Origin of the sequence: Agromyces sp. SYSU T00194 (assembly GCF_040496035.1) — a bacterium.
GTDB classification, from domain to species: domain Bacteria; phylum Actinomycetota; class Actinomycetes; order Actinomycetales; family Microbacteriaceae; genus Agromyces; species Agromyces chitinivorans.
Genome location: NZ_JBEPJZ010000002.1, coordinates 1 through 114144 on the forward strand (window position 1 = coordinate 1; position 114144 = coordinate 114144).

General features: G+C 71.7%; 110 protein-coding genes, 1 tRNA gene and 1 rRNA gene (1 of these 112 only partly in view). 84 read left to right on the forward strand and 28 right to left on the reverse strand.

The window, feature by feature from the left end; translation table 11 throughout:
* The first annotated feature begins 63 nt into the window (after window positions 1-63).
* The 22 genes from rrf to ABZK10_RS12855 all read left to right on the forward strand — a co-directional run bounded on the left by rrf (window position 64) and on the right by ABZK10_RS12855 (window position 21099).
* Window positions 64-180 (forward strand): 5S ribosomal RNA (rrf, locus tag ABZK10_RS12750).
* Window positions 181-1018: 838 nt separating this feature from the next.
* Entirely contained in the window at window positions 1019-1864 is an 846-nt protein-coding gene (locus ABZK10_RS12755; protein ID WP_353809673.1) for a tetratricopeptide repeat protein, read from the forward strand.
* Window positions 1836-2858 (forward strand): HAD-IIA family hydrolase, encoded by a 1023-nt coding sequence (locus tag ABZK10_RS12760; RefSeq protein WP_353809674.1) that lies wholly within the window; start codon window positions 1836-1838, stop codon window positions 2856-2858. Before ABZK10_RS12755 ends, ABZK10_RS12760 begins: the two co-directional genes overlap by 29 nt.
* Window positions 2859-2897: 39 nt before the next feature.
* Window positions 2898-3092 (forward strand): hypothetical protein, encoded by a 195-nt coding sequence (locus tag ABZK10_RS12765; protein WP_353809675.1) that lies wholly within the window; start codon window positions 2898-2900, stop codon window positions 3090-3092.
* Window positions 3089-3904, forward strand: a complete 816-nt coding sequence (locus ABZK10_RS12770) for a TlyA family RNA methyltransferase (RefSeq protein WP_353810538.1) — start codon at window positions 3089-3091, stop codon at window positions 3902-3904. The genes ABZK10_RS12765 and ABZK10_RS12770 overlap by 4 nt, the downstream gene beginning before the upstream one ends.
* On the forward strand, window positions 3859-4818 hold the full coding sequence (locus tag ABZK10_RS12775; protein ID WP_436408532.1) for an NAD kinase: 960 nt from the start codon (window positions 3859-3861) through the stop codon (window positions 4816-4818). Before ABZK10_RS12770 ends, ABZK10_RS12775 begins: the two co-directional genes overlap by 46 nt.
* Window positions 4811-6529 (forward strand): DNA repair protein RecN, encoded by a 1719-nt coding sequence (recN, locus tag ABZK10_RS12780; protein ID WP_353809677.1) that lies wholly within the window; start codon window positions 4811-4813, stop codon window positions 6527-6529. Before ABZK10_RS12775 ends, recN begins: the two co-directional genes overlap by 8 nt.
* The gene (gene pyrG / locus ABZK10_RS12785; protein ID WP_353809678.1) at window positions 6516-8204 is read left to right on the forward strand and encodes a CTP synthase; all 1689 of its coding nucleotides are present in this window, start codon (window positions 6516-6518) and stop codon (window positions 8202-8204) included. Before recN ends, pyrG begins: the two co-directional genes overlap by 14 nt.
* Window positions 8197-8868 carry an NUDIX domain-containing protein gene (locus ABZK10_RS12790; RefSeq protein ID WP_353809679.1) on the forward strand — a complete coding sequence of 224 codons (672 nt, stop codon included), beginning with the start codon at window positions 8197-8199 and terminating at the stop codon, window positions 8866-8868. Before pyrG ends, ABZK10_RS12790 begins: the two co-directional genes overlap by 8 nt.
* The gene (xerD, locus tag ABZK10_RS12795) at window positions 8865-9767 is read left to right on the forward strand and encodes a site-specific tyrosine recombinase XerD (protein WP_353810539.1); all 903 of its coding nucleotides are present in this window, start codon (window positions 8865-8867) and stop codon (window positions 9765-9767) included. The genes ABZK10_RS12790 and xerD overlap by 4 nt, the downstream gene beginning before the upstream one ends.
* Before the next feature lie 7 nt (window positions 9768-9774).
* Window positions 9775-10479, forward strand: a complete 705-nt coding sequence (locus tag ABZK10_RS12800) for a hypothetical protein (protein ID WP_353809680.1) — start codon at window positions 9775-9777, stop codon at window positions 10477-10479.
* Between the two features lie 89 nt (window positions 10480-10568).
* Window positions 10569-11462: a ParA family protein gene (locus tag ABZK10_RS12805; RefSeq protein WP_353810540.1), complete on the forward strand. Its 894-nt coding sequence runs from the start codon at window positions 10569-10571 to the stop codon at window positions 11460-11462.
* A complete protein-coding gene (locus tag ABZK10_RS12810; protein ID WP_436408533.1) occupies window positions 11446-12291 on the forward strand; it encodes a segregation and condensation protein A in 846 nt (281 codons plus the stop codon). The genes ABZK10_RS12805 and ABZK10_RS12810 overlap by 17 nt, the downstream gene beginning before the upstream one ends.
* Window positions 12281-13030, forward strand: a complete 750-nt coding sequence (gene scpB, locus ABZK10_RS12815; protein ID WP_353809681.1) for an SMC-Scp complex subunit ScpB — start codon at window positions 12281-12283, stop codon at window positions 13028-13030. The genes ABZK10_RS12810 and scpB overlap by 11 nt, the downstream gene beginning before the upstream one ends.
* Complete coding sequence (locus ABZK10_RS12820) at window positions 13014-13799, forward strand: pseudouridine synthase (RefSeq protein ID WP_353809682.1); 786 nt, start codon at window positions 13014-13016, stop codon at window positions 13797-13799. Before scpB ends, ABZK10_RS12820 begins: the two co-directional genes overlap by 17 nt.
* Before the next feature lie 14 nt (window positions 13800-13813).
* Window positions 13814-14896: a prephenate dehydrogenase gene (locus ABZK10_RS12825; RefSeq protein WP_353809683.1), complete on the forward strand. Its 1083-nt coding sequence runs from the start codon at window positions 13814-13816 to the stop codon at window positions 14894-14896.
* Complete coding sequence (cmk, locus tag ABZK10_RS12830; protein WP_353809685.1) at window positions 14893-15642, forward strand: (d)CMP kinase; 750 nt, start codon at window positions 14893-14895, stop codon at window positions 15640-15642. Before ABZK10_RS12825 ends, cmk begins: the two co-directional genes overlap by 4 nt.
* The gene (gene der / locus ABZK10_RS12835) at window positions 15639-17150 is read left to right on the forward strand and encodes a ribosome biogenesis GTPase Der (protein ID WP_353809686.1); all 1512 of its coding nucleotides are present in this window, start codon (window positions 15639-15641) and stop codon (window positions 17148-17150) included. The genes cmk and der overlap by 4 nt, the downstream gene beginning before the upstream one ends.
* A gap of 74 nt (window positions 17151-17224) precedes the next feature.
* Window positions 17225-18100, forward strand: a complete 876-nt coding sequence (locus tag ABZK10_RS12840) for a CHAD domain-containing protein (RefSeq protein WP_353809687.1) — start codon at window positions 17225-17227, stop codon at window positions 18098-18100.
* Window positions 18101-18242: 142 nt separating this feature from the next.
* Entirely contained in the window at window positions 18243-18857 is a 615-nt protein-coding gene (locus ABZK10_RS12845; protein WP_353809688.1) for a TetR/AcrR family transcriptional regulator, read from the forward strand.
* Window positions 18854-20962, forward strand: coding sequence for an alpha/beta hydrolase (locus ABZK10_RS12850; protein ID WP_353809689.1), 2109 nt, complete (start codon window positions 18854-18856; stop codon window positions 20960-20962). Before ABZK10_RS12845 ends, ABZK10_RS12850 begins: the two co-directional genes overlap by 4 nt.
* 63 nt (window positions 20963-21025) lie before the next feature.
* Window positions 21026-21099, forward strand: a tRNA-Pro gene (locus ABZK10_RS12855).
* 74 nt (window positions 21100-21173) lie between these two features.
* Here the strand turns inward: ABZK10_RS12855 and ABZK10_RS12860 are convergent.
* The gene (locus ABZK10_RS12860) at window positions 21174-21851 is read right to left on the reverse strand and encodes a hypothetical protein (protein WP_353809690.1); all 678 of its coding nucleotides are present in this window, start codon (window positions 21849-21851) and stop codon (window positions 21174-21176) included.
* 144 nt (window positions 21852-21995) lie between these two features.
* Between ABZK10_RS12860 and ABZK10_RS12865 the strand changes: the two genes are divergently transcribed.
* The 3 genes from ABZK10_RS12865 (at window position 21996) to ABZK10_RS12875 (ending at window position 23895) form a co-directional block, all read left to right on the forward strand.
* The gene (locus ABZK10_RS12865) at window positions 21996-22244 is read left to right on the forward strand and encodes a DUF1272 domain-containing protein (RefSeq protein WP_353809691.1); all 249 of its coding nucleotides are present in this window, start codon (window positions 21996-21998) and stop codon (window positions 22242-22244) included.
* A 301-nt stretch (window positions 22245-22545) separates the two neighbouring features.
* Window positions 22546-23103: a hypothetical protein gene (locus ABZK10_RS12870; protein ID WP_353809692.1), complete on the forward strand. Its 558-nt coding sequence runs from the start codon at window positions 22546-22548 to the stop codon at window positions 23101-23103.
* Window positions 23104-23238: 135 nt separating this feature from the next.
* Window positions 23239-23895, forward strand: coding sequence for a response regulator (locus ABZK10_RS12875; RefSeq protein WP_353809693.1), 657 nt, complete (start codon window positions 23239-23241; stop codon window positions 23893-23895).
* Window positions 23896-23910: 15 nt separating this feature from the next.
* Here ABZK10_RS12875 and ABZK10_RS12880 read toward each other — a convergent pair whose 3' ends face one another.
* Complete coding sequence (locus tag ABZK10_RS12880; protein ID WP_353809695.1) at window positions 23911-24255, reverse strand: response regulator; 345 nt, start codon at window positions 24253-24255, stop codon at window positions 23911-23913.
* 97 nt (window positions 24256-24352) lie between these two features.
* On the opposite strand from ABZK10_RS12880, the gene ABZK10_RS12885 reads away from it, so the two are divergent.
* Both ABZK10_RS12885 and ABZK10_RS12890 read left to right on the forward strand, forming a co-directional pair.
* Complete coding sequence (locus ABZK10_RS12885) at window positions 24353-26212, forward strand: sensor histidine kinase (RefSeq protein ID WP_353809697.1); 1860 nt, start codon at window positions 24353-24355, stop codon at window positions 26210-26212.
* A gap of 119 nt (window positions 26213-26331) precedes the next feature.
* Complete coding sequence (locus ABZK10_RS12890; protein WP_353809698.1) at window positions 26332-27156, forward strand: alpha/beta fold hydrolase; 825 nt, start codon at window positions 26332-26334, stop codon at window positions 27154-27156.
* Window positions 27157-27294: 138 nt separating this feature from the next.
* Here ABZK10_RS12890 and ABZK10_RS12895 read toward each other — a convergent pair whose 3' ends face one another.
* Complete coding sequence (locus ABZK10_RS12895) at window positions 27295-27765, reverse strand: TlpA family protein disulfide reductase (RefSeq protein ID WP_353809699.1); 471 nt, start codon at window positions 27763-27765, stop codon at window positions 27295-27297.
* Window positions 27766-27844: 79 nt separating this feature from the next.
* Between ABZK10_RS12895 and ABZK10_RS12900 the strand changes: the two genes are divergently transcribed.
* The 13 genes from ABZK10_RS12900 to ABZK10_RS12960 all read left to right on the forward strand — a co-directional run bounded on the left by ABZK10_RS12900 (window position 27845) and on the right by ABZK10_RS12960 (window position 47048).
* Complete coding sequence (locus ABZK10_RS12900; RefSeq protein WP_353809700.1) at window positions 27845-28303, forward strand: MarR family winged helix-turn-helix transcriptional regulator; 459 nt, start codon at window positions 27845-27847, stop codon at window positions 28301-28303.
* A gap of 175 nt (window positions 28304-28478) precedes the next feature.
* On the forward strand, window positions 28479-28727 hold the full coding sequence (locus tag ABZK10_RS12905) for a DUF1272 domain-containing protein (RefSeq protein ID WP_353809701.1): 249 nt from the start codon (window positions 28479-28481) through the stop codon (window positions 28725-28727).
* 34 nt (window positions 28728-28761) lie between these two features.
* Entirely contained in the window at window positions 28762-29271 is a 510-nt protein-coding gene (locus ABZK10_RS12910; protein ID WP_353809702.1) for a GNAT family N-acetyltransferase, read from the forward strand.
* Between the two features lie 134 nt (window positions 29272-29405).
* Window positions 29406-31640: an FAD-dependent oxidoreductase gene (locus tag ABZK10_RS12915; protein WP_353809703.1), complete on the forward strand. Its 2235-nt coding sequence runs from the start codon at window positions 29406-29408 to the stop codon at window positions 31638-31640.
* A gap of 80 nt (window positions 31641-31720) precedes the next feature.
* A complete protein-coding gene (locus tag ABZK10_RS12920; RefSeq protein WP_353809704.1) occupies window positions 31721-36310 on the forward strand; it encodes a right-handed parallel beta-helix repeat-containing protein in 4590 nt (1529 codons plus the stop codon).
* 35 nt (window positions 36311-36345) lie between these two features.
* On the forward strand, window positions 36346-37563 hold the full coding sequence (locus ABZK10_RS12925; protein ID WP_353809705.1) for a Gfo/Idh/MocA family protein: 1218 nt from the start codon (window positions 36346-36348) through the stop codon (window positions 37561-37563).
* Between the two features lie 46 nt (window positions 37564-37609).
* Window positions 37610-38611: a carbohydrate ABC transporter permease gene (locus tag ABZK10_RS12930; protein WP_353809706.1), complete on the forward strand. Its 1002-nt coding sequence runs from the start codon at window positions 37610-37612 to the stop codon at window positions 38609-38611.
* Window positions 38608-39510, forward strand: a complete 903-nt coding sequence (locus tag ABZK10_RS12935) for a carbohydrate ABC transporter permease (protein WP_353809707.1) — start codon at window positions 38608-38610, stop codon at window positions 39508-39510. Before ABZK10_RS12930 ends, ABZK10_RS12935 begins: the two co-directional genes overlap by 4 nt.
* On the forward strand, window positions 39510-40871 hold the full coding sequence (locus ABZK10_RS12940; protein WP_353809708.1) for a sulfatase family protein: 1362 nt from the start codon (window positions 39510-39512) through the stop codon (window positions 40869-40871). Before ABZK10_RS12935 ends, ABZK10_RS12940 begins: the two co-directional genes overlap by 1 nt.
* A complete protein-coding gene (locus ABZK10_RS12945) occupies window positions 40864-42498 on the forward strand; it encodes an FAD-dependent oxidoreductase (RefSeq protein ID WP_353809709.1) in 1635 nt (544 codons plus the stop codon). Before ABZK10_RS12940 ends, ABZK10_RS12945 begins: the two co-directional genes overlap by 8 nt.
* Window positions 42498-44453: a DUF8034 domain-containing protein gene (locus tag ABZK10_RS12950; RefSeq protein ID WP_353809710.1), complete on the forward strand. Its 1956-nt coding sequence runs from the start codon at window positions 42498-42500 to the stop codon at window positions 44451-44453. The genes ABZK10_RS12945 and ABZK10_RS12950 overlap by 1 nt, the downstream gene beginning before the upstream one ends.
* 5 nt (window positions 44454-44458) lie before the next feature.
* Window positions 44459-45475, forward strand: a complete 1017-nt coding sequence (locus tag ABZK10_RS12955) for an aldo/keto reductase (RefSeq protein WP_353809711.1) — start codon at window positions 44459-44461, stop codon at window positions 45473-45475.
* Between the two features lie 91 nt (window positions 45476-45566).
* On the forward strand, window positions 45567-47048 hold the full coding sequence (locus ABZK10_RS12960) for an ABC transporter substrate-binding protein (protein WP_353809712.1): 1482 nt from the start codon (window positions 45567-45569) through the stop codon (window positions 47046-47048).
* Between the two features lie 70 nt (window positions 47049-47118).
* On the opposite strand, the gene ABZK10_RS12965 is transcribed toward ABZK10_RS12960, so the two are convergent.
* Complete coding sequence (locus ABZK10_RS12965; protein WP_353809713.1) at window positions 47119-47970, reverse strand: amidohydrolase family protein; 852 nt, start codon at window positions 47968-47970, stop codon at window positions 47119-47121.
* A gap of 129 nt (window positions 47971-48099) precedes the next feature.
* Here ABZK10_RS12965 and ABZK10_RS12970 point away from each other — a divergent pair, with 129 nt between their 5' ends.
* On the forward strand, window positions 48100-48801 hold the full coding sequence (locus ABZK10_RS12970; RefSeq protein WP_353809714.1) for a FadR/GntR family transcriptional regulator: 702 nt from the start codon (window positions 48100-48102) through the stop codon (window positions 48799-48801).
* A 35-nt stretch (window positions 48802-48836) separates the two neighbouring features.
* On the opposite strand, the gene ABZK10_RS12975 is transcribed toward ABZK10_RS12970, so the two are convergent.
* The gene (locus ABZK10_RS12975) at window positions 48837-50336 is read right to left on the reverse strand and encodes a sulfatase-like hydrolase/transferase (RefSeq protein WP_353809715.1); all 1500 of its coding nucleotides are present in this window, start codon (window positions 50334-50336) and stop codon (window positions 48837-48839) included.
* 184 nt (window positions 50337-50520) lie between these two features.
* The gene (locus ABZK10_RS12980) at window positions 50521-51849 is read right to left on the reverse strand and encodes a flavin monoamine oxidase family protein (RefSeq protein ID WP_353809716.1); all 1329 of its coding nucleotides are present in this window, start codon (window positions 51847-51849) and stop codon (window positions 50521-50523) included.
* A gap of 77 nt (window positions 51850-51926) precedes the next feature.
* On the opposite strand from ABZK10_RS12980, the gene ABZK10_RS12985 reads away from it, so the two are divergent.
* Both ABZK10_RS12985 and ABZK10_RS12990 read left to right on the forward strand, forming a co-directional pair.
* Window positions 51927-53120, forward strand: coding sequence for a Fic family protein (locus ABZK10_RS12985; protein WP_353809717.1), 1194 nt, complete (start codon window positions 51927-51929; stop codon window positions 53118-53120).
* Between the two features lie 291 nt (window positions 53121-53411).
* The gene (locus ABZK10_RS12990) at window positions 53412-53915 is read left to right on the forward strand and encodes a cupin domain-containing protein (protein WP_353809718.1); all 504 of its coding nucleotides are present in this window, start codon (window positions 53412-53414) and stop codon (window positions 53913-53915) included.
* Window positions 53916-53962: 47 nt separating this feature from the next.
* Here ABZK10_RS12990 and ABZK10_RS12995 read toward each other — a convergent pair whose 3' ends face one another.
* Genes ABZK10_RS12995 through ABZK10_RS13005 form a run of 3 tightly spaced genes read right to left on the reverse strand, consistent with a single transcriptional unit; the run spans window position 53963 to window position 56239 of the window.
* Window positions 53963-55423, reverse strand: a complete 1461-nt coding sequence (locus ABZK10_RS12995; protein ID WP_353809719.1) for an APC family permease — start codon at window positions 55421-55423, stop codon at window positions 53963-53965.
* A gap of 56 nt (window positions 55424-55479) precedes the next feature.
* A complete protein-coding gene (locus tag ABZK10_RS13000) occupies window positions 55480-55878 on the reverse strand; it encodes a type II toxin-antitoxin system VapC family toxin (RefSeq protein ID WP_353809720.1) in 399 nt (132 codons plus the stop codon).
* Between the two features lie 34 nt (window positions 55879-55912).
* Window positions 55913-56239 carry a hypothetical protein gene (locus ABZK10_RS13005; protein WP_353809721.1) on the reverse strand — a complete coding sequence of 109 codons (327 nt, stop codon included), beginning with the start codon at window positions 56237-56239 and terminating at the stop codon, window positions 55913-55915.
* 82 nt (window positions 56240-56321) lie between these two features.
* On the opposite strand from ABZK10_RS13005, the gene trxA reads away from it, so the two are divergent.
* Entirely contained in the window at window positions 56322-56759 is a 438-nt protein-coding gene (gene trxA / locus ABZK10_RS13010; RefSeq protein WP_353809722.1) for a thioredoxin, read from the forward strand.
* A 51-nt stretch (window positions 56760-56810) separates the two neighbouring features.
* On the forward strand, window positions 56811-57089 hold the full coding sequence (locus ABZK10_RS13015; RefSeq protein WP_353809723.1) for a DUF2277 domain-containing protein: 279 nt from the start codon (window positions 56811-56813) through the stop codon (window positions 57087-57089).
* A gap of 63 nt (window positions 57090-57152) precedes the next feature.
* Here ABZK10_RS13015 and ABZK10_RS13020 read toward each other — a convergent pair whose 3' ends face one another.
* Complete coding sequence (locus ABZK10_RS13020; RefSeq protein ID WP_353809724.1) at window positions 57153-58205, reverse strand: ATP-dependent DNA ligase; 1053 nt, start codon at window positions 58203-58205, stop codon at window positions 57153-57155.
* A gap of 236 nt (window positions 58206-58441) precedes the next feature.
* On the opposite strand from ABZK10_RS13020, the gene ABZK10_RS13025 reads away from it, so the two are divergent.
* Both ABZK10_RS13025 and ABZK10_RS13030 read left to right on the forward strand, forming a co-directional pair.
* Window positions 58442-59371 carry an aggregation-promoting factor C-terminal-like domain-containing protein gene (locus ABZK10_RS13025; protein WP_353809725.1) on the forward strand — a complete coding sequence of 310 codons (930 nt, stop codon included), beginning with the start codon at window positions 58442-58444 and terminating at the stop codon, window positions 59369-59371.
* A gap of 72 nt (window positions 59372-59443) precedes the next feature.
* Window positions 59444-59950, forward strand: a complete 507-nt coding sequence (locus tag ABZK10_RS13030; RefSeq protein WP_353809726.1) for a nitroreductase family deazaflavin-dependent oxidoreductase — start codon at window positions 59444-59446, stop codon at window positions 59948-59950.
* A gap of 21 nt (window positions 59951-59971) precedes the next feature.
* Here ABZK10_RS13030 and ABZK10_RS13035 read toward each other — a convergent pair whose 3' ends face one another.
* Complete coding sequence (locus ABZK10_RS13035; RefSeq protein ID WP_353809727.1) at window positions 59972-61501, reverse strand: DUF2142 domain-containing protein; 1530 nt, start codon at window positions 61499-61501, stop codon at window positions 59972-59974.
* 120 nt (window positions 61502-61621) lie between these two features.
* On the opposite strand from ABZK10_RS13035, the gene ABZK10_RS13040 reads away from it, so the two are divergent.
* Window positions 61622-62335, forward strand: coding sequence for an SOS response-associated peptidase (locus ABZK10_RS13040; RefSeq protein ID WP_353809728.1), 714 nt, complete (start codon window positions 61622-61624; stop codon window positions 62333-62335).
* An 18-nt stretch (window positions 62336-62353) separates the two neighbouring features.
* Here the strand turns inward: ABZK10_RS13040 and ABZK10_RS13045 are convergent, their stop codons facing one another.
* On the reverse strand, window positions 62354-63034 hold the full coding sequence (locus ABZK10_RS13045; RefSeq protein WP_353810542.1) for an endonuclease/exonuclease/phosphatase family protein: 681 nt from the start codon (window positions 63032-63034) through the stop codon (window positions 62354-62356).
* A 115-nt stretch (window positions 63035-63149) separates the two neighbouring features.
* On the opposite strand from ABZK10_RS13045, the gene ligD reads away from it, so the two are divergent.
* Both ligD and ABZK10_RS13055 read left to right on the forward strand, forming a co-directional pair.
* Window positions 63150-64172 (forward strand): non-homologous end-joining DNA ligase, encoded by a 1023-nt coding sequence (ligD, locus tag ABZK10_RS13050; protein WP_353809729.1) that lies wholly within the window; start codon window positions 63150-63152, stop codon window positions 64170-64172.
* 115 nt (window positions 64173-64287) lie between these two features.
* Window positions 64288-65103, forward strand: coding sequence for an aggregation-promoting factor C-terminal-like domain-containing protein (locus ABZK10_RS13055; RefSeq protein WP_353809731.1), 816 nt, complete (start codon window positions 64288-64290; stop codon window positions 65101-65103).
* A 13-nt stretch (window positions 65104-65116) separates the two neighbouring features.
* Here ABZK10_RS13055 and ABZK10_RS13060 read toward each other — a convergent pair whose 3' ends face one another.
* Window positions 65117-65803, reverse strand: a complete 687-nt coding sequence (locus ABZK10_RS13060) for an NAD(P)H-hydrate epimerase (protein WP_353809732.1) — start codon at window positions 65801-65803, stop codon at window positions 65117-65119.
* A gap of 85 nt (window positions 65804-65888) precedes the next feature.
* Here ABZK10_RS13060 and ABZK10_RS13065 point away from each other — a divergent pair, with 85 nt between their 5' ends.
* Window positions 65889-66992 (forward strand): zinc-binding metallopeptidase family protein, encoded by a 1104-nt coding sequence (locus ABZK10_RS13065; RefSeq protein ID WP_353809733.1) that lies wholly within the window; start codon window positions 65889-65891, stop codon window positions 66990-66992.
* On the opposite strand, the gene ABZK10_RS13070 is transcribed toward ABZK10_RS13065, so the two are convergent.
* Genes ABZK10_RS13070 through idi form a run of 10 tightly spaced genes read right to left on the reverse strand, consistent with a single transcriptional unit; the run spans window position 66969 to window position 74308 of the window.
* Window positions 66969-67262 (reverse strand): GNAT family N-acetyltransferase, encoded by a 294-nt coding sequence (locus ABZK10_RS13070; RefSeq protein ID WP_353809734.1) that lies wholly within the window; start codon window positions 67260-67262, stop codon window positions 66969-66971. The two genes, ABZK10_RS13065 and ABZK10_RS13070, sit on opposite strands and share 24 nt — an antisense overlap.
* A gap of 38 nt (window positions 67263-67300) precedes the next feature.
* Window positions 67301-68299 carry an SDR family oxidoreductase gene (locus ABZK10_RS13075; RefSeq protein ID WP_353809736.1) on the reverse strand — a complete coding sequence of 333 codons (999 nt, stop codon included), beginning with the start codon at window positions 68297-68299 and terminating at the stop codon, window positions 67301-67303.
* A 52-nt stretch (window positions 68300-68351) separates the two neighbouring features.
* The gene (locus tag ABZK10_RS13080) at window positions 68352-68723 is read right to left on the reverse strand and encodes an RNA-binding S4 domain-containing protein (protein ID WP_353809737.1); all 372 of its coding nucleotides are present in this window, start codon (window positions 68721-68723) and stop codon (window positions 68352-68354) included.
* A 9-nt stretch (window positions 68724-68732) separates the two neighbouring features.
* The gene (locus tag ABZK10_RS13085; protein ID WP_353809738.1) at window positions 68733-69626 is read right to left on the reverse strand and encodes a prenyltransferase; all 894 of its coding nucleotides are present in this window, start codon (window positions 69624-69626) and stop codon (window positions 68733-68735) included.
* On the reverse strand, window positions 69623-69952 hold the full coding sequence (locus tag ABZK10_RS13090) for a lycopene cyclase domain-containing protein (protein ID WP_353809739.1): 330 nt from the start codon (window positions 69950-69952) through the stop codon (window positions 69623-69625). The genes ABZK10_RS13085 and ABZK10_RS13090 overlap by 4 nt, the downstream gene beginning before the upstream one ends.
* Window positions 69949-70278 carry a lycopene cyclase domain-containing protein gene (locus ABZK10_RS13095; RefSeq protein ID WP_353809740.1) on the reverse strand — a complete coding sequence of 110 codons (330 nt, stop codon included), beginning with the start codon at window positions 70276-70278 and terminating at the stop codon, window positions 69949-69951. Before ABZK10_RS13095 ends, ABZK10_RS13090 begins: the two co-directional genes overlap by 4 nt.
* Complete coding sequence (gene crtI / locus ABZK10_RS13100) at window positions 70275-71843, reverse strand: phytoene desaturase family protein (protein WP_353809741.1); 1569 nt, start codon at window positions 71841-71843, stop codon at window positions 70275-70277. Before crtI ends, ABZK10_RS13095 begins: the two co-directional genes overlap by 4 nt.
* Complete coding sequence (locus ABZK10_RS13105; RefSeq protein ID WP_353809742.1) at window positions 71840-72730, reverse strand: phytoene/squalene synthase family protein; 891 nt, start codon at window positions 72728-72730, stop codon at window positions 71840-71842. The genes crtI and ABZK10_RS13105 overlap by 4 nt, the downstream gene beginning before the upstream one ends.
* Window positions 72727-73776, reverse strand: coding sequence for a polyprenyl synthetase family protein (locus tag ABZK10_RS13110; RefSeq protein ID WP_353809743.1), 1050 nt, complete (start codon window positions 73774-73776; stop codon window positions 72727-72729). The genes ABZK10_RS13105 and ABZK10_RS13110 overlap by 4 nt, the downstream gene beginning before the upstream one ends.
* The gene (gene idi / locus ABZK10_RS13115; RefSeq protein WP_353809744.1) at window positions 73769-74308 is read right to left on the reverse strand and encodes an isopentenyl-diphosphate Delta-isomerase; all 540 of its coding nucleotides are present in this window, start codon (window positions 74306-74308) and stop codon (window positions 73769-73771) included. The genes ABZK10_RS13110 and idi overlap by 8 nt, the downstream gene beginning before the upstream one ends.
* 66 nt (window positions 74309-74374) lie before the next feature.
* On the opposite strand from idi, the gene ABZK10_RS13120 reads away from it, so the two are divergent.
* From ABZK10_RS13120 to ABZK10_RS13145, 6 genes are all read left to right on the forward strand, one after another.
* Window positions 74375-74926: a MarR family winged helix-turn-helix transcriptional regulator gene (locus ABZK10_RS13120; RefSeq protein WP_353809745.1), complete on the forward strand. Its 552-nt coding sequence runs from the start codon at window positions 74375-74377 to the stop codon at window positions 74924-74926.
* A gap of 18 nt (window positions 74927-74944) precedes the next feature.
* Complete coding sequence (locus ABZK10_RS13125) at window positions 74945-75409, forward strand: NUDIX domain-containing protein (RefSeq protein ID WP_353809746.1); 465 nt, start codon at window positions 74945-74947, stop codon at window positions 75407-75409.
* A gap of 60 nt (window positions 75410-75469) precedes the next feature.
* On the forward strand, window positions 75470-76096 hold the full coding sequence (locus ABZK10_RS13130; protein ID WP_353809747.1) for a CDP-alcohol phosphatidyltransferase family protein: 627 nt from the start codon (window positions 75470-75472) through the stop codon (window positions 76094-76096).
* 17 nt (window positions 76097-76113) lie between these two features.
* Window positions 76114-76596: an FHA domain-containing protein gene (locus tag ABZK10_RS13135; protein ID WP_353810543.1), complete on the forward strand. Its 483-nt coding sequence runs from the start codon at window positions 76114-76116 to the stop codon at window positions 76594-76596.
* The gene (gene ftsR, locus ABZK10_RS13140; protein WP_353809748.1) at window positions 76596-77288 is read left to right on the forward strand and encodes a transcriptional regulator FtsR; all 693 of its coding nucleotides are present in this window, start codon (window positions 76596-76598) and stop codon (window positions 77286-77288) included. Before ABZK10_RS13135 ends, ftsR begins: the two co-directional genes overlap by 1 nt.
* A gap of 113 nt (window positions 77289-77401) precedes the next feature.
* Complete coding sequence (locus ABZK10_RS13145; RefSeq protein ID WP_353809749.1) at window positions 77402-77956, forward strand: MerR family transcriptional regulator; 555 nt, start codon at window positions 77402-77404, stop codon at window positions 77954-77956.
* Window positions 77957-78044: 88 nt separating this feature from the next.
* Here ABZK10_RS13145 and ABZK10_RS13150 read toward each other — a convergent pair whose 3' ends face one another.
* Complete coding sequence (locus ABZK10_RS13150; protein WP_353809750.1) at window positions 78045-78857, reverse strand: ParA family protein; 813 nt, start codon at window positions 78855-78857, stop codon at window positions 78045-78047.
* Window positions 78858-78933: 76 nt separating this feature from the next.
* Between ABZK10_RS13150 and ABZK10_RS13155 the strand changes: the two genes are divergently transcribed.
* The 3 genes from ABZK10_RS13155 to def are packed head-to-tail and all read left to right on the forward strand — an operon-like array spanning window position 78934 to window position 84230.
* Entirely contained in the window at window positions 78934-82338 is a 3405-nt protein-coding gene (locus ABZK10_RS13155; protein WP_353809751.1) for a pyruvate carboxylase, read from the forward strand.
* 36 nt (window positions 82339-82374) lie between these two features.
* Window positions 82375-83733: a MinD/ParA family ATP-binding protein gene (locus ABZK10_RS13160; protein WP_353809752.1), complete on the forward strand. Its 1359-nt coding sequence runs from the start codon at window positions 82375-82377 to the stop codon at window positions 83731-83733.
* Between the two features lie 5 nt (window positions 83734-83738).
* Complete coding sequence (def, locus tag ABZK10_RS13165) at window positions 83739-84230, forward strand: peptide deformylase (protein WP_353809753.1); 492 nt, start codon at window positions 83739-83741, stop codon at window positions 84228-84230.
* 78 nt (window positions 84231-84308) lie between these two features.
* On the opposite strand, the gene ABZK10_RS13170 is transcribed toward def, so the two are convergent.
* The gene (locus ABZK10_RS13170; protein WP_353809754.1) at window positions 84309-86144 is read right to left on the reverse strand and encodes an AMP-dependent synthetase/ligase; all 1836 of its coding nucleotides are present in this window, start codon (window positions 86142-86144) and stop codon (window positions 84309-84311) included.
* 147 nt (window positions 86145-86291) lie between these two features.
* On the opposite strand from ABZK10_RS13170, the gene ABZK10_RS13175 reads away from it, so the two are divergent.
* The 3 genes from ABZK10_RS13175 (at window position 86292) to ABZK10_RS13185 (ending at window position 89422) form a co-directional block, all read left to right on the forward strand.
* Window positions 86292-87242, forward strand: a complete 951-nt coding sequence (locus ABZK10_RS13175) for an ROK family glucokinase (RefSeq protein WP_353809755.1) — start codon at window positions 86292-86294, stop codon at window positions 87240-87242.
* Between the two features lie 37 nt (window positions 87243-87279).
* Window positions 87280-87969 carry a lysophospholipid acyltransferase family protein gene (locus ABZK10_RS13180; RefSeq protein WP_353809756.1) on the forward strand — a complete coding sequence of 230 codons (690 nt, stop codon included), beginning with the start codon at window positions 87280-87282 and terminating at the stop codon, window positions 87967-87969.
* A gap of 85 nt (window positions 87970-88054) precedes the next feature.
* Window positions 88055-89422 carry a class II 3-deoxy-7-phosphoheptulonate synthase gene (locus ABZK10_RS13185; RefSeq protein WP_353809757.1) on the forward strand — a complete coding sequence of 456 codons (1368 nt, stop codon included), beginning with the start codon at window positions 88055-88057 and terminating at the stop codon, window positions 89420-89422.
* Window positions 89423-89489: 67 nt separating this feature from the next.
* Here the strand turns inward: ABZK10_RS13185 and pknB are convergent, their stop codons facing one another.
* Both pknB and ABZK10_RS13195 read right to left on the reverse strand, forming a co-directional pair.
* A complete protein-coding gene (pknB, locus tag ABZK10_RS13190) occupies window positions 89490-91397 on the reverse strand; it encodes a Stk1 family PASTA domain-containing Ser/Thr kinase (RefSeq protein WP_353810544.1) in 1908 nt (635 codons plus the stop codon).
* A gap of 91 nt (window positions 91398-91488) precedes the next feature.
* Window positions 91489-92739, reverse strand: a complete 1251-nt coding sequence (locus ABZK10_RS13195) for a LysM peptidoglycan-binding domain-containing protein (protein WP_353809758.1) — start codon at window positions 92737-92739, stop codon at window positions 91489-91491.
* 128 nt (window positions 92740-92867) lie between these two features.
* On the opposite strand from ABZK10_RS13195, the gene ABZK10_RS13200 reads away from it, so the two are divergent.
* Window positions 92868-93212 (forward strand): Rv2175c family DNA-binding protein, encoded by a 345-nt coding sequence (locus ABZK10_RS13200; protein ID WP_353809759.1) that lies wholly within the window; start codon window positions 92868-92870, stop codon window positions 93210-93212.
* Window positions 93213-93219: 7 nt separating this feature from the next.
* On the opposite strand, the gene ABZK10_RS13205 is transcribed toward ABZK10_RS13200, so the two are convergent.
* A complete protein-coding gene (locus tag ABZK10_RS13205; RefSeq protein WP_436408534.1) occupies window positions 93220-94344 on the reverse strand; it encodes a polyprenyl synthetase family protein in 1125 nt (374 codons plus the stop codon).
* 75 nt (window positions 94345-94419) lie between these two features.
* Between ABZK10_RS13205 and ABZK10_RS13210 the strand changes: the two genes are divergently transcribed.
* The 20 genes from ABZK10_RS13210 to dnaE form a co-directional block, all read left to right on the forward strand.
* Complete coding sequence (locus ABZK10_RS13210; RefSeq protein WP_353809761.1) at window positions 94420-94803, forward strand: SCO2097 family morphological protein; 384 nt, start codon at window positions 94420-94422, stop codon at window positions 94801-94803.
* A gap of 289 nt (window positions 94804-95092) precedes the next feature.
* The gene (mraZ, locus tag ABZK10_RS13215; protein ID WP_353809762.1) at window positions 95093-95524 is read left to right on the forward strand and encodes a division/cell wall cluster transcriptional repressor MraZ; all 432 of its coding nucleotides are present in this window, start codon (window positions 95093-95095) and stop codon (window positions 95522-95524) included.
* 62 nt (window positions 95525-95586) lie between these two features.
* Entirely contained in the window at window positions 95587-96579 is a 993-nt protein-coding gene (rsmH, locus tag ABZK10_RS13220) for a 16S rRNA (cytosine(1402)-N(4))-methyltransferase RsmH (protein ID WP_436408535.1), read from the forward strand.
* Complete coding sequence (gene ftsL / locus ABZK10_RS13225) at window positions 96576-97196, forward strand: cell division protein FtsL (RefSeq protein WP_353809764.1); 621 nt, start codon at window positions 96576-96578, stop codon at window positions 97194-97196. Before rsmH ends, ftsL begins: the two co-directional genes overlap by 4 nt.
* A gap of 29 nt (window positions 97197-97225) precedes the next feature.
* Entirely contained in the window at window positions 97226-99001 is a 1776-nt protein-coding gene (locus ABZK10_RS13230; RefSeq protein WP_353809765.1) for a peptidoglycan D,D-transpeptidase FtsI family protein, read from the forward strand.
* Between the two features lie 12 nt (window positions 99002-99013).
* Window positions 99014-100417 carry a UDP-N-acetylmuramoyl-tripeptide--D-alanyl-D-alanine ligase gene (locus ABZK10_RS13235; protein ID WP_353809766.1) on the forward strand — a complete coding sequence of 468 codons (1404 nt, stop codon included), beginning with the start codon at window positions 99014-99016 and terminating at the stop codon, window positions 100415-100417.
* Window positions 100414-101508: a phospho-N-acetylmuramoyl-pentapeptide-transferase gene (mraY, locus tag ABZK10_RS13240; protein ID WP_353809767.1), complete on the forward strand. Its 1095-nt coding sequence runs from the start codon at window positions 100414-100416 to the stop codon at window positions 101506-101508. Before ABZK10_RS13235 ends, mraY begins: the two co-directional genes overlap by 4 nt.
* Window positions 101493-103037 (forward strand): UDP-N-acetylmuramoyl-L-alanine--D-glutamate ligase, encoded by a 1545-nt coding sequence (murD, locus tag ABZK10_RS13245; protein ID WP_353809768.1) that lies wholly within the window; start codon window positions 101493-101495, stop codon window positions 103035-103037. The genes mraY and murD overlap by 16 nt, the downstream gene beginning before the upstream one ends.
* A complete protein-coding gene (gene ftsW, locus ABZK10_RS13250; RefSeq protein ID WP_353809769.1) occupies window positions 102997-104223 on the forward strand; it encodes a putative lipid II flippase FtsW in 1227 nt (408 codons plus the stop codon). Before murD ends, ftsW begins: the two co-directional genes overlap by 41 nt.
* Complete coding sequence (locus ABZK10_RS13255) at window positions 104220-105320, forward strand: UDP-N-acetylglucosamine--N-acetylmuramyl-(pentapeptide) pyrophosphoryl-undecaprenol N-acetylglucosamine transferase (protein ID WP_353809770.1); 1101 nt, start codon at window positions 104220-104222, stop codon at window positions 105318-105320. The genes ftsW and ABZK10_RS13255 overlap by 4 nt, the downstream gene beginning before the upstream one ends.
* An 84-nt stretch (window positions 105321-105404) precedes the next feature.
* Window positions 105405-106775, forward strand: coding sequence for a UDP-N-acetylmuramate--L-alanine ligase (gene murC, locus ABZK10_RS13260; RefSeq protein WP_353810545.1), 1371 nt, complete (start codon window positions 105405-105407; stop codon window positions 106773-106775).
* A 229-nt stretch (window positions 106776-107004) separates the two neighbouring features.
* Window positions 107005-107931: a cell division protein FtsQ/DivIB gene (locus tag ABZK10_RS13265; RefSeq protein ID WP_353809771.1), complete on the forward strand. Its 927-nt coding sequence runs from the start codon at window positions 107005-107007 to the stop codon at window positions 107929-107931.
* A gap of 143 nt (window positions 107932-108074) precedes the next feature.
* The gene (gene ftsZ, locus ABZK10_RS13270; protein ID WP_353809772.1) at window positions 108075-109250 is read left to right on the forward strand and encodes a cell division protein FtsZ; all 1176 of its coding nucleotides are present in this window, start codon (window positions 108075-108077) and stop codon (window positions 109248-109250) included.
* A gap of 19 nt (window positions 109251-109269) precedes the next feature.
* Window positions 109270-109968: a YggS family pyridoxal phosphate-dependent enzyme gene (locus tag ABZK10_RS13275; RefSeq protein WP_353809773.1), complete on the forward strand. Its 699-nt coding sequence runs from the start codon at window positions 109270-109272 to the stop codon at window positions 109966-109968.
* A gap of 15 nt (window positions 109969-109983) precedes the next feature.
* Window positions 109984-110463 (forward strand): cell division protein SepF, encoded by a 480-nt coding sequence (locus ABZK10_RS13280; protein ID WP_353809774.1) that lies wholly within the window; start codon window positions 109984-109986, stop codon window positions 110461-110463.
* A gap of 6 nt (window positions 110464-110469) precedes the next feature.
* On the forward strand, window positions 110470-110775 hold the full coding sequence (locus ABZK10_RS13285) for a YggT family protein (RefSeq protein ID WP_353809775.1): 306 nt from the start codon (window positions 110470-110472) through the stop codon (window positions 110773-110775).
* A 116-nt stretch (window positions 110776-110891) separates the two neighbouring features.
* Entirely contained in the window at window positions 110892-111578 is a 687-nt protein-coding gene (locus ABZK10_RS13290) for a DivIVA domain-containing protein (protein ID WP_353809776.1), read from the forward strand.
* Between the two features lie 34 nt (window positions 111579-111612).
* Entirely contained in the window at window positions 111613-112146 is a 534-nt protein-coding gene (gene lspA / locus ABZK10_RS13295; protein WP_353809777.1) for a signal peptidase II, read from the forward strand.
* A gap of 1 nt (window position 112147) precedes the next feature.
* Window positions 112148-113068, forward strand: a complete 921-nt coding sequence (locus ABZK10_RS13300) for an RluA family pseudouridine synthase (RefSeq protein ID WP_353809778.1) — start codon at window positions 112148-112150, stop codon at window positions 113066-113068.
* Between the two features lie 90 nt (window positions 113069-113158).
* On the forward strand, window positions 113159-114144 hold the beginning of the coding sequence (gene dnaE, locus ABZK10_RS13305; protein ID WP_436408542.1) for a DNA polymerase III subunit alpha. It continues 2482 nt past the right edge of the window; the window shows 986 of its 3468 coding nt (coding positions 1-986); its start codon is at window positions 113159-113161; the stop codon falls past the right edge of the window.

A 114144-nucleotide genomic window follows, 5' to 3' on the forward strand; every position in this document is an offset into this window, starting at 1 on the left:
GGGGTTGTGATCCCGGGGTGGGACCCGAGACCACACACCCCCAGGTGCGGGTGTGGCAAGAGTTTCGGCGGCCATAGCGCGAGGGAAACGCCCGGTCCCATTCCGAACCCGGAAGCTAAGACTCGCAGCGCCGATGGTACTGCAGGGGCCACCCTGTGGGAGAGTAGGACACCGCCGGACATTCATTCCGAGATGGCCACCCGATGACGGGTGGCCATCTCGCAGTTAAGCACCAGTTTCGCGGCACCGCCCGCAGTACGGTGGATCACGACACAACAGCACAGACGACAGGAACATCGTGGACGACGAGCGCAAGGATCGTCCGGAGCAGGCTCCGGACCGGGCAGGCGCGTCCCGGGGCGACGGCCGACGCGGTCCGTCTCGCGGCGACGCCCGCGGTGGCGACCGGAAGCCGGGCCGCACGGGTGATCGCCCGGCGAAGGCGGGGTCGTCGCGCGACCACGGTGGCACGTCGTCGGGTGGCAGGTCGGCGCGCGCGCAGTCGCGCGATGGCGGCTCCTCGCCGCGCCGCGACGGTGATCGTCCGCGCCAGGATCGCGCGCGCGACGGCGAGCGGCGGTCGTACTCGGGTCGCCCCGAGCGTTCCGGTCGCCCCGACGGCGCGGGTCGTTCCGATCGCGGCGGTCGCCCGCAGCGGGCCGGCGGCGCGGATCGCCCAGGTCGTTCGGATCGTGCGGGACGCCCCGATCGCGCTGGCGGGGCGGGACGCCCGGATCGTGCCGATCGTCCGGATCGTGCGGGGCGCCCGGATCGTGCGGGGCGCCCGGATCGTGCGGGGCGCCCGGATCGTGCGGGACGCCCGGATCGTTCCGGCGGCGCCGGTCGCCCGGATCGCGCCGGTCGCCCGGATCGTGACTGGCGCGGTGACCGCTCCGACCGCTCCGACCGCAGCGGCGGTCCCCGTGGCGGTCGTCAGGGCCAGGGCCGCGTCGCGGGCCGAGGACCACGACCGCAGGGCGGCCCGCGCGACGACCGCGAGTCGAAGCCGCGTCGGTACGTGCCCGAGGTGGACCCGTCGATCGACGCCCGTGACCTCGACCGCGCCGCACGCGCCGAGCTCAAGACGCTGAGCAAGGACAACGCCGAGCAGGTCGCCCGCCACCTCGTCGCGGCCTCGCGACTCCTCGAGGACGACCCGGCGCGCGCGCACGAGCACGCGCTCGAGGCAGCGCATCGTGCGGGACGCGTCGCCGTCGTGCGCGAGACCCTCGCCATCACCGCCTACGAGACCGGTGACTTCGCGCTCGCGCTGCGCGAGCTGCGCACCTACCGACGCATCTCGGGCCGCGACGACCAACTGCCGCTCATGGTCGACAGCGAGCGCGGCGTGGGCCGGCCCGAGAAGGCACTGGAGCTCGGCCGCTCCGTCGACCGCGAGTCGCTCGAGACGCCCGTGCGCGTGGCACTCGCGATCGCCATGTCGGGCGCGCGGCTCGACCTCGGACAGGTCGAGGACGCCCTGTCGGAGCTCGAGATCCCGCAGCTCGACCCCGACCGCGCGTTCAGCTGGAGCCCCGCGCTCTTCGACGCGTACGCGGAGGTGCTCGAGGAGCTCGGGCGCACCGAGGTCGCAGCCGAGTGGCGTGCGCGCTCGGCGCGAGCGGTCGCCGCGCTCGATGCGGCGACCGCCGACGTCGAGACCGTGACCGTCTTCGAGGTCGAGTCCGACGAGGAGACGGAGGAGGCGCCCGAGGCGGTGGTGGACGCCGGGACCGATGGCGCCGCGGCCGACGAGGACGCGGCCGACGGTCGCGTCGCGGACGACGCCGAACCCGAGGCATCCGCCGTCGACCAGGAGACCGTCGGAAGCGATGATGAGCCTGCTGCGCCGCGCGAGGACTGATTCGGCGACGCCCCTCGACGGGGCCGATGCGGTGCTGGCCGACCTCGACGGGGTCGTCTACGCGGGCCCGTCGGCGCTGCCGCACGCGGTCGAGAGCCTCAACGCCGTCGCTGCGACCATGCCGGTCGGCTACATCACGAACAACGCCTCCCGCAGCGACGCGACCGTGGCCGCGCACCTCGGCGACCTCGGGCTCCGGGTCGCGCCCGAGCACGTCGTCACGTCCCCGCAGGCCGCGATGCGCCTGCTTCGCGCGGCCGTCGACCCCGGTGCGACCGTGCTCGTCGTGGGCGGCGAGGGCATCATCGTCGAGCTGGAGCGCGCGGGCTACGTGCCCACGCGATCCGCGGAGGACGCACCGGCCGCGGTCGTGCAGGGCTTCGCCCCCGACGTCGGCTGGACCCAGCTCGCCGAGGCGAGCTTCGCCATCAACGACGCCGCCGATCGCGGCGGCATCCCGTGGATCGCCACGAACACCGACTGGACGATCCCCGTCGCGCGCGGCATCGCCCCGGGCAACGGCACCCTCGTCTCCGCGGTGCACACGGCCGTCGGCATCCTGCCGCAGGTCGCCGGCAAGCCGGAGACCCCGATCTTCACGGAGGCCACCGAGCGGTTCGGCGTCGCGTCGCCCCTCATGATCGGCGACCGGCTCGACACCGACATCCTCGGCGCACGTCGGGCCGGCATCCGCTCCGCGCTCGTGCTCACCGGCATCGACCGGGCGAAGCAGGTGCTCGCGGCGAAGCCCGAGATGCGTCCCGACTTCGTGCTCGCCGACCTGCGCGGGCTGCACGAGCCGTACCCCGAGACCCGCACCCGTCGCGACGGAGGCGTCTCGGTCGGCGACGCCGTGGTGCGCATCGACGGCCGTCAGGTGACGGTCGTGCGCGACGGCGACCCGCTCGACCTGCTGCGCGCCGCAGCCGCGGCGATCTGGGGGAGCGCGACGCCCATCCACGGACTGGAGGTGCCGGAGCGTCTCTACGCGTGACCCGGCTCCGCCGTCGTGCGGAGGCGATAGCGTGGAGGGGTGAGTGACGCACCCGCGGACGACGCGACCCCGGCGGACGTGAGCCCCGAGGCATCCGCCGCCCCCGACGGCCTCGCCGAACGCCTGGCGGGCATCGACGAGCTGCCGCTCGAGGAGCGCGCCGCCGCCTTCGAACAGCTGCACCGCGAGTTGCGCGCCCAGCTCGAGGGCGCCGACCCGGAGGCGGCCGACTGAGCTCCGACGACGGCAGACTCGACGCGACCCTCGCCGCCCGCGGGCTCGCGCGGTCGCGCACGCACGCCGCCCAGCTGATCGCCGACGGTGACGTGCGGGTCGACGGCCGGGTGGTGCGCAAGGCCTCCACCCGGGTCGGCCCGGGCGCGGACCTCGTGGTGGAGGCATCCGACCACTACGTGAGCCGGGCGGCATGGAAGCTCGTGACCGCGCTCGACGCGTTCGGCGTCGATCCGGCCGGTCGCACGGTGCTCGACGCCGGGGCCTCGACGGGCGGGTTCAGCCAGGTGCTGCTCGAGCGCGGCGCGCGCACCGTCATCGCGGTCGACGTCGGCCACGACCAGCTCTCGCCGAGCCTGCACGGCACGCCGGGGCTGGTGGCGGTCGAGGGATGCAACGTGCGCGACCTCACGCCCGAGGTGCTCGCCGACGTGTCGGGCGTCGACGACCGACCGACGCTCGTCACCGCGGATCTCTCGTTCATCTCGCTCACGACCGTGCTGCCCGCGCTGCGCGCGACCGCGGCGGACGACGCCGACTTCGTGCTGCTCGTGAAGCCGCAGTTCGAGGTGGGGCGCGGCGGCGTGCGCGCGGGCGTCGTCCGCGACGACGCGCTGCGCGCGGAGGCCGTGATGGGCGTGCTGCGGTTCGCGGCCGGCATCGGGCTCGGCACGGCGGGCGTCGTGTCCTCCCCAGTGCAGGGCACCCACGGCAACATCGAGGTGCTCGCGTGGTTGCGCGCCGAGGGCGGGAGCGATCCGTCAGAATGGAGTGGACTGGTGACGGCGGAGACGAAGGGCGGTCGGGCGTGAGCGAAGCGCGGCACTTCCTGGTCGTCTCCCACACCGGGCGCCGCGACTCCCTGGAGGCCACGTCCGAGGTGTGCCGGCAGCTGACCGCGGCCGGCGCGATCCCCGTGATCGCCGCCGAGCAGTGGGACGACCTGCACGAGTTCGACCCCGAGATGAACGGCAACGCCCGGCGCCTCGAGGACGGCGTGTCGCTCGCCGACATCGAGCTCGCGATCGTGCTCGGCGGCGACGGCACCATCCTGCGCGCCGCCGAGATGGTGCGCGGGCACTCGGCGCCCGTGCTCGGCGTGAACCTGGGCCACGTCGGGTTCCTCGCCGAGTCCGAGCGCGACGACCTCGGCTACACCGTGGCCCGTGCGCTCGCCCGCGACTACGAGGTCGAGGAGCGCATGGCGCTCGCGGTGCGCGTGAAGGTGGGCCCGGACGTGGTCTGGGAGAGCTGGGCGCTCAACGAGGTGACCGTCGAGAAGGCCGAGCGCGAACGGCTGCTCGAGGTCGTCATCGAGGTCGACCGTCGTCCGCTGTCGACGTTCGGGTGCGACGGGGTCGTCGTCTCCACGCCGACCGGCTCGACCGCGTACGCGTTCTCGGCCGGCGGGCCCGTCATCTGGCCCGGCGTCGAGGCCATGCTGCTCGTGCCGCTCAGCGCGCACGCCCTGTTCGCCCGCCCGCTCGTGGTCGGCCCCGACTCGTCGCTCGCGATCGAGGTGCTCGACCGCACGAACGCCTCGGGCGTGCTCTGGTGCGACGGGCAGCGCATGCACGACCTGCCGTCCGGCGCGCGCGTGATCGTGCGCCGCTCCGACACGCCGGTGCGACTGGCCCGACTGCACGAGGCGCCGTTCACCGACCGGCTCGTCAACAAGTTCCGACTCCCGGTCGCCGGGTGGAGGGGGCCCGGCACGCGTGATTGAGGAACTGTCCATCCGCGACCTCGGCGTGATCGCGGAGGCGACGCTGCCCGTGGGCCCGGGGTTCACCGCGGTCACGGGCGAGACCGGCGCCGGCAAGACCATGGTCGTCTCGGCGCTCGGGCTGCTGCTCGGCTCGCGCGCCGATGCCGGCACCGTGCGCTCGGGCGCCGAGCGCGCCTGGGTCGAGGGCCGCTGGCTCGTCGCCGACGACGGGCCCGTCGCCGAGCGCGCGCGCGATGCGGGCGGCGACGTCGACCAGGGCGAGCTGCTGCTCGGCCGCTCGGTCTCCGCCGAGGGGCGCAGCCGCGCCGTCGTGGGCGGGCGCAGCGCGCCGGTCGGCGTGCTCGCCGACATCGGCGAGTCGCTCGTCGTGGTGCACGGCCAGTCGGAGCAGGTGCGCCTGCGATCCGCCGTGGCGCAGCGCGAGGCGCTCGACCGCTTCGCCGGCGAGGCGCTGCAGCCCGTGCTCGCCGAGTACCGCGAGGCCTTCCACCGGTGGCGCGAGGCGGCCGCCGAGCATGCGGCGCTCGTCGAGGCCCACGAGGACCGCGCGCGCGAAGCGGCCGAGCTCCGCACCGCGATGGACGAGATCGCCGCGGCCGAACCGGTCGCGGGGGAGAGCCGCGAGCTCGCCGAGCGCGCCGACAAGCTCACGAACCTCGAGGAGCTGCGGCTCGCGGGCGAGCAGGCCCGCGAGATGCTCTCGTCCGACGTGGTGGAGGACGTGCCCGACGCGGTGGTGCTGGTCGACGGGGCGCGGCGCGCCCTCGAGCGCGTCGCCGAGCACGACGCGCAGCTCGCGCCGATCGCCGAGGCACTCGCATCCGCCGGGTTCATCCTGGCCGACGCGGTCGCCGACCTCTCGGGCTACCTCGCATCGCTCGACGCCGACGGCAGCCGCGAACTCGAGCTCATCCAGGAGCGTCGCGCGCTGCTGACCGACCTCGAGCGCCGGTTCGGGCCGACGCTCGACGACGTGATCGCCTACGCCGACCGCTGCGGGCTCCGCCTGCTCGAGCTCGACGGCGACGACGAGCGCATCGACCGGCTCGCCGCACAGGTCGACGCCGACGCGGCGCTCGTCTCCGAGCTGGCCGCACGCATCTCCGCCATCCGCCGCGAGGCGGGGGCCGAGCTCGCCGAACGCGTGACGGCCGAACTGGCGGCCTTGGCCATGCCCGACGCCCGGCTCGAGGTGCAGGTCGACGACTCCGGCGAGCTGGCGGCGCACGGGCGCGACGCCGTCGCCATCCTGCTCGCGCCGCACGCCGGCGCCCCGGCCAGGCCGGTGTCGAAGGGGGCATCCGGCGGTGAGCTCTCTCGCGTCATGCTTGCGATCGAGGTCGTCGTCGCGGCCACCGACCCGGTGCCCACGTTCGTCTTCGACGAGGTCGACGCGGGCGTCGGCGGCGCCGCCGCGATCGAGATCGGCAGGCGGCTCGCCCGGCTCGCCGAGACCTCGCAGGTCATCGTCGTGACCCACCTGGCACAGGTCGCGGCGTTCGCGACGAACCACCTGCGCGTCGCGAAGGGCTCCGACGGGCGCGTCACCGCCTCGAGCGTGAAGCAGCTCGAGGGCGACGAGCGCGCCGCCGAGATGGCCCGACTGCTCTCCGGCCTCGCCGACTCCGACTCCGGCCTCGCGCACGCCCGCGAGCTGCTCTCCCTCGCCCACACTGCTGATAGGATGGAAGCCCGTGGTGGACATTGACAGCGCGGAATCCTCGAACGACACGACCAAGCACATCTTCGTGACCGGTGGTGTCGTTTCTTCATTGGGCAAGGGCCTCACGGCCGCCAGCCTCGGCAATCTCCTGACCGCGCGGGGCCTGCGCGTCGTCATGCAGAAGCTCGACCCCTACCTGAACGTCGACCCGGGCACGATGAACCCGTTCCAGCACGGCGAGGTCTTCGTGACCGACGACGGCGCCGAGACCGACCTCGACATCGGGCACTACGAGCGGTTCCTCGACATCAACCTCAGCCAGGCGGCGAACGTCACCACCGGGCAGATCTACTCCACGGTCATCGCCAAGGAGCGCCGGGGCGAGTACCTCGGCGACACTGTCCAGGTGATCCCGCACATCACCGACGAGATCAAGCGGCGGATGCGACTGCAGGCGTCGGAGACGCCGAAGCCCGACGTGATCATCACCGAGATCGGCGGCACCGTCGGCGACATCGAGTCGCAGCCGTTCATCGAGTCGGCCCGCCAGGTGCGCCATGAACTCGGCCGCGGCAACGCGTTCTTCGTGCACGTCTCGCTCGTGCCGTACATGGGGGCGTCGGGGGAGCAGAAGACCAAGCCGACCCAGCACTCCGTCGCGACGCTGCGCTCGATCGGCATCCAGCCCGACGCGCTCGTGCTGCGCAGTGATCGCCCGGTCACCGAGGCGAACAAGCGCAAGATCGCCCTCATGTGCGACGTCGACGAGCAGGCCGTCGTGAACGCGGTCGACGTGCCGAGCATCTACGACATCCCGACGATGCTGCACGAGCAGGGCCTCGACCAGTACATCATCGACTCCCTCGGCCTCACGACCCGCGACGTCGACTGGAGCGGCTGGGCCGGGCTCCTCGAGGCGGTGCACGAGCCGAAGCACGAGGTCACGATCGGCCTGGTCGGCAAGTACATCGACCTGCCCGACGCGTACCTGTCGGTGACCGAGGCGCTCCGCGCCGGCGGGTTCGCCGGCAAGACCAAGGTGAACCTCCGCTGGATCCCGTCCGACGAGTGCGAGACCGAGGAGGGCGCGGCGCGCCACCTCGGCGAGCTCGACGGCATCTGCGTGCCCGGCGGCTTCGGCGTGCGGGGCATCGAGGGCAAGCTCGGCGCGCTGCGCTTCGCCCGAGACAACCACATCCCCGCGCTCGGCCTGTGCCTCGGCCTGCAGTGCATGGTCATCGAGTACGCGCGCAACGTCGCCGGCCTCGAGGGCGCCTCGTCGTCGGAGTTCGACCCCGACACGAAGTTCCCGGTCATCGCGACCATGGAGGAGCAGGTCGAGATCATCGCCGAGGGCGACATGGGCGGCACCATGCGGCTCGGCCTGTACCCGGCGGCCCTCGCCGAGGGGTCGCTCGCGGCCGACCTGTACGGCTCCGAGCTCGTCTCCGAGCGCCACCGCCACCGCTACGAGGTGAACAACGGCTACCGCGAGCAGATCGCCGAGGCCGGCCTGGTGTTCTCGGGCACGAGCCCCGACCGCCACCTGGTCGAGTTCGTCGAGCTGCCCCGCGACGTGCACCCGTTCTACATCGGCACCCAGGCCCACCCCGAGCTGCGCAGTCGTCCGAACGACGCGCACCCGCTGTTCCGCGGGCTGGTCGCCGCCGCACTCGAGCGCCGTCGGGCGAGCCTGCTCTTCGACAACTCGGATGCCTGATCAGGTGACGGGCTCCGGCACTGAGCAGACTCCCGGGCCGCTCGCCGACGAGTACGCCCCGATCGAACCCGTCGAGAGCACGCGGGTCTTCGAGGGCCGTGTCTGGGACCTCCGCCGTGACACGGTCGAATACGGCGACGGCCGTATCGTGCGCGACTACGTCGACCACACGGGCGCCGTCGCGGTGCTCGCGCTCGATGAGAACGACCGCGCGTTCCTCATCAAGCAGTACCGCCACCCCGTGCGCACGCGCGACTGGGAGATCCCGGCAGGGCTCCTCGACGTCGACGGCGAGCCCCCGCTCGCGGCCGCGCAGCGCGAGCTGGCCGAGGAAGCCGACCTCGAAGCCGACCAGTGGTCGGTGCTCACGGAGTTCTGGAACACGCCGGGCGGCAGCAACGAGGCCATCCGCATCTACCTCGCGCGCGGCCTGCGCGCCACGCCCCATCCCTTCCCCCGCGAGGCCGAGGAGGCCGACATGGAGGCGCGGTGGGTGCCGCTCGACGAGCTCGTCGAAGCGGTGCTCGCACGGCGCGTGCAGAACGCGGCGGTCGTGATCGCCGCGCTCGCCGCGACTGCGTCCCGGGCCGCCGAGTGGTCGACCCTGGCGCCGGCGGATGCACCGTGGCCCGCGCACCCCAAGCTGGGGCGCCGCACCGGATGATCCCGGGCGCGGTCGAGTCCTACCTGCGCCACCTCACGATCGAACGGGGGCTGTCGCGCAACACGGTCGCGGCCTACCGGCGCGACCTCGACCGCTACGGCGCATGGCTGGCCGCGCGCGGCGTCGACGACGCCGCATCCGTCACCGAGCAGGACGTGGTGGACTTCGTCGCGTCGCTGCGCGCCGACCCGGGGCATCCGATGGCCGCCTCGTCGGTGGCCCGCATCCTCTCGTCAGTGCGCGGCCTGCACCGCTTCCTCCTCGAGGAGGGGCGCGCCGCGAGCGACCCGACCCGAGAGGTGCGTCCGCCGAAGCTCGCCTCGCGCCTGCCGAAGGCCATCTCGGTCGAAGAGGTGCAGGCCCTGCTCGACGCGACCGGTGGCGACGACCCGGTGGCGCTGCGCGACCGTGCGCTGCTCGAGCTGCTCTACGCGACGGGCGCCCGCGTGTCGGAGGCCGTCGCCCTGAACGTCGACGACGTGCAGGACGCCGACGTCGTGCGCCTCGAGGGCAAGGGCGGCAAGCAGCGCATCGTGCCGCTCGGCAGCTACGCCCGCGAGGCGCTCGGCGCCTACCTCGTGCGCGTGCGCCCCGACTTCGCGGCGCGCGGGAAGTCCACCCCGGCGCTCTTCCTCGGCCCGAGAGGGGCGCGGATGTCGCGCCAGAGCGCCTGGCTGGCCATTCGCGCCGCCGCCGAGCGCGCCGGCATCCGCGCCGAGATCTCGCCGCACACGCTGCGGCACTCGTTCGCCACGCACCTACTCGCGGGCGGCGCCGACGTGCGCGTCGTGCAGGAGCTGCTCGGCCATTCGTCCGTCGCGACGACCCAGATCTACACGCTCGTCACGGTTGACACGCTCCGGGACATGTACACGGCCGCACACCCTCGCGCTCGCTAGGATTCACTTGTTTCGCGACGTGGACGGGGTGGGGGTTGCGGTGCAGGCCATGCGGATCGTCCTGGTAGTGATCGGTGGCATCGCCTTGCTAGGCTCCCTAGCCGCACTGGTCTTCTCGGATGCGTATGGGCCCGCACTGCAGTGGGTCGCCCTTCTGGGGACCAGCCTGCTCTTGGTGGGTGCGTTATCGGACAGAATCACCAGCGTGAAGGTGAGTGGCACGCGCCTTGAGCTCGAACTCGCGCAGCTCGGGGCACCGAAGGCGGCGAAGCTACTCGGCAGGAGTGAGATCGGAGACCTCGTAGCCACCTACGCCTTCCTGAGGTCAGAACTGAACGACAGGGCGATCCGAGTCCAGTTGCAGGATGCGCTTGTGCGTCAGGCGACCGCGCTTGCGAGCACTGAGAAGTTCCCGCCCGAAGAGGTGAGGACGATGCTCCGAGACGGTGCTCCAGTGGTGCGGGTGATTGCCATCGGACTGATGCTCGGGGATGTGTCGCTGGCAGACGGAGGAACGCTGCTCGACGCCGTATCGAGGTCTCGGACGCCGAAGGAGCAGACTGGGGCATTGCTCGTGGTCGAACGCGCATGGCAGTCCTTGATGCGTGCTGATCGGGAGGCGCTGCGCTCAGCAATACGTGAGGACCGATTCATTCCCCGCAATCATGACCGCAAGGCGATCGCAGATCGGATCCTCGATCTTCCGGTGTGACCTGATGGTCAGGTGCGCGTGTGAGACCGCCTGTCAACCAGCCGCTCGCTAGAATCGGGCAGGACATGCGGAACACGCGACTCGAAGGAATGCACGTGACGGGATCCCAGAACGACCCATTGGACGGGACCGCCACGCTCGACCCGGCGCTCGGACCGACGGGTCGGCCGGCCCGCGACTTCCCCGAGCCCGAGGCGCTCGACGGGCACGGGCCCGCACGCATCATCGCCCTGTGCAACCAGAAGGGCGGGGTCGGCAAGACCACGACGACCATCAACCTGGGCGCCACGCTCGCCGGCTACGGCCGCCGCGTGCTCGCGATCGACTTCGACCCGCAGGGCGCGCTGTCGGCGGGCCTCGGCGTGCGCACCCACGACGTCACCACCATCTACGACCTGCTGCTGACGCGCCAGCACGAGCCGAAGGACGCGATCCAGCACACGAGCACCGAGGGGCTCGACGTCATCCCGGCGAACATCGACCTGTCGGCGGCAGAGGTGCACCTGGTCAACGAGGTGGCCCGCGAGCAGATCCTCGCCGGGGTGCTCCGCCGCGTCTCGGCCGACTACGACGTCATCCTCATCGACTGCCAGCCGTCGCTCGGCCTACTCACCGTGAACGCGCTGACCGCGAGCCACGGCGTGGTCATCCCGCTCGAGTGCGAGTACTTCGCGCTGCGCGGCGTGGCGCTGCTCATCGAGACCATCGAGAAGGTGCGCGACCGGCTGAACCCGGCCATCTCGCTCGACGGCATCCTCGGCACCATGTACGACGCCCGCACGCTGCACTCGCGCGAGGTGCTGGAGCGCGTCGTGGAGGCGTTCAACGACGACGTGCTCGAGACCGTCATCACGCGCACCGTGAAGTTCCCGGACGCCTCCGTGGCATCCGCCCCCATCACGCAGTTCGCACCCGAGCACCAGGCGGCGAAGGCCTACCGGCAGCTCGCGAGAGAGCTGATCTTCCGTGGCGCCGTCGCCTGAGCCCGTCGGGGAGACGATCGAGACCGCGCCGGAGCCCGAGGCCCAGGACGACTCCTTCCGCGTCGCCCTGAGCAACTTCGAGGGCCCGTTCGACCTGCTGCTCTCGCTCATCTCGAAGCGCGAGATGGACATCACCGAGGTCGCGCTCGGCGCGGTCACCGACGAGTTCATCTCCTACCTCGCGACGCTCGAGGCGGAGGACGAGCTCGACCGGGCCAGCGAGTTCCTGGTCGTCGCGGCGACGCTGCTCGACCTGAAGATCGCCGGGCTCCTGCCGCAGGGCGAGCTCGTCGACGCCGAGGACGTCGCGCTGCTGGAGGCGCGCGACCTGCTGTTCGCGCGCCTGCTGCAATACCGCGCCTTCAAGCAGGTGGCGACCTGGTTCGGTGAGCGCATCGCCGCCGAGTCGAGCCGGCACCCGCGTTCGGTGCGGCTCGAGGAGCGGTTCCGCCAAGCGCCGCCCGAGCTGCGCTGGACCCTGTCGGCCGACGACTTCGCGGCGCTCGCGGTCGTGGCGCTCACGCCGCGGATCATCCCTGTGGTGGGGCTCGACCACCTGCACGCGCCGCTCGTGAGCATCCGCGAGCAGGCGGCGCAGGTCGTCGCGACGCTGCGCCGCGGCGAACCCGTGTCGTTCCGCGAGCTGGTCGCCGGCGTCGACCGCAAGGGCGTGGTCGTCGCCAGATTCCTCGCGGTGCTGGAGCTGTACCGCCACGCCGCCATCGCCTTCGAGCAGCTCGAGCCGCTCGGCGAACTCACCCTGCGCTGGACCGCCGAGGAGTGGTCCGAGGAGCAGCTGGGCAGTCTGGGAGCAGATTATGAGCATTGAGACCAACACGAGCACTGAGGCCAACACGAGCACTGAGGCCAACACGAGCACTGAGGCCGACACCGGCACCGCGACGGATGCCACGGGCATCGCCGCGGATGTCGCCGGCGCACCGCCCGCCGACGGCGCAGACGAGCACGGCATCGACCTCGCGGGCCGCGCGCTCGACCTCGACCGCGCCCTCGAGGCGATCCTCTTCATCGCCGACGAGCCGCAGACCGTCGTGCAGCTCGCGACCGCGGTCGCGCGGCCCGTGCGCGAGGTGCGGGCGTCGATCGCGCGACTCGTCGCCGACTACGACGGGGAGACCGGCTCGGCGGAGGCGGGCGCAGGCGGAGGCATCCGTCGCGGCTTCGAGCTTCGGGAGGTGGGCGGTGGCTGGCGCTTCTACGTGCGCGGCGACTACGACGACCTCGTCACCGACTTCGTGCTCACCCAGACGCCGACGCGCCTGTCGCAGGCGGCGCTCGAGACGCTCGCGGTGATCGCCTACAAGCAGCCGATCTCGCGCGGGCAGGTGGCGTCGATCCGCGCGGTGAACGTCGACTCGGTCGTGCGCACGCTGCTCGGCCGCGGCCTCATCACCGAGGTGTCGAGCGATGCCGAGACGGGGGCGATCCTCTACGGCACGACCGACCAGCTGCTCGTGCACCTCGGCGTGAACTCCATCGAGGAGCTGCCGAAGGTCGCGCCGCTGCTCGACGACGGCCAGGACGGGTTCGATGACCTCGCCCGCTGAGCCCGGGGCGACGGCCGGCGGCGCGCCCGAGGGCGTGCGCCTGCAGAAGGTGCTCGCCGCGGCGGGCGTCGCGTCGCGCCGTGTCGTCGAGCAGTACATCGTCGAGGGGCGCATCACGGTTGACGGGCGGGTCGTCACCGAGCTCGGCACGCGCATCGACCCGGCCGTCGCGAAGGTGGCCGTCGACGGCATCGCGGTGCAGCTCGACGCCGACAAGCTCTACTTCATGCTGAACAAGCCGCGCGGGGTCGTCTCGTCGATGCGCGACGAGCAGGGGCGGCCCGACCTGCGCCGCTTCACGGAGGACCTGCCGGGTCGCGTCTACAACGTCGGGCGCCTCGACGGCGACACGAGCGGACTGCTCGTGCTCACCAACGACGGCGAGCTGGCGCACGTGCTCGCGCACCCGTCGTTCGGCGTCGAGAAGACCTACATCGCGAAGGTCCGGGGCACGGTGCAGCCGCAGGTGCTGACGAAGCTCAAGCGCGGCATCGAACTGGAGGACGGACCGATCGCGGTCGACGCGGCGAAGCTGCTGCAGGCCGGCAGCGGCGGCGGGTTCTCGATGGTCGAGGTGACCCTGCACTCGGGGCGGAACCGCATCGTGCGGCGCATGCTCGATGCGGTGGGGCATCCGGTGGTCGAGCTGGTCAGGCGGCAGTTCGGGCCGCTGCACCTCGGCACGCTGCGGTCGGGCGAGGTGCGCGCGTTGACTAAGGTTGAACTCGGCCGCCTGCTCACGATCGCACGAAGCGACGAGCGCGGCTGAGAGGGGAATCACCAGTGGCCGACAGTCGCCTCACCGGACCGGTGCGCGTCGTCGGGGTCGGACTGCTCGGATCGAGCGTGGGCCTCGGCCTGCGCGCCCGCGGCATCGACGTGATCCTCGCCGACGCGTCGCCCACCCACCTCGGCATCGCCGTCGACTACGGCGCCGGGCGCCCGGCGGCCGAGGGCGACGCCCCGCAGCTGATCGTGGTCTGCGTGCCGCCGGACGTCACGGCCGACACGGTCGCCGCCGAGCTCGACGCGTACCCGGACGCGATCGTGACCGACGTGGCGAGCGTGAAGCTGCGCATCCTCGACGAACTGCGCGAGCGCGGGGCCGACGTGTCGCGCTACATCGGGTCGCATCCGCTCGCCGGCCGTGAGCGCGGCGGGCCCATGTCGGGCCGCGCCGACCTGTTCGCGGGCCGTCCGTGGGTGGTGGCCGCGCACGACGGCATCACCTACCGGCGGGGCGGCGTCGTCGACGACCTCATCCTCGACCTCGGCGCGACGCTCGTCGAGATGACGCCCGAGCAGCACGACGCCGCCGTCGCGCTCATCTCGCACGTGCCGCAGGTCGTGTCGAGCCTCATGGCCAGGCGCCTCGTCGACGGCGCGCCGTCGGCGCTGAACCTCGCCGGCCAGGGCGTGCGCGACGTGACCCGCGTGGCCGCGAGCGACCCCGAGCTGTGGGTGCAGATCCTCGGCGCGAACGCCGCGCCCGTCGTCGAGATCCTCGCCGCGTACCGCGACGACCTCGACCGCTTCATCGCCGCGCTCGGCGACGTCGATGCGCCGGGCGCGCGCCGCCGCATCGCGGAGGAGCTCCTCGGCGGCAACACCGGCGTCGGGCGCCTGCCCGGCAAGCACGGCGTCGACCGGCGCTTCACCCCCGTGGTCGTCATGGTCGACGACCGTCCGGGGCAGCTCGCGCGACTCTTCCAGGACGTCGGCGACATCGGCGTGAACATCGAGGACTTCCGCATGGAGCACTCGCCCGGCGCGCCCGTGGGCCTCGCCGAGCTGGCGATCGTGCCCGAGGCGGTCGAGTCGCTCACCGAGGAACTGAGCCAGCGCGGCTGGCGGATTGCGGGATGATGCAGCAGCAGACCATGGTCGTGGCGATCGACGGACCCGCGGGCAGCGGCAAGTCGAGCGTGAGCAAGGCGGTCGCCCGCCGGCTCGGCTTCGGCATCCTCGACACGGGCGCCGCGTACCGCGCGCTCGCGTGGAGCGTGCTCGACGCCGGACTCGACCCCGAGGACGCCGCGGCGGTCGTCGCGCACCTGCCGGCGTTCGCGCTCGACCTCGGCACCGACAACACCGGTGCGATCGTGCACGTCGGCGATGTCGACGTGACCGCCGCGATCCGCGAGCCGCGCATCTCGGGCGTCGTGAGCGCCATCGCGCGCGTGCCCGAGGTGCGGCGGGAGCTCATCGCCCGATTCCGGGTGATCGCGGCGGATGCCCCCCAGGCGGGCATCGTCATCGAGGGCCGTGACATCACGACCGTCGTGGCGCCCGACGCGCCCGTGCGCATCCTGCTCACCGCCGACGAGGACGTGCGCATCGCGCGTCGCACGGCCGAGCTCGTCGGCTCGTCGGCCGACGGCGCGGGGGAGCAGCTGCGTCGCCGCGACCGGGCCGACGCGCAGGTCGTCGACTTCATGACCGCCGCCGAGGGCGTCACGACGGTCGATTCGACCCACCTCGACTTCGACCAGACCGTGCTCGCGGTGATCGCCGTCATCGACGGCGTGCGCCAGGAGCAGGGCCGGCAGGCGGCGGATGCCCCGGAGGCATCCGCCCACCAGACATCCGCAGAGCAGGGAGCACCACGATGAGCGGACCCGACGACGAGTACGAGGGCGTCGAGGACGACCTCGTCGAGCGCCTCGCGGCAGTCGACGACGACCTCGCCGACCAGCGCGCGGCGGTGCTGCGCAGCGGTCTCGACGACTACGAGCTCGACGACGAGGACCTCGAGGTGCTCGAGGGCGGCGAGCTCGACGAGGACGGCGTGCGGTTCCTGCCGGCACTGCCGGTCATCGCGATCGTCGGCCGTCCCAACGTCGGCAAGTCGGCGCTCGTGAACCGCATCCTCGGCCGCCGCGAGGCCGTCGTCGAGGACACGCCCGGCGTCACCCGCGACCGCGTCTCGTACAAGGGCGAGTGGCTCGACCGCCGCTTCACGCTGGTCGACACGGGCGGGTGGGAGCCCGACGCGCGCGGCATCGACGCATCCGTCGCCGCCCAGGCCGAGGTCGCGATCGAGCTGTGCGATGTCGTGCTGTTCGTGGTCGACGCCACCGTCGGCGCCACCTCGACCGACGAGCACGTCGTGCGGCTGCTGCGGCAGGCGAAGAAGCCGGTGTTCCTCGTCGCCAACAAGGTCGACGACCTCCGGCAGGAGCCCGAGGCTGCGGCACTCTGGAACCTCGGCCTCGGCGAGCCGCACCCGGTCTCGGCGCTGCACGGCCGCGGCGTCGCGGACCTCCTCGAGGAGGTCTTCCGCGTGCTGCCGCAGGAGTCGGCCGTGGCGAAGCAGGAGGTCGGCGGCCCGCGTCGCGTGGCGATCCTCGGCCGCCCGAACGTCGGCAAGTCGAGCCTGCTGAACAAGGCCGCCCGCGAGGAGCGCGTGGTCGTCAACGACCTCGCCGGCACGACGCGCGACCCGGTCGACGAGCAGATCGAGCTCGGCGGCAAGGTCTGGCGCTTCGTCGACACGGCGGGCATCCGTCGCCGCGTGCACCTGCAGCAGGGCGCCGACTTCTACGCCTCGTTGCGCACCCAGGCCGCGCTCGAGAAGGCCGAGGTCGCGGTCGTGCTGCTCGACGTGACCCAGGCGCTCAGCGAGCAGGACGTGCGCATCATCGACCTCGTGCTCGAGTCGGGCCGTGCGCTCGTGCTGGCGTTCAACAAGTGGGACCTCCTCGACGACGACCGCCGCCGCTACCTGGAGCGCGAGATCGAGCAGGACCTCGCGCACGTGGCGTGGGCGCCGCGGGTGAACATCTCGGCGCGCACCGGCCGCCACCTCGAGAAGCTCGTGCCCGCGCTCGAGACCGCGCTCGAGTCGTGGGACACGCGCATCCCGACGGGCAAGTTCAACGCCTTCCTCACCGAGCTCGTGCAGGAGCACCCGCACCCGCTGCGCGGCGGCAAGCAGCCGCGCATCCTGTTCGGCACCCAGGCGGCGACCCGCCCGCCGACGTTCGTGCTCTTCACGACCGGGTTCCTCGACCCGGGCTACCGCCGGTTCATCCAGCGGCGCCTCCGCGAGGTGTACGGCTTCGAGGGCACGCCGATCATCACGAACATGCGCGTGCGCGAGAAGCGCCAGCGCTCGTAGCCGCCGTGAGGCCGAGCGGATGCCCGGGGGTCGAACGGATGCCGCGGGGCGGCGCCCGGTCGTAGCCTGAGGTGGTGGGGGAGCACGCGCCGGAACGTGCGGGCGACGCCGTGCTGGCGGCGATCGCGCACCTCGCGGCGCGCATCCGCGAGCTCGAGCCGGCCGCGCGCTCCGATGCGCCGGACGCGGTGCATCAGCTGCGCACGCACGTGCGGCGGTTGCGCAGCGTGCTCGCCGCGTACCGGCCGCTGTTCGACGGCGCGCGGGTGGACGACCTGCGGCGCACGTACGCGCGCTACGGCGAGGAGCTCGGCAGGGTGCGCGACCTCGAGGTGCGTGCGCGGTACGCCGAGGAGGCCCTGAAGGGGCTGCCGGATGCGCCGGCGGCGATGCGCGTGCGCCTGGTCGACGACGTGCGCGCGGAGTATTCCGAGGCGCACGCTCGGCTCGCCGAGCTCATGACGGGCCCGGGCGCGGATGCCCGTGCGCGGATGCTCGACGCCTTCTGCGCCGATCCGCGGTTCACGGCGCGCGCCGACCTGGCTGCGGTTCCGATGGTCGGCGCGTTGCTCGCGGACGAGGCGCATCGAGCGATGCTGCGGGCGATGCGCGCCGACTCGTCGCCCGAGCGGCTGCATCGCGCCCGCAAGGCGGCACGGCGACTGCGCTACGCGGCGGAGGCGGTGTCGGAGCCGCCGACCGAGGTGCTGGGGGAGCGCGCACGGCAGCTCGCCGCGGCCGGCGAGGCGATCCACGACCTGCTCGGCGACCACCGCGACGCGCTGATCTTCGCCGAGCACGCCCGTCGTGTCGGCGGCGCGCATGCCCGCACGCACGCGGATCTCGCCGCCGGGGCGGAGGCGGTCGCGGCGGGGCACCTGCGCCGGTATCCGGCTGCGGTGCGGCGGTTGCGCGGTGCGACGGGCGCATTCGTCGCGGGGGTCGACTGAGGGCGGCGCCGGCTCGGGGCATCCGCTCGCTCCTCGACGTCGTGCCGGCACCGTTGACAGCACTCGCACCCGGCGGTAATCTCCTCGCAGATTCGTTCGGTCGATCGATCGAAAACCGATCGAACAGGCAGGGGGAGCCACGATGGCGAGCAGCGATACCCGGGCGGCGATTCTCGGTGCGGCCCGCGAGCTGGTGCTCCGCGACGGATTCGCCGCGCTCTCGACGCGCAAGGTCGCCGACGAGGCCGACGTGCCGCAGTCGCAGATCCACTACCACTTCGGCACGCGCGAGCAACTCGTACTGAGCGTGCTCGAGGCGGAGGACGCCTCGCTCGTCGATCGACAGGCGGCGCTCTACGCCGGCGACGAACCGCTGTCGGCGCAGTGGGCACGGGCATGCGACTACCTCGACGACGACCTCGACTCGGGCTACGTGCGCATCCTGCACGAGATGATGGCGGCCGGGTGGTCGACCGAGGTCGTGGGGGCGCGGGTGCGCCGCATCTACGACGGCTGGACGTCGGTGCTGACGGATGCCGCGCGGCGGGCGTCGGCACGGGGCATCCGCTTCGGTGCCTTGACCGTCGAGGAGATGGTCGCGCTCGTGAGTGCGGCGTTCATCGGGGCGGAGGCGATGATCCTGAGCGGCACCGAGGGGCCGACGCGGCCGTTCCGCGACGCGCTGCGGGCGATCGGGCGGCTGATCGCCGCGGAGGAGGCGCGCCTCGCGGCGCTCGAGGAGGAGGTGCGGTCATGAGGGCGACGATGCCGACGGCGGAGGGCTCGGTCGAGCGGGCCGGGGCGAGCGTGCACTGGGAGGTGTACGGGGCGGACGGGCCGACCATCCTGCTCGCGCCGACCTGGGAACTGGTGCACTCGCGCAACTGGAAGATGCAGGTCTCGTTCCTCGCCCGGCACTACCGGGTCGTGCTGTTCGACGCGGTGGGCAACGGGCGGTCGTCGCGGCCGGCGGACCCCGGTCGGTACTCGTGGGCGAACCGCGACGCCGACGCGATCGCCGTGCTCGACGCCACGGGAACGAAGCGGTGCGTCGTCGTCGGCTACTCGATGGGTGGTGAGCTCGCGATCACGCTCGCCGCGCTGCATCCGGGGCGGGTCGACGGGGTCGTCACGATCGGCGCCGCTCACGAGTGGGTCGTGCCCATGGTCGACCGTCAGGCGCCCGAACCGCCCGCGCCCGGCGAGCGACCCGAGGGCTGGGCGAAGTACGACCCCGACTACTGGCGCACCGACTACCGCGACTTCGCCGAGTGGTTCGTCGCCGAGGTGGTCTCCGACCCGCACTCGACCAAGGCCTGGGACGACGGCGTCGGCTGGGCGATGGAGACGACGGGCGACGTGCTCGCGGCGACCGAGGTGGACTACGCCGACCTCGACGTGGACGACATGGAGCGGCGCATCCGCTCGATCGACGTGCCGGTGCTGCTGATGCACGGCACCGACGACCGCATCGTGCACCCGGGCAGCTCGGAGCTCCTGCACGAGTGGATCCCGGGCTCAGACCTCGTGCTGATCGAGGGCTCGGGGCACTCGCCGCACACGCGGTTCCCGGTGAAGGTCAACCACCTCATCAAGGGGTTCGCCGACCGCGTGTACGGCCGACGCGACGAGGCGGCGACCTGGCACGTCGGCATCAGCCGGCCGAAGTCGGCGCTCTACCTGTCGTCGCCGATCGGTCTCGGGCACGCACGTCGCGACATCGCCATCGCGGGGGAGTTGCGCACGCTGCATCCCGACCTGCAGATCGACTGGCTCGCACAGGACCCGGTGACCCGGGTGCTGGATGCGGCGGGGGAGCGCATCCACGAGGCATCCGCTGCCCTCGCCGGCGAGTCGGCGCACATCGAGTCGGAGTGCAGTGACCACTCGCTCGCGGTGTTCCAGTCGCTGCGCACGATGGACGAGATTCTCGTGCACAACTTCATGGTGTTCGACGAGGTCGCCCAGCGCGGCGAGTACGACCTGATCATCGCCGACGAGTCGTGGGAGGTCGACCACTACCTGCACGAGAACCCGAACCTGAAGCGCGGGGCGCTCGCGTGGATGACCGACTTCGTCGGCTACCTGCCGATTCCCGAACGCGGGGCGCGCGAGGCGGCGGTCGTGGCCGACTACAACCAGGAGATGATCGCGCACGTCGAGCGCTACGGTCGGGTGCGGGATGCGGCGGTGTTCGTCGGCTCGCCCGACGACATCGTGCCCGACCGGTTCGGCGAGGGGATGCCCCTGATTCGCGACTGGACCGAGGACCACTTCGAATTCGCCGGGTACGTGACCGGGTTCGACCCGGCGGCGCTCGGTTCGCGCGAGGCGTTGCGGGCCGAGCTCGGGTACCGCGACGACGAGCGGGTGTGCATCGTCTCGGTCGGCGGGTCGGGCGTCGGCACCGACCTGATCCGCCGCGTGGTCGCCGCCTACCCCGAGGCGAAGCGGGCGATCCCCGAGCTGCGGATGATCGTGGTGACCGGCCCGCGGATCGACCCGGCCACGCTGCCGCAGATCGACGGCGTCGAGTACCGCGCCTACGTCGACCGGCTGTACCGCCACCTCGCCGCGTGCGACCTGGCGATCGTGCAGGGCGGCCTCACCACGACCATGGAGCTCGCCGCCTGCCGGGTGCCGTTCATCTACGTGCCGCTGCGCGACCACTTCGAGCAGAACTTCCACGTTCGGGCGCGGCTCGATCGCTATCGCGCCGGGCGGTGCATGCAGTACTCCGAGCTCTCGCCCGACGCGCTCGCGAGCGCCATGGCGTCGCTCGTCGGTGCGCCGGTCGACTACCGGCCGGTCGAGACCGACGGCGCCGCGCGGGCGGCCGCGATGATCGGGAAGCTGCTCTGAGATTCGGTGCGGCGCCGATTCGTTCGCGGGGCCGGTGCTCCGTTATGATGGTCAGGTTGTCCACGGGCTGTGGCGCAGCTTGGTAGCGCACTTGACTGGGGGTCAAGGGGTCGCAGGTTCAAATCCTGTCAGCCCGACCGTGGCAGAAGCCCCGGTGAGAAGCAATTTCTCGCCGGGGCTTCGTCGTCCCCACAGGTCTACGTGTGTCAGGCTAGCCCGCGGGCGGAGGGCCGTGCTCGGCAGTCTCGCCTGTGCGGCTCGCGACGGCAACGGGGATACGCCTCGGATTCCATGTCGGTCGAATGAGGCGGACTGCGACGTCGTCGAAGAACTCGTCGAGTGCGGCATAGGTGAAGGCGCGCTCTGACTTGTACGAGTCGCGAAGTGGTTCGCGACGCTCCGACTGCCAGAGCCGTTCGTCGCCCGAAGCGACCGACGCGTCGTGCTCCATGTAGAACCGCTCGGCATCCTGGATGCAATGTCGAAGGTGCGCGAGCACCCGTCTCGACCACTCCGCGGACCACGACGACGGGTGGAACATCAGTCTCACATGTGCGCGCTCGATCCGGACCTGATCCAGGGCATCATGGCAGGCGGCAAGGCGCTCGTTGCGCACGTCGACCGACGTGAGGAGGAAGTCGTTGCGATGTGGGAGCACGTCTTCGGTGTTCGTGCTCGGCGGAGTCACGTGCCGAAGTGCCGCCAGAGCCGCCAACGTGGCACGCGAGAAGCTCTCGGCCGGTGCGATCATGAGCACGCGGGCCTGCTGCTGCCGATCATGCCGCCGTGCAAGCATCGCGCCGACGAGCGCCGCCGTCGCCGCGAGCAGGCCGACGAGGATCGGAACGCTCGTTGCCCAGCTCATGCGTCGCCCGCCGACATGATCCATGTCTAGCACTCCGCGACATCGCACGGAATGCGCAGTGCACGCCGTACTCGGGTGACCTCGCAGAAGGGCCGATGGCCGAAAGTCGGTCTTCCGGGAGCGGTTTTCGTCTGTTCCGTGCCTGGCGCGCGTTGCTAGCGTCACCGCATGCTGGAGATCCGACCGAACTGCGAGTGCTGCGACCGCGACCTCGCGACCGATGACGCGAACGTGTTCATCTGCACGATCGAGTGCACCTGGTGCGGCGACTGCGCGCGCCGGCTCGACTTCACCTGCCCGAACTGCAGCGGCAACTTGACCGAGCGCCCGGTCCGACCGGCGGCGTGGCTCGAGAAGTACCCCGCGTCGACGCAACGGGTGTTCAACGCCGGCTGCCTGGCCACGGTCGGCGGCTGACTCGCGCGGCACCTCGCCGACGCAGCATCCGATGTGTCGCCTGCTTCTCGACGCCCGCGGCGCGCGCCGCCGCGCGGGGAGCACGAGGGGAGGCCGGGTTGGATGCCCAGGGGCCATCTGGAACGACGCAGGCGGTCTGCGCGGGATGGTGGCTCTTTACCGGGTAGCTGGTACGACGAAGTGGCGACGCCTGCAATGACCGGTGGCGTGCGGCGGACAAGACTCGAAGTCGTGGGCATCAGTCCACGCCGCACCGCGAGATCGACCCCGCCGGTACGCCGGCCCTCGGAAAGGAACCCTCATGACCACCGTTCGCAACGAGCTGCAGCTCTCCCACGCCGTCGTCACCGCAGACGTGACCGCGCCATTCGAGCACATCGACATCGAGCGCTGGCTCAAGACGCTCCCCACCCACGAGTACCAGCGTTGCGCCCCCGGCGACCACAAGGCCGCGGGATACACGGTCGACGACGACGGCACGCCCATGTCGATCAACGTCGAGATGATCGGCAGCGGACTGGTCATCCAGCAGTACCGCTTCGAGGTCGCCTCGCCCACGTACTGCAAGATGGTCTCGCTGTCCGACGTCCTCACGCCGGCCGGGTGGACCACCACCCAGGTCATCTGGGAGCTCCGGATGGAGCAGCTGGACGGTGACAGGCTCCGCTACACCAACACCGTCACCTCGCACCCCACCGACGACTTCATGGTGTTCATCGGTGCCAACGGCCAGACCTTCGAGGAGGCCGCCGCGGCCCGCCAGCAGGCCTCAGGCGAGCACTGCGAGATCGAGACTCCCCACTACGCGCAGAGCATTGCCACGTTCGCGACGGCAGCCGCAGTACCGGCCGCAGCCTGAGAAGACCGTGACCAGCGGCCGGGCGGGCCGCGTGCCCCTCCGGCCGCTGTGGCACGCCCGGCCCCGGCACGCAATGTGCCGGCAACTCGCGCATGCAAGCATGTGCCGAGGAGTCGCTGAAGGGAGCGCACCGACATGGCTGGACTGCGGGTGATCGTCGCCGATGACGACGTCCTCCTTCGGGAGGGCCTGGTGGGAATCCTGTCGCGCTCCGGCATGGACGTGATCGGGCAGGTGGGCGACGCGGAAGAGCTTCTCCGCCTGGTTCGGGCTGACCAGCCGGACGTCGCCGTCATCGACATCCGCATGCCGCCGCACCTCGCCGAGGACGGGCTGGACGCCGCGCTCCAGATCCGACGCGAGCTCCCCGAGGTCAGCCTCCTGCTGCTGTCGGCCCATATCGAGGTCGATCATGCACTCGAGTTGCTCGATGGTGGTCGTGGCGTGGGCTATCTGCTGAAGCACCGCATCACCGATGTCTCGGACTTCCTCGAGTCCCTCGATCGCGTCGCCGACGGTGGCTCCGTGATCGACCCCGCGCTCATCCAGGAGCTCGTCTCCGTGAAGCGACGCGAGAACCCCCTGGCGGCTCTCAGCAGCCGCGAGCGCGAGGTTCTGGTTCTGATGACGGAGGGGTTGTCCAACGCAGGCATCGGACGCAGGCTCTGGATCACCGAAGGCACCGTCGAGAAGCACGTGCGCAGCATCCTGCTGAAGCTGGACCTGCGCGACACTGCGGACGATCACCGTCGGGTCCGTGCGGTGATCCGCTACCTGGACGCGATCGCCTGATCTGCCCGGGCCGAGCTAGTCGACCTGCGCCAGGATGTCGAGCAGCAGCCGCGCGGTGAGCCCGAACTTGGGCACGAACGCGAGCGCTGCGCTGGACTCGACCATGTCCACGAAGTCGTCGACAGGATGCGTCGACGTCAAGATCAGCATCGGCGCCGGTGAGACCTCGTCGCTGAGCGTGCTGACGACGTCGAATCCGCTCTCCCCGCCCAAGTCGACATCGACGAGGGCGATGGTGGGGCGGAGCGCCTGCGCCTGCGCGATCGCGTCCGCGAGTGTCGAGGCTGACCCCGCCACCTCCATCTGAGCCGTCTCCAGCATTCGCTGGACGGCAGCACAGAACTCGGGGCTGTCGTCCACGATCAGCCAGCGGTGGTCTCCGGGTCTCACCCCACACACACTTCCAGATGATCGACCGCAGGGCATTCCGGCTAGCCTCACCTTCTAGCATGGCGTCATGCCACTGCGTGCCGACGCCATGGGGACGGACTCACTGGACCCGAGCCTCCTCGAGCGAGCAGTCCCCGTGCTCCTGCGCCCCTACTCGCCTCCGTTGGCATGGGGAGTCGGGGTGGCGGCGTTCTTGATCGCTGTGGAGGTGCTGATCGTCGAGCTCCTGGCGCAGATCGCCCCTGACAGCGCGTTCGGTGCCGTGTTCCTGTTCGGCGTGCTGGTGGTCTCTGCGGGATGGGACTTCCGTCTGGCGCTCGCCACGTCGGTGGCCAGTGCGGTGGCGTACGCGTGGGTTCACGTCAACGAGGACGGCGCGACGCTGGTGCCCGCGGTGCTCGTGTTCACGGTCCTGGCGCTGCTGACGAACCTCCTGGTGGGGCAGTCGCGCCTGCGTGCTGCCGAGTCGGATCAGCGCAGGCGCGAGGCCGACCTGCTGGCCGATCTCGCCCGCACGATGCTGAGGGAGGTGGACTCGCCCCGCATGTTCGACGCGGCGGGCGCCCAGTTGTCTCAGGTGCTCGACCTTGCGCCGCCGGGAGTGCTCCTGGGCGACCCGGGCCTCGTCCCCGGTGCTTCGCAACGACGTGTCACCCTGCGTGACGGCGACGACGCGGTCGGCGCCCTCCTCGTGCCGGCCGAGCTCTCTCGCACGGACAACCGACGCATCCGGAGGGTCGTGCCGGCGCTGGAGGCGTTGCTCGTGGCAGCGCGAGACAGGCAGGAGTTGCACGAACGGACGGTGGAGCTCGCACGTCAGCAGGAGTCGCTGCGGAAGGTGGCCACGCTCGTCGCCTCCCGTGCGGACTTCACGGACATCTGCTCCGCGACGACGCTCGAACTTGCCCGGGGCCTGGGCGCTGAGCAGGTCTCCCTGCTCCAATATCACGACGACTCGTGCATGGTCCTTGCGGTCAGCGGCCGACGAACGGGCGTGTCTCCGATCCTGCCGGGTGAGCAGCTCCCCTTGGGCGGGAACAACTTGTCCACCCTCGTGAAGGAGTCGGGGGAGGCGCTCGACCTCGACTACGAGCAGGCGTCGGGCATCATCGCCGACCGCATGCGGGAAGGCGGGCTGCCGTTCGGCTCCGCCGTGCCCGTCGCCGTCGAAGGGCGGACGTGGGGTGCGCTCGTGGTCGGCTCGTCGGACGGGCTGGGCGGTCGTGAGCTCCGCGCGCGTCTCACCGACTTCGCGGACCTCGTCGCGACCGCAGTGTTCAACATGGAGGCGCGCACGCAGCTGACCGCCTCGCGGGCACGCGTGATCGCGGCGGCTGACCAGGCGCGAAGGACGATCGAGCGCGACCTGCATGACGGTGCACAACAGCGAATCGTCGCACTCGGCCTGGACCTCCGCGCCGCAGCGGACGCGGTGCCCGACGGCCAGCCGGCGCTCGTGGAGCGGATCGAGCGGACCGTGGAGACCCTGTCGCTGGTCCACGCCGATCTGCAGGAGCTCTCGCGCGGGATCCACCCGGCGATCCTCTCCCGGGGCGGTCTCGGTGCCGCGCTGAAGAACCTCGCGCGGCGCTCGACGGTGCCGACTGAGCTCGCGGTGAGCATCGCTGAGCGGCTTCCGGAGGAGATCGAGGTCGCGGCCTACTACGTGGTCGCCGAGTCGCTGACCAACGCGGCCAAGCATGCCGACGCCACTGGTGTCCGAGTCACCGCCGGCGTGGTCGGCGACAGCCTGGAGCTGAAGGTCGCCGACGACGGCGTCGGTGGAGCAGGCACGAGCAGCGGGTCCGGGCTGCTGGGCCTGCGGGACCGGACTGAGGCCGTCGGAGGCGCTCTGACCATCACCAGTCCGCCGGGCGCCGGCACGGAGATCTCCGTCACGATCCCGCTCGGAACCGGCTACAGCTAGCCCCCAGTCCGCCGTTCCCGTCAGCCTCAGTCGAGGACTGGCGCCAGCGGCGACGACACCTCCTCCGCGACAGAGCAGCGTTGATACCGCTGATCAACACCAACTCCGGAGGAACGAACATGAGCTACATCACCACCTGCGACGGCACCGAGATCTACTACACGGAGCAGGGCTCCGGTCAGCCGGTCCTGTTCAGCCACGGCTGGCCGCTGAGCTCCGATGCGTGGCAGCGCGAGCTCAAGCTCTTCGCCGACGCCGGCTACCGGGCCATCGCTCACGACCGCCGTGGACATGGGCGTTCCGCGAAGACGTACACGGGCAACGACATGGATACGTACGCCTGCGACCTGCGGGACCTGGTCGAGGCGCTCGATCTCAGCGACCTCGTCCTGGTCGGACACTCCACAGGTGGTGGCGAGGTCGTCCACTATGCGGCGAAGCACGGAGGCTCCAGGGTTGCGAAGGTGGTCACGGTCGGCGCAGTCCCGCCGGTGATGGTCAAGTCGGACTCCAACCCCGAAGGAACGCCGATCGACGTCTTCGACGGCATCCGCGCGGGAGTCCTCGACGATCGCTCCCAGTTCTACAAGGACCTCTCCGAGTCGTTCTTCGGTGCCAACCGTGAGGGTGCGCAGGTCTCGCAGGGCGCGAAGGATGACTTCTGGCGCCAGGGGATGCTCGTGAACCTCGCCGCCGCGTACGACTGCGTCAAGGCGTTCTCGGAGACCGACTTCACCGAGGACCTCCGTGCGCTGACCGTTCCGGTCCTGATCGCTCAGGGGGACGACGACCAGATCGTCCCGATCAAGGCAGCTGCGCTCAAGGCGATCGAGCTGGTCGAGGACGGCACGCTGAAGCTCTACCCGGGTGCACCCCACGGTGTCCACGGGGCCTACCAGGCGGCGCTGGACGCCGACATCCTCGACTTCATCGCCGAGGGATGAGCGCCCGGCACGGGCGGCGTCCCGTCCAGGGAGCCGCCCCGCGACCGGATACCCCGGCGGCCAGGATCGGCGCCGGCGACCCCAGCTCGCCCGACCTGGCGGCGGGCGACTGAGGCGTCGACCCTCCGCGACGGGCGACTAGCGGGTCGCGAGTTGCGCGATCGCGTCCAGGGTTGCGGCGCGGTCGAAGCTCTTCGCAGGCATCGCGGCGGTCGTGACCTGGATCACGGTGCCGTCCGCGTCGACGACCGCGGTCGCGCTCTCCTGGAACTGGCCCGAGCGTCGGAGGCCGAACACGCCGTGGTGCGGTCCCACTGCGGCCACCCGCACGGTCTCGTCGAGGCGAGAGGCCGCCTGCGCGGCATCCGCACCGGTTCCCGGCGTGAGGAAGATCACCCGTGCGTCGCCGAGGTCGCCGTTGCGGTGCAGGCTCGCGAGCCGCTTGCCGACCGACAGGCACGCGGGGCAGGTCGACGTGCGCATGAAGTGGACGACCGCCGGTCGGCCGTCCAGCAGCTCGGCGATCGTTGTCGAACCCCCGTCCGCAGTGGTCAGTTCTGTCGCGGGAAGCGCGTTGCCAACGGCGAGCGCAGCGTTGGTGCGGGGCATAGACTTTCTCCTCAGTTCTGCGAGCGGACTTGCGAAACCTACTTTCGCAACTACCTTGCGCAACCGACGGGAGGGCGCGGTGTATTCCCCAGAGGTCGAGGAGTTCCGGCGAGCGGCGGCGGAGGACGTGGGACACCTGCTGCGCGAGGCCCTGCACGTCGGGAACGAGCGGTTCCTGGAACTCATGTCTGCGCGCGGCCACGAGCAGGTCGCGATGCGGCATCTGCCGGTGTTCGGCGCGGTGGATCGCGACGGCACGCGCATCACCGTCGTCGCGGGAAGGACGGAGATCTCGCGGCAGGCCGTGGGCCAGCTCATCCACGAACTGGAGGCGCTCGGCTACCTGACGCTCACTCCGGACCCGAGCGATCGTCGTGCCCAGATCGTGCGGCTCACCGAGCGCGGGATGTCGTTCTGCACCGAAGGCGCGGAGGCCGCACAGGCGTTGCACTCCGAGGTGGTCGATCGGATCGGTGGCGAGGAGGCGCTCGACGCGCTGCGCGCAGGCCTCCGGCGCATCATCGGCGACGCAGACTGAGCGTCGGAGCGCGCGCCCGGGCGGGGCGCGCGCCGCCGAGTCGCTTCGACGGTGGGTGTGCGACAGGACCGATCCGCGAGAATCGTCGCATCCGCCGCGGCCGGATGAGCCGATCGCGAGGTCCAGCCGGATCGATGGCAGGAATCGGGCAGGCCCGCGTTGGTAGCGTGCGCGCATGCTGGAGATCCGACCCAACTGCGAATGCTGCGATCGCGACCTCGCGACCGACGATGCGCACGTGTTCATCTGCACGATCGAGTGCACCTGGTGCGATGACTGCGCGCGCCGGCTCGACTTCACCTGTCCGAACTGCGAGGGCAATCTCACCCCGCGTCCGATACGGCCGGCGGCGTGGCTCATGAGGTATCCGGCGTCGACGGAGCGCGTCTCCAACCTGGATTGCCTGGCGGGCATCGCCACCTGATTCCATCGCGAGCGCTTGCTAGTCTCGGTCGGCGATGGAGTCCAAACCGCGACGCGTCGAACGCCGGCCCTACTACCGGGCCTCGAACCGCCTGCTCGCCGAGCGTGCCGTTGCGCTCCCCGCCCTCCGAGTGCTGCGCGACGACGATCTCCGCGCGCTCGCCGAGGTGCACCTGCCCGCCCTCCGCGGAACCGTGGACGACGAGGAGGACACGCTCGAGCAGCTCGTCGACGACTACCGCGGCGGCACGACCGGCGACTGGGGCACGCCGCTGCGCGACCGCTGGCTCGTCACCGAGGACGACCGCGGCATCGCGGCGGCGGTGCTCACCACGCACTGGCGGGGCACGCCCTTCATCGCGCTCGTCGTCACACGCCTCGACGCGCAGCGCAGGGGTCTCGCAAGTGCGCTCATCGCCGAGGTCGCGGCGCGCAGCCTCGCCCGGGGCGAGCCCGAGCTCGCGCTCATCGTGACGCGCGGCAACCCGGCGCTCGACCTCTACGAGCGGCTGGGATTCGTCGAGGCCGACCGGCCGGACGCCTGAGCGGATCCCTCGGGCGGCACGTGCACGGCGAACAACGAGCATCCAGAACCGGCAGAGTTGTCTGACAACCGGAGGACATGCTAACGTGACGTGCGCCGCCGCAGTGCAGCAGTGGGGCCGACCGAAGGGGAGACATGCGCGAGGACGTCGTAGAGGTCGAGATCGTGGTGGTCGGCGGCGGACTCGCGGGAGTCAGTGCGGCGATCGCGGCGGCGCGTCTCGGCCGTTCCGTCGCGCTGGTCAACAACCGGCCCGTCCTCGGCGGGAACTCCTCGAGCGAGGTCCGCGTGTGGGTATGCGGGGCGGCCTGCCAGGGCCGACACCGCTTCGCGCGCGAGACCGGCATCATCGGCGAACTGCTCATCGAGAATCAGTTCCGCAACCCCGAGGGGAACCCCTACTTCTGGGACCTCGTCCTTCTCGAGGCCGTGCGTGCCGAGGAGAACATCCGCCTGTTCCTCAACACAGACGTGACCCAGGTGGACGCCGACGGGCCCGAATCCGGACGCCGCATCACGTCGGCGACGGGCTGGATGACGGGATCGGAACGTCGGATCGAGTTCCGCGCCCCGATGTTCATCGACTGCTCGGGTGATGGTCTCCTGGGGCATCTCGCGGGTGCCTGGTATCGCATCGGCCGCGAAGCGCGGTCGGAGTTCGGCGAGGCCTCGGCGCCGGAGCATCCCGACCAGCGCACGCTCGGCTCCACCATGCTGTTCTACTCCACCGACGTCGGACGCCCGGTTCAGTTCATCCCTCCGGAGTTCGCCGTCGACATCGCGTCCACGCCGATACCCGAGCGCCGCATCATCAGCACCGAACGCGACGGTTGCTACAACTGGTGGATCGAGTGGGGCGGTGACCTCGACGCGGTCGACGACAACGAGCGCATCCGCGACGAGCTCTGGGGCGTCATCTACGGCGTGTGGGACTACATCAAGAACTCCGGCCGCTTCGACGCCGACAACCTCACTCTCGAGTGGGTCGGCTCGGTCCCGGGCAAGCGCGAGTACCGACGCTTCGTCGGCGACCACACCCTGACTCAGAACGACGTGCTCGGGCAGGTGCCGTTCGAGGATCGCGTCGCGTTCGGAGGCTGGTCCATCGACCTGCATCCGACCGGGGGCGTCTACGCCGACGCCCCGGCGTCCCAGCACTGGCTGCCGGACGGCAACTACCACATCCCGTTCCGCTCGCTCTACTCCGCGAACGTCGACAACCTGCTCGTCGCGGGACGTGACATCAGCGCGAGCCACGTGGCGTTCGGAAGCACGCGGGTGATGGCGACGTGTGCCGTGGTGGGCGAGGCGGCCGGGACCGCCGCAGCACTGTGCATCACCACGCGCAGTTCCCCCCGGGAGCTTGCCGGAGCACGGATGCCCCAGCTGCAGCGCCTCCTCCTCCGACAGGACGCATCGGTGCTGGGGCTGCCCTACGACGATCCGGACGACCTCGCACGGTCGGCCCGGGTCTCGTCCTCCAGCACGTTCGTCGCCGAGTCGGTCCGTTCCGACGGCGTCCTCGCGATCGAGCGGGACCTCGCCATCCTCGTGCCGGCGGACCCCGCGATCGACGGCATCGACCTCCTGCTCGATGCATCGCGGCCAGCTCGCCTGACGGTGGAGCTCTACTCGACCGGACTCGCCCAGAACTACGTACCCGCCGCGTTGGAGCAGTCCGTCGAGGTGGCGGTCCCGGAGGGGGCCGCCCAATGGGTGCGCATCCCGCTCGACTGGTCACCGGGGGATCCGCAGAACGCCTTCATCGTCGTTCGAGCGGCGGGCGCCGACATCCGATGGCACGTCGCCGACGAGGTGGTCCCCGGCGTGCTGGGGTTCGAGCACGTCGAGCCCCCGGTCGTGACGGAGTACCCGCAGCCGCTCCGTGAGTGGCGCGCGCTCGCGCGGCGCACTCCGTGCTTCCGCCTCTCCTCCACACGTGCCTATCGTGCCGAGAACGTCGTCGGCGGGTTCGCGCGCCCGTTCGGTGGGCCGCAGCTCTGGGCGTCTCGTCCGCTCGAGCCGGAGCGACCGGAGTGGGTCGAGCTGGAATGGGCGGAACCGGTGCCTGTCGGGGAGGTGCAGGTGATCTTCGACGACGAGGTGAACGAGCATCTGAACAACCTGCACCGCACGATCACCCCGTTCCGCTCGATGCCGGCCATCGCGAGGGAGTACCGCGTGCAGACGCGTGTCGACGGCGTGTGGACCGACGTCGCCGTCGTTCGGGACAACCACGCGCGGCGGCGGATCCATCCCGTGGTCGGCCCGCCGGTGGATGCCGTTCGACTCCAGGTCGAGCGCACGAACGGTGCGCCGTGCGCCCACGTCGTCGCCGTACGCGCGTACGAAGCGCCGCTGAGCCTGTGACAGCCGACTGAGCCCGTGGCCGCCTCGGCGGCCGACGTCGCGGTCATCGTCGACCGCGCCTCATGTGAAGGGACCCCGAAATGATCCAACTCGCTACGCTCGCGATGGCCGCGACGAGCACGCTGCTGCTGGCCGGCGTCGTCCAGACGACGCCAGCGTCCGCGCCGGTCGAATCCACCGCATTCCACGTATCGCCCTCCGGGAGCGATGCCGCCTCGGGTGCGCCGTCCGATCCGTTCCTGACACTGGAGCGCGCTCGCGACGCGGTTCGCACGGAGATCGCCGACGGCATGGCGCACGACGTCGCCGTCATCGTCGAACCGGGCGACTACTTCCTCGAGGAACCACTCTCCTTCGACGAACGCGACTCCGGTCGCGACGGATTCACGGTGGAGTGGGTCACAGGCGATGGGGGCGCAGCGACGATCTCGGGCTCGCGCGTGCTCGAGGGGGAGTGGGAGGAGACCGCCACTCCGAGTGTGCTCCGCCTCGCGATCCCGGCCGTGGCCGCAGGCGACTGGCGCTTCGACCAGGTCTTCGTCGACGGCGAACGACAGCGGAAGGCGCGATATCCCGACGACGGGTACCTGCACACCATCGGTGGAGCGGACGACACGCGCACGTTCTACGCCGAGCCGGGCGACCTTCCCCCGTGGACGGACCTGTCGGGAGCGCAGGCCGTCGTCTGGAGCAGCCCGTACTTCGCCGACACCGTCCGCATCGACGAACTCGAAGCGGGCGAGGGACGGGTCACCCTCGCCGACGACATGCTGCTCGATTTCGGGCAGGGGGAGCAGCGGCGCTACTACCTCCAAGGGGCGCTCGAGGCGCTCGACCGTCCCGGGGAGTTCTACCTGGACGAGGCCGAGGGATACCTCTACCTCTGGCCCGACACCGCCGAGTTCGACTCGGCGACCGTCACGGCGCCGGTGATCCGCGACATCGTCCGCTTCGTCGGATCCGATGCGTCGACGCCGGTGACGGACATCCGGTTCAGCGGGTTCGACATCGTCGGTTCCGCGTTCACGGACTACTTCAACGAGACACGAGGGATCGAGTGGAACCGTCCAGCGGCTCCGAACGCCGCGGCGGCGGTGTACCTCGAGAACGCGGAGCGCATCGCGGTGCAGGACAACCGCATCGACCTCGCCGGGTTCAGCGGGGTGACCCTCCACCACTCCGCCAGGGACAACGTCATCCAGCGGAACGAGATCAGCGACTTCGGCTACCACGGCGTACTGCTGCTGGGGACCGACAGCGGAGTGCGGAATGCCTCAGGCGAGCAGGTCTACGACAACCGCTCGAACCGAGTGGCCGACAACCACATCCACGACGGATCACTCGTCGGTCACGGATCCGGCATCTTCGTCCACCAGAGCGGTGAGAACGTGATCGAGCACAACGTCATCCACGACCTGCCACGCTACGGAATCGGGTCGAAGGCGAACCGTGCACCGAGCAGGATCGACGAGGTCACCGCACGTGACAACGTGATCCGGTACAACGACATCTCGGCGGTCAACCAGGAGAGTGACGACACCGGTGCGATCACGCTGACGTCCGTCGGGCCCGGCAACGTCATCGAGGCGAACCGGATCCACGACATCATGGTCCGAGAGGCGCATGGCGGCCACGGGCACGCGATCTACCTCGACAACCACACCCAGGGAACGCACGTGGTCGGCAATCTCGTCCACGACGTCGGCGTCGAGGCGATGAACGGCATCCACACCGGCATCTACGCCAAGGGGGCCGACAACGTCGTGGAGAACAACATCGTCGTGCAGTCGTCCGAGAAGGCGTCCGCGTCGGCCATGGGCAACGCACAGCACGGTGCGAACGATGCCGTGGCGCACCGGTACGAGCGCAACATCCTCGTCGTCGAGGAACAGGGTCCGGCCGTGTACCAGTTCCTGAACTGGGAGGACGAGAACGTCGCCACATCGGACTTCAACCTGTTCTCCCAGCCGAGCGGGGAGTACCGCGTCACCGGCATCCCGCTCGTGGCGGACATCAGCGACTGGCAGACGATCTCGGGTCAGCGATTCGACCAGCACTCGATCCTGGGCGATCCCGCATTCCGCGATCAAGCAGACGACGACTTCGTGCTCGATCCGGAGTCGCCCGCATTCGCCCTGGGGTTCGAGGACATCGACTTCGGGCGGATCGGAACGACCCGACCCGACATGTTCCCGGCGGGCGCCCTCGACCGGCTGCATGTCTCCGCAGCGGGTCGCACCTCCTCGATCGTCCTCGACAACGGTCGCGTCGCGGATCTCGTCGTCGTGGCACGGGACTCCGCCGGGCTGGCCCTCGATCCGGAGGACCTGTCGATCACGTACTCGAGCGCGAACGAGCGTGTCGCGGCGATCGACGACTCCGGTTCGGTCCGCGGTCGTGGGCCCGGGCGCACCGCGATCACGGTCACCGCCGACGACGGGTCGAACCTCCGCGAGGTGGTGGTCCCCGTCTACGTGGGGGATCGGATCGGTTCGTTCGCCCTGGAGGGGGACGAGCACGTGCTCGCCGTCGGCGATGACCTGAAGCTCCGGGCGATCGCCGAGACCGTTCTCGGTCGCGAGTTCCCCCTCGACGGCGCCTCCGGTGAGGTGACGTTCTCGAGTGACGATCCTGCGACCGCCTTCGTCGGTGCGGATGGCGTCGTCGACGCGATCGGGGTCGGTCAGGCGAACATCGTCGCACGGGTCGTGGTCGGTGACCTCACCCTCACCCGGACGTGGTCGATCGAGGTGCGCGAGCGTGTCTTCCGAGAAGCCTCGCTCACCATGCCGACGCTCGCGGTCGAGGTCGGCGCATCCGCCACCCTCACTCCGCTGGCGTGGTGGTCGGACGGTGGGGAGATCGAGCTCGCGGGTACCGCGCGCGCATACTCGAGCGCCGACCCTTCGGTCGTCGACGTCGATGCCGACGGCACGGTGACGGGGGTCTCCGTCGGCGTGTCGCGGGTGAGCGTGCGCCTGACCGTCGACGGCGTCGAGAGGTCCGCCCATCGCACCGTCTACGTGGTCGAGGACACCGAGATGCCGGATGGCTGGAGTCACGAGGAGATCGGACCGTGGGAGCGCCAGGAGAGCTACGCCAGTCACCACGACGGGACGTGGACGTTGAACAGCAACGCCGCGGACGCGTGGGGCAAGCGCGATCGTGTCGTCTTCGTCGGGACCGAGGTCGATCCGGCCGACTACCCGGATGGCTTCTCCATCATCGCCACCGTCGAGGCACTGAGCCAGGTCAATCGGTTCACGATGGCCGGCGTGATGATCCGCGACGACCTCTCCGGGCCGGCGGGCAACGTGGCACCGCGCATCCGGACGGACGGTGCGATGCCGGTCGGGCTGCGCGAGGTGTCCGGCGGGGCCACCGCCAACGTGTCCGAGTCGCCGGTCACGACGTTCCCGGCGCGGCTGAAGCTCACGCGGGTCGGGGACAGCGTCACCAGCTGGTACTGGGAGGACGGAGCATGGGTCGAGTCGTCGGCGGTCACCGTGGAGATGGACGGCCTCGTGCACGCAGGCATCTGGGCTGCCTCCGCCGACGCGAGCGGGCTCTCGGAAGCGGTCTTCTCCGACGTCCAGGTCATCGCGGAGCACCCGCTGCCGGCATCGGCGGAGAGTCTCGAGGAGCTCGATCGGCTCGTCGTCACGGCGTCGGCGTTCCTTCACGACGCCGTTGCCGGTGACGGTCAGGGCGAGTATCCGCAGACGGTCATCGACGCCCTCACGGACGACCGCCGCACGGCCGCCGACGTGCTCGTCGGCGGGGATGACGTGACCCAGCCGCTCGTCGACGACGCGCGAGCTCGGCTCGCGGCCTCCCTGGAGACCTTCATCGAGTCACGGGGCGCGGTCTACGCCTTCGAACTCGACTTCGAGGACGAGGCCGTCGGGGAGGTTCCCGGCGTGATCACCGTGATCACCCCGGAGAACGGAGCGGTGCGCATCGCCGAGGACCCGAGCGGTACCGGTCAGGTGCTGCAGGTCGAGGGCACCGTGCATCCACTGGAGTTCGAGGCGGCGGTGCCCGCCGTCGAGGCTGACACGGCGCGGGTGGAGAGCCGGTTCCTCGCCGACCAGCTGAGCTCCGTGTCGTTCGCCATCGGGGCCGGCGCCACTTCGCAGGCGATGTACCTCCGCTTTCTCGGGAACGGCACGATCCGCCTCATCGCGGCCGACGGCAGTTGGACACGGATCGGAACGTGGGCGCAGGGGGTGTGGAACGAGGTGTCCGTCGAGCTGGACTTCACCGACCAGACACTGGACATCACGCTGAACGGCTCCGTGCTCACCACGGCGTCGGCGTTCCGCCACACGGTGGAATGCGTCGGCCTCGTCTCCTGGTGGGTCGGACCGGGCACCTACCTGTTCGACGACATCCGCGCGAGTGTGCCTGCGAGCTCCGACGCGACGCTGGCCGACCTCACCGTCGGCGGAACGACCGTGCCGGAGTTCCATCCCGAGCAGCAGCACTACACGGTCGCGGTTCCGGACGGCGCGGGCATCCCGGTCGTGTCGGCACGCGCGAACGACCCGGAGGCAGGCATCTACTCCGAGCAGGCTTCGGGCCCGGGCGACCGTGCCCACGTCGTCGTCATCGCACCCGACCGGCGAACTGCGCTGGTGTACGACGTCGACTTCGTGTCGGCGGGCTGACGAGATCGATGCATTCAGAGAGGAACGGACACACATTGAGCACATCAGGATTCGCGATCGGGATCTGCGGACTCGGACAGTTCGCCCAGTCATTCATCCCCTTGTTCCAGGCGCACCCCGGCGTTCGGCGTGTCGCCCTGGCGGACATCGAGCCCGACCGGGCGGCCAGGGTGGCCCGACACTACGGCGTGGAAGAGGCGTACTCGTCTCTGGAGCAGCTCTGCGAGAGCGATGTCGATGCGATCGCGATCTTCACCCCGAGGTGGATGCATGCCCAGCATTCGCTGACGGCGCTTCGAGCGGGCAAGCACGTCTTCAGTGCGGTGCCGGCGGCCGTCACGCTCGAGGAGATGACGGAGTTGGTCACGACGGTGGAACAGACCGGGCTGACCTACATGGTCGCGGAGACCGGATACTACAATCCTGCGGCGCTGTACTGCCGAGAGCGGTACCGGCGGGGAGACTTCGGTGACTTCGTGTACGGCGAGGGCGAGTACCTCCACGACATGTCGCACGGATTCTACGAGGCGTTCCAGCGCAGCGGTGGGGAGCAGTGGAAGTCGACTGCGAGCTTCCCGCCCATGTTCTATCCCACGCACTCCATCAGCATGATCCTCTCGGTGACGGGTGCACGCATGGAGTCCGTGTCGTGCCTCGGCTTCGTCGACCGCGCCGACGACGGGGTGTTCTCCCGGGAGGTCAGCCGGTGGGGGAACGACTTCAGCAACGAGACTGCGCTCTTCCGCACGTCCGACGGCGGAATGTGCCGCATCAACGAATTCCGACGGGTCGGCTGGCGCGGGCAGCTCTCGTCGCGCATGAGCATGTACGGCACCAAGGGGAGCTACGAGGAGCAGAGCAATGCGCGCGTGTGGAACACGCTCGACCACGCCGACCAGACTGATCTCTTCGACTTCCTGACCAGCAGGAAGACGGAAGGGTTCTCGCGCAAGAGCGGCGAGCTGATGCCGTCGGTGCATGAGGCGATGGAACTGGACTTCGATGCCGGCTATACGCCAGTGCACCCGGTGGAACGGCTTCCCGAATCGTTCGCGAAGCTCCCCAACGGCCATGCAGGATCGCACCACTTCCTGGTCGACGACTTCGTGCGAGCGGTCAACCAGGAGACGGTCCCGCCCAACAACGTCTGGGAGTCGGCGCGAAACTGCATTCCCGGAATGGTCGCGCACGAGTCCGCGCTGCGCGGCGGCGTCCAGCTTCCCATTCCCGACCTCGGAGATGCGCCGGCGTGATCGTCCACTATTTGCCCTGTTGTCAGACAACCTGTAGAGTTCCCGCATGCTGCTGAGTCAGACCCGCGACGTCGCGGGTGCGCCACCTCGGGTCGACCCGCCACGCCGTCGCAGCCGATCGCTGCGATCGCGGGCCTGGGACCACCGATGGCACTACGTCTTCGTGCTCCCGATGCTGATCACCTTCGTGGCGTTCACGCTGTGGCCGATGGTCGCGAGCTGGGTGTACTCGCTCTACGAGTGGCAGGGGTACGGTCCGCTCGAGGACTTCGTCGGGTTGGACAATTTCCGACGTGCGATCGCGGACCCGCTGTTCTGGAACGCGATGGGCAACACGGGGATCTTCGCGCTCTTCGGCGTGTTCGTGCAGTTGCCACTGGCGTTGCTCCTCGCGATCGTGCTGAACAACACGGCACTGCGGGGGCGGGCGGTGTACCGAGTCCTCTTCTTCCTCCCCGTGGTCACCACCACGGTCGTGGTCGGAGTCGTCTTCGATCTGCTCCTCAACCCCTCGGGAGGGCCGATCAACGAGTTCCTGCGCGGGATCGGGCTGATCGAGCAGCCGATCAACTTCCTCGGCGACGAGGCGCTGGCATTGCCCACCGTCCTGTTCGTGGACATGTGGAAGGGAATCGGGATCACGATCATCTACTGGCTGGCTGCGCTGCAGTCCATTCCCTCCGAGGTGTACGAGGCTGCGCGTGTCGACGGCGCCAACCGGGTGCAGGTGTTCACGCGCATCACGGTGCCGCTGATCGCGCCGCTCGGTGCCGTCATCCTGTTGCTCACGCTCATCAGCAGCCTGAACGCGTTCGACATCGTGAAGGTGATGACCAACGGCGGGCCGAACCGATCGACCGAGATCATCCAGACCTACATCTTCAACTACGCCTTCGATCCCGAGGGCATCCCGCTGTTCGGCTTCGCCTCCGCAGCCGGAATCATCTTCGGCCTCGCGGCGATGGTCGTGAGTGTGCTGCCACTCCTGCTGCGGCGCCGTCGCCAGGCCAGCATCGGGCCCGTCGTGGCGAAGGAGGACGCGGAATGACCGCCGTGGCATCCACCGGGGCCGAGAACTCCGTCTCGAAGTCCGCGCCGACGGTCACGCCGAGGTGGAGGCGGCGACGTTCGCGCGCGACGCTCGTCACGCATGCGATCCTCATCGCCGTCTGCCTGGCGTGGACCTACCCCTTCATCTGGATGGCTTCGACGTCGTTCAAGACGACCGCGGAGGTCTATCAGGGCGGTCTCTCGCTCCTGCCGCAGTCGCCGAGCTTCGACAACTACGTGCGTGCCTGGGACAACGCGAACTTCGGCCAGTACACGCTGAACTCGATCATCGTGTCGTTCGGCTCCGCCGCCCTGGTCGTGGCGATCTCGGCGCTCGCCGGGTACGCGCTCGGACGGGGGAAGATGCCGGGGAAGCGGATCATCGTCGGCGTCCTCGTCGCCACGATGTTCCTCCCGAAGGGCTACACCATCCTTCCGGTGTTCGTGCTCATCAACGCACTGGGGCTGAACAACACGCTCGGCGGCGTCATCCTCGCCGAGTCGGGGCCCGCCCACGTCGTCGGCATCCTGCTCTTCATGGGGTACTTCGCGAAGGTCCCGGACGACCTCGAGGAGGCCGCCATCATCGACGGGGCGGGCCCCCTTCGCATCTTCGCCCAGGTCATGTTGCCGGTCGCGCGACCGGTGGCGGCGACCGTCTTCATCTTCAACTTCATCAGCGCCTGGCAGGCGTTCCTGATTCCGTTGGTCTTCACGCTCGGAGCTCCGGGGCTCCGCACGACGGGCGTCGGCATGTACTCGTTCTTCGGCGAGTACAGCATCGACTGGACGGGCCTGGCCGCAGGTGCCGTCATCTCGGTGCTGCCGATCATCGTCGTGTTCCTCTTCTTCCAGCGGTACTTCGTGGAGGGCATCGCGGGGGCGGTGAAGGGATGATGGCCGAACCGTCCCCGGCACCGGACATCGTCCTCATCCATTGCCACGACCTTGGCCGGATGCTGGGCGCGTACGGCGCCCGCGTGCCGAGCCCGCGGATCGACGCCTTCGCGAACGATGCCGTGCGATTCGACGGCGCGTTCGCGACCGCGCCGCAGTGCAGCCCCTCGCGCGCAGCGCTCTTCACCGGACGGTATCCGCATGAGACCGGCGTGCTCGGCCTCACCCACCTCGGGTGGGACCTCGGGCCCGACGTGCGACACCTCGCCGCGATCCTCGCCGAGCAGGGCTACCGCACGGAGCTCCTCGGCGTGCACCACGAGTCACGGGTCCGACCGGACCTCGAGGTCGCCGCGCGACTCGGCTTCGATACGGTCGACACGCTCGGCCCCAGCCACCCCGAGCGCCGCGCCGAGCTGGTGGCGGACCGCGCGGTCGCGGCGCTGGAGCGGCTCCGGGGTGCCGGCCCCTTCTACCTGCAGGTCGGGTTCCTCGAACCGCACCGGCTCCATGATCCCGACCCCGATGCGACGATCATGGGCTTCACGGGCGGATGGATCGAGCCCGAGCCGTCCGACCAGATCGAGGTGCCCCCGTACCTGGAGCCCGATGCGGGGTCGCGCACGGAACTGGCAGAGCTCGCCGGGGCGATCCGCTCCGTCGACTCCCAGATCGGTCGCGTGCTCGATGCGATCGATCGTCTCGGAATGTCCGAACGCACGATCGTCGTACTGACGACGGACCACGGACTCGCGCTCCCGGGCGCCAAGGGCACCCTTCGCGATCCCGGACTCGAGACGGCGCTGATCCTCCGTGCGCCGTCGCTGGGGTGGACCGGGGGAGTCGTGGTCGAGGGGCTGGCGAGCAACGTCGATATCGTCCCGACGCTGCTCGACGCCATCGGGTCCCCGATTCCACCCGAGTCCCGTGGCGCGAGCCTGCGTCCGGCGATCGCTGCCGGTGCGACCTCGCGGTCCGAGATCTTCGGCGAATTCACCTATCACGACTACTACGATCCAGCCCGCTGCATCCGAACGGATCGGTACAAGTTGATCCTGCACTTCGACCGGACCCTTCCGCACAGCGCGGCGTCGACGCAGTCCTGGCGTCCACGCTCGACGCCGCTCGACCGGCGGCTCGCGCACCCGCCGGCGCTCGTCGAGCTCTACGACCTCGCGGTCGACCCGGAGGAGCGCATCAACCTCGCGGACCGGCCTGAGCGAGCGATCGTCGTGCGTGCGCTCCTCGGCCGACTGCGCGAGTGGATGCGGGACACCGACGATCCGCTGCTCGACGGCGTCCCGCCATCGCCCGCTCACGGCGGCGCGATCGCACTCCTCGAGGGGGCGGCCCATGCGTGAGCTCACCACGGACGTACTGATCGTCGGGGGCGGGCTCGGTGGGGTGGCGGCTGCAGTTGCGGTGACCCGACTCGGTGGACGCGCAGTGCTCACCGAGGAGTCGCCGTGGCTGGGCGGGCAGCTCACCTCCCAGGCGGTGCCGCCCGACGAGCATCCCTGGGTCGAGGAATCCGGTGTGACTGCTCGGTATCGCGAACTCCGCGAGCGGATCCGGGACTACTACCGACGCAACTACCGGCTGCGCCCCGAGGTCGCAGCCGAACCCCACCTGAACCCCGGTGACGGATGGGTGTCGCGGCTGTGCGTCGAGCCGCAGCCGGCACTCGCCGCGATCGATGAGATGCTCGCGGCCGCCCGGGCCGACGGTCGACTCACGGTACTCACCGGATGCACGCCGACGTCCGTCCGCACCGAGGGCGACCGCATCGCGGCCGTCGGGTTCTCGATCGCGGACGCCGAACTCTGGTGCTCCGCCCGGTACGTACTCGATGCGACGGAGACCGGTGAGGTCGTCGAGCTGGCCGACGTCGAGTCCGTCATCGGTTCCGAGTCGCGCGACGAGACGGGGGAGCTGCACGCGAGGGCCGGTGCTGCCGAGCCGCGCGACCAGCAGGCGCTGTCGTGGTGCTTCGCCCTCGAGTACCGTCCGGACGAGCCCGTCGAACCGATCGAGCGACCCGCGGAGTACGACTTCTGGCGCGAGTACCGCGCCGAGTTCTGGCCGGGTTCGCTCCTGTCGTGGACCGACGTCGACCCGCGAACCGGCATCGCGCGCACCCGCTCGCTGTTCGCCGAGTCGCGCGAGCAGTCACGTGACCTCTGGCGGTTCCGGCGCATCTCGGCGGCCGCGAACTTCGCGCAGCCGCATCCGGGCGGAGACATCAGCGTCGTGAACTGGCCGCAGATCGACTACTGGCTCGGGCCGATCGTAGGCGTCGACGCGGACGAGCGCGATCGGCACCTCGCGGGGGCGCGATCGCTCAGCCGCTCCGTGCTGCACTGGTTGCAGGTGGAAGCGCCCCGACCCGACGGTGGGGAAGGGTATCCCGGCCTCCGCCCGCGTGCCGGGGTCTTGGGGACCGCGGACGGCCTCGCGCTCCGCCCGTACATTCGGGAGTCGCGGCGCATTCGTGCGCTGACGACGGTCGTCGAGCAGCACGTCGGCATCGAGGCGCGTCGGGACGCGGGTCTGCCGGAGGGTTCCGAGGTCTTCGCCGACAGCGTCGGCGTCGGCGCGTACCGCATCGACCTCCATCCGAGCGTGGGAGGCGCGGAGGGGCCGCGCGGGTACGTGGACGTCGCCAGCTACCCGTTCCAGATCCCGCTCGGGTCCCTGATCCCCGAACGCGTGCGCAACCTCATCGCGGCGGGGAAGTGCATCGGGACGACGCACGTCACCAACGGCTGCTACCGGCTGCATCCCGTCGAGTGGAACATCGGCGAAGCCGCCGGCGCGCTCGCCGTCCACTGCCTTCGTACGCGCGCGGACCCGCACGCGGTCTGGGAACACGAGCGGAGCCGCGACGACTTCCAGCGTGTGCTCGCAGAGGATCTCGGCATCCAGCTCGCCTGGCCGGAGGAGATTCGCACGAGCGAGCGGTTGAACCAGCGAGGAGGCAAGCACTGATGGAATCGATGTTCCGGGTGGACGCGGGCCGGCGGCGGGCCGCACCGCGATGGGCACTGCTCCAGCGCGACCTGCTGCGACAACTGGAGTCGGCCGCGCGCGAGTTCGTCGAGCGCTACTGCCGCGACGACGGCACGCTCATCTGGCGGAGCGACTGGCCCGGGATGGACGGATCGGACGACCCGTACGAGGCGTTCCAGAACCTCCCATTGCTCTACGCGCTCGGCGGCAGCGACGAGCTGCGCAGGCTGGGTGACCGGGCCTGGGAGTCCATCACGTGGCAGTGGACGGAGTACGGCCAGATCCGCGATGAGTTCGATCGCTACTACGACTGGATGCACCACGGCGAGTCCTCGCACCTCGTCTACTTCAGCGGGCTCAGCGATCCCGCGTCGGTGAAGTGGAAGCGTCGGGCGATCAAGTTCGCGAGCCTGTACCTCGGGGACTCCGACGCGTCGAACTTCGATCCGGCTCGCGGTCTGATGCGTTCGCCGCTCACCGGAGCGGACGGCCCGCGTTTCGTCACCACTCCCGAGGACTGGTCGACCCATCGACGAGTGATCCAGCAGAGTCCGTACGACGACCTGCCCGGTGTCGACACGGAGGCGGCCTTCCCCTGGCTCGTCGCGGGCGACTTCGAGCGGATCCTCGATGCGGTCAACTCCCGGATGATGTCCGGGGACATCCCGCTCAACCTCCACGCGACCGCCATGATGGCGCACGCCTTCATGTTCTCGGGCGATGGGCGGTTCGTCGACTGGGTCATGCGCTACGTCGCCGAGTGGACGGATCGCACCAGCGCGAACGGAGGCATCGTCCCGGACAACATCGGCCCCTCCGGGATCGTGGGCGAGCTGAACGACGGCAAGTGGTGGGGTGGCTACTACGGGTGGAGCTGGCCGAGGGGGCTCAAGGACATCCTCGAGGCTGCCACGAACGGAGCACGGAACGCGCTGCTCCTCGGAGGCGGGGAGCGCTTCCTCGAACTTCCCCGCATGCAGGCCGATGCATCCTGGGCGTTGCGGCGCTCGGATTCTGACGGTGGTTGGCTCGTGCCCGCCCTGCACTCGGATCGCGGGTGGCACGGCCACGGGCCGGCGCCGCACGTGCCGCTCGTGCAGCTGTGGGAGGCGTCGCGGGCCGAGGAGGACGCGGATCGAGTCGAGCGGCTCGACCTGCCGGACCGGGTGCGCCGTCCGGTGTCACCGCGCACCTCCGGCTGGGACCCCGAGCTGGGGCGCGACACGAAGCACCTGAACGCCAACACGCTCGCCTGGTTCGAGTTCGCGCGGGGACGGAACCCCTCGTACCCGGAGCAGATCCTCGATGCGAACCTCGAGACCATCGCACGGCAACTCGATCGCATGCGCTCCCCGAGCGGCGACCCTGCCGGATGGGACACCGACCATCCCTACAGCATCCACATGTGGCAGGAGATGAGCCCGCTGGTGGTGGAGTCGTTGGTGCAACTGACCATGGGATCGTCGATCCACATGTCCCACGGAGGGCTCCAGTCGGCCACCCTGCGGTACTTCGATACGACCGAGCAGCGTCCCGGCCTTCCGCCGGACGTGGCGGCCCTCGTGACACCACGAGGGGGAACGCGCGTCGAGCTCGAGCTCGTCAACACGGGCCTCGAACGGGAACGGTCCGTGATCGTGCAGGCGGGTGGCTTCGGCGAGCACGCGGTTCGTGCACTGCGTCGCCTCGACGAGCCGGGTGCGCCCCGGTCGGAGGTCGCGATGACCAGGTTCGAGGTCGTGCTCGCACCCGGTGCGTCCGTGCACCTCGAACTCGACATCGCGCGGTTCGTGCGCCCCCCGACCTACGCGACCCCGTGGGTGGACCCGGTTCGGACGCAGTCCATCGTTCCCCGACCGCAGGACCCGGCGGTCTTCCCGGAGTGGGCACGCCGTGGCGCATACGGCCCGCCGACGATCGTGCCCGGCGAGTGAACACGATGCCGGACGCTGAGCGAGGTTCGGTGCTGCCGCGACGCCGCCTCGGGCGAACCGGCGTCACCCTGCCCACCCTGGGGCTGGGGGCGGCGCGACTCGTCACCCGGCTCGGCTGTCCGGAGGAAGCCGAGGCCGTCGCGGTGATCCGGGGGGCCGCGCGTCTCGGTGCGCTGTACATCGACACTGCTCCCGGCTACGGCGACGGTGAGAGCGAACGTCGTGTCGGCCTGGCACTGCGGGAGCTCGACCGCACCGGGATCGTCGTCGCGACGAAGGTGGGCATGTTCCCCCGGGGGACGACCCTGACCTACGCGAGCACGCGCGAGAGCATCGAGCGGAGCATGGATCGGCTCGGCGTCGACGTGCTCGACCTCGCACAGGTGCATGAGGTCTGGACCGTACCCGAGGCGCCCTCCCGCGGCGCCGACCTCAGGTGCCTGGCCGGCGCGGAAGGAGTCCTCGCCGCGCTCGTCGACCTGCGTCGCGAGGGGGTGATCCGGGCTGTCGGGCTCACCAGCTCCCGCGGTGGCGCACTCGACCGCGTGCTGGGCGAGGTCGTGCGGGCCGTCCCCGAAGCGCTCGACATGATCATGGTCTGGCGCCGCTACAACCTGCTCGACTGGACCTTCGGCGCATCGGTCCTCCCGACCGCTGCAGAGTTGGGCCTGGGCGTCGTCGTCGCGGCTCCGTTCGCCGACGGCGTGCTCGCGACGGGCCGTGTCGACGATGTCTCCGAGGTCGCCGGGCTCACGTCGCGTGAGCAGGCATGGCTGCGCGTCGTCGCCGGGCTCTGCAGGGAACATGGAGTGTCGATCGCGGCTGCGGCGCTGCAGTTCTGCCTCCGCGGTCCCGGTGTCGCCAGCATCGTCGCAGGTGCGACGAGCGTCGAGCAGGTTGCTGCGAACGTCGATTCGGAGCGGGAATCCATCCCCGAGGAGTTCTGGCGTCGACTGGATGCCGCTGCCGATCGGTTCACGAGACACCCGGAGGCAACCCGTGCGAATCCGGCATTGACGTGACAGCCCGAGTGATAGGTATAATTGCCATGTCATCAGACAACCTTAGATGCTTCGATGGAGAATGCAGATGATCCCCCAGCGCTACAATCCAGTGCCACCTGAAGCCGCTCGCCCCGTGCGGCCGCTCCGTTCGCGTCGCGACTTCCTGAAGTTCAGCGGGGCGGTCGGAGGAGGAATAGCGGTCGGCGCCCTGCTCGCCGCCTGCGCCCCGGCCGGCTCGACCAGCACCACCCGCACGACGGTGCGTCTCTGGACCGTCGCCGCCGGTCCCACCGACGAGTCGTTCCTCCGCGGCCAGCTCGACGCGTTCGAACAGGCGAACCCCGCGATCCGGGTCGACCTGCAGGTCTTCCCCGCGGACCAGTATGCGAACGCCATGCAGCTGGCATTCACCAGCGGTGACTCGCCCGACGTGTTCCGGCAGGCCTCCGGGCAGGGAATCGACCTGCTCAGCGCGCACGGGCGGAACTGGGTGCACCCCATCACGGAGTTCCTGGATGACGACTTCACCGGGCGCTTCCCCGAGCGCGTCTACGATCCGGAGCTCAGCTCGCTGTTCATCGATGGTGAGGCCTACGGCGTGCCGAGCGCGGACCCCGTCACGAGCGCTACGCGACTCCTCTACTACAACGAGGAGATCCTCGCAGGTGCCGGGTTCTCCAGCGCCCCGTCGACCTGGAGCGAGTTCGCCGAGGCCGCGGAGAAGATCACGCGGGACGGAGGGGGGGATGTCTTCGGGACGGCGCTGGTGGGCACCAGTCCGTCGATCTTCATCCTGCAGAACCTCGCCGGCCCGCAGCCGTTCCGTGACGTCGCGACGAGTCCGTTGAGCCTGTTGACCGGTGCGCCCGCCCTGGCGGAGCCGTCGACGCTCGAGACCGTCTCCTACCTCAGCGACCTGAACGCCCGCGGGATCCTCACCCCGGGCTGGGAGAGCTGGAACTCCAACGAGGCGATCCAGCAGATGGCGTCGGGGCGACTCGGCATGTACATGTTCCCGAACTTCCACGCGGCCGAGCTCCGACGCGCCAACCCCGACCTCCCGCTCGGGATCGCGGCACCCCCGGTGCCCGACTCGGGCAAGGCCGGCACCCGAGCCGCGCAGGACAACGTGCTCGGATGGTGGATGATGGGCTCCGAGACGGAGTCTCCGGAGGCCGCGTGGCAGGTGCTCGACTTCCTGGGTTCGGTCGATTTCCAGCGGGCGGCGAGCTCCGAACTCGGTGACATCTCGGTCATGCCGGGCGTCTACGAGGGCCAGGACGTGGACCCCGACGTGGTGCGTATCCGTGAGATCGCCGACGAGATCGTGCGGTACGCACCCAACCCGTTCCTGGCGGATCCGAGTGCGTCCGCGCTCTACGCCGAGCTCCTCGCCGGCCAGCCGACGCCGGCTCCGCGCGAGCTGCTGTTCGAGGCCATCACCCGGGGGAGCGACTTCCGGCCCGTGGCCGAGCAGTACGACGAGACCATCGCCGCCCTCCTCCCGGACGCGCTCGCTGCGAGTGGCCTGTCGGACATGTCGGCGTTCACCTTCCCCGAGTGGAACCCACTCGAGGACTACGCGGGCTGACCCCCGCATCCCGCTCGGATGCCCCGAGGCGGCGCCACCGCGGCGCCCGTCTCGGGGCATCCGTCTGCGGTCAGCCTTCGGGTGTGGCTTCCCCGAGGGCGACCGCGGACAGCACGGATCGCACCTCGGTGGAGGAGGCGCCCGCCTGGTCGAGGAGGTCGATCGCGCGGTTCCGTGTCTGGCGGTAGGTGCTGTCGAGCGTGCACATGGGGTAGTTCGAGCCGATGACCATACGTCGCGCGCCGAACTGTTCCAGGAGGATCCGTACGGCTTCACCCGCACGGTTCGCAACAGGTGTCGTCGGCCCGTGCAACATCGGCCCGGAGAGCTTGCAGACGACGTTCGGGCGCGCGGCGAGGGCGCTGACATCGGCCCGCCAGCGCGCGAAGGCGTCCGGGTCGGAGGGCGGGTTCCCGCCGTGGTTGAGGACGAAGCGGACGCCGGGGCAGCGTCGGACGGCATCGACCGCCGCGCCGAGCTGGTCGGGCCGCACCAGGAGCTCGTAGCGCAGCCCATGTGCGCCGATCCTGCGCAGACCGCCGTGGACGTCTGCACGTCGCAGCCACTCGTCCCCGGGCATGCGCTGCACGGGGTTCCGGAATCCGGTGAGCAGATCACCGCCGGGGGCGCTGCGGAGCGCATCGATGACACCGTCGATGTCACGCGTCGTCGGCTCGATCCATCCGACGACCGCCCCGACCAATGGATCTCCCGCAGCGTGGCGGAGGCTGCGGCGGGTCTCGTCCAGGGTCGGCAGGGCCGGGACCGTGACGATCGACGCCGGCGTCGCGTCACCTGCGTCGGCGCGCAGGTCGGTCGACGTGAAGCGGCGCCGGAGCGGTCGCATGCGCTCGCCGGTCATCCACGACGGGTCGTCGACCAGGTGGACGTGGGTGTCGATCCAGGTCATCCGGTGCCGCATTCCCGGCGATTGCGCCGCGTTGTTTGTCTGACTATCTGCTAAATTATAGCGAGGCGGCCGCTCTCGCAGCCGCCCGATGCCCTCATTGGGAGGGTCCGATGGCCGGTCAGGCCGAGCAGGAGCAGACTCATGGGATTCGAACCCCTTGTCCCCACCCAGAGCCGGTCACAGCAGATCGTCTCCCAGATCGAGCAGCAGATCCGTTCCGGCGAGCTCGCGGTCGGGGAGAAGCTCGCGACCGAGAAGGAACTCTGCGAGCAGTTCGGCGTGAGTCGAAGCGTTGTCCGCGAGGCGATCAAGCTGCTCGAGGCGATGGGGCTCGTGGTGTCTCGCCAGGGGAGCGGGAGCTACGTCCGGAAGGAGACCGGGCCGGCGGTGTCCCGACTCCTCTCCCTCTCGGTGAGTCCGGGACGTGATGCCGTCGCCGAGCTGTTCAAGTTTCGCGAGGTGCTCGAGATGTCGGCGGCCAAGTGGGCTGCGGACCATGCCACCGATGCGGATCTCGATGAGATCGCCGAGATCCTCGAGCAGAACCGGGCGGCCGTTCGCGCCGGTGACGGCGAGGCGTTCACGAGCACCGACTGGAAGCTCCACTCGCGGATCGCGGAGGCGAGCCGCAACCGATACCTCGCGGTCGTGCTGACCGCGGTGCGCGAGATGCAGCACGACGTGGTGCGAATGCTCGGTGACGACGTGGGCTCCGCGGAGCGCGCCGCCGGGGAGCATGCGGAGATCGTGGCGAGCATCCGGGCGCACGACCCCGAGCGGGCCCGCGTTGCCGCCCGTGAGCACATTCGGACCACCGCCGCGTCGGCACTCGAGCGACAGTAGGTCCGGGGCGGTCGACTCGCAGCCGGCTGGCCCCATCAGGCGGAGGACTCGCCGCCCCCGGTGCGACCGGCGTCGTCACTGTCCAGGTACGTCCAGGTCGGCGGCATGTCGAACCGGTAGGGCTCGGGAGGCGCGACGTTCCGGCCCCACGCGGCCAGGATCGCCTGCTCCTCCAGATGCTGCTGCATCTCGCCGGCGATCTCGTCAGGGTCCCAGTCCTGGAAGAGGAGTGCGAGCATCTCGCCCCGGGTATCGGCGTGCGCCGGGTCGTCGGCGAGGTCGATGCGTTCATGCGGGTCGGTGTCCAGGTCGAACAGCTGCAGGGGTGCCCCGTGGTAGTAGGTGAGCTTCCAGCGATCCCGGCGAACCATGCGCTGCGGCTTCGCGACCGGGAACAGTCCGGCCTCGGAGGTGGCGACGTCCTCCCAGTCCTCCTCGTCGCCGCGGATCATCGGGATGAGGTCACGACCCGGGCTCGCGGGCAGGGGCGGCGCTTCCGCCGCTGCGAGAACCGTCGCGGTGACGTCGAGCGCCGAGCTGACCTGTGAGACGCGACGACCCGCGGGGATTCGCCCCGGCCAGCGGAGGATGGTCGGCACGCGGACCGAGTCCTCGTAGAGCACGTGCTTCCACCACAGTCCGTGCTCGCCGATCTGGTCTCCGTGGTCGGACGTGTAGACGACGAGCGTGTCCTCGGCCAGGCCAAGTCGCTCCAGGCTGTCGAGGACGCCGCCGATGATGATGTCCATCCGATGCACCATGGCCCAGTACGCGGTCCGTGCGATGCGCGTCGTCTCCTCGTCGACGTCCGGTGCGCCCCGGTCGAGGCGCCACCAGTGCAGGAACGGATGCAGGTCGTCACCGAACGGCTCCGGGGCGGACGGCGCGGGGACGCGGCCGTCGTACAGGTCGTAGTCCTCCGCCCGGGCGACATAGGGCGCGTGGGGGAGCAGCAATCCGAGCGACAGGCAGAACGGCGATCGAGCGGTCCCGGCGCGCCGCTCGATCGCCACCCGCTCCAGGAAGTGACGCGCCTCCGCTGCGACGAGTTCGTCGCGGATCTGATAGGCCGACTGCCCACGCCCGACGTGCTCGAGGCTTTCGATCGTCGGACCCGCGCCGTTGAACGCACCTCGGTCGGTCTGCGGGGCACCCGGGTAGCTCGGGCCGTGATCGCCGAGCGAGCGCGAGCCGAACCCCATCAACTGGTCGGGCCCGATGGCGTGCAGCTTGCCGATCAGGTGCGTGCGGTACCCGACGGCTCCCAGCGCGTGTGCGAAGGTCGGAATCGCCGAGCTGAGCGTGTCACGGAGCGACCAGACCCGGTTCTGCGTGGGCGTCCTGCCGGTGAGCATCGACATGCGTGACGGGACGCAGAGCGGGGACGGGCAGTAGTTCCGCTCCAGCATCGCCCCTTCCTCTGCGAGTCGATCCAGTGCGGGTGTGGCGACGACCGCGTCGCCCGCTGCGCCCAGGACCCTGGCGTTGTGCTGGTCCGACGTGATGATGACGATGTCCGGTCGGTCGGTCGTCATGGCTCCCCTTCGTCGTGGGCGGTTCCGGCACTGCTGAGCATGGCGGACTCGGCTGCGATTCGATCGCAAAGTCATCCTATCATCAGACATATCGTCCACGGCTGCGTCGTCGGCCCGCTGGTGACGGCTCCTGGAGCCGGCCGGCATCGTCGCGCTCGATCAGGCGGATGGTGGCAGGTTGCCGTCACGCATCCGCCCACACCTCCGCGATGGGCACGTCGTGCCCGAGGATGCGCTCCGCGGCCCGATGGCCCGAGCGCAGCGCCGCCGGCACGGTCGCGGGGTCATCGGTCCAGGTGGCCTCGCCCGCCAGGTGGAGCACGCCGCCGACGGGCGTGGCCAGGTCGTCGTGGTCGGCCGTGGTCGAGCCCACGGTCATGTAGGCGTACGAGCCTCGGGCGAACGGGTCGCCCTGCCAGTTGGTGATGCGCACGGCGGTGGGCTCGGGCACGTGCTCGCCGTAGAGGCGGCGCAACTGGTCGAGCACGGATGCCACGACCTGCGCCTCGCTCCAGTCGCGGATCTCGCGGGCGGTGGGGCCGGCGGCGAACGTGAGCAGGGTGGGTACGCCGTGCGCCGCGGTGAGGTCGTACCAGGAGTGCCAGCGGCGGCCCTCGGGGCCCTGCCGGCGGATCGCGTAGACGTCGTCGTTCCAGAACCGGTTCGGGAACTCGAGGAAGACCTTCTCGAACGCGTTCATCGCGAGGCGCCCGAGCGCGCCCGAGACCGGTTCGGGGAGCGGGGGGTCGATCGACAGGGCGCCGGACTGCAGGACCCCGACCGGAACGGTCACGACCGCGTTCGGGGCGTGCCACGAGGCATCCGCCGTCGACACCGTCACGCCGTCGGTCGACCACTCCACCTGGCGCACCACCTGGCCGAGCCGCACGTCGAGCCCCTCCGCCAGTCGGCGGGGGAGCACGTCGTACCCATGCGGGAAGACCACCTCGTCGCCCACGACCTCGTCGTCGTCGAGGCCGTGCGCGGCGAGGTCGTCGATCGAGGCGCCGTACTGCTCCTCGGAGCGGTGCTCGAGGTACTCGCGGACGCGTTGGGCGCGATCCGCGTCCCAGCCCTGGGCGGTGAGGGCGGCTTCGGTCACGTCCCGGTACGAGGCGTCCGGGGCGGATGCGGCGATGACGTCGACGAGCGCGTCGTCGACGGCGTGGATGGCGTCGGTGAACGCGCGCGCAGCCGCATCCGCCAGTCTCGTGCCGTCGGGGCCGAAGTAGGCGATCGGGCGGCTGTCGGGCTGGTAGCCGCCCACGGTGAACTCGACGGTCGGCATGCCGAACGCAGCGGTCGCGTCGGCGAGCGGTTCGTCGTCGACGCCGTGGATCCACGAGGCGCCGAGGTCGGTCGCGTGACCGCCGGTGCGGTCGGTCCAGACCCGGCCGCCGACGCGGTCGCGGGCCTCGAGCACCACGACCCTGCGGCCCGCGCGGGTGAGCAGGCGCGTGGCGGTGAGGCCCGCCACGCCCGCTCCGACCACGATCGTATCGACGTGCTCCACGGGGATCCCTTCGAGAAGTGTGAGTCGATCGTACCCTGAGCAAAGGATCAGCGGTTATCCTTTGGTAAGATTCAGCCATGGCAACGGAAGCGCGGGCCTGGCCCGCGATCTCGTACGAGGAGCGGCCGTGGCGGCGCGACGGCGGCGAGGTCGCCTCGCGCCGCGAACTCGCCCGCTCCCGCGGCCCGTACCGCGCCGCGGTGGTGCCCCGCATCGCCAACCTCACGCCCGACCTGCCCGGCAAGAGCCTCGCCGCCGCCGACGACGCCAGCAACGAGCTGACCCGCTTCGATGCCGAGTTCGGCCAGGTCGCCGCGCCGTTCTCGGCGATCCTGCTGCGCTCGGAGAGCGCCTCCAGCTCGGAGGTCGAGCACATCACCGCGAGCGCGCGCCAGGTCGCACTCGCCGAGCTCGGGGCATCCGACTCGCCCAATGCCCGGCTGGTGGTCGCGAATGCGCAGGCGATGCGCGCCGCGGTCGAACTCTCCGACCGCCTCGACACCGACGCCGTGATCGAGATGCATCGCGCGCTGCTCGGCGAGAGCCAGTCGGGCATCGTCGGCGGCTGGCGGGAGCGCCAGGTCTGGATCGGCGGCGGATCGATCGCGCCGCACACCGCCGAGTTCGTGCCGCCGCACGCCGAGCACGTGCCCGCGCTGATGGACGACGTCATGGCGTTCGCACGGCGCACCGACCTGCCCGTGCTCGTGCAGACCGCCATCGCGCACGCCCAGTTCGAGACGATCCACCCGTTCCCCGACGGCAACGGGCGCACCGGTCGTGCCCTGGTGCAGGGGATGCTGCGCGCCGGTCGCGTCACCCGGCACGTCACCGTGCCCGTGTCGGCCGGCCTGCTCGGCGACCTGCAGGGCTACTACGATGCGCTCGGCGCCTATCGCGAGGGCAGGCTGGAGCCGATCGTCGACCTGATGGCGGATGCCTCGTTCCTCGCCGTCGCCAACGGGCGGCGCCTCATCGGCGACCTCCGGGCCGCGCGCGGCCAGTGGGACGACGCCGTGCGCGCCCGCGCCGACTCCTCGGTGCACCGGCTGAAGGACCTGCTGCTGCGTCAGCCCGTGGTGCACACGAAGCTGGTCGCCGCCGAGCTGTCGGTGAGCGAGGTCGCCGCGCAGACCTCGATCGACCGACTGGTCGACGCGGGCGTGCTCGTGCAGGCGGGAGGGGGCACGCGCTATCGGCGCTGGGCAGCGCCCGACGTGCTCGCCGCGCTCGACGCGTTCGGCCAGCGCGCCCGCCGCGGCTTCCGCTGACCGCCGCCGGCGGCGCGGCGCGTACGTGGGGCCCCGTGTTCCGGGGCCGACCCGCTGCCGTCGCGCGGCGCTGCCCGTGGGGGCCCGTCTTCAGGAGCCGGCCCGACGCCGGTGGCGCGATGCTGCAGATCGAGGTCGATCTGCGCAGCATCGGTGCGCCCGAGTTCGAGTGTGCGCACATATGCACCGACCGCAGCCGCGGCCTCCTGAAAAGTGGCGGCTTCCGCGGGCCACGACGCGTACGGGCGCGCACGGAGGCGCACCGTGCGCGCGGCGCGCTACCGTGCCCGCATGGGGTCGTGGGGGAGCCTCCGTATCGGCGTACTCGCCGTCGTGGTGAGCGCCGTGCTGGTCGGCGCGAGCGGGTGCGCGGTCGAGACAGACGAGGCCCCGTCGCCGCAGGCGTCGCCGGTCGCCGACGACGCGCCGGTCGAGGCGACGCCCGTCGCGACCGGCGAGCAGGACGAACCGGTGCAGATCTCCGTCGACGGGGGCGACGCCGGCGTCGACGTCACGTTCAGCAGGGTGCGCATCGCCCCGGGCGCCACGACCGGCGAGCACTGCCACCACGGGCACCTCGTCGCGGTGGTCGAGGAGGGCGAGCTCACCCACGTCGCGCCGACGCACCCCGACGGCGTGCGCGTCTACACCGCGGGCGAGTCGATCATCGAGGGCCCGGACTACGTGCACGAGGGCCGCAACGACACCGCGGAGGACGTCGTGCTCTGGGTCGCCTACATCATGCCCGACGGCGAACCGCTCGCCGAGACCGACCTGTCGAACTGCGACGGCTGAGCGGATGCCCCGGGCCGGCCCGCTCCGGTCGGCACCGCCTCGCGTGGTCAGGTCTCGTCGACGACCGGTGCGGGTACGGCATGCGGATGCCCCGCGCGGGCGCGCGCGTGCAGGTGTCGCACCCCGGGCGGGCGCCCGCCCCGCACCCAGATCGCATAGAGCACCGCAGCGACGGCGAAGGTGGCCCCGAGGCTCACGAGCGGCCACGCGCGCGCGAGGTTCACGACCAGGGTGAAGGCGACCACGACCGCACCGACGGCGTTCAGCGCGAACGCACCACGCCGGTGCTCCCGCATCGAGAAGCGTGCCATCGCCAGCAGGCCGGCGAGGAAGCTGATGAACACGGCGACCGCATAGAAGAGGACGAGCACCTGGTCCTCGCCGCCCGCGACGAGGGTCACGGTCGCCGCGAGGCCCGAGAACAGCAGCAGGCCCCAGTACGGCGTGTAGCGCGCGGTCGTCCGCCCGAACGCGCGCGGGAGCAGGCCGACGGCGCCGCCGTCCGGGCCCCGATGGGCGGCCAGCGCCTTCAGCAGCCCGGGGCCCGCCAGCAGGGAGGAACTCGCCGCGGCGAGCAGCAGGAGCGCCGTGATGGCCTGGAACGTCGCGAACAGCCACGGCGGGGCGGCGAGTCTGGCGACCTCGGCGACCATGGTCGAGTCGTCGGCGGGGACCCCGATGCCGAGCCGCCCGGCCTCGGCGGCGAGACCGAGCGTCAACGAGCCGACCACCAGCAGGGTGAGCAGCAGCGTGGTGCGCCCGTACCGGGCCCGCCCGCGGCCGTCGAGCTGGCCGAGCTCCGCGATCGCCGAGGACGGCGCCTCGACGCCGGTGGCCAGCGCCATCGCCACGGGGAAGGCGAACACCACCGCGAGCACCGCGCCGCCCGGCGAGTCGGCGGCGGGCGCGACCGCGGCGGAGGCCGTCGCCGACCCCGATGCGGGAGCTGCGAACGCGCCGAGCACCAGCACGGCGAGCATGGCCAGCACGAACGCCGCCGTGATCGACGCGAACACGACGCGTCCGAGGCGGCCGAACCAGGTCACGATGGCGACGGCGGCGACGAGTCCGAGCGCGAGGGGGATGCGGAACGGTTCGAGCGCCGGGGCGTAGGCGATGACGGCGGATGCGCCGGCCGATGCGCTGATCGCGATCGTGAGCACGAAGTCGACGATCAGCGCCCCGATCGGGATGAACGCCCAGCCGTCGCCGAACGCCTCGCCCGCGGCGGCCGCGGCGCCGCCGCCGCCCGGGTAGCGCGCGACGATCTGCCGGTAGTTCACGACGACCAGCGCGATGATCGCGACGACGAGGCCCATCGTCGGCAGCAGCAGCGCGAGGTCGCCGTCGAGCGCACGGAGCGCGGCCTCGACGGCGTAGGCGATGGACGAGACCGGGTCGGCCATGACCGCGAACGCGAACGCGAGCAGGAGCAGCGGCCCGGCGGCGCGACCCAGTCGCCCCGCGCCCGGGCGTCGAGGGGTGCGCTCCGGAGCGGCCTCGGACATGCCGCCAGTCTAGGAAGGCCGTGGGCCCCGGGTCGCGACCCAGCGGGCCCGGCCGCCTACCCCAGCAGCACCTCGATGCGGGCGACCTCGACGGTGCCGCGCGCCCGCTCCGCGAGCCGCCGGTCGGTCGTCACGAACGCGTCGGCCTGCAACTGCGTGAGCGCGAGGTACTCGGCGTCGTAGGTGGACGCCCAGCCGAGGGCGTCCGCCAGCTCCCAGGCGCGCTTGCGCAGCACCGCGTCGCCGAGCAGCCGGATCGGCATGCGCTTGATCCGGCCGAGCCGGTCGAGCGCGGCGCCCGAGCGCAGCTCGCCCCGGTGCACCGCCTCGTGCAGCATCGACAGGGTCTGCGAGCGCAGGAGCGTCGGCGCCAGCAGCTCGTGCACGGGCGCGGACCCGAGGTCCTCGCCGGCGAGCCGGATCGCGGCGCCGGCGTCGATGACGTACCTGGTCATGCATCCTCCGGGGCTCGAAGCGGATGCCGGCAGGCTACGCCCGCCCGCCGACGCCCAGCCGCGCGCGCAGCGCCGTCTCGAGCTGTGCCCGCGTGGGGGAGCCCGACAGCCCCTGCTCCGTGGGGTACACGCGGCACGCGAGCGCGTGCGTGCGCGGGCCCGACGGGAAGAGGTCCTCGCCGTCGACGAGGAGCGTCGGGGAACCGGCGAACGCCACCGCTGCGGCATCCGCCTCGCTCCGGATCGTCACGTACTCGACGGGCACGTCCGACCGGCCGAAGCGGTCGAGCACCTCCCGCGCGAGGGCGCCGGCGCGCTCCCACCCGGGGCACGCCTCGATGTGCACGACCTGGACCCTCATGTGCCCATTGTCCCGCCCCGACGGGCCCGCCGGCCCGCAGCGTGCGCGAGAATCGGGAGTACCGCCGACGAGGGGAGTCGACATGGCCACCGGCGCCGCATCGATCGTGACCTGCCCGCAGTGCGGCACGCGCAACCGGGTGCCGCAGGCCAAGCGCGGCCGGGTGCGCTGCGCCTCGTGCCACGCCGACCTGCCGTGGTTCGTCGAGGCCGACGACGCGACGTTCCATGCCGCCGTGGTCGAGAGCACCCTGCCGGTGCTCGTCGACGTCTGGGCGCCCTGGTGCGGGCCGTGCCGCATGGTGTCGCCGATCGTCGAGCAGTTCTCGCGCGACTTCGCGGGGCGCCTCAAGGTCGTGAAGGTCAACTCCGACACGTCGCCGCGCGTCTCGCGCGCGCACGGCATCCAGTCCATCCCGACCCTCCTCCTCTACGAGGGCGGGCGCGAGGTGTCGCGGCAGGTCGGTGCGCTGCCGGCCGTGCAGCTGCGCAGCTGGGTCGACGGCGCACTGCCGTCGTAGGCCGGGCCGCCCGGGGTTCCGCGCCGGGAACGTCCGGCGTACCCTCGCAGCATGTGCCGCAACATCCACCAGCTCCACAACTTCGAGCCCGCCGCCACCGATGACGAGGTGACCGCCGCCGCGCTCCAGTACGTGCGCAAGGTGAGCGGTTCGACGAAGCCCTCGCAGGCCAACCAGGAGGCGTTCGACCGCGCGGTCGCCGAGATCGCGCACGCCACGCGCCACCTGCTGGACGACCTCGTCACGAACGCGCCGCCCAAGGACCGCGAGGTCGAGGCGGCCAAGGCGCGCGCCCGCGCCGAGAAGCGGTACGCGACGCTGTCGGCCTGACCGCGGCATCCGCTCGACCCCCGCGAAGCGCACCGCGACGGATGCCCCGGGCGGCCGCGCCGCTCAGCGCGCCAGCACCTCGCTGAGGTCGTAGGCGGAGGGCACCTCGAGCTGGTCGAACCGGCACGACTCGGGCTCGCGGTCGGGCCGCCAGCGCAGGAACCGCACGGTGTGGCGGAAGCGCCACCCCTCCATCTGGTCGTAGCCGACCTCGAGCACGCGTTCGGGGCGGAGCGGTACGAACGACGTGTCCTTCCCCGACGAGAAGCGGCTGCGGTCCGTCGCGGCGGCCGACACGGCACCGTCGTCGTCGCGCACGACCAGCGGCTCCAGCTCGTCCACGAGTTCCCGCCGCTTCGCATCGGTGAAGGCCGACGAACCGCCGACCATGCGCAGCTCGCCGGTGTCGTCGTAGAGGCCGAGCAGCAGCGAACCGACGCCCGTGCCCGACCGGTGCACCCGGTAGCCGGCGAGCACCACGTCGGCGGTGCGCTTGTGCTTGATCTTCAGCATCGCCCGCTTGTTCGGCAGGTACGCGCCGTCGAGCGGCTTCGCCACCACGCCGTCGAGCCCGGCGCCCTCGAAGCGCTCGAGCCAGGTGCGTGCGAGGTCGGCATCGGTGGTGACCTGCGTGACGTGCACGGGCGGGGGAGCGTCGCCGAGAGCGGCCTCGAGCCGCGCGCGCCGCTCGCGGAACGGCAGGCCGACGAGCGACTCGTCGCCGAGCTCGAGCAGGTCGAACGCGACGAACGAGGCCGGGGTCTGGGCAGCGAGGCGCTGCACCCGGCTGTCGGCCGGGTGGATGCGCTGCCCGAGCGCCTCCCAGTCGAGGCGTTCGGAGCCGGCCGCGCCCGAGCGCACGACGATCTCGCCGTCGACGACGCAGCGCTCCGGCAGCAGCCGGGCGAACGCGTCGACGAGTTCGGGGAAGTACCGCGTGAGGGGCTTCGCCCCGCGGCTGCCGATCTCCACCTCGCCGTCGTGCACCCGCACGATGCCGCGGAAGCCGTCCCATTTCGGCTCGTAGGCGTACCCGCCGGCGACCGCGTCGGCGTCGGGGACCGACTCGACCGATTTCGCGAGCATCGGGGCGATGGATCCGGTTTCTGCGGCCATGTCGGCATTCTCGCAGTGCCCGTCCGACATCCGCAGCGTTCCGCATGACGATGCCGATCCGAGGGCATCGACGGATGCCTCGGGGCTCGGATCCACGACTGAATCGTCTCAGAATTGAGGTTTCTCCCAGATTCGGCTGGCAGAGTCCCCGACTTGTACGCCTGAATACCTCAATCGTTACCAAACCGAAACCGGCCCCACTGTGTACACAGACGGTTTCCCAACGCGAAGACAGTATGCAGAAACAGACCCACCTCAGTTCCCCCGACGCCACCCCCGAGACTCCGAACGCCACCGGCGCCCGCCGTGCCCGCTCACCCCGCTCGCGGAAGCTCCTGGTCGGCGCGACCGCGCTGGTCGCGGTCGGCGCGATGACCGGCACCGGGTTCATGGCGCAGTCCGTGGTCGCCGACCAGCAGGCGCGCATCGCCGCGACGACCTGGATGACCAACGCGGTCGGCCTCGACGCCGACCAGCACCCCGCCTACGACGCCGCGCTCGCATCGCGCGCGAACCTCGACGCCGAGGCGACCATCACGGTCGCCAAGCAGGCCATCGAGCAGGCCGACGGCTACGCCGACGCATCCGACCTCGAGGCATCCGTCGCCAGCCTGGAGTACTACGAGCTGCTCGCCCCCGAGCGCGTGTTCCTGCTCGTCGACCAGACGACCGAGCACGCCGATGACGTGACGGCCGAGACCAAGAAGGCCGTCGAGGCCGAGAAGAAGCGCAAGGCCGAGGAAGCCGCGAAGAAGGCCGCCGAGGAGGAGGCCGCGCGCAAGGCCGCCGAGGAGGCCGCCGCGGCCGAGGCCGCCGCCGCCGCACCCGCCGCACCGGCGATCCCGACCGCGCCCGCCAACCCGAGCGGCGCCCAGGCGATCGCACGCGACATGATGGCGTCCTCGTACGGCTGGGGCGACGACCAGTTCGGCTGCCTCGTGAGCCTCTGGAACAAGGAGTCGGGCTGGAACGTCTACGCCTCGAACCCCTACAGCGGCGCGTACGGCATCCCCCAGGCGCTGCCCGGCTCGAAGATGTCGACCGCCGGCGCCGACTGGCAGACCAACGCGGCCACGCAGATCCGCTGGGGCCTCGGCTACATCGCCGGCCGCTACGGCACGCCGTGCGGTGCGTGGAACCACTCGGTGTCGGTCGGCTGGTACTGACCCGACGCTGAACGAGCGGCCCGGCGGCACGATCCGCCGGGCCGTTCGTCGTCCGCCGATACGATCGGCGACATGCCGATCATCCGCGACACGCTCCGCACGATGATCGCGCCCGTCACGCGCACCCGCCTCTTCCGCCGGTGGGCTCCCGCGGCCCTCCCGCCGCTCGAGCGCGCGATCGCGTGGGCCACGCGCGGGCGCATCCAGGTGAGCGCGCTCCTCGTGCCGTCGCTCGTGCTGCACACCGTGGGTGCGCGCTCGGGGCTCCCGCGCGAGACCGTGCTCATGTACTGCCCCGACGGGAACGGCAGGGCGATCGTCGCGGGCAGCAACTTCGCACGCGGTCGGCATCCCGCGTGGACGGCGAACCTGCTGGCGCATCCCGATGCCGAGATCGACGTCCGCGGCACGCGCTTCGCCGTGCGGGCCACGCTCATCGGTGACGACGAGCGCGACGCGGTGTGGGCGCGCATCGAGCGCCAGTGGCCGGGGTACCGCGGCTACGAGCGCGAGTCCGGGCGCGTCGTGCGCCTGTTCCGGCTGCAGCCGGTCGCAGCCGTGCCTCCGCAGGCGGGCTGAGCCCGATCGGCTCGGCGCGGCTCAGGTGCGTGCGAGGACGGCCGGCGCCTCCGGTTCTCCCGCCTCCGGCAGCACCGCCGCCCGTCTGCCCGCGACGACGCCGAGCACGGCCCCGACGACGAGGAGCAGGGCGGATGCCGCCAGCAGCGCGGACCCGCCGGGCCACGCGGTCGCGACCGTGGCGGGCGTCGCCGGGGCCCAGAAGTGGGAGATGCCGTAGCCCACGCCCGCGACGACCGAGAGCGCCGCCGCGACCGGTGCGACGACCGCGATCCAGCGCGGCCGGGCGAGGGCCGCGGCCAGGAGCAGGGCGAGGGCGAGCACGCTCATGTGCAGGTAGCGACCCTGCGCCGCGCGGACGATGCCGTCGAGCAGCCACGCGCGCCCGCTGCCGAGGGCGAAGACGACCATCGGCAGGATCCAGGCGCCGTGCAGCACGACCAGCAGCATCGGCGAGGCGCGCAGCCGCCACGAGCCGAACACGAGTGCGGCGAGCACGGCCAGGCTGGCGGCGACGTGCAGCGCGTCGGGGAGCGGCGTCTCGAGCCAGCCGAGGTTCAGCCAGAGCGACGCGGACAGGTCGTGGAGGAACCGCGGCGCCCACTCGAGCAGTGCGTCCGCGTCGATCGGCGGCGTGGCCCGATCGCTGTTGCCGGTCGGCTGGATCGCCCCGAACACGACCAGGTTCCGCAGCCACCACGCCGTGCCGATCATCGCGATGCCCGCGGCGACGGCCATGCCGACCCACGCGGCGCGCCCGTGCCGGCGCAGCGCCGCGAGGTACGCGATCGGGCCGAGCGGAATGAGCGCGAGTGCGAAGCCCTTCGTGAGCAGGGCGAGCGACAGCGCGGCCCCGACCCCGAGCGCGGTGCGCACCCGGAGATCGCCGCCGACCACGCGCACGAGCAGCCAGAGGTACACGCTCGACGCGAGCGCCAGCAGCGTGCCGTTGTTCACGACGCCGCCGATGTGCACGAACTGCATCCAGGCGGCGGGGAGGAATGCACCGACCAGTTGCGCCGTCGGCGGCAGGCCCGCCGCGCGGGCCGATGCGGCGATGAGCCAGGGGATCGGCAGGAGCAGGAGCGCTGATGCCAGCCGCAGGACGAGCAGCATCGTGTGCACCGGGGCGTCGTCGAGGCCGAACGCCCACACCCATGCCGTCAGGTACGCCGAGTAGGCGGGCGGATGCTGCGTCATCTGGTCGAGGAGTCCGTCGTCGGCGTAGGGCCCGCCGCCGGCGCGCAGCGCGGCGGCGGACGGAGCCGACGCCGTCTCGAGCGCTCCGACCGGCCCGGCGGTCTCGAAGACGCTGGACGCGTCGGGGAACCCGAACCACTCGTACGACCCGCGCACGCCGTCGTCGAGTTCGGCCGTCGCGGGTGCGGGGTAGCCGCCGCCGGTGGCGAGGCGCAACGCGGTCGAGACGTGCTGCGGTTCGTCCGGGCCGCGGTAGCCGGGCGTCGTCAGGCTCCAGGCGAGCAGCGCACCCGCGAGCATCGCGGTCGCGGCGGCGACGCCGAGCAGCACGGCACCGGGTCGTCGCAACATGTCCTGGCTCCTTCGCGGCTCGACGTCGGTCGTCGGGATACGCGGCGGGCGCATCGCTGCGGTGAGGCTAGCGCACCGGTGTTGCGGGCAGGTGTCGGTGCCCGGGTGCAGACTGGGGGCATGTGCGGCCGATTCGCCATGGACGACGAGACCAACGACCTCATCGAGGCCTTCGTGCTCGACGGCAACGACTTCCGCGACTGGCAGGTCGCCTACTCGATCGCGCCCACCGACGTCGTGCCGATCATCCGCGAGCGGCAGGACCGCTCGACGGGCGAGGTGCGCCGCACGGTGGTACCCGCGGTCTGGGACTTCCACCCGTCGTTCCTGCGCGAGGCGAAGCGCCCGCAGTTCAACGCGCGCATCGAGACGGTCGCCACGAACGGCCTCTGGAAGGGCGCGTTCGCGTCGTCGCGCTGCATCGTGCCGATGCGGGGCTACTACGAGTGGACGGGCGCCCCGGGAAACAAGCAGGCCCACTTCCTGCACGGCGACGGGGTGCTCGCCGCCGCCGGCATCGCGACCGCGCGCAAGGTCGACGACGAGTGGCAGGTGTCGACGGCCATCATCACCCGGGCGGCGAAGGACGCCTCCGGCGAGGTGCACGACCGCATGCCGGCGTTCCTGCTCCCCGACGCGTACGACGAGTGGCTCGACGCGACGCCGCTCGACGAGGGCGGCCGGCGCGCGATGGTGGAGCGCCTCGGCGAGGTCTCCGACCGCGTGGCCACGACGATCTCGTCCTACGAGGTCGACCGGCGGGTGAACAACTCGCGCACGGTCGACCCGTCGGACCCGTCGCTGATCGAGCCGATCGAGCCGCTCGAGCCCTGATCGCCCGTGGCCGGCGTGTCAGCTCGCGTGCTGGTGCGCGTGCGCCGCGAGCCGGATGGGCCGGTGGTCGGATGCCCCGGCGGGCAGCACGTCCACCCGGTCGATCTGCACGCCGGTCGAGGTGACGAAGTCGAAGTAGCCCGAGAAGAAGCGGTAGCGGAAGTACGTGGGCTCGGTGCTCCGGAGCAGGTCGTAGCCGCTCGAGTTCAGGTGCCGCTCCAGGCCGTTGATGAACCACGGGTAGTTGAAGTCGCCGACCATGACCGCGGGGAGCTCGTGGCCGAGCGAGCGCATGCCCTCGTGCGCGGCCGCGATCTGCTTGCGGCGCAGGCTGTTCGACGCCGTGAGCGGGGCCGCGTGGAACGAGCCGACCAGCACGTCGTGGCCGAGCGCCTCGTCGTGCAGCCGCGCTGCGAGCAGGCGCTCGTGCGCGGGCGAGAGCACGCGATCGTGCAGCGAGCGGTTCACGCTGAACATCTTCGACTCGCGCACCGAGTACCGGTCGTCGCGGGCGTACACGGCGAGCCCGAGTCGGTTGGTGCGCGTCGCGTCGACGAGGCGCAGCTGGGCGACGCGCTCGGGGAGGTCGTCCGTGTCGCACTCCTGGAGGCACATCACGTCGACGTCGTTGTCCTCCGCCAGCTGCGTCAGCTCGCCGATCGCCGCGTGCTTGCGCAGGTTGTAGCTGATGATCCTCAGGTCGACCACCTCCGAGCCCAGCGTATCCGCGCCCGCCGGGCGTCGGGTGTGGCCCGGCTGGGTGTCTGCTGGACATCGGCCGACCGCCGTCGGGACCCGCCGCTACGCTGAGGCCATGGGCACGGATGCGGTGATGGTCGTGGTCCCCGGGCCGATCGGCGACCGGGAGGTGCGGGTCTCGAGTCCCGACCGCGTGATCTGGCCGGAGGCGGGCATCACCAAGCTCGACCTGGCGCACTACCTGGTCGAGGTGGGCGCGGCCTTCGTCGCGGCGAACGGCGATCGCCCGATCTCGTTGCAGCGGTTCCCCGGCGGGGTCGACGGCGAGCAGTTCTTCTCGAAGAACCCGCCGCGCGGCGCGCCCGACTACGTGCGGGCGGTGCCGGTGACCTACCCGAGCGGCCGGTCGCACCCGCAGCTCGTGGTCGACGAGCCGGCGGCCGCCGTCTGGGCGGCGCAGATGAACACCGTCGTGTTCCACCCGTGGGCGTCCCGTGCCGAGCACAGCGACGAGCCCGACCAGTTGCGCATCGACCTCGACCCGCAGCCCGGCACCGACTTCGACGACGCGGTGCCGGTCGCGCTCGCGCTGCGCGACGTGCTCGCCGAGGCGGGGCTCGCCGCGTTCGCCAAGACCTCGGGCAATCGCGGCATCCACGTCTTCGCCCCGATCCTGGCCGAGCACGAGTTCCTCGACGTGCGGCACGCGGTGATCGCGGTCTCCCGAGAGCTCGAGCGCCGCATGCCCGACCAGGTCACGACCGCCTGGTGGAAGGAGGAACGCGGGCAGCGCGTCTTCCTCGACTTCAACCAGGCCAACCGCGACCGCACCATGGCGGGCGCCTACAGCCCGCGTGCACTCCCGACCGCGACCGTCTCGTGCCCGGTCGGCTGGGAGGAGCTCGAGGGCGTCGACCCCGCGTCGTTCACCGTGCGCACCGTGCCCGAGCGGCTGCGGGAGGCGGGCGACCCGTGGGCCGACATGCACGACCACGCGGCGGGCATCGAGACCCTGCTCGAGTGGTGGCAGCGCGACCTCGACGACGGGCTCGGCGAACTGCCGTTCCCGCCGGAGTTCCCGAAGATGCCCGGCGAGCCGACGCGCGTGCAGCCGAGTCGCGCCCGCACGGCCGACTGACGGCACACACCGGTCGTTCAGGCGCAGCGGAGGAACCGCCCAGACTCGCCCCGCATACTGGCCGCTTCGCCCGGGCCGTCGATCCTTCCCCCAACCCCCCGGGCGTTCGCCACGTATGCAGCAGAAGACCACTCACGCCCCCGCACGCCACCGCCAGCCCGACCCCATCCGCACGTCGCGACCCCGTCGCGCGCGCACGCGCCTGATCGCCGCCACGCTCGCCGGCGCCGTCCTCGCCGCCGGCGGGGTCGCGCTCGGCGTCGACACCGCGCTCCGCGACCAGGCCCGCGCCGACACCCGCGCGCTGGCCGACTCCCGCGGCCTCGACGCGAGCCAGCTCGACGCCTACGACGCGATCGGCACCGCGCGCGTGCAGGCGGAGGCACGGGCCACCATCACGGTGGCCGAGGACCTCCTGGCCGACGCCGAGGGCAAGGTCGATGCGGGCGACCTCGAGGCGTCCGTCGCCTCCCTCGCCGACTACGAGCTCCTCGACGCCGACGAGGTCGCCGGCCTCACCCGCGAGACGCAGGCGCACGTCGCCGACACCGAGGACGCCGTCGCCGCGCACGAGCGGAAGGTCGCCGCCGAGCGTGCCGCCGCCGCGCTCGCGGCCGCGAACACGCCCGCCGGCGCCAAGGCGACCGCGCAGGAGCTGGCCGCCTCGCAGTACGGATGGGGCGCTGCGCAGTTCCAGTGCCTCGACTCGCTGTGGACCCGGGAGTCGGGCTGGAACTACCTGGCGGTCAACACCTCCAGCGGCGCGACGGGCATTCCGCAGGCCCTCCCCGGCAGCAAGATGGCCTCCGTCGGCTCGGACTGGGCGACCAACGCGACCACGCAGATCCGCTGGGGGCTCGGCTACATCGCCTCCGTCTACGGCACCCCGTGCGGCGCCTGGGCGAGCTCGGAGTCGCGCGGCTGGTACTGACCGGGCGACCGGCTCAGTCCGGCACGACGATCGCGGGCTCCACGCCGGCCAGCGCGTCGCCGATGCCGATGTCGACCACGAGCACCTCGCCGGCGTAGTCCGCTCCCGGCCGCCGGAGGAGCCCGGCCTTGCACGCGCCGAACGTGACGGTGACGTCGGCCGGCAGCACGGTCGGATCGGGCACCTCGCCCGTGTCGGGGTGGATGCCGCTCGGCAGGTCGACCGCCACCACGCGAGGCGGGTGCGCGGCCGCGAGACGGGCGCGTGCGAGCTCCACGACCGAACGGGCCGGCTCCCGGAGCGCGGGCGACGCGGCGCTGCCCGTGCCGAGGACGCCGTCGACGATCACGTCGGCCGACGCCAGCGCGGCCGCCACCTCCGGGCCGCGGTGGTCGAGCCGACGCGCCCCGGCTGCGAGCGCGGCGGCCGACCCGGCCTCGTGCAGGCGCGACCCCACGGGCACGATCGACACCGACGCCCCGCGTCGCGCCAGCTCGGCACCCGCGAACATCGCGTCGCCGCCGTTGTCACCCGACCCGACGACGAGCACGACCGCGGGCGTGCCGGTGCGGCCGGCGCCCGCGGCATCCGCCACCACCCGTGCGAGCGCGGCGGCGGCCCGCAGCATGAGCGGCTCGCCCGCAGCCAGGTGCGGGCGCTCCGCGGCACGCACCTGCTCGGCCGTGTACCCGGCGATCATGCGTCCAGTCTGCCGCCGAACCGCCCGGCGCGCATCGGTCGGCGCGCATCGGCCGTCCTCCGCCCGCGGCGCGGTACCGTGAGGCGTGCGCATCTTCGCGTGCCCGCGCTGCGGTCACATCGTCTACTTCGACAGCCTGGGCTGCCTCGAGTGCGGGGCCGACCTCGCCTACGCGCGGCACCGCCGCGAGATGGTCCTGCTCGCCGACGACGGCACCTTCCGCGACGATGCGGGTGCCTGGCGCAGGTGCCGCAACGAGACCTGGGGATGCAACTGGCTGGCCGTCGACGCCGACGAGCGCGCCGAGTGCTTCTCGTGCCTGCTCACCCGGCACCAGCCGGGGGAGGACGACGCGGAGCGCTTCGGCTGGCTCGTCGACACGACCCACGCCAAGCGCTGGCTGCTGTTCCAGCTCGACGAGCTCGGGCTGCCGATCACCAGTCACCGCGAGCAGCCCGACGGCGGGCTCGCGTTCGACCTCGACGCCTCCACCGACGACCGGCAGGTGATGATCGGGCACCTCAACGGCGTGATCACGATCGACCTGTCCGAGGCGCAGGACTCCCACCGCGAGGCGCTGCGCATCGAGCTCGGCGAGGCGTACCGCACGATGCTCGGCCACTTCCGGCACGAGATCGGCCACTACTACTGGCAGGTGCTCGTCGCGGCATCCGGCACCGAGCTGGAGGCGTTCCGACGCGAGTTCGGCGACGAGCGCGTCGACTACGGCCAGGCGCTCGACACGCACTACAGCGCCGGCGGACGCGACGACTGGGGCGCCGACTACATCTCGCGCTACGCGACGACGCACCCGTGGGAGGACTTCGCCGAGACCTTCGCGCACTACCTCCACATCACCGACACGCTGCAGTCGGCCGCCGCCTTCGGCCTGGCGATGGCGGGTCCGGGTGCGCAGTTCCCGGAGGCGTCCGACCTGGTGTCGCATCCGTCGATCGCGCCGGCGGATGCCACGATGCGGGGCATCCTCGCCGACTGGCAGCCGCTCGCACTCGCGCTGAACCAGGTCAACCGGTCGCTCGGCAAGCGCGACCTCTACCCGTTCGTGATCCCGGAGCGGGTGGTCGGCAAGCTCGGCTTCGTACACCGGCTGGTCGGGTCGGCCGCCCACGGCGCGAGCCGGTCCGCCGCGCGGCCGGACTCCGGGTCAGCCGGCGCGGCGGGCGAGTAGGCCGCTGCGCTCCGGGTTGCGGTCGAACCAGGACGCCGCGTACCAGCACGTCGGCACGATGCGCAGGTCGGTCTCGGACTCGACGTGGTCGACCGCCCACGCGACGATCTCGGCGGCGTGCCCGTTGCCGCGGAACGGCGGCGAGGTGAAGACCCGCGAGAACGAGATGGCGTCGCCGAGGCGGTGCGTGTCGATCACGCTCGCGAGGCGGCCGTCGATGCGCAGGGTGTAGCGCTCGGCGTCGGGCTCCCAGGCGAATTCGCGTTCCACCCGTCCACCCTACGTCGATCGCGGACCGACGGGGCCGTTCAGCGCCCCGCCGCGTCCGCGTGGGCGACCAGGCGGTCGAACGCGGCGTCGAGCTCGCGGTCCACGCGCTGCAGCTCCGGATGCGCGTCGTGGAACGCGACGACCTCGCGTGCGCCCTCCTGGTAGCGCACCGTGGTGCCGAACCCCGGGACCAGGGCGCGCAGCTTCGCGTTGTCGAACACCATCGAGTGCGCCTTGTCGCCCAGGAGCCCGGGGCCGGCGGGCGGATGCTCCCGGGCGATCGTCTCCGACGCCACGTGCACCAGTCGCGGCTCGACGCCCGCGGCGTCCGCGAGCCAGCCGTAGATCTGGTCCCAGGTGGGCGCCTCGCCGCCGGTCGCGTGGAACGCCTCGCCGATCGCGGCGTGGTGACCGAGCAGCCCGGCGATGCCGACCGCGACGTCGCGCGCGTGCGTGATGGTCCAGAGGCTCGTGCCGTCGCCGTGCACCACGACCGGCTTGCCGGCGCGCATGCGGGCGATGTCGGTCCAGTGACCCGTGGTGGGCAGCATCGTGCGGTCGTAGGTGTGCGACGGGCGCACGATCGTCGCCGGGAAGCCGCGGTCGCGGTAGGCGTGCACGAGCAGGTCCTCGCAGGCGATCTTGTCGCGCGAGTACTGCCAGAAGGGGTTGCGCAGCGGCGTCGACTCGGTGACGGGGAGCCGCTGCGGGGGCGTCTGGTACGCCGAGGCCGAGCTGATGAAGAGGTACTGGCCGACCCGGCCTTCGAACCGGGCGACGTCGGCGGCGACGTGCTCGGGCGTGAACGCGAGGAAGTCCGCGACCACGTCGAACTCGCGCGTGCCGATCGCGGCCTCGACCGCCGCCGGGTCGCGCACGTCGGCCTGCAGCGTCTCGACGCCGTCGGGCACCGGTCGCAACGACGTCGTGCCGCGGTTCAGCACGGCCACGTCGTGGCCCAACGCGAGGCTGCGTGCGACCACCGCCGAGCTGATCACGCCGGTGCCGCCGATGAACAGGATGCGCGTCGTCGCCATGTCGGCAGTCTCGCACGCGTGCGCCGCACGGGGCGAACCGACGACGGCCGCCTCAGCGCCCGCGCAGCCGGTCGAGGTCGCGCCGCTCGCGCTTGGTCGGCCGGCCCGCGCCGCGGTCGCGCACGGGCACCTGGGCCACCGCCTCGCGCGGCGGCGGCGGGGGAGTGAGATCGGTCACCGCCTCGGCGGCGACCGATGCCCCGACGCGCTTCGTGATCGGGCGGCGCACGACGAGCGTGCGGTCGAACCCGCGCACGCGCACGCGCAGCTCGTCGCCCGGTCGCACCGGCTGCGCCGCCTTCGCGCGCTCCCCGTTCACGCGCACGTGGCCCGCTCGGCACGCCGCCGTCGCCTCGGAACGGGTCTTGTACTGGCGCACCGCCCAGAGGAACGCGTCGACGCGGACGCTCGCGGCATCGGGCATGGCGACAGCCTACGCGCGCAGGAACGACCAGGCGATGAGCAGCATGGTCACGGCGAACCCGCTCCAGTAGTTCAGCCAGAGGAACATCCGCCAGCCCCGGTTCGAGCGCCCGGAGTCGGCGTCGGCCACCGATCGGTAGGGCCACGCGGCGAGCACGTAGGGCAGTGCGAGGATCGCCGCGAGCGGACCCGGCCACTCCGTGAGCAGCATGAGCAGCCCGGCGGCCAGCCACATCCCGATGGCGATGCGCACCGTCGCCCGCGCGCCGAAGACCGTCGCGATCGAGGCGATGTCCGCCTCCCGGTCGGGCGTGACGTCCTGCACTGCGCCGAACGCGTGGCTCGCCATGCCCCACAGGAAGAACGCGGCGAGCAGCGCGAGCAGCTGCGGGGTGAACACGGCGCCCGCCACGGCCAGCCCGTACACCGCGGGGCTCGTGAAGTGCGTGCTCGACGTGATCGAGTCGAGCACCGGCCGCTCCTTGAAGCGCAACGGCGGCATCGAGTACGCCAGCACCGCGAACAGGCTCACCGCGAGCACGAGCCACGACCACGGCGCATCCGTGCCCCCCAGCACCACCATGGCCACGACGAAGGGCACCGTCAGCACCGCGCACCAGGTGAGCACCGCGCGATGCGTCGACGGCGGCAGCAGCGCGCCCTCGGCGCCGCCCTTGCGCGGGTTGCGCAGGTCGGACTCGTAGTCGAACACGTCGTTCACGCCGTACATGAGCAGGTTGTACGGCACCAGGAAGAAGAGGGTGCCCACGACGAGCAGCGCATCCACGCGCCCCGTGGTCAGCACGTACGCGGCCGCGAACGGGAACGCGGTGTTCACCCAGCTCACGGGGCGGGATGCCACGAACAGGCGCGTCGCGAGCGGCATCGAGCCGGTCGTCGTCATGTGGTCTCCCGTCGTGGTCGGCGGCGCCGCGGGAGGAGCACCCACAGCGCGGGCAGCGCCAGGACGGCGGCCGCCGTGTACGCGAAGTCCTCGATCGGCGCGAGTCCGATCGTGACGCCCGAGCGCAGTTCCGGATCATAGGCCACGAGGCCGACGCCGATCATGATCGAGTCGAAGACGGCGGTGAGCGCGAGCAGCACGATCGCGGCGATGCCGACGGCCGCGAGGGCGCGACCGCGTCGCCCGGGGGCGGTGCGCACGAGCGCCCAGGTCGCGAGGCCCGCCGCGACCGCCAGGAAGGGGATGCACAGGAGCAGGTAGGTCACGACGCGCTCCCGACCCGATCGAGCACGCGCGCGGCGCCGCGCACCGCCACCAGGGTGAGGTGGCAGAGGAAGGTCAGGAAGAGCACTTCCTCGACCGGCAGCTCGGGGGCGATCAGGATGCCCGTCATGAACGCGGTCTCGCCGCGGAAGAACACCCCGAGGCCGATCCCGGCGACGTCCCACGCCAGGAACGCCGCGACCCCGATCGCGACGACCACGGCGGCACGCCACGGCTCCGCCCAGAACACCAGGCGGAATCGCGCGTCGATCGCGCACATCGCCGCCATCGACACGAGGAGGGCGCCGAGGTAGGCGAGCCCGGTCACACGTGCTCCGCCGCGGGCTCCGGCAGCGGCGACGCGCTGCGGTCGCCCCGCAGCCGCTTCGCGACGAGCTCGGCGCTGATCAGGCACATCGGCAGCCCGACACCCGGCACCGTGGTGCCGCCGGCGTAGTACAGCCCGCGCACCCTGCGCGACTTCGTCGAACCGCGGAACATCGCGCTCTGTCTGAGCACGTGGCCGGGGCCGAGCGCACCGCCGCGCCAGGCGTGCAGGTCGGCCTCGAAGTCGGCGGGGGAGATGGTGCGCCGCACGACGATGCGGTCGGCGAGGTCGGGGGCGCCCGCGGCCTCGGCGAGGCGTGCGATCGCGCGGTCCGCGGCCGCCTCGACCGCGGGCGCGCCCGCGCCGTCCACGCCGCCGTGCCCGAGTTCGGGGTCGGCCGGCACCGGGATGAGCACGAAGACGTTCGAGTCGCCCGCCGGCGCGACCGAGGCGTCCGTCGCACTCGGCATGCACGCGTAGAACGACGCCGGATCCGGCACGTGCGGCGCGTCGCCGAACACCGCGGCGAAGTTCGCGGGCCAGTCGTCGGTGAAGACGAGGTTGTGGTGGGTCAGCCCCGGCAGTTCGCCGCGCACGCCGAGGAGGGCGAGGATCGCGCCCGGTCCGGGGTCGCGCCTGCGCCACGACGACTCGGGCAGCGAGCGGTACCGCTCCGGGACGAGTTCGGTCTCGGTGTGGTGCAGGTCGGCGGCCGAGACGACGAGGTCGGCGTCGACCGTCTCGGGCGCGCCCGAGGCATCCGTCACCGTCACGCCCCGGGCCGCGCCCTCCGCGTCGACCACGATCGCGGTGGCGGGCGCGCCGGTGCGGATGCGCACGCCCGCACGCCGGGCGACGTCCGCGACCGCGTCGATCAGGGCCCGGAACCCGCCCATCGGGTACTGCACGCCCTGCTCGAGGTCGAGGTGGCTCATCAGGTGGTACATCGCGGGCACCTCGTACGGCGACCCGCCGAGGAACACCGCCGGGTACCCGAGCACCTGGCGCAGGCGCCGGTCGGAGACGGCGCGCGACGCGTGGGCGTCGAGCGATCGGGTGAGGAGCGTCGCGAGCGCCGGGGTGCGCGCGAGCACGGCACGGTCGGCGAACGGGCCGAGCGAGTCGAAGTTCGTGTAGAGGAACCGCTCGAGCGCGAGCTCGTACGTGTCGCGCGCGGAGTCGAGGTAGCGCTCCAGCGCTGCGCCCGCGCCGGGCTCGACCGACTCGAACAGGGCGACGTTGCCCGCGCGGTCGGCGGCGATGTCGAGCGGCCCCTCGTAGCCGTCGGCGAAGACGCGGTAGCCCGGGTCGAGCCGGGCGAGGTCGAGGCGGTTGCCGACCGACTCGCCGAACAGGCGGAAGAAGTGCTCGAACACCTCGGGCATCAGGTACCACGACGGCCCCGTGTCGAACCGGAACCCGTCGCGCTGCCAGGAACCCGCGCGACCGCCGACCTCGTCGCGCGCCTCGAGCAGCTCGACCTCGTGCCCGTCGCGCGCGAGCAGGGCGGCGACCGCGAGCCCGGCGATCCCGCCGCCGATGACGACGACCCGCCGCGGGCTCATCGCACCCCTCCCCGGGTCACGGCGGCGCGCACCGCGATGGCGAGCTTCTCGGCGTCGGGCACGCGCACGCGCGCCCGCAGGAGCTCGTCGGCGGGGGTGGCGCGCAGCCGGGTCGCCAGGCGCGCGAACAGCTCCTGGGCGGCCGCGACCGCCGAGCGCGCCCGGGGCGGCAGCTCGGCCACCGCGCGCCCGGAGATCGCGAGGTCGGCGTCGATGTCGTCCAGGATGGCGTCCTTCTCGGCCTCGGTGAACGCGTCGGGGTCGACCCACGGGAAGTAGTTGCGCCCGAGGTCGCGCCAGTCGGCGGCGAGGTCGCGCAGGAAGTTGACCTTCTGGAACGCCGCGCCGAGGTGGATCGCGCCGTCCTCCAGGCGCGCGAGCCGGTCCGGCGCCACCTGCTCCCCGGCGAGGAAGGCGCGCAGGCACATCAGCCCCACGACCTCGGCGGAGCCGTGGATGTAGGTCGCGACCTCGTCCGCCGTGAACGGCGACGGGTCCAGGTCGCGTCGCATCGAGGCGAAGAACGGCCGGGTGAGCGTGGCGTCGATGCCGGTGGCGCGCGCCGTGCGCGCGAAGGCGTGCACGATGACGTTGGTGCTGTACCCGGTGCGCATCGCCCGCTCGGTGTCCTCCTCGAGCGCGTCGAGCGCCGCGCGCTGCTCATCGACGGACAGGCCCGCCTCGGCCGCGGAGCCGTCGACGACCTCGTCGGCGATGCGCACGAGTGCGTAGACGACCCGGATGCGACGGCGGCACGTGGGCTCGAGCAGCCGCGCGGCCGCGCCGAACGAGGTGGAGTACCGGCCGATCACGACCGAGGCGCTCGCCTCCGCGGTCGCGTCGTACCGGGTGAGCGAGGTCGTCGTCGTGGCGTGCTCGCGCGTCATCGGATGCGCTCCACCGCGGTGCGCGCGAGGCCGGCGAGTTCGTCGCGCAGGGCGGCCGGGACGGGGGCGGAGTCGAGCTCGTGCAGCGCGAGCGTGACGTGCTCGCGCGCGATCCGGTTGGTCTGGTCGAGCGAGCCCGCCTGCACGAGCGCGCTCCGTACCGACGCTGCCTCGTCCTCGTCGAGGTCGGCCTTGCCGACGAGCGGGGAGATGACCGGCCATTCTCCCGTCGTCGTGGCGTGGGCGATGAGCGTCGTCTGCTTGCCCTCGCGCAGGTCGCTGAGCGTGCTCTTGCCGGTCGCCTGCTCGTCGCCGAACACGCCGAGCACGTCGTCGGCGAGCTGGAAGGCGATGCCGGCGAGCCGGCCGAACCGCCCGAGCGCCGCGACGGCGGCCTCGTCGGCGCCCGCGAGCACCGCGCCGGCCTGGAGGGGCGCCTGGAACGTGTACACCGCGGTCTTCTGCTCGAGCGTGGCGACGACGTCGTCGATGGAGAGCTGCTCGGCCTCGGCGTTCGTCACATCGGCGAGCTCGCCCGCGGCGGAGACGAACACGGCGTGGTCGAGCAGGTCGAGCACGCGCGTGCGGCGGTCGGGCGCGAGCTCGATCTCCGCGATCAGCCGATGGGCGGCCGCGAGCGCGAGGTCGCCGGCGAGCAGCGCGGCCGTCTCGCCCCAGAGTGCGGCGCGTGCGTCGTCGGCGCCGTGTGCGCGTGCGCGGTCGCGGAACGCGCCGGCGACGTTCGGTGCGCCACGACGGGTGAGGTCGCCGTCGATCACGTCGTCGTGGATGACGAACGCCGTGTGCAGGAGCTCGAAGGCCAGGCCGACGCGGCGCACGGCGATGCGCTCGGTGCCGCCGAGTCCGTCGTGCGCCAGCTGCACGAGGCGGGGCCGGATGCGCTTGCCGCCCGCGGAGGCCTGCTCCAAGGCGTCCCACAGCGCCCGGTAGTGGGGCCCGAGCCGCTCGGCGCGGGAGCGGGACTCGGCGAAGAAGCCGCGCAGGTCGGCTTCGAGCGGGTCCGTCGGAAGCGTCGGGTCAGGCACGGTAGAGGTCCAGTTCTCGGGCCTGCATGACGAGCCAGGGGCTGAACGCCCAGGGGGCCGCCGCGACGCCGGCGGCGAGCTCGGCGGGATCCACCCAGCGGTACTCCTCGACCTCGCGCGGATTCGGGTCGGGCTCGCCGTCGGTCGTGGCCAGGTAGACCGGGCAGATCTCGTTCTCGACCGTGCCCGAGGCGTCGACCGCGCGGTACCGGAAGAGGGGGAGCGCGAGCTCGATCGAGGAGAGCTCGAGGCCGAGTTCGAACTCGGCGCGCCGGCGCACGGCCGAGAGCAGCGGCTCGGAGGGCTTGGGGTGGCCGCAGAACGAGTTCGTCCAGACCCCGGGCCAGGTGGCCTTCGACACCGCGCGGCGCGTGACGAGCACCTCGCCGATGGGGTTGCGCACGTGGCAGGAGAAGGCCAGGTGCAGGGCGGTGTCGGGCCCGTGTGCGGCGGACTTGAGGGCGGTGCCGATCGGTTCCCCGGCCTCGTCCAGGAGCACCACCTCGTCGTCGACCGTGTCGTGGAGCGTCATGGGTCCTGGCCTCCCGTTCGAATTATCGCTAACCGAGTTAGCGATATTCACGCTAGCATGTCCATCGTGACGCAGGGAACACCCGGAGCGGAAGGGGACTCGTACTGGTACGAGCCCGCTCATGACCTCGAGGCAGGGGGCCTCGAGGTCCTCCGCGCGCTCCGGCGCTATCGCGATGCCGAGAACGGTATGCAGCGCCGCACGCGTGACGACATGGACATGAACGAGACCGACCTGCGTGCGCTGCGCATCGTGATCCGGGCCGAGCAGGAGCACCGCGACCTGTCGAGTGCCGAGCTGGCCCGCGCGCTCGACGTGAGCACCGCCGCGACGACCAAGCTCGTCGGGAGGCTCGTGCGCACCGGCTACCTGTCGAGGCGCCCGCACCCGGTCGACCGGCGGGTGCAGCTCATCCGCACCAAGGCGGGAGCGCACGTGCGCATCCGCGAGACGCTGGGGCGGATGCACCGGGAGATGCTCGCCGTGGCGAGCGAACTCGGGCCCGCGGAGCAGCGCGTCGTCGCCGGCTTCCTCGACCGCATGTCCGACCTCTACGACACCTCGCTGGTCGAACGCCCGCGGGTCGCGCGCCGGGCCGATGGGGCCGACGACGCCTGAATGCGCCAAGCTGGGAGCGTGGACGGACGCAGTGGGGACGCCTGGGTGTACGGACCGGACGGCGCCCGGTTCTGGGGGCGCTACGGTGCCGCGGGCCTGCTGCTGCACGACCGCGGACGCGGCGTGCTGCTCCAGCACCGTGCCGAGTGGAGCCACCACGGCGGCACCTGGGGCATCCCCGGCGGAGCGCGCCACGAGGGGGAGGGCCCCGTCGATGCCGCCGTGCGCGAGGCCGCGGAGGAGGCGGGCGTGCCCGCCGAGTCGGTCGCGGTGCGGTTCACCTCGGTCGTCGACCTCGGGTTCTGGTCGTACACGACGGTCGTCGCCGACGCGATCGGCCGCGTCGACCCCGTGATCAGCGACACCGAGAGCCTCGAGCTGGCGTGGGTCGCGCTCGGCAGCGTGGAGGCCCTGCCCCTGCACCCCGCCTTCGCGACCGCCTGGCCGGGTCTTCGCGACCGTCTCCTGCGCGACGCGCGCTGATCTCCCGGCGCGCGTCCGCCCCGTCGCATCCGCGCGGCCCCGCATGGATAGACTCGGGCCGTGGCTGGGGAGGGCGACCGAACGGACGCGTCACGCGTCTGGACGATTCCGAACGTGCTGAGCATGCTCCGGCTGGCCCTCGTGCCGGTGTTCCTCGTGCTGATCGTCGTCGGAATGGACGTCGCGGCGCTGGTCGTGCTCGTCGTGGCCAGCCTGACGGACCTGCTCGACGGCTACCTCGCCCGGCGACTGGGGCAGGTGACGCGCCTGGGGCAGCTGCTCGATCCGGCGGCCGACCGGCTGTACATCTTCGCGGCCCTGCTCGGGCTGGCCTTCCGCGACCTCGTGCCGTGGTGGATCGTGGCCGTGATCGTCGCCCGTGACCTCTGCATCGTGGTGCTCGGCATCGTGCTGGCGAACCACGGCTACGGCCCGCTCCCCGTGCACATGCTCGGCAAGGTGGCCACCTTCGCCCTCTTCTTCGGGCTCCCGGTGATCCTGCTGGGCATCGCATTCCCCGCGGTGAATGCAGTGAGCGCCCCGGTCGGCTGGGCCATCACGCTCTGGGGCGCGTTCCTGTACTGGTGGGCGGGCGTGATCTACGCGATCGAGACGGCCAGGGTGATCCGCATCCCGCGGGTGTCCGACGTCTCCGGATCCGATACGCTGGAAGACCAGGGAGGTTAGACGTGGCCGACAGTGACATGACCGAGTCCGGTACCCCGACGTCCGACGACGCCGGTGCGACGGGACGCGAAGCGGTCGACTCGACCATCGGATTCAGTCGAGAGGCGGCCGCGCAGCTCACGCAGGTCGACGCAGACGTCTCCGCCGAGGAGCAGGAGGCGATCGCGGCGCTGCCGTCCGGCTCCGCGCTGCTCATCGTGCGACGCGGCCCGAACGCCGGGGCGCGCTTCCTCCTCGACGCCGACGTCACCACGGTCGGGCGCCACCCCGACGCGGACATCTTCCTCGACGACGTGACGGTCTCCCGCAAGCACGCGGAGTTCCTCCGCCACCGCACCGCGTTCGAGGTGAAGGACCTCGGTTCCCTGAACGGGACCTACTTCGACGGCGTGCGCATCGAGACCGCGCTCCTGAGCGACGGCGCCGAGGTGCAGGTCGGCAAGTACCGGCTCACCTTCTACGCATCGCGACTCGACCTGGCGCCCGTGGCGAGTCGGTAGTGGCGCGGGCGGCCGCATCCACTCGCACGGACGGCGACGCCCTGCTGGGCATCGGCCAGGTGCTCTCGCGCCTGACGCCGGAGTTCCCCGAGCTCACCCCGTCGAAGCTGCGCTTCCTCGAGGAGCAGGGACTCATCACGCCCGCGAGGTCGGAGTCCGGGTACCGGAAGTTCTGCGCGGACGACATCGAGCGCATCACGCTCATCCTGTCGATGCAGCGCGACCACTACCTGCCGCTCAAGGTCATCCGCGGCTACCTGGACGACCGTGACGCCGGGCGCGAGCCGACGCTGCCGGTGCCCGACGGGCTTCCCAGCATCCTCGACCGCTCCCGTCGCCTCGGACGCGACGAGCTGATCCGCGAGGCCGAGGCGACGCCGGCGCTGCTCGACGAGGCGGTCGCCGCGTCGCTGCTGCCGGCGTCCTCCACGTACGGCGAGGACGCGCTCGCCGTCCTGCGCTCGCTGGCCGAGCTGTGCACCGTGGGCATCGAGCCGCGCCACCTCCGGGGCCTGCGCTCCGCGGCGGAGCGCGAGACCGTGCTGATCCAGAACGCGGTCGAGCCGATCAGCCGCCGTGGCGCCGCATCGAGCCGCGCGGGCGCCTCCGAGCGTGCGCTGGAGATCGCCGGGCACCTCGAATCGGTGCGCTCGAGCCTCATCCGCTCGGCCATCGCACGGCAGTACCGGTGATCGGCGCGACACGCCGAGACGTTCGGTCCGATGTGATTGATCGACCCCCACGCGATGGGTAGCGTTGGGCGTGCGCCCGAGCGGCGTGCGGCAGAGGAACGAGGGGCGGTCGTATGAGCGAACTCAGCCGGGGCGACGAGGCGCGGTACGATCTCGGACTGCTCTTCACCGACGGCATGCCGGAGCTCGAGGACGACGGCGGCTACCGCGGAGCCGTGGCGGCCCGGGCGGCCGGCATCAGCTACCGCCAACTCGACTACTGGGCCCGCACCGAGCTGGTCCAGCCGACCGTGCGCGGCGCCTCGGGGTCGGGCACCCAGCGCCTCTACGGCTTCCGCGACATCCTGGTCCTGAAGCTGGTCAAGCGACTGCTCGACACCGGCATCTCGCTCCAGCAGATCCGCACCGCCGTGCAGCAGCTGCGCGAGGCGGGCGTGCACGACCTGGCGCAGACCACGCTCATGAGCGACGGCGCGAGCGTCTACCTCTGCACCTCCGACGACGAGGTCATCGACCTCGTCAGCCGCGGGCAGGGCGTCTTCGGCATCGCCGTCGGCAAGGTGCTCCGCGAGGTCGAGACCACGCTGGTCGACCTCGACACGAGCCCGGCCGACCCGCTCGACGAGCTCGCCGTCCGGCGCGCGACGCGCGAGCGTCGCATCTCCTGACGCGCGCGGCGCACGCGCCGTCGTCGGCGGTGGTGCGGGGCGGATGTCTCGCAGGGGACGCCGCTCCGGGCATCCGGCCGGTTCGGCCCTAGCGGGGCAGTTCGGCGTAGTCGCCGATGCGCGCGGTGCGCAGCACGCGGTCGAGCAGCTGGTCGAAGTGCGCGGCCATCTCCTCGGCGCTCTCGCCGGGCCACATGTGCAGCGGCTTCGCCGCGCCCTGGGCCTGCTGCAGCGAGGTGCGCTCGGGCAGCTGCGGGGAGAGCACGAGCGGCCCGAACATGTCGCGCAGCTCCTTGATGCGGAACTGGTGCTCGAGCGACTGCACGCGCGTGCGGTTGACGATGATGCCGAGTGGCTGCAGCCGGGGGGAGAGGCCGCGACGGATCTCCTCGATCGCGCGCAGGGCGCGGTCGGCGGCCGCCACCGAGAACAGCCCGGGCTCGGTGACCACGCCGACGCGGTCGCTCGCCGCCCAGGCGGTGCGCGTGAGCGCGTTGAGCGACGGCGCGCAGTCGATCAGCACGAGGTCGTAGTCGCGCTCGACGTTGGCGAGCGCCTCCTCGAGCTTCCAGATGTCGCGGATCGACGGATGCGGTCCGTCGAAGTTGATCGCCGACGGGCTGCCGATCATCACGTCGATGGTCGAGGCGGGGTTCGACTTGGCCCACCCGCTGGGCGCGATCGCCGACCGGACGATCTTCTCCTTGGGGGAGGCGAGCACGTCGGCGACGTTGAGGTGGCCGCTCGTCTGGATGTCCATGCCGGTCGAGACATCCGACTGCGGGTCGAGGTCGACGACCAGCGTGCTCACGCCGCGAGCGAACGCGGCGGAGGCAAGGCCCAGCGTGACGGTGGTCTTTCCCACGCCCCCCTTGAGGGAGCTGACGCTGAGTACGTGCACGAGCGATACGTTACCGTTAGGACCACTCGAGAACCTAAACGTTCGCTGTGTCGCGAACCCCGGTCGAAAGGCGTGCATGTTCACGAAGATCTTGGTGGCCAACCGTGGCGAGATCGCGATCCGGGCGTTCCGGGCCGCGTACGAGCTCGGGGCCAAGACCGTCGCGGTGTTCCCCTACGAGGATCGCAATTCCCTGCATCGCCTGAAGGCCGACGAGGCCTACCAGATCGGCGAGCCGGGGCACCCGGTCCGGGCGTACCTGGACGTGTCCGAGATCATCCGCGTCGCCGTCGAATCGGGCGCCGACGCCATCTACCCGGGGTACGGGTTCCTCTCCGAGAACCCCGAGCTGGCGCAGGCCGCCGAGGACGCCGGCATCACCTTCATCGGCCCCGGCCGCTCGGTGCTGGAGATGGCGGGCAACAAGGTCACGGCCAAGGAGCACGCGATCGCCGCGGGCGTGCCCGTGCTCGCCTCGACCGCGCCGTCGCGCGACGTCGACGAGCTCGTCGCGGGCGCCGAGCAGATCGGCTTCCCGGTCTTCGCGAAGGCGGTCGCCGGCGGCGGCGGCCGCGGCATGCGCCGGGTCGACGCGCCCGAGGAGCTCCGCGCGGCGCTCGAGGAGGCCATGCGCGAGGCCGACAGCGCGTTCGGCGATCCCACGATGTTCATCGAGCAGGCGGTGCTGCGGCCCCGCCACATCGAGGTGCAGGTGCTGGCGGATGCCGGCGGCGAGACCGTGCACCTGTTCGAGCGCGACTGCTCCGTGCAGCGCCGCCACCAGAAGGTCATCGAGATCGCGCCCGCACCGAACCTGTCCGACGAGATCCGCCAGCGGCTCTACGCCGACGCGATCGCGTTCGCGAAGTCGATCGGGTACGTCAACGCGGGCACCGTCGAGTTCCTCCTCGACACGGCGGGCGAGCGCGCCGGCCAGCACGTCTTCATCGAGATGAACCCGCGCATCCAGGTCGAGCACACCGTGACCGAGGAGGTCACCGACGTCGACCTCGTGGTCTCGCAGATGCGCATCGCCGCGGGGGAGCGCCTCGCCCAGCTCGGCCTCTCGCAGGACTCCATCCGGCTGCGCGGCGCCGCCCTGCAGTGCCGCATCACGACCGAGGACCCGACCGCCGGGTTCCGGCCCGACACCGGCAAGATCACGACCTACCGCTCGCCCGGCGGCGCCGGGATCCGCCTCGACGGCGGCACGATCAACCCGGGGGCGCAGATCAGCCCCCACTTCGACTCGATGCTCGCGAAGCTGAGCTGCCGCGGGCGCGACTACCCGGCGGCCGTCGCCCGCGCGAAGCGCGCGCTGGCCGAGTTCCGCATCCGCGGCGTCTCGACGAACATCCCCTTCCTCCAGGCGGTGCTCGACGACCCCTCGTTCGTCGCGGGCGACCTCAGCACCTCCTTCATCGACGAACGTCCGCAGCTGCTGCGCGGGCGCGTCTCGAAGGACCGCGGCACCAAGATCATGAACTGGCTCGCCGACGTCACGGTGAACCAGCCGAACGGCGCGGCGCCGACCCTCGTCGCCCCGGCGGAGAAGCTGCCGGAGATCGACCTGCAGCAGGAGCCGGTCGCCGGTTCGCGCCAGCGGCTGCTCGAACTCGGCCCGGCCGGGTTCGCGTCGGCGCTGCGGGCGCAGACGGCGCTGGCGGTCACCGAGACGACCTTCCGCGACGCGCACCAGTCGCTCCTCGCGACGCGCGTGCGCACGAAGGACCTGGTGGCGGTGGCGCCCTACGTCGCCCGCATGACCCCGGAGCTGCTCTCCGTCGAGGCCTGGGGCGGCGCCACCTACGACGTCGCGCTCCGGTTCCTCGGCGAGGACCCGTGGGAGCGGCTGGCCGCGCTCCGCGAGGCGCTGCCGAACGTCGCCATCCAGATGCTCCTGCGAGGTCGCAACACCGTCGGCTACACGCCGTACCCGACCGCGGTCACCGACGCGTTCGTGCACGAGGCCGCGGCGACGGGCGTCGACATCTTCCGCATCTTCGACGCCCTGAACGACGTCTCCCAGATGCGTCCCGCGATCGACGCGGTGCTCGCCACGGGCAGCTCGGTCGCCGAGGTCGCGCTCTGCTACACGGCCGACCTGCTCGACCCGGCGGAGACGCTGTACACGCTCGACTACTACCTCGGCCTGGCCGACGAGATCGTCGAGGCCGGCGCGCACGTGCTCGCCATCAAGGACATGGCGGGCCTGCTCCGCCCGGCGGCGGCCGAGCGCCTCGTCGGCGCACTCCGGGAGCGGTTCGACCTGCCGGTGCACGTGCACACGCACGACACCGCGGGCGGCCAGCTCGCGACGCTGCTCGCGGCGAGCCGCGCCGGCGCGGACGCGGTCGACGTGGCCAGCGCGCCCATGGCGGGCACCACCAGCCAGCCCTCCGCCTCCGCGCTCGTGGCGGCGCTCGCCCACACCGAGCGCGACACCGGCATCTCGCTGCGGGCCATCTCCGACCTCGAGCCCTACTGGGAGGCGGTGCGCCGCGTCTACTCGCCGTTCGAGTCCGGCCTGCCCGGACCCACCGGCCGCGTCTACCGGCACGAGATCCCGGGCGGCCAGCTGTCGAACCTGCGCCAGCAGGCGATCGCGCTCGGCCTCGCCGACGACTTCGAGCTGATCGAGGACATGTACGCGGCCGCGAACGAGATCCTCGGCCGCGTGCCGAAGGTCACGCCCTCGTCGAAGGTGGTCGGCGACCTCGCTCTGCACCTGGCTGCGGTGAAGGCCGACCCGGCCGACTTCGAGGCGAACCCCGAGCGCTACGACATCCCCGACTCGGTGGTCGGCTTCATGGCGGGCGAGCTGGGCGACCTGCCCGGCGGATGGCCGGAGCCGTTCCGGAGCAAGGTGCTCGCCGGGCGCGACGTGCGCATCGGCGTCGCGGAGCTCACCGACGAGGAGCGTGCCGCGCTCGACGCGGGCGGCGACGAACGGCGCGCCATGCTGAACCAGCTGCTCTTCCCGGCGCCGACGCGCCAGTTCGAGCAGATCCGCGAGCTGTTCGGCGACCTGTCCGTCGTCGACACGCTCGACTACCTGTACGGGCTCCAGCCCGGCAGCGAGCACATGATCGAGATGGAGCGCGGCGTGCGGCTGTACGCGGGCCTCGAGGCGATCGGCGAGGTCGACGAGAAGGGCATGCGCACCGTCATGACCACGCTCAACGGCCAGCTGCGCCCGGTGTTCGTGCGCGACCGCAGCGTGGTCGTGGAGACGCGTGCGGCGGAGAAGGCGGATGCCTCGCAGCCCGGCCACATCGCCGCGCCGTTCTCCGGCGTGGTGACGCTGCAGGTCGAGGAGGGGGCCGAGGTGGCCCCGGGCCAGGCGGTGGCTTCGATCGAGGCGATGAAGATGGAGGCCGGCATCACCTCTCCGGTCGCCGGCGTCGTCGAGCGCCTCGCCGTGCCGCGCACGCAGCAGGTGGAGGCCGGCGACCTCATCGTCGTCGTGCGACCACGATAGGCTGAGCCGAAGACCACGGTGACGAGAGGGGGAGCGGTGGCTGACGACCGGAGCGAACAGGAGACCGGCCGCGGGGGGAGCGGCGGTGACTACCGCACGGGCGTGTCGACGCGCACCGGGGCGCACTCGTCCCGCCTGCCCGAGCGGCTCACGATCCAGGTGGACCTGCCGCCGGCGCCCGTGCGCGAGGTCCCCGAGGACGAGGCCGCGGTGGCGATCGACGACGTGACCGTCAACCCGGGAGAACTCGAGGGACGCGCCACGCCGACGCACTCCATCCCGCTCGCGGCCATCGACGGGTCGGGTCGGCCAGCCATCCGCGACTCGTCGCCGTACCGTGCCCTGCTCGCCGCCGACGAGCGGCGCGAGCGCGAGCGCGACCGCGCGGTGGTGGCCGCCCAGGACGCCGATGAGCCGGGAGAACTCGAGCCCGCGACCCCGGTGAACCTCCCCGAGACCTCGGAGTCGCTGACGCCCGACCGCCTCATCGACACGCACCGCGCGGGCCGCCCGGCCCCGCAGGGCGGGTTGCACCGCTTCCTCTACGAGGCGTCGTTCCACACCATCAACCTCGGCGACTCGGCGAAGGTCCGCGCGCACAAGGCGATGAACGCGCGCATCCAGCGCCGGTTCGAGGGCGGTGCGCGCTTCGTCCCGGTGCTGACGCGCAAGGGCGGTGTCGGCAAGACCACCGTGACGACGCTGCTCGGCATGGCACTCGCGAACGCACGCGAGGACCGCGTGATCGCGATCGACGCGAACCCCGACCGCGGCACGCTCGCGGAGCGCGTCGACCGGCAGACCCGCGAGACGGTGCGCGACGTGGTCGGCAAGGCGTCGACGATCGGCGGCTACACCGACTTCTCGCGCTTCGTCTCGCGCGACGGCACGCGCCTGGACATCCTCGCGTCCGACACCGACCCGAACCTGTCCGAGGCGTTCGACGACAACGACTACAACGTGGTCGCGAACCTCGCCGCCCGGTACTACTCCATGGTGCTGACCGACTGCGGCACCGGCATCGTCCACTCGGTCATGCGGGCGACGCTGCAGCGCGCCGATGCGATCGTGGTCGTCTCGGGCGGCAGCGTCGACGAGGCGCGCCTCGCGTCCGAGACGCTCACCTGGCTCGAGTCCAACGGCTTCGGCGACCTGGTGAAGAACGCGGTCGTCGCGATCAACCTGGCGACGCAGGGCACGCACCTCGTGAAGGTCGACGAGATCGAGGCGCACTTCCAGTCGCGCGTGCGCGAGATCGTGCGCATCCCCTACGACCCGCAGCTCGCCGCCGGATCCGTCGTGCACTGGGACCAGCTGCGCCCGATCACCCGCGAGGCCGCGCGCGAGCTCGCGGCGCTGGTGGTCGAGGGCATCCCCGAAGAGCGGGTACGCTGACCCGAGTGTCCGAGCGTCCCATCCGCCTCTTCGGCGATCCCGTCCTGAAGTCCGCCTCCGCGCCCATCGAGACGATCGACGACGGCGTCCGCGCCCTCGTGGCCGACCTGCTCGACAGCGTCCGGCTGCCCGGGCGAGCCGGCGTCGCCGCGCCGCAGATCGGCGTGAACCTGCGCGCCTTCAGCTACAACGTCGACGGCGAGGTGGGCTACGTGCTGAATCCCGAGCTCGTGGAGGTGCGCGGCGAGCCCGAGCTCGTGGGCGAGGGGTGCCTCTCGGTTCCCGGGCTGTGGCACGACACGCCGCGGCACCCGTGGGCGCGCGTGCGCGGCATCGACCTCGACGGGGCGCCGATCACCATCGAGGGCGAGGGCGTGCTCGCGCAGGCGCTCCAGCACGAGACCGACCACCTCGACGGCATCCTCTACCTCGATCGACTGGAGAAGGACGAGCGGCGCGTCGCGATGCGCGAGGTCCGCGAGTCCGACTGGTTCTGACCCGCGCCCGGCCACGCCGGTACGAGACGACGGATGCCCCGGGCCGCAGCGGCCCGGGGCATCCGTCGTCTCGTGCGATCAGCCCGCGATCGAGTGCCCCTCGGTCATGGGCGCCGACGTCGTGAGGTAGAGCCCCTCGATCTCGTCCGCGAAGTCGGAGACGATGACGTTGCGCTTGATGCTGAGCTTCGGCGTGAGGTGGCCGCTGTCCTCGGTGAACTCCGTCGGGAGGATCACGAACTTGCGGATCGACTCGGCGCGGGAGACCGTCTCGTTCGCCGCGTCGATCGAGCGCTGCACCTCGGCGAGCACGGCCGGGTTGGTCGCCGCCTCGTCGATGCTCATGCCGGCGTCCTCGCCGTGGTTGTTGAGCCAGACGGGCAGCATCTCGGGGTCGAGCGTCACCAGCGCCGAGATGAACGGCTTCTGGTCGCCGACCACCACGACCTGGCCGATCAGCGGGTTGGCGCGGATCGGGTCCTCGAGCGCCGCGGGCGCCACGTTCTTGCCGCCCGCGGTGACGATGATCTCCTTCTTGCGGCCGGTGATGGTGAGGAACCCGTCGTCGTCCATGGCGCCGAGGTCGCCGGTCTTGAACCACTCGCCGTCGAAGGTCTCGGCGGTCGCCTCGGGGTTCTTCCAGTACTCCTTGAAGACGTTGATGCCCCTGACCTGGATCTCGCCGTCATCGGCGAGGCGCACGGAGACGCCCGGCAGGGCCGGCCCGACGGTGCCGATCTTCGACTTGTGGGCGAGGTTCACGGTCGCCGGGGCGGTGGTCTCGGTGAGGCCGTAGCCCTCGAGGATCGTGATGCCGAGCGCGTGGTAGAAGTGGCCGAGCCGCGCGCCGAGCGGTGCGGAGCCGGAGACGGCGTACTTCACGTTGCCGCCCATCGCCGCGCGCAGCTTGCTCAGCACGAGGCGGTCGAGCACCGCGAACTTCAGGCGCAGGCCGAACGGCACCGAGCCGGCCTCCTGCGCCTTCGAGTAGGCGACGGCGGTGTCGGCGGCGGCGCGGAAGATCTTGCCCTTGCCGCCCGACTCCGCCTTCTGCTCGGAGACGTTGTAGACCTTCTCGAACACACGGGGCACCGCGAGCAGGAACGTCGGCTTGAACGAGCCGAGCGCGGGCAGCAGCTGCTTCGTGTCGGGCTGGTGGCCGACGCGCACGCCGGCGTGCACGCACAGCACGGCGATGAAGCGGGCGAACACGTGCGCGGTGGTGATGAACAGCACGGTCGACGCGCCGTTCGGGTCGAGCACGACCTCCTCGAGCGCGACCGCGGCGTTGCGGGAGAGCTCGACGAAGTTGGAGTGGGTCAGCACGCAGCCCTTGGGACGCCCCGTCGATCCGGACGTGTAGATGAGCGTGGCGATGTCGTCGCCGTTCGCGATGTTGCGCCGGCGCTCGATCTCCTCGTCGCTCACGCCGGTGCCGCCGGCGACGAGCTTGTCGAGGTCGCCCAGGTCGATCTGCCAGACCGAGCGGATGTCGGGGAGCTCCGGGTGGACCTCGTCGAATCGCGCGAAGTGGTCGGCCGTCTCGACGATCACGGCGATCGCACCCGAGTCGCCGAGGTTCCACTTCACCTGGCTGGGCGAGCTGGTCTCGTAGACGGGCACGAGCACGCCTCCGGCGAACCACATCGCGAAGTCGATGAGGGTCCACTCGTAGCGCGTCTTGCACATCAGGCCGACCTTGTCGCCGGGCTCGATGCCGGCGGCGACGAAGCCCTTCGCGAGTGCGATGACCTGGTCGTAGAACTCGCGGGTGGTCACCGGCTCCCAGGCGCCGTCCTTCGGCAACGAGAACAGCACCGAGTCGGGGGTCTCGGCCACCCGGTCGACCAGCAGGTCGGTGGCGTTCGCGCCGGGATCGGCCGGTACGAGGGCGGGCGAATCGAATTGGATCACGGTAGCTCCTTCGGCACCGGTGAGTGCGCGCCCGCCGGGTCGGCGGGTCGTCGCACGGCAGCAATCATTCACTACACTCTAGTTCAGCGTTCCTGCGGACACACCGGGATCGCGACCTCTCCACATCCCGGCGAAAGGCGCATCGGCTTGCACGCGATCGGCATCGACATCGGGGGCACCAAGATCGCCGGGGCGGTGGTCGACGAGTTCGGCACCATCGTGCGCCAGTCCCGGGTCGCCACGCCGGCGGGTGACGCGGCGGGCCTCGAGGACGCCGTGGTGGCCATGATCACGGAGCTCTCCGACGGCGCGGAGATCATCGCGGCGGGTGTCGCGGCCGCCGGCTTCATCGACGCCTCGCAGTCCGTCGTCTACTACGCACCGAACATCGACTGGCGCAACGAGCCGTTCCGCGAGAAGCTCGAGGCCCGCGTGCCGCTGCCCGTCGTCGTCGAGAACGACGCGAACGCGGCCGGCTGGGCGGAGTTCCGCTTCGGCGCAGGTCGGCTCGTCAGCGACATGTGCATGCTGACGATCGGCACGGGCGTCGGCGGCGCGATCGTCGCGAGCGACACGCTCTTCCGCGGCGGCTTCGGCGCCGGGGCCGAGCTCGGGCACGTGCGGATCGTCCCCGGGGGCCTGCCCTGCGGGTGCGGGCAGCGCGGATGCCTCGAGCAGTACGGGTCCGGCCGCGCGCTCATGCGCATGGCCGGCGAGATCGCCGACGGCGGGGGGATCGGGCTGGGCCTGGCGAAGCTGCGCGCCGAGCGCGGGCGCCTCGACGGCCACGGCGTGGGCGAGCTGATCGCCGCCGAGGACCCGGGCGCGCTGGCCGCGCTCCGCCAGCTCGGGGGCTGGATCGGCCAGGGCTGCGCGAGCCTCGCCGCGGTGCTCGACCCGCAGCTGTTCGTGTTCGGCGGCGGCGTCGCCGCCGCGGGCGAGCACCTGCTCGAGCCGGTGCGGCGCGCGTTCGTCGAGCACCTGCCCGCGCAGGGGTACCACCCCGAACCCGAGTTCGCGATCGCGGAGCTGGTCAACGACGCGGGAGTCGTCGGCGCGGCCGACCTCGCGCGCGTGTGGGCGGTGAAGCGGGCCTGATCGGTATGCTGTCACGGGCCGATCGGAAGGGATGGCGATGTTCTACTGGATCATGAAGCACATCGTCGTCGGCCCCATCGTGCTGGGGCTGTTCCGGCCCTGGGTGGTCGGGCTCGAGCACATCCCGAAGTCGGGCGGCGCGATCCTCGCGAGCAACCACCTGTCGTTCATCGACTCCATCTTCCTGCCGCTCGTGGTCGACCGGCCGGTCGTGTTCCTCGCCAAGAGCGAGTACTTCACCGGCAAGGGCCTGAAGGGCTGGGCCACGCGCCTGTTCTTCCAGGCCACCGGGCAGCTGCCGATCGACCGGTCGGGCGGCAAGGCCTCGGAGGCGTCCCTCAACACCGGCCTGCGCGTGCTCGGCCGCGGGGAGCTGCTCGGCATCTACCCCGAGGGCACGCGCAGCCCCGACTCGCGGCTCTACCGCGGTCGCACGGGCGTGGCGCGCATGGTGCTCGAGTCGGGCGTGCCGGTCGTGCCGGTCGCGATGATCGGCACCGACGAGGTCATGCCGATCGGCACCCGCATCCCGAAGATCCGGCGCATCGGCGTCGTGATCGGCGAGCCGCTCGACTTCAGCCGCTTCGCGGGTCTCGAGGGCGACCGCTTCGTGCTCCGATCGGTCACCGACGAGCTGGTGTACGAGCTGCGCGAGCTGAGCGGGCAGGAGTACGTCGACGTCTATGCGAGCTCGGTGAAGGAGAAGCGCGCCGCGCTTTCGCGGTAGGCTCGTCCAGTCGCCCGGAGCGGCGACGCATCCGCTTGTCTCACCCGGCGCGTCCGTCGCGCCCGCGTCATCCAGGGAAGTATCCGTGACCCAGCTCGTCGAATCCGTCGTGCAGCCCGCTGACAACGTCGTCGCAGGGCTCGACGCCTGGCGCACGTTGCCGATCAAGCAGCAGCCCGAGTGGCCCGACGCCGAGGCCGTCGCCGCGGCGTCGGCCGAACTCGCGACGCTGCCGCCGCTGGTCTTCGCCGGCGAGGTCGACAACCTGCGCGACCGGCTGGCGGCGGCCGCCCGCGGAGAGGCGTTCCTGCTGCAGGGCGGCGACTGCGCCGAGACCTTCGCCGGCGCGACCGCCGACCAGATCCGCAACCGCGTGAAGACCGTGCTGCAGATGGCCGTCGTGCTCACCTACGGCGCCTCGATGCCCGTGGTGAAGATGGGGCGCATGGCGGGGCAGTTCGCCAAGCCGCGCTCGAAGGACACCGAGACCCGCGGCGACGTGACGCTGCCGGCCTACCGCGGCGACATCGTCAACGGCTACGACTTCACGCCCGAGTCGCGCGCCGCCGACCCGTCGCGCCTGCTGCGCGGGTACCACACCGCGGCCTCGACGCTGAACCTGATCCGCGCGTTCACGCAGGGCGGCTTCGCCGACCTGCGGCAGGTGCACGCGTGGAACCGCGGCTTCGCCGCGAACCCGGCCAACGCCCGGTACGAGAGCCTCGCCAAGGAGATCGACCGCGCGGTGCGGTTCATGGACGCGTGCGGCGCCGACTTCGACGAGCTGAAGCGCACCGAGTTCTTCACCGGCCACGAGGGCCTGCTGATGGACTACGAGCGGCCCCTGACGCGCATCGACTCGCGTACCGGCCTGCCGTACGACACGTCGGCGCACTTCATCTGGATCGGCGAGCGCACGCGCGACCTCGATGGCGCGCACGTCGACTTCCTGTCGCGGGTGCGGAACCCGATCGGCGTGAAGCTCGGCCCGACCACGACGCCCGACGACATGCTGGGGCTGATCGACAGGCTCGACCCCGAGCGCGAGCCGGGCCGGCTCACGTTCATCACCCGCATGGGCTCGAGCCGCATCCGCGAGGCGCTGCCCCCGCTCCTGGACGCGATCAAGGCCGCCGACGCGAACCCGCTCTGGGTGACCGACCCGATGCACGGCAACGGCCTCACGACGCCCACCGGCTACAAGACGCGTCGCTTCGACGACGTCGTCGACGAGGTGAAGGGCTTCTTCGAGGCGCACCGCGCGGCGGGCACGCACCCCGGCGGCATCCACGTCGAGCTCACCGGCGACGACGTGACCGAGTGCCTCGGCGGCTCGGAGCACATCGACGAGGCGACGCTCGCGACGCGCTACGAGTCGCTGTGCGACCCGCGCCTGAACCACATGCAGTCGCTCGAGCTGGCGTTCCTCGTCGCGGAGGAACTCGCGCGCTGACCGCGTGCCGTCGGGGGAGCGGATGCCTCCCCGGCGGCGCCCGCGCGCGGCATCCGCTCGCCGGTCGTCAGAGTTCGAGCGTCGCCACCAGGGTGACCGTCGAGCCGCGGATCTGCTCGGTGTCTCCGCCGGGATCCATCGACTTGACGGTGGCGAGCCCGACGAACGCCTCCGGGAAGCTGTACTGCACCTGGAAGCCGGCCGCCTCGAGCGTGTCGATGGCGTCGGCGAGGTTCTCGCCCACGACGTCCGGCAACGTGACCAGGTCGGGCCCCTTGGAGACGGTCAGCACGATCGGGTCGCCCGGCCGCACCGGGTCGGTGCTGGTCGCGGCCGAGAGCACGAGGTCGGCGGCGACGTCGTTGCTGAACTGCGGCTCGGCGAACGAGACGTCGAGTCCGGCGTCGGAGAGCCGCTGCTCGGCCTCGGCCGACGCAGTTCCGACGACCGAGGGGATGGCCCCCGCGGAGACGACCAGCGACAGCGCGCCGCGCTCGGGATACTCGTCGCCGACGCGTTCGCCGTCGGCGTCGAACACGGCGATCACGGCGCCGCGGTCGACCTGGGACGAGTAACGCACGTCGGTCTCGTCGGCGACGTCGAACTCGGCCAGCTCGGCGCGGGCGTCCGCCTCGGGCATCCCCTCCACGTCGGGCACGGCGAGGATGCGCGGGCCGAGCGAGACGAGGATCTGCACGGTGCCGCCGCGCCGGGCCTGCGTGCCGCCCTCCGGGTCGGTCTCCGAGACCAGCCCCTCGGCGACCTCCGGGTCGTGCTGCTCGCCGAGGGCGGTCTCGAACCCCGCCTCCTCGAGCACGCCGGCCGCGGCCTCCGGTTCGAGTCCGCTCACCGACGGCACGGTGGCCAGGGCGCCCGGTCCGCTGCCGAAGTACCATCCCGTTCCCGCGGCGAGCCCGGCGAGCACGAGCACGAGTGCGAACAGCCAGTAGCCGCGGCGTCGGCGGCCGCGCGAGGTCCGCTCGAGCGCCGCGACGCCCGTGGCCGCCGCCTTGGGCTTGGCAGCCGCGGCCGCGGCCGTGCGCCGCTCGCCGAGCACCTGCGTCGCCGCCGTCGTGGGCGCTGCGGGCGGGGTGCCGTCGGGCAGCACCGCGGTCGCCTGCCCCGTCGCGGGCGATGCGCCGCGCACGCTCGACTCGATGGCGCGCAGCTGCTCGAGCAGGACCCGCGCGTCGGCGGGCCGCTCCTCGGGGTCGCGCGCCGTGGCCCACAGCACGAGCTCGTCCAGCTCGGCGGGAACCGACGGGTCCTTCGAGCTCGGCGTGGGCACCGTGTCGTTCGCGTGCTGGTACGCGATCTGCATCGGCGCCTCGCCCACGTAGGGCTGCTCGCCGGTGAGCATCTCGTAGAGCATGATGCCGATCGCGTAGATGTCGCTGCGGGCGTCCGCGACCCCACGGGTCACGAGCTCGGGGGAGAGGTACGCGATGGTGCCGAGCAGCGCCTGCCCGGTCGCGGTGTTCGCGCTCGCGGCGCGCGCGAGCCCGAAGTCGCCGAGCTTGATGCGGCCGTCGTCGGCCAGCAGCACGTTCTCGGGCTTGAGGTCGCGGTGCACGATGCCGGCCTTGTGCGCCGAGGCCAGCCCCGACAGCACGGCGTCCATGATGTCGACGGACTGCTCGGGCGTGAGCTTCGTGTAGTCCTTCAGGAGGTCGCGCAGCGTGATGCCGGGCAGGTACTCCATGACGAGGTACGCCGTGTCGGAGTCCTGGCCCTGGTCGTAGACGTTGACGACGTTCGGATGCGACAGGCGGGCCGCCGAGCGCGCCTCCTGCACGAACCGCGTCTTGAACGTGTTGTCGTCGGCCAGGTGGCCGTGCATGATCTTGATCGCGACCCGACGTTCGAGTCGCAGGTCGGTCGCCAGGTAGACCGTCGCCATGCCGCCGCGGGCGATCCGCGAGCGCACCTGGTAGCGGCCGTCGACGAGACGGCCGACCATGGGGTCCGCGGGCATGGTGGTCACCGTACGAGTGTACGAATGCGCGCGGCCCGCGAACGACCGAAACACCGCCGGGTCCGGCATCGAGACGCCATCGTGACCGGTGTCAGCCGAGCTCGGCGAGCCACGCCCGCGCCGACGTCTCCCACTTGGCGTACGCGTCCGGGTGGGCGCTGCGCTGCACCGCCTGCGCGGCCTCGGTGACGGTCATGCCGCCCCAGCCCGCGATGTCGAGCAGTCCGCGGGTCGTGCCCGGGTTCGGGTTCGTGCGCCCGCCGAAGAACGCGCGCGCGGCGCGCTCGACGTCCATGACCTCGGCCTCGGTGCCCCAGCCCTGGCTCGGTCGCTGCTGGAACACGCCGAGCGAGTCGCGGTCGCCGTAGCCGAGGTTGCGCAGGCCCGACTCCTGCGCGGCGGTGGCGAGCGCGATGACGATGCCGCGGTCGGAGACGCCCAGCGAGCGGCCGACCCGCACGATCACGGCTGCGTTGTCGGTCATCTCCGCCGTCATCACGACGACGTGCCCCTCGGCTGCCGCCGCCAGCACGCCCGGCACGACGAGCACGTCGCCGGGGTGGATCACGCTCGACCAGCCGAGCTCGTTCGCGTCGAGGAGCGACTGCACCGAGACGCCGTAGCGCGCGGCGATCCCGCTGGCGGTGTCGCCGCGCTCGACGGTGTGCCGGTCCGGCGTCGCGTCGTCCTCGGGTGCGGCGGCGGGGGCGGATGCCGCGGGGGTGCCGGTCGCGTCGGGCAGCACGAGTGCCTGCCCGGGGAAGATGAGGCTGCGCCGGTCCAGTCCGTTGACGCGCAGGACGTCGTCCACATCGAGCCCGTACCGGCTCGCGATGCCGCTGACGGTGTCGCCCTCGACCACGGTGTGCCGGCGGATCTCGTCGTCGACGCGGGTCGGGGTGACTGCGGCCGGCCGCTCGGCGTCGTCGAGCACCAGGACCTGTCCCGGGAAGATGAGGCTCGACCAGCCGAGGCCGTTGAGTGCGAGCACCGACGCCGTCGGCATGCCGAAGCGCGCCGCGATCGCGCTGACCGTGTCGCCCTCGACGACCGTGTAGCGCAGGGGAGCGGGCTCCGCCGCGGCGGCCGTGCGCACGACGGCGGGGGTCGCGGCGCGGGCGGGCATCGCCTTCGGCTTCGCCTGCTTCCGCGGTGCCGGCGCCGCCTGGGCGGGCGTCGCGAACCCGAGGGTCACGGCGACCGCACCGATGACGGCGACGGCGGACGTCGCGACGCGGCCGAGCGGTCGTCGCCGCGCGTGCGCGCCGCGCGGCTGCGTCGCGGGCTCGTGCCCGCCCGCGGGATCGACCGATGCGCTCCCGTCGTCGTCGAGCTTCGTCATCCCACCCCCGATCGGCTGACTCCCGTCACCGTCGCAGATGCGCGATGCCGGGTCAAATCCCCGGCGGGCGCGTTGCCGAATCGATTCGCGGGGTGCGGGTGACGCGAGTCCGTGGCACGCTGGATGGCGTGACTGAGGAGGCCCTCGAGGCGACCACCTGGCTGACCGTTCCCGATCTCGTCGAGTTGCTCGGCATCACGCCGAGCCGGGTGCGCAAGCTCATCGACGACCGTCATCTCCTCGCGCGCCGCGTGGACGGCGTGCTGAAGGTGCCCGATTCCTTCCTGCGCGACGGCGAGCCGGTGCACGAGCTGCGCGGCACCGTGTTCGTGCTCGGCGACGCCGGCTTCACCGACGACGAGGCCGTGGAGTGGCTCGTGTCGGTCGACGACAGCCTGGGCGTCGCACCGATCGACGCGCTGCGGAACGGTCGCAAGACCGAGGTCCGCCGGGTGGCGCAGGCGCTCGCCTGAGCAGGGCTCACCGCTCGCGGCGCGCGACCGTCTCGGCGAGCGTGGTGAGCTCGGCGCGGGCCGCACGGCTGAGCGGCGCCCCGTCCAGGGCGGCGACGGCCTCGGCGACGCGCGCCGAGATGATGCGCTCGACCTCCTCGACCGCCCCGCACGCGGTGAGCGTCTCCTGCAGCATGGCGACCTGCGCGGCATCCAGGCCGGGATCGCCGAGCAGTTCGTCGAGCAGCCTGCGCTGACCGGGCTGGAGCCGCTCCCGGGCGATCGCGACGAGGACCGTGCGCTTGCCCTCGCGCAGGTCGTCGCCGCTCGGCTTGCCGGTGGTCGCCGGGTCGCCGTAGACGCCCAGCAGGTCGTCGCGCAGCTGGTAGGCGATGCCGAGCGGGAGCCCGAAGGCGCTGAGCGCGGCGAGTTGGGCGGGGTCGGCGCCGGCGAGCGCGGCGCCGATGCGCAGCGGCGCCTCGATGCTGTACTTGGCCGACTTGTAGACGATCACCCGCTCGGCCCGCGCCCGCAGCTGCGACTCGGGCTGGCGGCGCCATGCCTGCTCCTCGAGGATGTCGAGGTACTGGCCGGCCGTCACCTCGGTGCGCATGCGCTGGAACTCGCGTCGCGCCGCCGCCTGGCGCGAGCGGTCGTCGAGTGCGCTCGTGCCCGCGTCCATGAGGTCGTCCGCCCAGCTCAGCAGCAGGTCGCCGGTGAGGATCGCTGCGGCCTCGCCGAACGTGGCGGCGTCGCCGTCCCAGGCGGCGTCCCGGTGCAGCCCCTCGAACTCGCGGTGGGCGCTCGCGGCGCCGCGTCGGGTGTCGGAGTGGTCGATGATGTCGTCGTGCACGAGGGCCGCGGCGTGGAAGAACTCGAGCGCCGCGGCGACCGAGACGACGTCCGCGGGGTCCGCCCCGGGCTCGTCGTCGGGGGCGAACGGGTCGAACCCTCCGGAGTGCCCGCGGACCGCCTCCCAGCCCCAGTAGCAGAACAGCGCCCGGAATCGCTTGCCGCCGCTGAGAAACCGCCGGGAGAAGTCCGCCAGTGGATCGAGGTCCGGGCTGATCGAGACGAGAATGGTGTGGCGTTCGGTGAGGAACTCGTCGATTCGGGTATGCACGAGATCGACGAGATGTGAGCTTTCCGGCACGCGCCTAGCCTACTGGCGCGTGGCGGCGCTAGAATCGGGATACGACGCGTCGATCCCGAGGCTGAAGGGAATGAGATGCCGCTTTCAGAGCAGGAGCAGCGACTCCTCGAAGAGATGGAGCGCAGCCTCTATCGCAACGATGCCGACGTCATGGCGACGGGCGGCGGACGACGCGGTCGTCCGAACTACCGATCGGTGGTGCTGGGGGTCCTCCTCGGGGTCGCCGGCGTGGGTGCGCTCATCGCGGGCGTCGCCACGCAGCTGCTGTTCATCGGCATCATCGGGTTCGCCCTGATGTTCCTCGGCGTGCTGCTCGCCATCTCCCCGTCGCGGAAGCCGACGGTCGACGACCTGTCCGACCTCGACGACGCCCGACGCGCGGGTCGCTCCTCCGGCTCGACCGGGTTCATGGACCGGATGAACGAGCGCTGGGACCGCCGCCAGGAGGACCGCGAGTAGCGCGCCTCCACTCCGCTCCACCGAGGGTCGATCCGTTCCGGATCGGCCCTCTTCGGCGTTTCCGGGGCACCTGACGACGCTCGGACGTGCCTGATCGGGCGCTCCGACACGCTCGATCCATCCGATCTCCTCCATTTTCCCTCCACCCTCCTCCACCCCTGTGATCCGCATGATCACGGGGGTGTTTGCACGTGCAGGCCCTGAAATCGCCCCGATTTCCGTTGAATGTGGTGGAAAGTGGAGTAAAGTGGAGCCACCTGGTTCTGGCCGGAGGAATGGGGGTGATGCAGTGTTCCTCGGTACCCACGAGCCGAAGCTCGACGACAAGGGGCGCATCATTCTTCCGGCCAAGTTCCGGGACGAACTCGCGAACGGCCTCGTGATGACGCGCGGTCAGGAGCACTGCGTCTACGTCTTCAGCGCGCGCGAGTTCGACACCATCCACGACACGATCCGCCAGGCACCGGTCACCAGCAAGCAGGCCCGCGACTACATGCGCGTGTTCCTGTCCGGTGCCACCGCGGAGACCCCCGACAAGCAGCACCGCGTCACCATCCCCTCGTCCCTGCGCCAGTACGCGGGGCTCGACCGCGACCTGGCCGTCATCGGCGCCGGCAGTCGCGTCGAGATCTGGGACGCCGAGGCGTGGCAGACGTACCTCGCAGAGCAGGAAGCGGTCTTCGCGAACACGGCGGAGGAGGTGATCCCGGGGCTCTTCTGAGCCCGGCTCCCGATCCCCAGCCGGATCAGCCTGGTGCACTTCCCCGCACCAGGACGACCCGGATGGGGATCGGGACCCGGGGTCGGACCCGATACGCCATGGACGATCTCTCACGAATCCACACCCCGGTCATGCTGGAGCGCACCATCGAGTTGCTCGAGCCGGCCATCACGCGACCGGGCGCCGTCCTCGTCGACGCGACGCTCGGCATGGGCGGGCACACGGAGGCGCTGCTCGAGCGCTTCGGCGACCTCACGGTCATCGGGCTCGATCGCGACACCGACGCGCTCGGCATCGCCTCCGAGCGGCTGGCCCGGTTCGGCGACCGCCTGCGGCCGGTGCACACGGTCTACGACGGCATCGCGGACGCGATCGCGGGGGAGGGGTTCCCGGCCGTCGACGGCATCCTGTTCGACCTCGGCGTCTCGTCGCTCCAGCTCGACCGCGCCGAACGCGGGTTCGCCTACGCGCAGGACGCCCCGCTCGACATGCGCATGGACGCGTCGACCGGCATCACCGCCGCAGAGGTCCTGGCGGAGTACCGCGAGGGCGACCTCCGCCGCATCTTCGAGCAGTACGGCGAGGAGAAGCTCGCGGCCCGGTACGCGCGTGCCATCGTGCGGGCGCGCGCCGAGGCGCCGATCACGCGCTCCGGGCGCCTGGTGGAGATCCTGTCGGATGCCACCCCGGCCGCCGTCCAGCGCGCCGGGCATCCCGCGAAGCGCGTCTTCCAGGCGCTGCGCATCGAGGTCAACGCCGAGCTGTCGGTGCTCGAGCACGCGATCCCGGCGGCCCTGGACGCGCTCGCGGTGGGCGGGCGCATGGTCGTGCTCGCCTACCAGTCGCTCGAGGACCGCATCGTCAAGCGGGCGCTGCAGGCGGCGACGACGTCGACCGCACCGCCCGGGCTGCCGATGGAGCTGCCCGAGCACCAGCCGAGGTTCCGACTGCTCACGAGGGGAGCCGAGCTCGCGAGCCCGGCCGAGCAGGAGACGAATCCGCGCGCGAAGCCGGTCCGGCTGCGCGCGGTCGAACGCACGAGGGGGAACGCATGAGCGCACAGATCCTGGGGCGCGCGAGACCGGCCGAACGGCCGGACCCGCGCCCGCGTCCGGGGCTGCGGCCGGTTCCCGAGCGCGACGTCCGGCGCGGTCGGCCGCGCCTGGCCTACGCGATCGTGGCGGTGAGCGGCGCGGCACTGATCATCGCGGCGCAGCTCCTGCTGAGCGTCGCGGTCACCCAGGGCGCCTACGAGATCGACGCGCTCCAGGCGGAGCAGACCGAGCTCTCGCGCACGCACCAGCAGGTGTCGGAGGAGCTCGACCGCGTGGAGTCGCCGCAGTACCTCGCCGCGAACGCGGAGGCGCTCGGGATGGTCCAGCACGCCGATCCCGTCTACCTGCGGCTCTCCGACGGCCGGGTGCTCGGCGACCCGGCCCCGGCGGCCGGCGCGCAGACCACGTCCTCGACCTCCTTGGTGCCGAACTCGCTGCTGTCGGGTGTTCCGCTGGTCACCGAGGAGGAGGCGGCGGCCACCGCCGACGCGACGCCGTCGGGCTCGGCGCCGGCCCCCACGACCGACCGCGGGGCCTCCGGCGCGGCGGCGGCCGCGGACGCTGAGCCCGACGTACCGTCGTTCGAGGACGGACTGCCGACCCCCAGCACCCACTGACCGCCGCGCGCACGGAAGGAGCCGCACCCGTGACCACGAGCCGATCCCGGACGCGGCGCACCTTCGTCTTCGCTGCGGTGCTGCTCGGCCTGATCTCGGTGTTCGTCACGCGCCTGGTGGACATCCAGGTCGTGCGCGCCGCCTCGCTCAGCGAGCAGGCGGAGGAACTCCGCTCCGCCCCGCGCACGGTCTACGGCGCCCGCGGCGACATCGTCGACGCGAACGGGGTCGTGCTCGCCGACAGCGTCATGCGCTGGGACATCGCGCTCTCGCCGTCGAAGGCGAAGGCGGGCGACCTCGAGCGCACGGTCGACGGCGAGACCGTCGACGTGCCGCTCGAGGAGACGGCGGAGCAGCTCGGCGAGGTGGTCGGGCTCACCGGCGACCAGGTGCTCGGCATCATCGAGGCGGCCCTCGCCGAGGACCCGGACTCCGACTTCGCGTACGTCGCGAAGCTCGTCGACGCATCGACGTACGAGGCGGTCGAGGCGCTCGACATCCCGTGGGTCGTCCCGTGGCGGCATCCGAGCCGCACCTACCCGAACGGCTCGGTCGCGGGCAACCTGATCGGCTTTACGGGCGACGACGGCGACGCCCTGGCGGGGCTCGAGCTGAGCGAGGACCAGTGCCTCGCCGGGCAGGACGGCCTGGAGCAGTACCTCTACGGCGCCGGCGACTACACGCCGATCCCCGACAGCACGGTGACGATCCAGCAGGCCCGCGACGGCGGGGAACTGCAGCTCACGATCGACTCCGACCTGCAGTGGTACGTGCAGAAGGTCGCCGCCGAACGGGTCAAGGAGACCGGCGCGAAGTGGGCGACCGTGACGGTGATGGAGGTCGAGACCGGCAGGCTGCTGGCCGTCGCCGACGTGCCGACGGTCGATCCGAACGATCCCGGCGCCTCGGAGGCATCCGATCGCGGCTCCCGGGCCTTCACGGCCTCGTTCGAGCCGGGTTCGACGTTCAAGTCGCTCACCGCCGCCGCCGTCGTCGATGCGGGCGAGGACGAGCCCGGCGTGGTCGCCCCGTACCGCTACCTCCCCGCGAACGGCGCGAACATCAACGACAGCCATGTCCACGACGACCAGCGGATGTCGCTCACGGGCGTGCTGATCGACTCGTCGAACACCGGCATGTCGCTCTTCGGCGAGCGGCTCTCCGACGAGGAGCGCTACGACTACATGGAGGCCTTCGGCGTCGGGCGCTCGACGGAGGTCGGCTTCCTCGCCGAAGACCCGGGCATCCTGCACGACTGGCGCGACTGGGACGCGCAGACGAAGTACACGACCATGTTCGGGCAGGGCCTCACGACCACCGCCGTGCAGATCGCGAGCATCTACCAGACCATCGCCAACGGCGGGGTGCGGATGCCGGTGACCCTCGTCGAGGGATGCCGCGACGCCGACGGGGAACTCGTCGACCAGGCGTCGACCGAGGGCACCCGGGTCATCTCCGAGGACGCCGCCGAGCAGACCTCGCTGATGCTCGAGCAGGTGTACCGCGACGGCTGGCTCTCGGCCCAGTGGAACATCCCCGGCTACCGCGTCGCGGCCAAGACCGGCACCGCCCAGGTACCCGACGGCAACGGCGGCTACCAGAGCGGCTACCTCGTCTCGGTGTCGGGCTTCGCGCCCGCCGACGACCCGAAGTACGTCGTTTCGGTGAGCATCATGGATCCCGTTAAGATGAACTCGTCCGCCGCATCGGCTCCCGTCTTCCAGGAGGTCATGAGCCAGGTGCTGAAGACCCATCGGACGATTCCCTCCGGCGCCGACGCGCCCGTACTGCCAGCGGACTGGTGAGAAAGCAGGACGATGCTCGCCCTGACGATCGATGAGGTCGCGCGCGCCGTCGACGGGCGGGTCCTCGACCCGACGCACGGCCCGCGCGTCGTGCGCGGCGCCGTCCAGACGGACTCCCGCGAGGTGGGCCCCGGCGACATCTTCGTCGCCAAGCCCGGCGAGGTGACCGACGGGCACCGGTTCGCGCCCGACGCGGTCGCCGGCGGTGCCGAGCTGCTCATCGTCGAGCGTGCGCTCGACCTCGACGTGCCGCAGGTGGTCGTGGGCGACGCGGTGGTCGCCCTCGGCGCGCTCGCGACCGAGGTCGTGCGCCGGGTGCGCGCGCGCGGCGAGCTGCGCGTGGTCGGCATCACCGGCTCGAACGGCAAGACCACGACGAAGAACCTGCTCCGCGCCATCCTCTCGCCCGAGGGCGAGACCGTGGCCCCGCGCGGGTCCTACAACAACGAGGTCGGCGCCCCGGTGACGATGCTCGAGCTCACCGAGTCGACGAAGTACCTCGTCGCCGAGATGGGCGCGTCCGGCGTCGGCCACATCGCCCGCCTCACGCGCATGGCCCGGCCCGACATCGGCGTGGTGCTGAAGGTGGGCCTCGCGCACGCGGGCGAGTTCGGCGGCATCGAGCAGACCGTGCAGGCCAAGGGAGAGATGGTCGAGGCGCTCGCGGACGACGGCGTCGCGGTGTTGAACGCCGACGACCCGCGCGTGGACGGCATGGCAGCACGCACCCGCGCGCGCGTCGTGCGGTTCGGCTTCGACGCCCGCGCCGACGTGCGCGCGAGCGAGGTCGTCGCCCACGCCGCCGGCACCGACTTCCGCGTCGACGTCGCCGGCGTCGGCAGCGCGACGGTCCGGTTCCGGGTGCTCGGCGAGCACCACGTCATGAACGCGCTCGCGGCGATCGCCGTGGCGACCGAGCTCGGCGTCGCGCTCGCCGACATCGTGGCTCGCCTCGAGCAGGTCACGCTCGCCGAGCGGTGGCGCATGCAGCTCATGGGCGGCCGCGACGACGTCACGGTCATCAACGACGCCTACAACGCCAGCCCCGACTCGATGGCGGCGGCGCTGAAGACGCTCGCCCAGGTCGGCCGCTCCGGCTCGCGCACGATCGCGGTGCTCGGCGAGATGAGCGAGCTGGGCGAGTTCTCGGGCGAGGAGCACGACCGCATCGGCCTGCTGGCCGTGCGGCTCGGCATCTCGCAGCTCGTCGTGGTGGGTGCGGGCGCCAGGCGGCTGCACATCACGGCCATAAACGAGGGGTCCTGGGACGGCGAGAGCGCCTTCGTCGAGACCCCGGACGAGGCCTTCGACCTGGTCACCGCCGCCGCGGGTCCGGGCGACACGGTACTGGTGAAATCGTCGAACTCGGCGGGTCTCCGCCACCTCGGCGACCGATTGGGAGAATGGTTCGCGTGAGAACACTGTTGACCGCAGGGGCGCTGTCGCTCTCCTTCACGCTGTTCCTCACGCCGCTGTTCATCCGGCTGTTCACGAAGCTGAACTGGGGCCAGTTCATCCGCGACGACGGTCCGAAGAGCCACCACGTCAAGCGCGGCACGCCCACCATGGGCGGCATCATCTTCATCCTCGGCACGCTGTTCGGGTACTTCACCGCGACCCTGCTCTTCGACGAGCCGCCGACGGCGTCGGGGCTGCTCGTGCTGCTGATGATGGTGGGCCTCGGCGTCGTCGGGTTCGTCGACGACTTCCTGAAGACCCGCAAGAAGCAGAGCCTCGGCCTCGGCGGCTGGGCGAAGATCGCCGGCCAGGTCATCGTCGCGGCGCTCTTCGCGCTGCTCGCGATCGGGTTCCCGAACGGGCAGGGCGAGACGCCGGCATCGACGAACATCTCGTTCATCCGCGACCTGCCGCTGGACTTCATGGTGTTCGGCACGATCGTCGGCATCATCCTCTACGTCCTGTGGATCACGCTGCTCACCGCCGCCGCCTCGAACGCGGTGAACGTCACCGACGGGCTCGACGGCCTCGCCTCGGGCGCCTCGATCCTCGCGATCGGCTCGTTCGTCATCATCGGCTTCTGGCAGTTCAACCAGTCGTGCTTCAGCGAGAACCTCAACCCGAGCGACGCCTACCGCTGCTACGAGGTGCGCGACCCGCTCGACATCGCGATCGTCGCCACGGCGATCGTCGGCGCGGTGCTCGGCTTCCTCTGGTGGAACACCAACCCGGCGAAGATCATCATGGGCGACACCGGCTCGCTCGCACTCGGCGGCGCCCTCGCGGCCCTCGCGGTCGTGAGCCGCACCGAGCTGCTGCTGATCCTCATCGGCGGCCTGTTCGTCATCGAGACCGGCTCGGTCATCGTGCAGCGGGCGTACTTCAAGCTCACCCGCGGCAAGCGCATCTTCCTGATGAGCCCCATCCACCACCACTTCGAGCTGAAGGGCTGGGCGGAGGTCACCATCGTGGTGCGCTTCTGGATCATCGCCGGGCTGCTCGTCGCCGCGGGCGTCGGAGCGTTCTACCTCGAATGGCTCGCCAACTGATGACGGATGCCTCCCGGCTCGACGCGCTCACGAGCTGGCGATCGGACTGGTCGGGCCTGCGCACCGTCGTGATGGGCGCCGGCGTCACCGGCTTCGCCGCGGCCGACACGCTCGCCGAGCTCGGCGCCGAGGTGCTCGTGGTCGCGCCCGAGGTCGACGACGATCGCGTGCGCGTGCTCCAGGTCATCGGCGCGCGCCTGCTGCGGCATCCGCTCGACGCCGTGCCCGACGAGGTCGTCGCGTTCGACCCCGAGCTCGTGATCGCCTCGCCCGGGTTCCACCCCGACCACCCGCTCCTCGAGTGGGCGGCCGATGCGGGCGTCGCCGTCTGGGGCGACATCGAGCTCGCCTGGCGCGTGCGCGACAAGGTCGAGCCGGCCGCCCGGTGGATGCTCGTCACGGGCACGAACGGCAAGACGACGACCACCCAGCTCACGGCCACGATGCTCGCCGCCCACGGGCTGCGGGCGGCGCCGTGCGGCAACATCGGCGTGCCGGTGCTCGATGCGGTGCGCGACCCGGGTGGGTTCGACGTGCTGGTCGTCGAGCTGTCGAGCTACCAGCTGCACCACCTGCCGACCGAGGGGCCGGGTGCGCTGCACCCCGTGGCCTCCGTGTGCCTGAACATCGCCGACGACCACCTCGACTGGCACGGCTCGGCGGAGGCCTACCGCGCGGCGAAGGCGAAGGTGTACGCGAACGTGCGCGTCGCGTGCGTGTACAACAAGTCGGATGCCGCGACCGAGGCCATGGTCCGCGAGGCCGACGTCGAGGAGGGCGCGCGCGCCATCGGGTTCGACCTCGGCGTGCCCGGCCCGAGCGACCTCGGCATCGCCGACGGCGTGCTCTGCGACCGTGCGTTCCTCGAGGAGCGGCGCACGAGCGCGCTGGAGCTGACCACGCTCGACGAACTCGCCGAGGCGGGGCTCGACGCACCGCACGTGGTCGCGAACATCCTCGCCGCGTCGGCGCTCGCCCGCTCGGTCGGCGTGCCGCCGACGACCATCCACGACGCGCTCGCGGGCTTCAGGCTCGACGCGCACCGCATCGAGCGGGTCGCGACCGCCGACGGCGTGACCTGGGTCGACGACTCGAAGGCCACGAACGCGCACGCCGCGCACGCGTCGCTGGCCGCGTACCGCTCCGTGGTGTGGATCGTCGGGGGCCTGCTCAAGGGCGTCGACATCGACCCGCTCGTGGCCGCCCACGTCGACCGCCTCCGCGCCGCCGTCGTCATCGGCGTGGACCGCGCCGAGCTGGTCGCGGCGTTCGCACGACACGCGCCCGGCCTCGAGGTCGTCGAGGTCGACACCGCCGACACTGGTGACGTGATGCGTCGCGCGGTGGCCTCCGCGGGTCGCGTCGCGCGGACGGGGGACACCGTGCTCCTCGCACCGGCCGCGGCGTCGATGGACCAGTTCACCGACTACGGGGACCGGGGCCGGCGATTCGCCGCAGCCGTGCACGACTACCTGGGAGGTGAGGCGGATGACGGCTCCGCCCCACGCGCGCCCGGACACGACGCCTGACGACCGCCCCGGCGGCATCTCCGCCGCCCGCATCCGACTCGGGCGCATGTTCCGCGCCGAGTCGGCGAACTCCCTCATGCTGCTCGGCACGACCGTGTTCCTGGTCGTCTTCGGGCTCGTCATGGTGCTGTCGTCCTCGACCGTGGACTCGTACATCGCCGACGAGGGGTTCTTCGGCGAGTTCATGCGCCAGGGCGTCTTCGTGCTGGTCGGCATCCCGCTCATGCTCGTCGTCAGCAGGCTGCCGCAGCGCTTCTGGATGGCCGTCGCGTGGCCGGCGCTGGCGATCGCGTGCGGGCTCCAGGTGCTGGTCGTCGCGACGCCCATGGGCGTCACGATCGGCGGCAACACGAACTGGCTGAACCTGTTCGGGTTCCAGTTCCAGCCGTCGGAGGCGATCAAGCTCGCGCTCGTGCTGTGGCTCGGCCTGATGACCACGCGCAAGGAGGCGGTGATCGGGGAGTGGACCCGAGGCGTCCTGCCGATCCTGCTCGTGGGCGGCGGCGCGATCGGGCTCGTGCTCCTCGGCGGCGACCTCGGCACGGTCATGATCATGGGCGGCATGCTCCTCGGCACCCTGTTCCTCATCGGCGTGCGCCTGCGGCTGCTCGTCATCCCCGTGCTGGCGGGTGCGGTCGCGTTCGCCGTGGCGGCCGTCACGAGCGACAACCGGATGCAGCGGATCGCGGCGTTCCTCAGCCACACCTGCGACGACTACATCAACACCTGCTGGCAGACCGAGCACGGCACGTTCGCGCTCGCCAACGGCGGGATCTTCGGCGTGGGCCTCGGCAACTCGACCGCGAAGTGGTCGTGGCTGCCGGCCGCCGACAACGACTTCATCTTCGCCATCATCGGCGAGGAGCTCGGCATGATCGGTGCGGTCGTGGTGCTCGGCCTCTTCGTCGTGCTGGCGATCGCGTTCGCACGCATCATGCGGCAGGCGCCGACCATGTTCGGTCGCACCGTGACCGCGGCCATGCTCGTGTGGGTGATCGGCCAGGCCTGTGTCAATATCGGTGTCGTGCTCGGTGTCTTCCCCGTCCTCGGCGTCCCCCTCCCGCTCGTGTCCTCCGGCGGCACCGCCCTGCTGACGACGCTCGTCGGCATCGGCGTGGTGCTCTCCGTCGCGCGCGAGTCCGCACCGGCTGGGTCGCCGAAGCGGAAGCGGGCGAGCACCCGATGACCACCTACCTCCTGGCCGGCGGGGGCACCGCCGGCCACGTGAACCCGCTGCTCGCCGTCGCCGACCGGCTCCGCGAGCGCGAGCCCGACGCCACGATCCTCGTGCTCGGCACCGCGGAGGGTCTCGAGTCACGGCTGGTGCCGGCGCGCGGCTACGAGCTGCTGACGATCCCGAAGGTGCCGTTCCCGCGGCGCCCGAACCGTGCGGCGCTGGCGTTCCCCGGCCGGTTCCGGCGCAGCATCCGCACCGTCCGCGAGCTGATCCGCGAGCACGGCGTCGACGTCGTGGTCGGCTTCGGCGGGTACGTCGCGACGCCCGCGTACCTCGGCGCCCGGGCCGAGCGCGTGCCGGTGGCGATCCACGAGGCGAACGCGAAGCCCGGCCTCGCGAACCGGCTCGGCAGCCGCTTCGCCGCCACGGTCGGCGTCGCGTTCGAGGGCACCCCGCTGCACCACGCGCGATTCGTGGGCATGCCGCTCCGGCGGGAGATCGAGCAGCTCGATCGGGCGACGGCGCGTGCCGAGGCCGCGGAGTACTTCGGACTCGACGCGGGCGGGCCGGTGCTGCTCGCGACCGGCGGCTCGCTCGGCGCGCGACGGTTGAACGCCACCGTCGCCGGCTCGGCGCTCGCGCTGCGCGGCACCGGCTGGCAGGTGCTGCACATCACGGGCCGCTCGTCCGAGGTCTCCGACCCCGGGCTCGACGGCTACCGCATGATCGACTACTGCGATCGCATGGACCTGGCCCTCGCCATCGCCGACTTCGCGCTCTCCCGCGCAGGTGCCGCGACGGTGAGCGAGCTCGCCGCGCTCGGGCTGCCCGCCGTCTACGTGCCCTACCCGGTCGGCAACGGGGAGCAGCGCTTCAACGCCGAGGGCGTCGTCGAGGCGGGCGGCGGCATCCTCGTCGACGACGCCGACTTCGTGCCCAGCTGGGTGGATGCGCACGTCGTGCCGCTCCTCGCGGACGGCGGCCGCGTCGCCCGCATGGCGTCGGCCGCGGCATCCGCCGGCGTCATCGACGGCACCGACCGCATGGTCGCGCTCGTCGACGAGGCGCTCGGCGCGGATGCCCCCGGAGCCGTCGCCGGCGCGTAGCCTTGACCGCGGGGCCGCCGTGCCCCGACCACCCACCAGAGGAGCCCTCCGCACGTGACGATCAAGCCCGACACCTCCATCGAGATGCCCGAGACCATCGGCGCCGTCCACTTCGTCGGCATCGGGGGTTCCGGCATGAGCGGCATCGCGCGGCTCTTCCTCGGTGCCGGCCATCTCGTGACGGGGTCGGACGTGCGGGACTCCGACAACATCCGCGCGCTCCGCGAGCTCGGGGCGACCGTCTCGATCGGGCACGACGCCGCGCACGTCGGCGATGCCGACACGGTCGTCGTCACCGGCGCGCTCTGGCAGGACAACCCCGAGTACCGGTACGCCCTCGAGCACGGCATCCCGGTGCTGCACCGCTCGCAGGCGCTCGCCTGGCTGATCCGCTCGCAGCGCCTCATCTCGGTCGCCGGCGCGCACGGCAAGACGACCTCCACCGGCATGATCATCACGGGCCTCATCGGCCTCGGCCAGGACCCGAGCTTCGTCAACGGCGGCGTGATCCAGGCGCTCGGCACCAGCTCTGCCCGCGGCACGGGCGAGTGGTTCGTCGTCGAGGCGGACGAGTCCGACGGCTCGTTCCTGCTCTACGACACCTCGGTCGCGCTGGTCACCAACGTCGACCCCGACCACCTCGACCACTACGGCTCGTTCGAGGCGTTCGAGGACGCCTTCGTGACGTTCGCCGAGCGCGCCCGCGAGCTCGTCGTCATCTCCTCCGACGACCCGGGCGCACTGCGCGTGAAGGACCGCCTCGACCACCCGCGCGTCGTGACGTTCGGCGAGGCCGACTCGGCCGACGTGCGCGTGCACTCGATCGTCGCCGACGGCCCGGTCGCCTTCTCGATCGACCACGCCGGCGCCACGCACCGGGCGCAGCTCGCGGTTCCGGGCGTGCACAACGCCATCAACGCCGCGGGCGCCTTCGCCGTGCTCGTCGGCCTCGGGTTCGACCCGGCCGACGCGCTGGCCGCCATCGCGGAGTTCGGCGGCACGGGCCGCCGGTTCGAGCTGCACGGCACGGTCGGGGGCGTGAGCGTCTACGACGACTACGCGCACCACCCCACCGAGGTCGCGGCGGCGCTGTCGGGCGCCCGCACGGTCGTGGGCGGGGGGCGCATCATCGCGGTGCACCAGCCCCACCTGTACAGCCGCACGCGCATGTTCGCGGGCGAGTTCGCCGAGGTGCTGGAGACCCTCGCCGACGAGACCGTCGTGCTCGACGTCTACGGCGCGCGCGAGGACCCCGAGCCCGGGGTGACCGGCCAGCTCGTCGCCGACCGCTTCAACGACCCGTCGAAGGTCGCGTTCGTCGCCGACTGGCAGGAGGCCGCCGACCACACCGCGCGCATCGCCCGGCCCGGCGACTTCGTGATCACCCTCGGCTGCGGCGACGTCTACCGCATCGTGCCCCAGCTGCTCGGATCGCTCGAGCGCGAGCGCGGCTGAGGGCGCGCCGCGCGTGAAGCGCCCGCAGGGCTTCGACGGCCGGCCGAGGCGGCCGGCCGGGTCGCCCGGGCGGCCCGAGCCGGCGGCTGACACGCCGGCCGGCGCGCCCGCGGGCGACGGGGGAGGTCGGTCGACGCCCGCGCCGGCGCGTGGGTCGCGGTCGGCAGAGGCCGCGACGCCGCCACCAGCGCCCGCCCCGTCGCGCGTGGCACCGCCCGCGCCGTCCCGGGTGCCGCAGCCCGGGGCGACGTCGGACGTCGACGCGCAGCTGACCGAGCCCATCCCGCTCGTGCGCGGCGCCGGGCTCCTCGACGTGCCCGAGGACGCGCCGGAGGCGACGACGACGGATGCCGACGACGCGACGTCCGCCGACGCGCCGGCGCCCGGCGGGTGGCGCGCCGCGCGCGAGCTCCGCCGGGCAACCCGGCGCCGCCGCAGGTACGAGCGCGCGGAGGTGCGCCGCTTCACGAAGCGCCAGCGCAACCGCCGCATCGCGTGGGCCGCGGCGATCGGGAGCGTGGTGCTGGTCGTCGGCGGCCTGACGGCCGCCGCCTACTCGCCGCTGATGGCCGTGCAGGAGATCGCGATCTCCGGCGCCGGGGACCACGTCGACGCCGATGCCGTGGCTGCCGCGCTCGACGCGCAGCGCGGCACGCCGCTCCCGCTCGTCGACGACCGCGCCGTGGGTGAGGCGCTCGCGGCGTTCCCCGCGATCCAGACCTGGGCGCTCGAGCGGCGACCGCCGGGCACGCTGGTCGTGCGCATCGTCGAGCGCACGCCGATCGCGGTGGTCGCCGGCGGTCCCGGGTTCCGCGTGGTCGATGGCGCCGGCATCGTGCTCGAGGAGCATGAGGCGCGTCCCGACGGACTGCCGCTCGTCGACGCGGAGGGCGGGCTCGCGGGCGACGGCTTCCGCGCCGCGAGCGCGGTGCTGCGCGCGCTGCCCGACGAGTTGCGTGCGAGCGTGCGGTCGGCGTCGGCGGCGACCGCCGACGACGTGCGGCTGGAGCTCGCGGGCGGAGCGAGCGTGATCTGGGGGAGCGCTGAGGAGTCGGCGCTCAAGGCCGCCGTCCTCGCGAGGCTGGTCGAGGCCGCGCCCCCCGGGACGGTGTCGCGCTACGACGTCTCGTCGCCGCGCAGCGCCGTCACGAGCTGACCCGGATCGCGACACGCGGCGCGTCGTGCGCCGATCGGGGGGCCGCCCGCCTACCGTCGAGGTCAGGGAAATTGCATACTCTGCAAAACTTTAACCTTATACCTGAGGTTGAGGCTTGAAAGTATCGCACGGAGGGCCGGACAGTGTCGACAAACCAGAACTACCTCGCCGTCATCAAGGTCGTCGGCATCGGCGGTGGCGGCGTGAACGCCGTCAACCGCATGATCGAGCTCGGTCTCCGCGGAGTCGAGTTCATCGCGATCAACACCGACGCGCAGGCGCTGCTCATGAGCGACGCCGACGTCAAGCTCGACGTCGGCCGCGACCTCACGCGCGGGCTCGGTGCGGGCGCGGACCCCGAGGTCGGCCGCCGCGCGGCGGAGGACCACGCGGAGGAGATCGAGGAGGCGCTCGCGGGCGCCGACATGGTCTTCGTGACCGCGGGCGAGGGCGGCGGCACCGGCACCGGAGGCGCCCCGGTCGTCGCGCGCATCGCGAAGTCGATCGGCGCGCTGACCATCGGTGTCGTGACCAAGCCCTTCAGCTTCGAGGGCAAGCGCCGGCAGACGCAGGCCGAGCAGGGCGTCGCCACGCTGAAGAACGAGGTCGACACCCTCATCGTGGTGCCGAACGACCGCCTGCTCGAGATCAGCGACCGCGGCATCTCGATGCTCGAGGCGTTCTCGACCGCCGACCAGGTGCTCCTCGCCGGTGTGCAGGGCATCACCGACCTGATCACCACCCCGGGCCTCATCAACCTCGACTTCGCCGACGTCAAGTCGGTCATGCAGGGAGCGGGCTCGGCGCTCATGGGCATCGGATCGTCCCGTGGAGCGGACCGCGCGATCAAGGCCGCCGAGCTGGCGGTGGCGTCGCCACTGCTCGAGGCGTCCATCGACGGCGCCCACGGGGTGCTGCTGTCGATCCAGGGCGGGTCGAACCTCGGCATCTTCGAGATCAACGACGCGGCCCGCCTCGTGCAGGAGGCGGTGCACCCGGAGGCGAACATCATCTTCGGCGCCGTCATCGACGACACCCTCGGCGACGAGGTCCGCGTGACCGTCATCGCCGCCGGGTTCGACGGCGGCGAGCCGTCGCCCATCCGCGAGGAGCTCGAGGCCGGAACGTTCGGCAGCGCCGCGATCGGCGCAGGCGGCGCCGTCGCGGCGGCCGAGACCGAGCTGTCGATCGAGGAGCTCGTCGAGAGCGCCTCGTGGTCGACGGCCGAGCAGCCGACCGCGACCGCGGACGCGATCGTCGGCGACCCCGCCTTCGACGAGCAGCCCGACGACCTCGACATCCCCGACTTCCTCAAGTGACGTCGCGGAGCGCCGCGCGATGAGCGGTTCCACGCTCGCCGAGCGGCTCGAGGCGGTTCGCGGGCGGGTGGCGGAAGCGGCGCGCGACGCCGGGCGCGACCCGGCCGGGATCACCACGATCGTCGTGACCAAGTTCCATCCCGCGTCGCTCGTCCGAGAGCTCGCAGCGCTCGGCGTGCGCGACATCGGCGAGAACCGCCACCAGGAGGCGCAGGCGAAGGCCCGCGAGCTCGCCGACCTCGACCTGCGCTGGCACTTCGTCGGGCAGCTGCAGCGGAAGAAGGCGCGGCAGGTGCGGGCGTACGCGTCCGTGGTCCACTCGGTCGACCGGGTCGAGCTCGTCGACGTGCTCGCCTCCGAGGAGGCATCCGTCGACTGCTTCGTGCAGGTCAACCTCACCGACGACTCGGGGCGCGGCGGCGCCACCGGCGACGACGTGCTGCGGGTCGCCGAGGCGGCCGAGGCCGCACCCGGGCTGCGCCTCAGGGGGCTCATGGCGGTCGCACCGCTGGGGGAGGAGCCCCGCCGGGCGTTCGCCCGCGTGCGGGCCCTCTCCGCCCGCGTCGTCGCCGATATCGCCCCGACGGCCACCGACCTGTCGATCGGCATGTCCGGCGACTTCCGCGAGGCGGTGCTCGAAGGCGCGACACACCTGCGGATCGGCACCGCAATCACCGGAAACCGGCCCGATCCCGCATACCCTCGAAGAGACGACTGACACACGGAGGTTGCGATGTCCAACCCGCTTCGGAAGACGATGGTCTACCTCGGCCTCGCCGACGAGGAGCTCGAGCCGGAGGCTCCCGCGGCCGCGGCGCATCCTGCCCCCGTGGCGCACGCCGCGCCGGCACCCAAGGGGGGCGGCGCCCCCGTGACCCCGCTGCGGAAGCCCACCGCGGCACCCACCCCGAGCCCACAGCAGGCGGACATGAACGAGATCCTCACCGTGCACCCCCGGCAGTACCGCGACGCGCAGGTCATCGCGGAGTCGTTCCGCGACGGCGTGCCCGTCATCATCAACCTCTCGCAGATGAGCGACGGCGACGCGCGCCGCCTCATCGACTTCGCGAGTGGCCTCTCGCAGGGCCTCCATGGCAAGATCGAGCGCGTGACGAACAAGGTGTTCCTGCTCTCGCCCGCCCACGTCGTGGTGTCGGGTGAGTCCAGCGAGGTCGAGAGCGACGTCGAGGCGTCGTTCTTCAGCCACGCCTGACCCGCCGTGGGTGCCATCGCGTTCATCGCGACCCTGCTGTACTACGTCCTGCTCCTCTACTTCTTCACCATGTGGGCGCGCTTCGTGCTCGATCTGGTGCGCACCTTCAACCGGTCGTGGCGCCCGCGTGGCGGCTGGCTGGTCGTCGTCGAGCTGGTCTACACGGTGACGGACCCGCCCGTGAAGTTCTTCCGTCGCGTGGTCCCGCCCCTGCGCGTCGGGCAGGTGGCCTTCGACTTCGGCTGGAGCATCGCCATGCTCGTCGTGATCGTGCTGCTCTGGATCGTCGGCGGCATCTCGCGACTCGCCTGACCATCTGCTGCGAACCGTGACACCAGGTCCGCATCCGGTCCGCGCGGTCCGCGCGCCGTTTGCTACCGTTAGCTGAACGTGATCAAACAGATCGAGCATTGTGAGGTTGGAACGCCATGGCGCTAACTCCCGAAGACGTGGTCAACAAGCGGTTCCAGGCGACGAAGTTCCGCGAGGGCTACGATCAGGACGAGGTCGACGACTTCCTCGATGAGGTGGTCGTCGAGCTGCGCCGACTCAACCAGGAGAACGACGAGCTGCGCCAGCGGCTCGCGCAGGCCGAGGCCAAGGCCGCCCAGCAGCCCGCCGCTCCCGCCCCGGCGCCGGCTCCCCAGCCCGCGTACGCCGAGCCCGCCCCGCAGCCCCCGACGGTCGCCGTGCCGGCCCCGCCCGCCCCGGTCTCCGAGGTCGACGAGCAGACCAGCACCACGAACCTGCTGCAGCTCGCGCGCCGCCTGCACGAGGAGCACGTCCGCGAGGGCATCGAGAAGCGCGACGCGCTCATCGCCGAGGGCCACGCCACCGCCGCGCGCGTCGTCGCCGAGGCCGAGGCCAAGCAGCGCGCCCAGATCGGCAAGCTCGACCAGGAGCGCGCCGCGATCGAGAAGCGCGTCGACGAGCTCCGCTCGTTCGAGCGCGACTACCGCCAGAAGCTGAAGTCGTACATCGAGGGCCAGCTCCGCGACCTCGACCAGGCGGCTCCCGTGTCGCCCGCCGCGCCGCAGCAGGGCGGTTACGCCCCGGTGAGCGCCGGTGGCGTCGACGCGCCGCAGCAGCCGACGTACCAGGCCTTTGGAGGCTAGGCGCGCCCGGCGCGTCCGCATCAGCGTGCTGGTCGTGCTCGTCGCCATCGCCGCGACGGTGTACGGGCTCGACCAGCTCTCGAAGCACCTCGTCGTCACCCACCTGACCGAGGGCGAGATCGTCCCCGTGCTGGGGCCGGTGCTGCAGTGGCAGTTCGTCCGCAACCCCGGTGCCGCGTTCTCGTTCGCCAGCGGCATGACCTGGGTCTTCACGATCCTCGCGGTCGGCGTACTGACCTTCATCATCTGGTTCGCCGGCCGCATCCGCTCGATCGCGTGGGCCGTCGTGTTCGGCCTCCTGCTCGGCGGCGTGCTGGGCAACCTGACCGACCGGCTCGTGCGCGAGCCGGGCTTCGGCGTCGGCCACGTCATCGACTTCATCTCGATGCCGTGGATGCTGCCGGCGATCTACAACGTCGCCGACATGGGCATCGTGTTCAGCATGGTGCTGTTCCTGATCCTCACCATCCGGGGCGTCGGCCTCGACGGCGAGCGGCAGGTGCCGCCCGGGAAGGACGCGCCCGAACCCGACCCGGTCGCCGACGGCCCCGACGCGCGCGAGGCCTGACGTGGAGCATCGGATGCTGCCGGTGCCCGACGGGCTCGACGGCGTGCGCGTCGATGCCGGGCTGGCGAAGCTGCTCGGCTTCTCGCGCACCCTGGCGGCCGAGATCGCCGGTGGGGGCGGCGTGCGCCTCGACGGCGGCGAGGTCGGCAAGTCCGACCGGCTGCGCGGCGGATCGATGCTGGAGGTGTCGTGGGAGCCGCCCCGCGCGCCGACGATCGAGCCGATCGCGGTACCAGACCTCGGCATCGTGCACGACGACGACGACATCGTCGTGGTCGACAAGCCGGCCGGCGTCGCCGCGCACCCCTCGCTCGGGTGGGAGGGGCCGACCGTGGTCGGCGCCCTGGCCGCCGCGGGCTTCCGCATCTCCACCTCGGGCGCGCCCGAGCGGCAGGGCGTCGTGCACCGGCTGGACGCCGGCACGTCCGGCCTCATGGTGGTCGCGAAGTCGGAGCGGGCCTACACGGCGCTGAAGCGCGCGTTCCACGACCGCGAGGTCGAGAAGATCTACCACACGCTCGTGCAGGGACTGCCCGACCCGCTGCGCGGCACCATCGACGCGCCGATCGGCCGGCACCCGAGGTCGGACTGGAAGTTCGCGGTCACGGCCGCCGGCAAGCACGCCGTCACGCACTACGAGCTGCTCGAGGCGTTCCCGTACGCGTCGCTGCTCGAGGTGCACCTGGAGACGGGCCGCACGCACCAGATCCGCGTGCACATGGCCGCCCAGCGGCATCCGTGCGCCGGCGACGCCATGTACGGCGCCGACCCGGCCCTGTCGGCCCGGCTGGGGCTCACGCGGCAGTGGCTGCACGCCGTGCAGCTGGCGTTCGCGCACCCCGCGACGGGCGAGTGGTCGACGTTCCGTTCCGACTACCCGGCCGACCTCGCGCACGCCCTCGATGTCGTGCGGCACGATTAGTCTTCGAACACCGAACCGCATCGAGAACCCTCCGGGAGCACCGTGTCCGACGATGGCTTCGTCCACCTCCACGTCCACACCGAGTACTCGATGCTCGACGGAGCCGCCCGCGTGGGCGAGCTGGTGGCCGCGGCGAAGGAGCAGGGCCAGCCCGCCATCGCGATGACCGACCACGGCAACGTGTTCGGCGCCTACGACTTCTGGAAGCAGGCGACGGATGTCGGCATCAAGCCGATCATCGGCACCGAGGCGTACCTGACGCCGGGCACCGCGCGCGGCGACAAGACCCGCGTGCGCTGGGGCAACGGCGGCGGTGATGACGTGTCGGGCGCCGGCGCCTACACGCACATGACGCTGCTCGCGCAGGACACGGCGGGCATGCACAACCTGTTCCGGCTGAACTCGCTGGCCTCCATCGAGGGCTACTACTTCAAGCCGCGCATGGACCGCGAGCTGCTCGAGACCTACGGGAAGGGCCTCATCGCCACGACCGGCTGCCCGTCTGGCGAGGTGCAGACCCGGCTCCGGCTGGGCCAGTACGACGAGGCGGTGCGGGCCGCCGCCGACTTCCGCGACATCTTCGGGAAGGAGAACTTCTTCTGCGAGGTGATGGACCACGGGCTCGGCATCGAGCGCCGCATCCAGGGCGACCTCATCCGCCTCGCGAAGGAGCTCGACCTGCCGCTGGTCGCGACCAACGACCTGCACTACACGCACGCCGACGACGCGAAGAGCCACGCGGCGCTGCTCTGCGTGCAGTCGGGCTCGACGCTCGACGACCCCAACCGGTTCAAGTTCGACGCCGACGACTTCTACCTCCGCTCCGCGGCGGAGATGCGCCGCACCTGGAGCGAGTACCCCGAGGCCTGCGACAACACGCTGCTCATCGCCGAGCGCTGCGAGGTCGAGTTCAACACGAGCGCGAACTACATGCCGCGCTTCCCCGTGCCCGCGGGCGAGAACGAGGAGAGCTGGTTCGTCAAGGAGGTCGAGAAGGGGCTGCACGAGCGGTATCCCGCCGGCATCCCCGACACGGTGCGGAAGCAGGCCGACTACGAGGTCGGCGTCATCGTGCA

Coding starts and splice junctions, on each gene's coding strand:
- ABZK10_RS12760 (WP_353809674.1), top strand. CDS start 1,836: ATGAGCCTGCTGCGCCGCGCGAGGACTGATTCGGCGACGCCCCTCGAC.
- ABZK10_RS12775 (WP_436408532.1), top strand. CDS start 3,859: ATGGAGTGGACTGGTGACGGCGGAGACGAAGGGCGGTCGGGCGTGAGC.
- ABZK10_RS12790 (WP_353809679.1), top strand. CDS start 8,197: ATGCCTGATCAGGTGACGGGCTCCGGCACTGAGCAGACTCCCGGGCCG.
- xerD (WP_353810539.1), top strand. CDS start 8,865: ATGATCCCGGGCGCGGTCGAGTCCTACCTGCGCCACCTCACGATCGAA.
- ABZK10_RS12805 (WP_353810540.1), top strand. CDS start 10,569: ATGCACGTGACGGGATCCCAGAACGACCCATTGGACGGGACCGCCACG.
- scpB (WP_353809681.1), top strand. CDS start 12,281: ATGAGCATTGAGACCAACACGAGCACTGAGGCCAACACGAGCACTGAG.
- ABZK10_RS12820 (WP_353809682.1), top strand. CDS start 13,014: ATGACCTCGCCCGCTGAGCCCGGGGCGACGGCCGGCGGCGCGCCCGAG.
- cmk (WP_353809685.1), top strand. CDS start 14,893: ATGATGCAGCAGCAGACCATGGTCGTGGCGATCGACGGACCCGCGGGC.
- der (WP_353809686.1), top strand. CDS start 15,639: ATGAGCGGACCCGACGACGAGTACGAGGGCGTCGAGGACGACCTCGTC.
- ABZK10_RS12845 (WP_353809688.1), top strand. CDS start 18,243: ATGGCGAGCAGCGATACCCGGGCGGCGATTCTCGGTGCGGCCCGCGAG.
- ABZK10_RS12850 (WP_353809689.1), top strand. CDS start 18,854: ATGAGGGCGACGATGCCGACGGCGGAGGGCTCGGTCGAGCGGGCCGGG.
- ABZK10_RS12860 (WP_353809690.1), bottom strand. CDS start 21,851: ATGGATCATGTCGGCGGGCGACGCATGAGCTGGGCAACGAGCGTTCCG.
- ABZK10_RS12865 (WP_353809691.1), top strand. CDS start 21,996: ATGCTGGAGATCCGACCGAACTGCGAGTGCTGCGACCGCGACCTCGCG.
- ABZK10_RS12870 (WP_353809692.1), top strand. CDS start 22,546: ATGACCACCGTTCGCAACGAGCTGCAGCTCTCCCACGCCGTCGTCACC.
- ABZK10_RS12875 (WP_353809693.1), top strand. CDS start 23,239: ATGGCTGGACTGCGGGTGATCGTCGCCGATGACGACGTCCTCCTTCGG.
- ABZK10_RS12885 (WP_353809697.1), top strand. CDS start 24,353: ATGCCACTGCGTGCCGACGCCATGGGGACGGACTCACTGGACCCGAGC.
- ABZK10_RS12890 (WP_353809698.1), top strand. CDS start 26,332: ATGAGCTACATCACCACCTGCGACGGCACCGAGATCTACTACACGGAG.
- ABZK10_RS12895 (WP_353809699.1), bottom strand. CDS start 27,765: ATGCCCCGCACCAACGCTGCGCTCGCCGTTGGCAACGCGCTTCCCGCG.
- ABZK10_RS12905 (WP_353809701.1), top strand. CDS start 28,479: ATGCTGGAGATCCGACCCAACTGCGAATGCTGCGATCGCGACCTCGCG.
- ABZK10_RS12910 (WP_353809702.1), top strand. CDS start 28,762: ATGGAGTCCAAACCGCGACGCGTCGAACGCCGGCCCTACTACCGGGCC.
- ABZK10_RS12915 (WP_353809703.1), top strand. CDS start 29,406: ATGCGCGAGGACGTCGTAGAGGTCGAGATCGTGGTGGTCGGCGGCGGA.
- ABZK10_RS12920 (WP_353809704.1), top strand. CDS start 31,721: ATGATCCAACTCGCTACGCTCGCGATGGCCGCGACGAGCACGCTGCTG.
- ABZK10_RS12930 (WP_353809706.1), top strand. CDS start 37,610: ATGCTGCTGAGTCAGACCCGCGACGTCGCGGGTGCGCCACCTCGGGTC.
- ABZK10_RS12935 (WP_353809707.1), top strand. CDS start 38,608: ATGACCGCCGTGGCATCCACCGGGGCCGAGAACTCCGTCTCGAAGTCC.
- ABZK10_RS12940 (WP_353809708.1), top strand. CDS start 39,510: ATGGCCGAACCGTCCCCGGCACCGGACATCGTCCTCATCCATTGCCAC.
- ABZK10_RS12945 (WP_353809709.1), top strand. CDS start 40,864: ATGCGTGAGCTCACCACGGACGTACTGATCGTCGGGGGCGGGCTCGGT.
- ABZK10_RS12950 (WP_353809710.1), top strand. CDS start 42,498: ATGGAATCGATGTTCCGGGTGGACGCGGGCCGGCGGCGGGCCGCACCG.
- ABZK10_RS12955 (WP_353809711.1), top strand. CDS start 44,459: ATGCCGGACGCTGAGCGAGGTTCGGTGCTGCCGCGACGCCGCCTCGGG.
- ABZK10_RS12965 (WP_353809713.1), bottom strand. CDS start 47,970: ATGCGGCACCGGATGACCTGGATCGACACCCACGTCCACCTGGTCGAC.
- ABZK10_RS12970 (WP_353809714.1), top strand. CDS start 48,100: ATGGGATTCGAACCCCTTGTCCCCACCCAGAGCCGGTCACAGCAGATC.
- ABZK10_RS12975 (WP_353809715.1), bottom strand. CDS start 50,336: ATGACGACCGACCGACCGGACATCGTCATCATCACGTCGGACCAGCAC.
- ABZK10_RS12985 (WP_353809717.1), top strand. CDS start 51,927: ATGGCAACGGAAGCGCGGGCCTGGCCCGCGATCTCGTACGAGGAGCGG.
- ABZK10_RS12990 (WP_353809718.1), top strand. CDS start 53,412: ATGGGGTCGTGGGGGAGCCTCCGTATCGGCGTACTCGCCGTCGTGGTG.
- ABZK10_RS12995 (WP_353809719.1), bottom strand. CDS start 55,423: ATGTCCGAGGCCGCTCCGGAGCGCACCCCTCGACGCCCGGGCGCGGGG.
- ABZK10_RS13000 (WP_353809720.1), bottom strand. CDS start 55,878: ATGACCAGGTACGTCATCGACGCCGGCGCCGCGATCCGGCTCGCCGGC.
- ABZK10_RS13005 (WP_353809721.1), bottom strand. CDS start 56,239: ATGAGGGTCCAGGTCGTGCACATCGAGGCGTGCCCCGGGTGGGAGCGC.
- trxA (WP_353809722.1), top strand. CDS start 56,322: ATGGCCACCGGCGCCGCATCGATCGTGACCTGCCCGCAGTGCGGCACG.
- ABZK10_RS13015 (WP_353809723.1), top strand. CDS start 56,811: ATGTGCCGCAACATCCACCAGCTCCACAACTTCGAGCCCGCCGCCACC.
- ABZK10_RS13020 (WP_353809724.1), bottom strand. CDS start 58,205: ATGGCCGCAGAAACCGGATCCATCGCCCCGATGCTCGCGAAATCGGTC.
- ABZK10_RS13025 (WP_353809725.1), top strand. CDS start 58,442: ATGCAGAAACAGACCCACCTCAGTTCCCCCGACGCCACCCCCGAGACT.
- ABZK10_RS13030 (WP_353809726.1), top strand. CDS start 59,444: ATGCCGATCATCCGCGACACGCTCCGCACGATGATCGCGCCCGTCACG.
- ABZK10_RS13035 (WP_353809727.1), bottom strand. CDS start 61,501: ATGTTGCGACGACCCGGTGCCGTGCTGCTCGGCGTCGCCGCCGCGACC.
- ABZK10_RS13040 (WP_353809728.1), top strand. CDS start 61,622: ATGTGCGGCCGATTCGCCATGGACGACGAGACCAACGACCTCATCGAG.
- ligD (WP_353809729.1), top strand. CDS start 63,150: ATGGGCACGGATGCGGTGATGGTCGTGGTCCCCGGGCCGATCGGCGAC.
- ABZK10_RS13055 (WP_353809731.1), top strand. CDS start 64,288: ATGCAGCAGAAGACCACTCACGCCCCCGCACGCCACCGCCAGCCCGAC.
- ABZK10_RS13060 (WP_353809732.1), bottom strand. CDS start 65,803: ATGATCGCCGGGTACACGGCCGAGCAGGTGCGTGCCGCGGAGCGCCCG.
- ABZK10_RS13075 (WP_353809736.1), bottom strand. CDS start 68,299: ATGGCGACGACGCGCATCCTGTTCATCGGCGGCACCGGCGTGATCAGC.
- ABZK10_RS13080 (WP_353809737.1), bottom strand. CDS start 68,723: ATGCCCGATGCCGCGAGCGTCCGCGTCGACGCGTTCCTCTGGGCGGTG.
- ABZK10_RS13085 (WP_353809738.1), bottom strand. CDS start 69,626: ATGACGACGACCGGCTCGATGCCGCTCGCGACGCGCCTGTTCGTGGCA.
- crtI (WP_353809741.1), bottom strand. CDS start 71,843: ATGAGCCCGCGGCGGGTCGTCGTCATCGGCGGCGGGATCGCCGGGCTC.
- ABZK10_RS13105 (WP_353809742.1), bottom strand. CDS start 72,730: ATGACGCGCGAGCACGCCACGACGACGACCTCGCTCACCCGGTACGAC.
- idi (WP_353809744.1), bottom strand. CDS start 74,308: ATGACGCTCCACGACACGGTCGACGACGAGGTGGTGCTCCTGGACGAG.
- ABZK10_RS13135 (WP_353810543.1), top strand. CDS start 76,114: ATGACCGAGTCCGGTACCCCGACGTCCGACGACGCCGGTGCGACGGGA.
- ABZK10_RS13145 (WP_353809749.1), top strand. CDS start 77,402: ATGAGCGAACTCAGCCGGGGCGACGAGGCGCGGTACGATCTCGGACTG.
- ABZK10_RS13155 (WP_353809751.1), top strand. CDS start 78,934: ATGTTCACGAAGATCTTGGTGGCCAACCGTGGCGAGATCGCGATCCGG.
- ABZK10_RS13180 (WP_353809756.1), top strand. CDS start 87,280: ATGTTCTACTGGATCATGAAGCACATCGTCGTCGGCCCCATCGTGCTG.
- pknB (WP_353810544.1), bottom strand. CDS start 91,397: ATGCCCGCGGACCCCATGGTCGGCCGTCTCGTCGACGGCCGCTACCAG.
- ABZK10_RS13195 (WP_353809758.1), bottom strand. CDS start 92,739: ATGACGAAGCTCGACGACGACGGGAGCGCATCGGTCGATCCCGCGGGC.
- ABZK10_RS13210 (WP_353809761.1), top strand. CDS start 94,420: ATGCCGCTTTCAGAGCAGGAGCAGCGACTCCTCGAAGAGATGGAGCGC.
- rsmH (WP_436408535.1), top strand. CDS start 95,587: ATGGGGATCGGGACCCGGGGTCGGACCCGATACGCCATGGACGATCTC.
- ftsL (WP_353809764.1), top strand. CDS start 96,576: ATGAGCGCACAGATCCTGGGGCGCGCGAGACCGGCCGAACGGCCGGAC.
- ABZK10_RS13235 (WP_353809766.1), top strand. CDS start 99,014: ATGCTCGCCCTGACGATCGATGAGGTCGCGCGCGCCGTCGACGGGCGG.
- murD (WP_353809768.1), top strand. CDS start 101,493: ATGGCTCGCCAACTGATGACGGATGCCTCCCGGCTCGACGCGCTCACG.
- ftsW (WP_353809769.1), top strand. CDS start 102,997: ATGACGGCTCCGCCCCACGCGCGCCCGGACACGACGCCTGACGACCGC.
- ABZK10_RS13255 (WP_353809770.1), top strand. CDS start 104,220: ATGACCACCTACCTCCTGGCCGGCGGGGGCACCGCCGGCCACGTGAAC.
- murC (WP_353810545.1), top strand. CDS start 105,405: ATGCCCGAGACCATCGGCGCCGTCCACTTCGTCGGCATCGGGGGTTCC.
- ABZK10_RS13275 (WP_353809773.1), top strand. CDS start 109,270: ATGAGCGGTTCCACGCTCGCCGAGCGGCTCGAGGCGGTTCGCGGGCGG.
- ABZK10_RS13280 (WP_353809774.1), top strand. CDS start 109,984: ATGTCCAACCCGCTTCGGAAGACGATGGTCTACCTCGGCCTCGCCGAC.
- ABZK10_RS13290 (WP_353809776.1), top strand. CDS start 110,892: ATGGCGCTAACTCCCGAAGACGTGGTCAACAAGCGGTTCCAGGCGACG.